This window comes from Vibrio sp. R12-SG2-ISO1 (assembly GCF_059834045.1).
In genome coordinates, this window is the sequence record NZ_JCBDGO010000019.1 from 1 (window position 1) to 115,343 (window position 115,343).

Annotated in this window: 106 protein-coding genes (1 of these 106 running past the window's edge); 44 read left to right on the forward strand and 62 right to left on the reverse strand. The window is 49.2% G+C overall.

What is annotated here, in order from left to right:
- The 5 genes from yddG to AC6R10_RS13265 all read right to left on the reverse strand — a co-directional run.
- Positions 1–571 (reverse strand): aromatic amino acid DMT transporter YddG (gene yddG, locus AC6R10_RS13245; RefSeq protein WP_500672683.1); only part of this gene is annotated, 571 nt, incomplete at its 3' end.
- Positions 572–595: 24 nt separating this feature from the next.
- Positions 596–994 carry an OsmC family protein gene (locus AC6R10_RS13250; protein ID WP_334551554.1) on the reverse strand — a complete coding sequence of 133 codons (399 nt, stop codon included), beginning with the start codon at positions 992–994 and terminating at the stop codon, positions 596–598.
- Between the two features lie 125 nt (positions 995–1,119).
- On the reverse strand, positions 1,120–1,734 hold the full coding sequence (locus AC6R10_RS13255) for a LysE family translocator (RefSeq protein WP_334551552.1): 615 nt from the start codon (positions 1,732–1,734) through the stop codon (positions 1,120–1,122).
- Positions 1,735–1,823: 89 nt separating this feature from the next.
- A complete protein-coding gene (locus tag AC6R10_RS13260) occupies positions 1,824–2,744 on the reverse strand; it encodes a LysR family transcriptional regulator (protein ID WP_500672684.1) in 921 nt (306 codons plus the stop codon).
- A complete protein-coding gene (locus AC6R10_RS13265; RefSeq protein ID WP_334551550.1) occupies positions 2,734–3,189 on the reverse strand; it encodes an Lrp/AsnC family transcriptional regulator in 456 nt (151 codons plus the stop codon). The genes AC6R10_RS13260 and AC6R10_RS13265 overlap by 11 nt, the downstream gene beginning before the upstream one ends.
- A 182-nt stretch (positions 3,190–3,371) precedes the next feature.
- Between AC6R10_RS13265 and yjeH the strand changes: the two genes are divergently transcribed.
- The 8 genes from yjeH (at position 3,372) to AC6R10_RS13305 (ending at position 12,612) form a co-directional block, all read left to right on the forward strand.
- The gene (yjeH, locus tag AC6R10_RS13270) at positions 3,372–4,628 is read left to right on the forward strand and encodes an L-methionine/branched-chain amino acid transporter (protein ID WP_500672521.1); all 1,257 of its coding nucleotides are present in this window, start codon (positions 3,372–3,374) and stop codon (positions 4,626–4,628) included.
- Between the two features lie 178 nt (positions 4,629–4,806).
- Positions 4,807–6,153: a magnesium transporter gene (locus AC6R10_RS13275; RefSeq protein ID WP_500672522.1), complete on the forward strand. Its 1,347-nt coding sequence runs from the start codon at positions 4,807–4,809 to the stop codon at positions 6,151–6,153.
- Positions 6,154–6,722: 569 nt separating this feature from the next.
- Positions 6,723–7,961 carry a cytosine permease gene (gene codB, locus AC6R10_RS13280; protein ID WP_334551544.1) on the forward strand — a complete coding sequence of 413 codons (1,239 nt, stop codon included), beginning with the start codon at positions 6,723–6,725 and terminating at the stop codon, positions 7,959–7,961.
- Positions 7,962–7,970: 9 nt separating this feature from the next.
- Positions 7,971–9,248 carry a cytosine deaminase gene (locus tag AC6R10_RS13285; RefSeq protein ID WP_500672523.1) on the forward strand — a complete coding sequence of 426 codons (1,278 nt, stop codon included), beginning with the start codon at positions 7,971–7,973 and terminating at the stop codon, positions 9,246–9,248.
- 94 nt (positions 9,249–9,342) lie between these two features.
- Positions 9,343–9,795 carry a dCMP deaminase family protein gene (locus AC6R10_RS13290; protein ID WP_334551540.1) on the forward strand — a complete coding sequence of 151 codons (453 nt, stop codon included), beginning with the start codon at positions 9,343–9,345 and terminating at the stop codon, positions 9,793–9,795.
- A gap of 475 nt (positions 9,796–10,270) precedes the next feature.
- Positions 10,271–11,713 carry a glyceraldehyde-3-phosphate dehydrogenase gene (locus AC6R10_RS13295; protein WP_500672524.1) on the forward strand — a complete coding sequence of 481 codons (1,443 nt, stop codon included), beginning with the start codon at positions 10,271–10,273 and terminating at the stop codon, positions 11,711–11,713.
- A gap of 131 nt (positions 11,714–11,844) precedes the next feature.
- The gene (locus AC6R10_RS13300) at positions 11,845–12,051 is read left to right on the forward strand and encodes a hypothetical protein (protein WP_487901631.1); all 207 of its coding nucleotides are present in this window, start codon (positions 11,845–11,847) and stop codon (positions 12,049–12,051) included.
- A gap of 75 nt (positions 12,052–12,126) precedes the next feature.
- Positions 12,127–12,612, forward strand: a complete 486-nt coding sequence (locus tag AC6R10_RS13305) for an acyl-CoA thioesterase (RefSeq protein WP_487901632.1) — start codon at positions 12,127–12,129, stop codon at positions 12,610–12,612.
- Positions 12,613–12,656: 44 nt separating this feature from the next.
- Here the strand turns inward: AC6R10_RS13305 and AC6R10_RS13310 are convergent, their stop codons facing one another.
- Positions 12,657–13,565, reverse strand: a complete 909-nt coding sequence (locus AC6R10_RS13310; RefSeq protein ID WP_500672525.1) for an NmrA family NAD(P)-binding protein — start codon at positions 13,563–13,565, stop codon at positions 12,657–12,659.
- Positions 13,566–13,708: 143 nt separating this feature from the next.
- Between AC6R10_RS13310 and AC6R10_RS13315 the strand changes: the two genes are divergently transcribed.
- Both AC6R10_RS13315 and AC6R10_RS13320 read left to right on the forward strand, forming a co-directional pair.
- On the forward strand, positions 13,709–14,593 hold the full coding sequence (locus AC6R10_RS13315; RefSeq protein WP_500672526.1) for a LysR family transcriptional regulator: 885 nt from the start codon (positions 13,709–13,711) through the stop codon (positions 14,591–14,593).
- 142 nt (positions 14,594–14,735) lie between these two features.
- Entirely contained in the window at positions 14,736–15,014 is a 279-nt protein-coding gene (locus AC6R10_RS13320; protein ID WP_500625569.1) for a hypothetical protein, read from the forward strand.
- 336 nt (positions 15,015–15,350) lie between these two features.
- On the opposite strand, the gene malG is transcribed toward AC6R10_RS13320, so the two are convergent.
- The 3 genes from malG to malE form a co-directional block, all read right to left on the reverse strand.
- Positions 15,351–16,241, reverse strand: a complete 891-nt coding sequence (malG, locus tag AC6R10_RS13325) for a maltose ABC transporter permease MalG (protein WP_334551530.1) — start codon at positions 16,239–16,241, stop codon at positions 15,351–15,353.
- Between the two features lie 11 nt (positions 16,242–16,252).
- A complete protein-coding gene (gene malF, locus AC6R10_RS13330; RefSeq protein ID WP_500629967.1) occupies positions 16,253–17,827 on the reverse strand; it encodes a maltose ABC transporter permease MalF in 1,575 nt (524 codons plus the stop codon).
- A 73-nt stretch (positions 17,828–17,900) separates the two neighbouring features.
- The gene (malE, locus tag AC6R10_RS13335) at positions 17,901–19,082 is read right to left on the reverse strand and encodes a maltose/maltodextrin ABC transporter substrate-binding protein MalE (protein WP_334551527.1); all 1,182 of its coding nucleotides are present in this window, start codon (positions 19,080–19,082) and stop codon (positions 17,901–17,903) included.
- 649 nt (positions 19,083–19,731) lie between these two features.
- On the opposite strand from malE, the gene malK reads away from it, so the two are divergent.
- Complete coding sequence (gene malK, locus AC6R10_RS13340; protein ID WP_500672527.1) at positions 19,732–20,856, forward strand: maltose/maltodextrin ABC transporter ATP-binding protein MalK; 1,125 nt, start codon at positions 19,732–19,734, stop codon at positions 20,854–20,856.
- Between the two features lie 186 nt (positions 20,857–21,042).
- Positions 21,043–22,578, forward strand: a complete 1,536-nt coding sequence (locus tag AC6R10_RS13345) for a GGDEF domain-containing protein (RefSeq protein ID WP_500672528.1) — start codon at positions 21,043–21,045, stop codon at positions 22,576–22,578.
- Between the two features lie 52 nt (positions 22,579–22,630).
- Here AC6R10_RS13345 and AC6R10_RS13350 read toward each other — a convergent pair whose 3' ends face one another.
- On the reverse strand, positions 22,631–23,479 hold the full coding sequence (locus AC6R10_RS13350) for a phosphate ABC transporter substrate-binding protein (RefSeq protein ID WP_500672529.1): 849 nt from the start codon (positions 23,477–23,479) through the stop codon (positions 22,631–22,633).
- A gap of 163 nt (positions 23,480–23,642) precedes the next feature.
- On the opposite strand from AC6R10_RS13350, the gene AC6R10_RS13355 reads away from it, so the two are divergent.
- Positions 23,643–23,999 carry a DUF3024 domain-containing protein gene (locus AC6R10_RS13355; protein ID WP_500625543.1) on the forward strand — a complete coding sequence of 119 codons (357 nt, stop codon included), beginning with the start codon at positions 23,643–23,645 and terminating at the stop codon, positions 23,997–23,999.
- A gap of 48 nt (positions 24,000–24,047) precedes the next feature.
- Here AC6R10_RS13355 and rnb read toward each other — a convergent pair whose 3' ends face one another.
- Positions 24,048–26,054 carry an exoribonuclease II gene (gene rnb, locus AC6R10_RS13360; protein WP_500672530.1) on the reverse strand — a complete coding sequence of 669 codons (2,007 nt, stop codon included), beginning with the start codon at positions 26,052–26,054 and terminating at the stop codon, positions 24,048–24,050.
- Positions 26,055–26,406: 352 nt separating this feature from the next.
- On the opposite strand from rnb, the gene AC6R10_RS13365 reads away from it, so the two are divergent.
- Positions 26,407–28,329 carry a DEAD/DEAH box helicase gene (locus AC6R10_RS13365; RefSeq protein WP_487901641.1) on the forward strand — a complete coding sequence of 641 codons (1,923 nt, stop codon included), beginning with the start codon at positions 26,407–26,409 and terminating at the stop codon, positions 28,327–28,329.
- 87 nt (positions 28,330–28,416) lie between these two features.
- Here AC6R10_RS13365 and AC6R10_RS13370 read toward each other — a convergent pair whose 3' ends face one another.
- From AC6R10_RS13370 to AC6R10_RS13425, 12 genes are all read right to left on the reverse strand, one after another.
- Positions 28,417–29,400: a chemotaxis protein gene (locus AC6R10_RS13370; protein ID WP_500632367.1), complete on the reverse strand. Its 984-nt coding sequence runs from the start codon at positions 29,398–29,400 to the stop codon at positions 28,417–28,419.
- A gap of 236 nt (positions 29,401–29,636) precedes the next feature.
- Positions 29,637–30,647, reverse strand: a complete 1,011-nt coding sequence (locus AC6R10_RS13375; protein WP_334551515.1) for a substrate-binding domain-containing protein — start codon at positions 30,645–30,647, stop codon at positions 29,637–29,639.
- A 60-nt stretch (positions 30,648–30,707) separates the two neighbouring features.
- Complete coding sequence (gene rbsK, locus AC6R10_RS13380) at positions 30,708–31,631, reverse strand: ribokinase (RefSeq protein ID WP_500672531.1); 924 nt, start codon at positions 31,629–31,631, stop codon at positions 30,708–30,710.
- Between the two features lie 191 nt (positions 31,632–31,822).
- Positions 31,823–32,701 (reverse strand): ribose ABC transporter substrate-binding protein RbsB, encoded by an 879-nt coding sequence (gene rbsB / locus AC6R10_RS13385; RefSeq protein WP_334551513.1) that lies wholly within the window; start codon positions 32,699–32,701, stop codon positions 31,823–31,825.
- Between the two features lie 64 nt (positions 32,702–32,765).
- Positions 32,766–33,749, reverse strand: coding sequence for a ribose ABC transporter permease (rbsC, locus tag AC6R10_RS13390; protein ID WP_487901646.1), 984 nt, complete (start codon positions 33,747–33,749; stop codon positions 32,766–32,768).
- Entirely contained in the window at positions 33,746–35,251 is a 1,506-nt protein-coding gene (gene rbsA, locus AC6R10_RS13395; protein WP_500625537.1) for a ribose ABC transporter ATP-binding protein RbsA, read from the reverse strand. The genes rbsC and rbsA overlap by 4 nt, the downstream gene beginning before the upstream one ends.
- Positions 35,252–35,311: 60 nt before the next feature.
- Positions 35,312–35,731, reverse strand: coding sequence for a D-ribose pyranase (gene rbsD / locus AC6R10_RS13400; RefSeq protein ID WP_500672532.1), 420 nt, complete (start codon positions 35,729–35,731; stop codon positions 35,312–35,314).
- Between the two features lie 409 nt (positions 35,732–36,140).
- The gene (locus tag AC6R10_RS13405) at positions 36,141–36,809 is read right to left on the reverse strand and encodes a LuxR C-terminal-related transcriptional regulator (RefSeq protein WP_500625536.1); all 669 of its coding nucleotides are present in this window, start codon (positions 36,807–36,809) and stop codon (positions 36,141–36,143) included.
- A 163-nt stretch (positions 36,810–36,972) separates the two neighbouring features.
- Entirely contained in the window at positions 36,973–37,977 is a 1,005-nt protein-coding gene (locus AC6R10_RS13410) for a S1 family peptidase (RefSeq protein WP_500672533.1), read from the reverse strand.
- Positions 37,978–38,048: 71 nt separating this feature from the next.
- Positions 38,049–39,050 carry a S1 family peptidase gene (locus AC6R10_RS13415; RefSeq protein WP_500672534.1) on the reverse strand — a complete coding sequence of 334 codons (1,002 nt, stop codon included), beginning with the start codon at positions 39,048–39,050 and terminating at the stop codon, positions 38,049–38,051.
- Positions 39,051–39,153: 103 nt separating this feature from the next.
- Positions 39,154–40,272, reverse strand: a complete 1,119-nt coding sequence (gene gcvT / locus AC6R10_RS13420) for a glycine cleavage system aminomethyltransferase GcvT (protein WP_500672535.1) — start codon at positions 40,270–40,272, stop codon at positions 39,154–39,156.
- 259 nt (positions 40,273–40,531) lie between these two features.
- Positions 40,532–41,155: a helix-turn-helix domain-containing protein gene (locus tag AC6R10_RS13425; RefSeq protein ID WP_334551502.1), complete on the reverse strand. Its 624-nt coding sequence runs from the start codon at positions 41,153–41,155 to the stop codon at positions 40,532–40,534.
- A 321-nt stretch (positions 41,156–41,476) separates the two neighbouring features.
- Here AC6R10_RS13425 and AC6R10_RS13430 point away from each other — a divergent pair, with 321 nt between their 5' ends.
- The 3 genes from AC6R10_RS13430 (at position 41,477) to gcvP (ending at position 46,143) form a co-directional block, all read left to right on the forward strand.
- Positions 41,477–42,772 (forward strand): serine hydroxymethyltransferase, encoded by a 1,296-nt coding sequence (locus AC6R10_RS13430; protein WP_500672536.1) that lies wholly within the window; start codon positions 41,477–41,479, stop codon positions 42,770–42,772.
- 34 nt (positions 42,773–42,806) lie between these two features.
- On the forward strand, positions 42,807–43,187 hold the full coding sequence (gene gcvH, locus AC6R10_RS13435) for a glycine cleavage system protein GcvH (RefSeq protein WP_500672537.1): 381 nt from the start codon (positions 42,807–42,809) through the stop codon (positions 43,185–43,187).
- An 85-nt stretch (positions 43,188–43,272) separates the two neighbouring features.
- A complete protein-coding gene (gene gcvP / locus AC6R10_RS13440) occupies positions 43,273–46,143 on the forward strand; it encodes an aminomethyl-transferring glycine dehydrogenase (protein ID WP_500672538.1) in 2,871 nt (956 codons plus the stop codon).
- A gap of 247 nt (positions 46,144–46,390) precedes the next feature.
- On the opposite strand, the gene AC6R10_RS13445 is transcribed toward gcvP, so the two are convergent.
- Positions 46,391–47,005, reverse strand: coding sequence for a hypothetical protein (locus tag AC6R10_RS13445; protein ID WP_500672539.1), 615 nt, complete (start codon positions 47,003–47,005; stop codon positions 46,391–46,393).
- Positions 47,006–47,499: 494 nt separating this feature from the next.
- Between AC6R10_RS13445 and AC6R10_RS13450 the strand changes: the two genes are divergently transcribed.
- Both AC6R10_RS13450 and AC6R10_RS13455 read left to right on the forward strand, forming a co-directional pair.
- Positions 47,500–48,303 (forward strand): polysaccharide lyase family 20 protein, encoded by an 804-nt coding sequence (locus AC6R10_RS13450; RefSeq protein ID WP_500672540.1) that lies wholly within the window; start codon positions 47,500–47,502, stop codon positions 48,301–48,303.
- 497 nt (positions 48,304–48,800) lie between these two features.
- Complete coding sequence (locus tag AC6R10_RS13455; protein WP_500672541.1) at positions 48,801–51,557, forward strand: cation-translocating P-type ATPase; 2,757 nt, start codon at positions 48,801–48,803, stop codon at positions 51,555–51,557.
- Positions 51,558–51,656: 99 nt separating this feature from the next.
- Here AC6R10_RS13455 and AC6R10_RS13460 read toward each other — a convergent pair whose 3' ends face one another.
- Together AC6R10_RS13460 and AC6R10_RS13465 are read right to left on the reverse strand one after the other, a co-directional pair.
- Positions 51,657–52,130 (reverse strand): GNAT family N-acetyltransferase, encoded by a 474-nt coding sequence (locus tag AC6R10_RS13460; RefSeq protein WP_500672542.1) that lies wholly within the window; start codon positions 52,128–52,130, stop codon positions 51,657–51,659.
- Positions 52,127–52,753: a DsbA family protein gene (locus AC6R10_RS13465; RefSeq protein WP_500672543.1), complete on the reverse strand. Its 627-nt coding sequence runs from the start codon at positions 52,751–52,753 to the stop codon at positions 52,127–52,129. Before AC6R10_RS13465 ends, AC6R10_RS13460 begins: the two co-directional genes overlap by 4 nt.
- Before the next feature lie 186 nt (positions 52,754–52,939).
- Here AC6R10_RS13465 and AC6R10_RS13470 point away from each other — a divergent pair, with 186 nt between their 5' ends.
- Positions 52,940–53,188, forward strand: a complete 249-nt coding sequence (locus tag AC6R10_RS13470; protein WP_334553381.1) for a hypothetical protein — start codon at positions 52,940–52,942, stop codon at positions 53,186–53,188.
- A gap of 79 nt (positions 53,189–53,267) precedes the next feature.
- Here AC6R10_RS13470 and choV read toward each other — a convergent pair whose 3' ends face one another.
- From choV to AC6R10_RS13520, 10 genes are all read right to left on the reverse strand, one after another.
- Positions 53,268–54,455 carry a choline ABC transporter ATP-binding protein gene (gene choV, locus AC6R10_RS13475; RefSeq protein ID WP_500672544.1) on the reverse strand — a complete coding sequence of 396 codons (1,188 nt, stop codon included), beginning with the start codon at positions 54,453–54,455 and terminating at the stop codon, positions 53,268–53,270.
- Between the two features lie 2 nt (positions 54,456–54,457).
- Positions 54,458–55,300: a choline ABC transporter permease subunit gene (choW, locus tag AC6R10_RS13480; RefSeq protein ID WP_334553378.1), complete on the reverse strand. Its 843-nt coding sequence runs from the start codon at positions 55,298–55,300 to the stop codon at positions 54,458–54,460.
- Positions 55,301–55,345: 45 nt separating this feature from the next.
- A complete protein-coding gene (locus AC6R10_RS13485; protein ID WP_500672545.1) occupies positions 55,346–56,284 on the reverse strand; it encodes a choline ABC transporter substrate-binding protein in 939 nt (312 codons plus the stop codon).
- 105 nt (positions 56,285–56,389) lie between these two features.
- Complete coding sequence (gene betA, locus AC6R10_RS13490; protein WP_500672546.1) at positions 56,390–58,087, reverse strand: choline dehydrogenase; 1,698 nt, start codon at positions 58,085–58,087, stop codon at positions 56,390–56,392.
- 13 nt (positions 58,088–58,100) lie between these two features.
- Complete coding sequence (betB, locus tag AC6R10_RS13495) at positions 58,101–59,561, reverse strand: betaine-aldehyde dehydrogenase (RefSeq protein ID WP_500672547.1); 1,461 nt, start codon at positions 59,559–59,561, stop codon at positions 58,101–58,103.
- Positions 59,562–59,578: 17 nt separating this feature from the next.
- Positions 59,579–60,175: a transcriptional regulator BetI gene (gene betI, locus AC6R10_RS13500; protein ID WP_487903301.1), complete on the reverse strand. Its 597-nt coding sequence runs from the start codon at positions 60,173–60,175 to the stop codon at positions 59,579–59,581.
- Between the two features lie 391 nt (positions 60,176–60,566).
- On the reverse strand, positions 60,567–61,643 hold the full coding sequence (locus AC6R10_RS13505) for a response regulator (RefSeq protein ID WP_500672548.1): 1,077 nt from the start codon (positions 61,641–61,643) through the stop codon (positions 60,567–60,569).
- A gap of 29 nt (positions 61,644–61,672) precedes the next feature.
- Complete coding sequence (locus tag AC6R10_RS13510) at positions 61,673–66,469, reverse strand: PAS domain S-box protein (RefSeq protein WP_500672549.1); 4,797 nt, start codon at positions 66,467–66,469, stop codon at positions 61,673–61,675.
- A gap of 23 nt (positions 66,470–66,492) precedes the next feature.
- Positions 66,493–67,692, reverse strand: coding sequence for an EAL domain-containing response regulator (locus tag AC6R10_RS13515; protein WP_500672550.1), 1,200 nt, complete (start codon positions 67,690–67,692; stop codon positions 66,493–66,495).
- A 307-nt stretch (positions 67,693–67,999) separates the two neighbouring features.
- Complete coding sequence (locus tag AC6R10_RS13520; protein ID WP_500672551.1) at positions 68,000–69,214, reverse strand: Lcl C-terminal domain-containing protein; 1,215 nt, start codon at positions 69,212–69,214, stop codon at positions 68,000–68,002.
- A gap of 204 nt (positions 69,215–69,418) precedes the next feature.
- On the opposite strand from AC6R10_RS13520, the gene AC6R10_RS13525 reads away from it, so the two are divergent.
- A complete protein-coding gene (locus AC6R10_RS13525) occupies positions 69,419–70,567 on the forward strand; it encodes a helix-turn-helix transcriptional regulator (protein ID WP_500672552.1) in 1,149 nt (382 codons plus the stop codon).
- Between the two features lie 14 nt (positions 70,568–70,581).
- Here the strand turns inward: AC6R10_RS13525 and AC6R10_RS13530 are convergent, their stop codons facing one another.
- Together AC6R10_RS13530 and AC6R10_RS13535 are read right to left on the reverse strand one after the other, a co-directional pair.
- Positions 70,582–70,926: a YajD family HNH nuclease gene (locus AC6R10_RS13530; RefSeq protein ID WP_500625513.1), complete on the reverse strand. Its 345-nt coding sequence runs from the start codon at positions 70,924–70,926 to the stop codon at positions 70,582–70,584.
- A gap of 168 nt (positions 70,927–71,094) precedes the next feature.
- Complete coding sequence (locus AC6R10_RS13535; RefSeq protein ID WP_500672553.1) at positions 71,095–71,979, reverse strand: LysR family transcriptional regulator; 885 nt, start codon at positions 71,977–71,979, stop codon at positions 71,095–71,097.
- Positions 71,980–72,097: 118 nt separating this feature from the next.
- Here AC6R10_RS13535 and AC6R10_RS13540 point away from each other — a divergent pair, with 118 nt between their 5' ends.
- Positions 72,098–72,769, forward strand: coding sequence for a type 1 glutamine amidotransferase domain-containing protein (locus AC6R10_RS13540; RefSeq protein ID WP_500630851.1), 672 nt, complete (start codon positions 72,098–72,100; stop codon positions 72,767–72,769).
- Between the two features lie 228 nt (positions 72,770–72,997).
- On the opposite strand, the gene AC6R10_RS13545 is transcribed toward AC6R10_RS13540, so the two are convergent.
- The 3 genes from AC6R10_RS13545 to AC6R10_RS13555 all read right to left on the reverse strand — a co-directional run bounded on the left by AC6R10_RS13545 (position 72,998) and on the right by AC6R10_RS13555 (position 75,724).
- Positions 72,998–73,927 carry an SDR family NAD(P)-dependent oxidoreductase gene (locus AC6R10_RS13545; protein ID WP_500672554.1) on the reverse strand — a complete coding sequence of 310 codons (930 nt, stop codon included), beginning with the start codon at positions 73,925–73,927 and terminating at the stop codon, positions 72,998–73,000.
- A gap of 76 nt (positions 73,928–74,003) precedes the next feature.
- The gene (locus tag AC6R10_RS13550) at positions 74,004–74,702 is read right to left on the reverse strand and encodes a fibrobacter succinogenes major paralogous domain-containing protein (RefSeq protein ID WP_334227808.1); all 699 of its coding nucleotides are present in this window, start codon (positions 74,700–74,702) and stop codon (positions 74,004–74,006) included.
- A gap of 131 nt (positions 74,703–74,833) precedes the next feature.
- Positions 74,834–75,724 (reverse strand): AraC family transcriptional regulator, encoded by an 891-nt coding sequence (locus AC6R10_RS13555; RefSeq protein ID WP_500672555.1) that lies wholly within the window; start codon positions 75,722–75,724, stop codon positions 74,834–74,836.
- A 198-nt stretch (positions 75,725–75,922) separates the two neighbouring features.
- On the opposite strand from AC6R10_RS13555, the gene AC6R10_RS13560 reads away from it, so the two are divergent.
- Complete coding sequence (locus AC6R10_RS13560) at positions 75,923–76,792, forward strand: patatin-like phospholipase family protein (protein ID WP_500672556.1); 870 nt, start codon at positions 75,923–75,925, stop codon at positions 76,790–76,792.
- A 145-nt stretch (positions 76,793–76,937) separates the two neighbouring features.
- On the opposite strand, the gene AC6R10_RS13565 is transcribed toward AC6R10_RS13560, so the two are convergent.
- From AC6R10_RS13565 to AC6R10_RS13580, 4 genes are all read right to left on the reverse strand, one after another.
- Entirely contained in the window at positions 76,938–77,594 is a 657-nt protein-coding gene (locus AC6R10_RS13565) for a nitroreductase family protein (RefSeq protein ID WP_500632345.1), read from the reverse strand.
- Between the two features lie 68 nt (positions 77,595–77,662).
- Positions 77,663–78,688, reverse strand: coding sequence for a zinc-binding alcohol dehydrogenase family protein (locus tag AC6R10_RS13570; RefSeq protein ID WP_500629635.1), 1,026 nt, complete (start codon positions 78,686–78,688; stop codon positions 77,663–77,665).
- A 238-nt stretch (positions 78,689–78,926) separates the two neighbouring features.
- Positions 78,927–80,009: an L-dopachrome tautomerase-related protein gene (locus AC6R10_RS13575; RefSeq protein WP_500629634.1), complete on the reverse strand. Its 1,083-nt coding sequence runs from the start codon at positions 80,007–80,009 to the stop codon at positions 78,927–78,929.
- A 70-nt stretch (positions 80,010–80,079) separates the two neighbouring features.
- Positions 80,080–80,370 carry a putative quinol monooxygenase gene (locus tag AC6R10_RS13580; RefSeq protein ID WP_500672557.1) on the reverse strand — a complete coding sequence of 97 codons (291 nt, stop codon included), beginning with the start codon at positions 80,368–80,370 and terminating at the stop codon, positions 80,080–80,082.
- A gap of 352 nt (positions 80,371–80,722) precedes the next feature.
- Here AC6R10_RS13580 and AC6R10_RS13585 point away from each other — a divergent pair, with 352 nt between their 5' ends.
- Entirely contained in the window at positions 80,723–81,640 is a 918-nt protein-coding gene (locus tag AC6R10_RS13585; protein WP_500629632.1) for a LysR family transcriptional regulator, read from the forward strand.
- 84 nt (positions 81,641–81,724) lie between these two features.
- Here AC6R10_RS13585 and AC6R10_RS13590 read toward each other — a convergent pair whose 3' ends face one another.
- The 5 genes from AC6R10_RS13590 to AC6R10_RS13610 all read right to left on the reverse strand — a co-directional run bounded on the left by AC6R10_RS13590 (position 81,725) and on the right by AC6R10_RS13610 (position 84,563).
- A complete protein-coding gene (locus tag AC6R10_RS13590; RefSeq protein WP_500672558.1) occupies positions 81,725–81,967 on the reverse strand; it encodes a hypothetical protein in 243 nt (80 codons plus the stop codon).
- Between the two features lie 39 nt (positions 81,968–82,006).
- Complete coding sequence (locus tag AC6R10_RS13595) at positions 82,007–82,222, reverse strand: DUF3820 family protein (RefSeq protein WP_334568256.1); 216 nt, start codon at positions 82,220–82,222, stop codon at positions 82,007–82,009.
- Positions 82,223–82,280: 58 nt separating this feature from the next.
- Positions 82,281–82,634, reverse strand: a complete 354-nt coding sequence (locus AC6R10_RS13600) for a helix-turn-helix domain-containing protein (RefSeq protein WP_334553355.1) — start codon at positions 82,632–82,634, stop codon at positions 82,281–82,283.
- Positions 82,635–82,795: 161 nt separating this feature from the next.
- Positions 82,796–83,962 (reverse strand): serine hydrolase, encoded by a 1,167-nt coding sequence (locus tag AC6R10_RS13605; RefSeq protein WP_500672559.1) that lies wholly within the window; start codon positions 83,960–83,962, stop codon positions 82,796–82,798.
- 226 nt (positions 83,963–84,188) lie between these two features.
- The gene (locus tag AC6R10_RS13610; protein WP_334553352.1) at positions 84,189–84,563 is read right to left on the reverse strand and encodes an NADH:ubiquinone oxidoreductase; all 375 of its coding nucleotides are present in this window, start codon (positions 84,561–84,563) and stop codon (positions 84,189–84,191) included.
- A gap of 500 nt (positions 84,564–85,063) precedes the next feature.
- Here AC6R10_RS13610 and AC6R10_RS13615 point away from each other — a divergent pair, with 500 nt between their 5' ends.
- A complete protein-coding gene (locus AC6R10_RS13615; protein ID WP_487903663.1) occupies positions 85,064–86,227 on the forward strand; it encodes a threonine/serine exporter family protein in 1,164 nt (387 codons plus the stop codon).
- Between the two features lie 50 nt (positions 86,228–86,277).
- On the opposite strand, the gene AC6R10_RS13620 is transcribed toward AC6R10_RS13615, so the two are convergent.
- Positions 86,278–86,481 carry an alternative ribosome-rescue factor A gene (locus tag AC6R10_RS13620; RefSeq protein WP_500672560.1) on the reverse strand — a complete coding sequence of 68 codons (204 nt, stop codon included), beginning with the start codon at positions 86,479–86,481 and terminating at the stop codon, positions 86,278–86,280.
- 400 nt (positions 86,482–86,881) lie between these two features.
- On the opposite strand from AC6R10_RS13620, the gene AC6R10_RS13625 reads away from it, so the two are divergent.
- From AC6R10_RS13625 to AC6R10_RS13650, 6 genes are all read left to right on the forward strand, one after another.
- Positions 86,882–87,091, forward strand: coding sequence for a cold-shock protein (locus AC6R10_RS13625; RefSeq protein WP_038204438.1), 210 nt, complete (start codon positions 86,882–86,884; stop codon positions 87,089–87,091).
- Between the two features lie 62 nt (positions 87,092–87,153).
- Complete coding sequence (locus tag AC6R10_RS13630; protein WP_500672561.1) at positions 87,154–87,693, forward strand: YaeQ family protein; 540 nt, start codon at positions 87,154–87,156, stop codon at positions 87,691–87,693.
- 180 nt (positions 87,694–87,873) lie between these two features.
- Positions 87,874–88,485, forward strand: a complete 612-nt coding sequence (locus tag AC6R10_RS13635) for an NAD(P)H-dependent oxidoreductase (protein WP_487903665.1) — start codon at positions 87,874–87,876, stop codon at positions 88,483–88,485.
- Complete coding sequence (locus AC6R10_RS13640) at positions 88,482–90,419, forward strand: monovalent cation:proton antiporter-2 (CPA2) family protein (protein ID WP_500672562.1); 1,938 nt, start codon at positions 88,482–88,484, stop codon at positions 90,417–90,419. The genes AC6R10_RS13635 and AC6R10_RS13640 overlap by 4 nt, the downstream gene beginning before the upstream one ends.
- Positions 90,420–90,547: 128 nt before the next feature.
- Positions 90,548–91,822 carry an MATE family efflux transporter gene (locus AC6R10_RS13645; protein WP_500672685.1) on the forward strand — a complete coding sequence of 425 codons (1,275 nt, stop codon included), beginning with the start codon at positions 90,548–90,550 and terminating at the stop codon, positions 91,820–91,822.
- A gap of 76 nt (positions 91,823–91,898) precedes the next feature.
- Positions 91,899–92,519, forward strand: coding sequence for a glutaredoxin family protein (locus tag AC6R10_RS13650; protein ID WP_500633475.1), 621 nt, complete (start codon positions 91,899–91,901; stop codon positions 92,517–92,519).
- A gap of 105 nt (positions 92,520–92,624) precedes the next feature.
- Here the strand turns inward: AC6R10_RS13650 and AC6R10_RS13655 are convergent, their stop codons facing one another.
- Both AC6R10_RS13655 and AC6R10_RS13660 read right to left on the reverse strand, forming a co-directional pair.
- On the reverse strand, positions 92,625–92,759 hold the full coding sequence (locus AC6R10_RS13655) for a hypothetical protein (protein WP_334553334.1): 135 nt from the start codon (positions 92,757–92,759) through the stop codon (positions 92,625–92,627).
- 172 nt (positions 92,760–92,931) lie between these two features.
- A complete protein-coding gene (locus AC6R10_RS13660; protein WP_487903671.1) occupies positions 92,932–93,282 on the reverse strand; it encodes a hypothetical protein in 351 nt (116 codons plus the stop codon).
- Positions 93,283–93,425: 143 nt separating this feature from the next.
- Between AC6R10_RS13660 and AC6R10_RS13665 the strand changes: the two genes are divergently transcribed.
- Positions 93,426–94,316 carry a LysR family transcriptional regulator gene (locus tag AC6R10_RS13665; RefSeq protein ID WP_500637198.1) on the forward strand — a complete coding sequence of 297 codons (891 nt, stop codon included), beginning with the start codon at positions 93,426–93,428 and terminating at the stop codon, positions 94,314–94,316.
- Positions 94,317–94,423: 107 nt separating this feature from the next.
- Complete coding sequence (locus tag AC6R10_RS13670; RefSeq protein WP_500672563.1) at positions 94,424–96,304, forward strand: putative bifunctional diguanylate cyclase/phosphodiesterase; 1,881 nt, start codon at positions 94,424–94,426, stop codon at positions 96,302–96,304.
- 53 nt (positions 96,305–96,357) lie between these two features.
- Here AC6R10_RS13670 and AC6R10_RS13675 read toward each other — a convergent pair whose 3' ends face one another.
- Together AC6R10_RS13675 and AC6R10_RS13680 are read right to left on the reverse strand one after the other, a co-directional pair.
- Positions 96,358–96,861, reverse strand: a complete 504-nt coding sequence (locus tag AC6R10_RS13675) for a hypothetical protein (protein WP_500672564.1) — start codon at positions 96,859–96,861, stop codon at positions 96,358–96,360.
- 32 nt (positions 96,862–96,893) lie between these two features.
- The gene (locus AC6R10_RS13680; protein ID WP_500672565.1) at positions 96,894–97,406 is read right to left on the reverse strand and encodes a nicotinate-nicotinamide nucleotide adenylyltransferase; all 513 of its coding nucleotides are present in this window, start codon (positions 97,404–97,406) and stop codon (positions 96,894–96,896) included.
- Between the two features lie 136 nt (positions 97,407–97,542).
- Here AC6R10_RS13680 and nadE point away from each other — a divergent pair, with 136 nt between their 5' ends.
- Both nadE and AC6R10_RS13690 read left to right on the forward strand, forming a co-directional pair.
- The gene (gene nadE / locus AC6R10_RS13685) at positions 97,543–98,370 is read left to right on the forward strand and encodes an NAD(+) synthase (protein ID WP_500625492.1); all 828 of its coding nucleotides are present in this window, start codon (positions 97,543–97,545) and stop codon (positions 98,368–98,370) included.
- 345 nt (positions 98,371–98,715) lie between these two features.
- Positions 98,716–99,264 (forward strand): MSHA operon transcriptional regulator, encoded by a 549-nt coding sequence (locus AC6R10_RS13690; protein WP_334553325.1) that lies wholly within the window; start codon positions 98,716–98,718, stop codon positions 99,262–99,264.
- Between the two features lie 68 nt (positions 99,265–99,332).
- Here the strand turns inward: AC6R10_RS13690 and AC6R10_RS13695 are convergent, their stop codons facing one another.
- Positions 99,333–100,118: a substrate-binding periplasmic protein gene (locus AC6R10_RS13695; RefSeq protein ID WP_500672566.1), complete on the reverse strand. Its 786-nt coding sequence runs from the start codon at positions 100,116–100,118 to the stop codon at positions 99,333–99,335.
- A gap of 77 nt (positions 100,119–100,195) precedes the next feature.
- Positions 100,196–101,089 (reverse strand): DMT family transporter, encoded by an 894-nt coding sequence (locus AC6R10_RS13700; protein WP_334553321.1) that lies wholly within the window; start codon positions 101,087–101,089, stop codon positions 100,196–100,198.
- A gap of 99 nt (positions 101,090–101,188) precedes the next feature.
- On the opposite strand from AC6R10_RS13700, the gene AC6R10_RS13705 reads away from it, so the two are divergent.
- A complete protein-coding gene (locus AC6R10_RS13705) occupies positions 101,189–102,604 on the forward strand; it encodes an aminotransferase-like domain-containing protein (RefSeq protein WP_500672567.1) in 1,416 nt (471 codons plus the stop codon).
- A gap of 142 nt (positions 102,605–102,746) precedes the next feature.
- Here the strand turns inward: AC6R10_RS13705 and hutZ are convergent, their stop codons facing one another.
- The 3 genes from hutZ to hutW all read right to left on the reverse strand — a co-directional run bounded on the left by hutZ (position 102,747) and on the right by hutW (position 105,331).
- A complete protein-coding gene (hutZ, locus tag AC6R10_RS13710) occupies positions 102,747–103,277 on the reverse strand; it encodes a heme utilization protein HutZ (RefSeq protein ID WP_500625490.1) in 531 nt (176 codons plus the stop codon).
- Between the two features lie 61 nt (positions 103,278–103,338).
- The gene (gene hutX, locus AC6R10_RS13715; protein ID WP_500672568.1) at positions 103,339–103,869 is read right to left on the reverse strand and encodes a heme utilization cystosolic carrier protein HutX; all 531 of its coding nucleotides are present in this window, start codon (positions 103,867–103,869) and stop codon (positions 103,339–103,341) included.
- A gap of 25 nt (positions 103,870–103,894) precedes the next feature.
- Entirely contained in the window at positions 103,895–105,331 is a 1,437-nt protein-coding gene (hutW, locus tag AC6R10_RS13720; protein WP_500672569.1) for a heme anaerobic degradation radical SAM methyltransferase ChuW/HutW, read from the reverse strand.
- Positions 105,332–105,491: 160 nt separating this feature from the next.
- On the opposite strand from hutW, the gene AC6R10_RS13725 reads away from it, so the two are divergent.
- The 6 genes from AC6R10_RS13725 to AC6R10_RS13750 all read left to right on the forward strand — a co-directional run bounded on the left by AC6R10_RS13725 (position 105,492) and on the right by AC6R10_RS13750 (position 110,350).
- The gene (locus tag AC6R10_RS13725) at positions 105,492–106,367 is read left to right on the forward strand and encodes an energy transducer TonB (RefSeq protein WP_500672686.1); all 876 of its coding nucleotides are present in this window, start codon (positions 105,492–105,494) and stop codon (positions 106,365–106,367) included.
- Positions 106,367–107,077: a MotA/TolQ/ExbB proton channel family protein gene (locus tag AC6R10_RS13730; protein ID WP_500630875.1), complete on the forward strand. Its 711-nt coding sequence runs from the start codon at positions 106,367–106,369 to the stop codon at positions 107,075–107,077. The genes AC6R10_RS13725 and AC6R10_RS13730 overlap by 1 nt, the downstream gene beginning before the upstream one ends.
- On the forward strand, positions 107,074–107,487 hold the full coding sequence (locus AC6R10_RS13735; RefSeq protein WP_334553309.1) for an ExbD/TolR family protein: 414 nt from the start codon (positions 107,074–107,076) through the stop codon (positions 107,485–107,487). The genes AC6R10_RS13730 and AC6R10_RS13735 overlap by 4 nt, the downstream gene beginning before the upstream one ends.
- A gap of 18 nt (positions 107,488–107,505) precedes the next feature.
- Positions 107,506–108,438 (forward strand): heme/hemin ABC transporter substrate-binding protein, encoded by a 933-nt coding sequence (locus tag AC6R10_RS13740; protein WP_500672570.1) that lies wholly within the window; start codon positions 107,506–107,508, stop codon positions 108,436–108,438.
- 92 nt (positions 108,439–108,530) lie between these two features.
- Positions 108,531–109,568 carry a FecCD family ABC transporter permease gene (locus tag AC6R10_RS13745; RefSeq protein WP_487902740.1) on the forward strand — a complete coding sequence of 346 codons (1,038 nt, stop codon included), beginning with the start codon at positions 108,531–108,533 and terminating at the stop codon, positions 109,566–109,568.
- Positions 109,568–110,350: a heme ABC transporter ATP-binding protein gene (locus tag AC6R10_RS13750; RefSeq protein WP_500672571.1), complete on the forward strand. Its 783-nt coding sequence runs from the start codon at positions 109,568–109,570 to the stop codon at positions 110,348–110,350. The genes AC6R10_RS13745 and AC6R10_RS13750 overlap by 1 nt, the downstream gene beginning before the upstream one ends.
- A 3-nt stretch (positions 110,351–110,353) precedes the next feature.
- Here AC6R10_RS13750 and ppsR read toward each other — a convergent pair whose 3' ends face one another.
- A complete protein-coding gene (gene ppsR / locus AC6R10_RS13755; RefSeq protein ID WP_500672687.1) occupies positions 110,354–111,190 on the reverse strand; it encodes a posphoenolpyruvate synthetase regulatory kinase/phosphorylase PpsR in 837 nt (278 codons plus the stop codon).
- Positions 111,191–111,347: 157 nt separating this feature from the next.
- On the opposite strand from ppsR, the gene ppsA reads away from it, so the two are divergent.
- Positions 111,348–113,741 carry a phosphoenolpyruvate synthase gene (ppsA, locus tag AC6R10_RS13760; protein ID WP_500672572.1) on the forward strand — a complete coding sequence of 798 codons (2,394 nt, stop codon included), beginning with the start codon at positions 111,348–111,350 and terminating at the stop codon, positions 113,739–113,741.
- 194 nt (positions 113,742–113,935) lie between these two features.
- Positions 113,936–114,604: a YiaD family glycine zipper/OmpA-like lipoprotein gene (locus AC6R10_RS13765; protein WP_500672688.1), complete on the forward strand. Its 669-nt coding sequence runs from the start codon at positions 113,936–113,938 to the stop codon at positions 114,602–114,604.
- 62 nt (positions 114,605–114,666) lie between these two features.
- Here the strand turns inward: AC6R10_RS13765 and shyA are convergent, their stop codons facing one another.
- A protein-coding gene (gene shyA, locus AC6R10_RS13770) for a peptidoglycan DD-endopeptidase ShyA (RefSeq protein ID WP_500672573.1) crosses the window boundary here: on the reverse strand, positions 114,667–115,343 show its 3' portion. 628 nt of this gene lie beyond the right edge of the window; 677 of the gene's 1,305 nt are visible here — the last part of the coding sequence; the start codon falls outside the window, past its right edge; its stop codon occupies positions 114,667–114,669.

The following is a 115,343-nucleotide window of genomic DNA, read 5'->3' on the forward strand; positions in this document are numbered from 1 at the left end:
ATAAGGTGATCGCCGTGAGAATAAAAAACAACGTGATGGCGTTTTGCCCTCGCGCCAGGGTTTTGGTTAGGTTGCAATATAGTGCCCATAAAAAGGCTCCGATGAAGGCCATCGAATACGTCGCTGGGTTCGTGGCGACATTGGCTGCAATTTGGCTGACAGAAAGACCGGCATCGCCAGTGATGCTCCACGCCACGCCAACAAACGCGAGTGCAATACTTGGGTACACCAGCCAACTGGCCCGTTTCGGGCTCAACAGCAGAGCCATCAGTACAGTGAGTGCTGGCCAAAGATAGTTTATCACCAACATTTCAATCGCTTGCATGCGCGAGTTAGCCATGCCCAGCGCTAAAGCGAGACAAATCTCATAAGCGACAAACAGCCCTCCGCCAATGAGCACATACCGCCAAGAGTACTGGCGCCACTTTGGCCGCCCCATCACCAGCAGCAAAAACAACGACGCCACGCTGTACATCGCTGCAGCCCCTGCCACTGGGCCAAAGGACTCCGCGACTAAGCGGGCTAATCCCGTCACGCTGCTCCAAAGAAGAATGGCCGCAATACCGGCCATTGTGTATCGATCGACGGACACGGTTTAGACGATTTCCCAACTGTGGGTCATTTCAACGCCCTCGCCGAGCATCAAGCAGACTGAGCAATATTTTGTCAGTGAATCGGCCGCCACTTGCGCCACGACTTGGGGATCAAGCGCCTCTCCAGAAACCTCAAAATGGATATTCACTTTGGTAAAAATACGTGGCGCGCTGTCACGGCGCTCAGTGGTCAGCTTGGCGACGCAAGTGCTCACCGCTTGGTTGGCTTGTTTGAGGCCATCGACCACGTCTACCGAGCTACATCCCCCCGCTGCCATCAACACCATCTCCATTGGGCTAGGCGCGCTCGCACCCCCATTGCCATCCATCACGACAGAGTGGCCCGATTGGGAATGACCTAAAAACTTGAACTCATCGATCCACTTAACTTCTGCTTGCATGATTGTCTCTCTACTCATTTAAAAACTGCGAAAACGTCAGTGTGTAAAAAGCGCCAGTGGAAAACTCACTCGCGCTCTGTTGTCTGTTCATTGCTTCAGCACATGCTGATACCGGCGAATAGCGATTATACGGTCAGCAAAACTCGCGCTGCGAGCAGTATCAATACACACCCTGATAGTCTATCAATCAATACGGCTTTAGAGCGAATTTTATCGATAAGCTTCGGACTTGAGAGCAAAAACGTAATTAAGGTATACCAGAGCCCATCCACCACAAACGGTGTAAGCACGATGATCGACTTCGCGGCAAAGGTGTCACCAACCGCAACAAATTGGCTAAACAGCGCAATGAAGAACAGCGCAATTTTCGGGCTAAGCAGAGAAATCAGCAGCCCTTCTCGCGCCGATTGAGCCACTGGTGTTGGCTCGCCCGACTCCAGCCTTGCTGCTACGCCACCTTTAGAACGCAGCGCATTGTAGCCAAGGTAGATAAGGTACGCAGCACCGGCGTAGCTAATCCCCTTGAATAGCAAGGGTGATTGCTGCAACACCACAGCTAAGCCAATTAAGGTAATAAACGCATAAACGCCAATACCAAAAGCGTGCGCCCAGGCAGCGGCAAAGCCATTGATGCGCCCGCCCGCCAAACTGTGCTTTGCCACCATGGCCAAACTAGGCCCCGGAGACATAGCACCGAGTAGACAAATCGTGAAAAGTGAAAACCAAATCGTTAAGGTCATGAAAACGTGTCCTAATCCATGTGAATGGCGTAACGATAATGCTGATTAGCTATGATTTGAAATCAAACTTTTTCATAAGCATCATGATTTCATATCATACCTATCGAGTAAGGGGATGTGCGCATGGCGCTCAGCACAACCTCTCTCATCCATTGATGGGCGGGATCAAGATCGTACTTGGGATGCCAAATCAACCAATAGAGATGACTGGCCGTATCAAAAGGCAAAGGACGATAAAGAAGTGACGCATCCCGCGACAAGTTAATCGCTATGTGTTCTGGTACCACCATCAGGTAGTGGCTGCTTTGCAGGGCATTGACTGCGGCGGTAAAGAACGGCACTTTCAAGGCAACGCGTCGTGTGTGACCTAGCGCGTTCAATACCACATCGGTGCTGGTGTCCTTGTCGCCGCCCCCTGTAACTTTCAAATGTGGGTAAGCCAGCATATCTTCCATCGATACCGCACCTTTATCGGCAAGCGGATGCCCTTGGCGCATCAACAAAACGGATTTGTCTTCACCGATCAGCACGGAACTGACGTACTCTGGCTGACGAGGGAGCATGGTTGACGCCAGATCAATAACGTTCGTATGGAGCTGGTCCAAATAATCTGGGTCCCACAGCTTGTAGGTCAGATTCAAATTAGGGGCTTGATCGGTCAGCACCGAGACTACGCTAGGTACGATGTACTGCGCGACATAATCACTCGAGGAAAACACAAACTCTTGTCGCCAATTGTGCGGTTGAAACGGCGCATCGGCCAACAGATTATCCACCTCAGAGAACATCCGATCCAAGCGCTTCTTAATAACCAGCGCACGAGGGGTTGGAACCAATTGGTTGCCGTCTCTCACCAGCAGTGGATCATCAAATAGCGTACGTAGCTGGGCTAACTGACGGCTTACCGCAGATTGAGTAATGTGCAAACGCTCTGCTGCGCGGCTGACATGGCACTCGTCCAGTAACACCGATAACGCCCGTAGCAAGTTTAAGTTGATATTATTGAGCATCATGAAGCGTGTTGAAGAACTCAGTTAAAACGGTATGCGTCACCAAATGGCGTAGCTCTGGGATGGTGTACAGCTCATCTCGAATCCGGTATAGCTGCGCCATACTCTCCACTTCGACAAACAGCATCATATCCGTTTCACCACTGATGGCATGACACCACTTCACCCCTTCAATCTGATAAATACGCGGGGCGTAATGATCGCAATAGTGCCTGGTTTTCGTCGTATCAAATTTAAGTGCGAGATAGGCTTGGATCTTGGCGCTACTGGTGTCTGGCTGAGCAATTTCTGCGTGATAACCGAGGATCACTCGCTCCGCTTCTAAACGCTGAATACGCGCCGTTACAGCAGAGCGGGACAAGTTGACCTGACGGGCGAGTTCACTGACAGACAATCGAGCGTTGCCTCTGAGTAATGTAATGATTTTATTATCGAATTTATCCATTTCTTTTTCTCATACTTGCCCTTTGGTCAATTTGACACAAAACGAACAGGAAGAAAAGATGACAAAATGGCGGGCGATACGTGAAAAAACGTCAAAGTGACGGATAAGCGAGACACATTGATGGATGCCGAGATAGACACAATTGGTTAAGCTTGGTCAATCACCCCGCGCTAGGATGCGACATGAACCAACTCAAACAAGAAATCTCGTTATTATCAGGCATCGGCCAACTCTCGACCACATTACTCGGCACTGGGCTATTTATGGTGCCCGCCATCGCTGCCGGCATTGCCGCTGAAGCGTCGCTATGGGCTTGGTTGCTGCTGTTTATCGCCATCTGCCCCATTGCGCTCACGTTCGCCCAGTTGGGTAAACGCTACCCGAACGCTGGCGGCACGGCCTATTTTGTGCGAATGGCGTTTGGCCCCCGCCTTGAAAAAAGTGTCGCGTGGCTGTTTTTGAGTGTCATTCCTGTCGGCGTACCTGCCGCCATTGCGTTGGCTGCGGGCTTTCTTGAACAGATTCTTCCTACTAGCCTTCAAGACCCTTTGCTTGCGCAAGTGATCACCGTGTTGTTACTCGTGCTGGTTAACTTATCTGGGGCGAAATCTTCGGGCCGTCTACAAACGGTGATTGCGCTCGCGATCTTTGCCCTCGTCGTCGCGTTTTGGTGGCAAAGCGATTTAAAGACTGACGACATAACGCTCCCCACCTTAAGCCAACAAGATTGGTTACCGATTGGCGCGGCACTCGGCGTGATGTTTTGGTGCTTTGTCGGTATCGAAGCGTTCGCCCACATGGGGGAAGAGTTTAAAAACCCAGAGCGCGATTTTCCCATCGCAATTGTGATTGGCTGTTTAGTCGCAGGCCTTACCTATTGGGCTTGCTCGGTCGTAATTTTAAAATTGGGCGCGTATGGCTCTGCGCAATTTGAAAGCACCTCTATTCCGTGGATGGCAGCTCAGCTGTTTGGTCCGAGCGTCAAGTGGCTCATCAGCATCATTGGCTTTGCGGCCTGTTTTGCAAGCGTCAATCTCTACACTCAAAGTCTCTCGCGTATGGTTTGGTCGCAAGCGCGTGATTACACGCCACACAGTGCGCTTGCAAGATTGTCAGTGCGTGGCGTGCCGGCAAACGCTACGATTGCCGTTGGCGCTGTGCTGCTGCTTTCTTGCGTCGTGGGTGAAATTTCCGGCCTTAACTTGGAGTTTTTCCTTAAGCTCGCCAACGGGATCTTTGTTTTGGTTTATCTACTGGCGATGCTGGCGGCCTACAAACTGCTGCGCGGCGTGGATAAAGTCTTAGCGAGCGTCGCGCTACTGCTGTGTAGCCTTGTGTTTCTCTGTTTAGGCTGGTCGATGTTTTACGCCGTGACCATTTTTGCCGTGCTCACACTCCCTTGGCATAAATTGCGTAAACTGCCGCCGCAAGCCACCTAAAACCAGTACAAGAGAGAGATTGACCGACGTTATTGGTGCAAAAGTAATCATTCAACCCAACATGTCCCGTTTTGTTGGGTTTGTGTGCTAGGTTTTTCAAGATAGAGTATTGTTTTTCTGCCGTTTTCGAGTACTTTGAACACAGCGTTTAAACGGACAATAACGGCTGGAGTGCTCTGTGAGCCAATTTCAAGATCTCTCTATTTTGATCGCCGAACTGCTTCGCAGTGAAGACAGTGAGCAGGTCACAACTCTTAACGAATCTATCGAACACGGACTTGAGCCCGGCGCTGTAGCGCTGATTCTCGAGGCCTTTCCCATTGATGACCGTGTGCGACTTTGGCGCAGCCTGCCCCTTGAACTGCATATTGAAGTACTTACCGAAGCGCGTGCGGAAGTTCGCCACTCCATCATCAAAGAACTGTCTGAGGTTGAACTCAAATTAACCCTCGCCAAACTGGATAACTTATCTCTGATTGAATGGTCTGACTCACTCCCTGAGGAGATCATCAATGAAGCGCTACGCCTGATCGAAAAAGATGAACTTGAGCTTTACGATCAAGCGAATGCCTATGAAGATGATCAGATTGGTCGTTGGGCCGAACGAAAAGTGGTCACGCTCCCCTTCACCATTTCCGTTGAGAAAGCGAAAGGTTTGATGGAGCGCTACAGCTATGACGCCCCTGAGCACATCTATCTGATCAACAAGAAGAAACAGTTTCGAGGTATAGTGCGCTATATCGATTTGCTGCGCGCCGAACCGGGCGACAGGCTTAAATCATTGGCGCTAGAGCACCCTGTCACCTTAAACGCCAAGCTAGAACTTTCTGAAAGTATCGAGGCGTTGGAGCACTCTTCGCTCTCAACCATGCCAGTGACCGATGACGATGACACCTTGATTGGTGAAGTGGATTGGCATTTTGCCCTCAGTACTCAACGTGAAATTTACGAAGCGCGCCTAATGGCGGGCACCGGTATGGATGAAGGGGACGACCTGTTTGCGCCCATCATTCGCAGCTCGAAAAAGCGTGGGGTTTGGCTTGGCATCAATCTCATGACGGCAATCCTTGCCTCAGTCACTATCGGCTTGTTTGAAGATGTGATTGCTCAAGTGGTTGCGCTGGCGGTCTTGATGCCTATCGTCGCCTCGATGGGTGGCATCGCAGGTAGCCAGACGTTAACGCTGATGGTCCGTGCGATGGCGCTCAACCAGATCACAGCGGGGAACCGCTGGGCGCTAATGAAAAATGAAGTGGGCATTGGCTCTATCAACGGATTGCTGTGGGCAGTCATCATTGGTGGACTCGCCGGACTGTGGTTTCAGTCTGTCATATTAGGTGCCACCATCGCGCTGGCGATCGTCGTCAACATTATTACCGCTGCTCTATTTGGTGTGCTGATCCCAATTGTTCTCGACAAACTCAAACTTGACCCTGCACTGGCAGGCTCCGTCATCCTCACAACTGTGACTGACGTGGTGGGTTTTTTCGCCTTTCTCGGCACAGCGAGTCTCGTCATGCTCTAAGCCCTAGGCGGCACATAAGATGACCTCAGATTGCGCGCACCCACAAGGTGCGCAATCTGATCCTCTGTTCGCAATATGCTGGTGTATTTGCAATATGCAATGCCAATATGCAACCAGCCACTCTTTCTTAGTCTCAATCTCAACGTAAAGCCTGATACAGCGGGCATATTAAAGTTGGCACATAACCTGCTATCTATACAGTGACCCTAGCGTTAGGGTCACCTAGCCAACTGACGTTGTTAGTGAACCCAATTTGTTCACACCCAATATCAGCCAGAATCCTCACGGTTTCTGGCTCTTTTTTTTATTTTTGCTCATCCATACAAAATACTGATGGCACTCACCCAATTATTAGCAACACAAATCCTGGAATAATCAATATTCCAATAGAAAACATAAAATAATAAATACACAACGCACTGTTTTCCTTGATCAAATCAATCAAAAACATCCAAGCAACCGTTTTACAAGCCGCTACTTGCATTGACAGCGCAAAATACACCCCCATAATACGCGCCGCAATCGAATACATTCTGGTAAAGACAGTCTCATTCTGCGGAGGTAATACAATGGCTGATGACAACAACTACAGCTTAGGACCGGTCCCGAGCAACGCACGCAAAGGGGTTGCGTCTCTCACTATGGTTATGCTTGGTTTAACCTTTTTCTCCGCCAGTATGTGGACAGGTGGCGCTTTGGGTACGGGCTTAACGTTCAACGATTTCTTTCTTGCCGTGTTAGCCGGTAATTTGATCCTCGGTGTCTACACCTCGATTCTTGGCTATATTGGTGCCTCTACGGGCCTCTCTACTCACCTCCTTGCTCGCTATTCCTTTGGTACACAAGGCTCTTGGCTACCTTCTGCGCTATTGGGCGGCACGCAAGTCGGTTGGTTTGGCGTGGGTGTGGCGATGTTTGCTATTCCAGTCCAAAAAGCGACGGGGTTAGACGTCAACTTGCTGATCCTCGCATCGGGTTTATTGATGACGGCAACGGTTTACTTTGGCATCAAAGCGCTGATGGTGCTCTCTGCCATCGCCGTCCCTGCGATTGCTATTCTTGGTAGCTACTCGGTTTCACTGGCGGTGGACAGCGTGGGCGGCGTGGATGCCTTAATGCAGGTTTCACCCAAAGAGCCGATGGATTTCTCTATCGCATTGGCAATGGTGGTCGGTTCTTTCATCAGCGCGGGGACGTTGACGGCTGATTTCGTTCGCTTTGGTAAAAAACCCGCTGGCGCTGTTCTTGTCACCATGATTGCGTTCTTTATCGGAAACTCACTGATGTTCATCTTCGGTGCTGCTGGCGCTGCAGCGACCGGCCACGCGGATATTTCTGACGTGATGATCGCGCAAGGACTGTTACTGCCTGCCATCATCGTTTTAGGTCTCAACATCTGGACCACCAACGAAAACGCCCTTTACGCTTCGGGCCTAGGTTTTGCCAACATTACCGGCCGCTCAAGTACCTTAATGTCGATCGTCAATGGCGTCGTCGGCACCATTTTTGCGCTGTGGCTATACAACAACTTTGTCGGTTGGTTGACCTTCCTCTCAACGGCGATTCCTCCTATTGGCGGCGTGTTGATTGCTGACTACCTCATCAATCGAAAACGCTACAAAGACTTTGCCAATGCAACCTTCAAACGTGTTAACTGGGCCGGCATTATTGCCGTAGCCGTTGGTGTGCTAGCGGGTAAATTCATTCCGGGCGTCGTGCCGATCAACGCAGTATTGGGCGGTGCGTTATGCTATGTCATACTCAACCCATTATTGAATAAATCTTCGCTGACCACGCAAACTGCGTAAGGAGATCGCATGCCATCGCTACTGATCAAAAACGTCACGCTTGAGGCGCAAAGCGGCCTTAAACAGATTCTTATTGAAGATGGACACATTTCGTCCATCACCGATGCGAACTCCCCTATCAACTTTGAGGGGGAAACGCTGGATGGACAAGGGGCGATGGCCGTCGCACCCTTTTGCGAACCACACATTCACCTAGACACAACTCAAACGGCTGGTGAACCGAGCTGGAATATCTCGGGCACGCTATTTGAGGGCATCGAGCGCTGGGCAGAACGCAAGCAGCTGCTCTCTATTGAGGATGTGAAGCAGCGCGCCAAACAGACGTTAAAGTGGCAGATTGCAAACGGTGTGCAGCATGTGCGTACTCACGTGGATGTCTCTGATCCGACACTGGTTGCGCTAAAAGCAATGATTGAAGTGCGTGAAGAGATGCGACCTTGGGTAGATATCCAAATCGTCGCCTTTCCACAAGAAGGCATCCTCTCCTACCCTAATGGTAAAGCACTGCTTGAAGAAGCGGTCAAACTAGGCGCCGATGTGATTGGTGCTATCCCGCACTTTGAGTTTACGCGCGAGTATGGTGTCGAATCGCTGCATTACGTCTTCGAGCTAGCACAACAATACGACCGTCTGATTGATGTGCACTGTGACGAAATTGATGATGAGCAATCACGCTTCGTCGAAACCGTAGCCGCATTGGCTCACAAGTTCGATATGGGGCACAAGGTCACCGCAAGCCACACGACGGCAATGGGTTCATACAACGGCGCTTACGCGTCACGACTGTTCCGACTGCTACGCATGTCGGGCATCAATTTTGTCGCTAACCCGCTGGTCAACATTCACCTTCAAGGTCGATTTGACGACTACCCCAAACGCCGTGGCGTCACACGCGTGAAAGAGATGTTAGCCGCAAACATTAATGTTTGTTTTGGTCACGATGATGTGTTTGACCCTTGGTATCCACTCGGTACCGCCAACATGTTGCAAGTGCTGCACATGGGGCTGCATGTGTGCCAAGTGATGGGTTACGATCAAATCAACCAGTCACTGGCGCTGATTAGCCACCACTCTGCGCGTACCCTCAACATCACAGAGCGTTACGGAATCGAAGTGGGCAAACCGGGTAACCTGCTGCTGCTTGAAGCAGAAAACGACTTCGATGCGGTCAGACGTCAAGTTCCAGTGCGTTATTCGATTCGTGGCGGCAAAGTGATCGCTGAGACTCAACCCGCGACCACGCATATTCACCTCGAGGAGCGTGAAGCGGTCGATTTCACCCGTTAACGATAGGATTGGCTAGGTGGGGCTGGACTAATGGCGTCGAAACAAGGATATTAGTCAGCAACCCTATCCATCTAATTTGTTTGAGGAAGCTTTGATGATATCTAAGTGGGCGCAACGTTTTTACCAAATGGCAGAATTGGTTGGCTCTTGGAGTAAAGATCCTTCGACTCAGGTCGGCGCCGTCATTACAAAACAGAACCGCATCGTCTCTGTCGGCTTTAATGGCTATCCACATGGCATTTCCGACAGTGCCAATACGGATGACAGAGACATGAAGTATCTAAAGACGCTGCATGCCGAAGAAAATGCCATTTTGTTTGCTAAGCGGGATTTAGATGGCTGCGAGATCTGGGTGACTCACTTTCCGTGCCCAAACTGTGCAGCGAAGATCATTCAGACTGGTATCTCCTCGGTGCACTGCCCAGAGCAAACTGAGGATTTTCTCTCTCGCTGGGGTGACAAGATCAAAGTCAGCCAAGACATGTTCTTACAAGCGGGTGTGAAAGTGAACTGGTTGCCGCTCGATGATCTGATCCCAAGACCATAGACTTTTCTCGACCCATTTATCCCCAAAACGGAGCCCACAGCGCTCCGTTTTTTTCATTCTTACTCATCGACACTTAAAGACATCACGCCCCCACTCACGTTCGACCTTGGTTTACCGCTTTAAGATCGCGTTTTGTTTACCAAATCTGTAGATTCCATGAGTTAAAACGCATTCCTTGTGTACCTTGCCGGTAAGATTGCAGCAACGACGTGTCACAAGTATTTTTTGTCGCGAATTAACTGCGCTCTTCATTTTTTGTCAATAGGCACTTCTACTGATTCTTAACGTGATCAACCTCTGCAATGTCGACGTTATCTAGTGATAACCACCGACATTATTTTTACTAGCAGAATAAGATATTAGCCATTACAATCCTGCCGCATAAAAATTACAAAATAGTTACAACCCTATCGCTGTATTGAGCACCCCAACTTAATACAGCATCAGCCCTAAAACGTGAAAGGTCCCCTAAACCATGAGTCCAGAACATCATCTTCTAGACTGGCAGAAAAGCCAAACGATTGCTGAAACGATCTCCCCTTTACTCAGCCAACTTTATCGACAAAAAGGCGTTGAAGTGCTGCTGTTTGGCAAAACACTGGTCAACGCCGCCACCATCGACATCATCAAAGCGCATCGACTCGCTCGTCACTACACCGGAAAGCCGCTGAGCACAGAACAAACCCTGCCTCTGATTCAAGCGCTCTCAACCATGGCGCTGTCACCATGTCGTATTGATGTCGGCCAACTCGCCCACCAATTTTGGCAAGACCGCGATGATGCCCACGGCGTCAGTGACTTTTTGCACACGGCACTGGTCGGTGCGATGAATGGCAACACGGTTCCGACACCTCGCGATGTGGTGTTGTATGGTTTTGGTCGAATTGGACGACTTCTAAGCCGCTTGTTGGTCGAAAAATCCGGCCCTGGTTATCCATTACGTTTGCGCGCAGTGGTCGTACGCGGCGGAAAGCAGGGTGATTTAGCCAAGCGCGCGAGTCTACTACGACGCGACTCTGTTCATGGCCAGTTTAATGGCAGCATCATTGTCGATGAAGAGCGCAAAGCGTTGATTGTGAACGGCAACTACATTCAATTCATCTATGCCAACCAACCTCAAGACGTCGATTACAGCGCTTACGGTATTCAAAATGCGTTAGTGGTCGACAATACGGGCGTGTGGCGCGACTCCGAAGGCTTGAGCCAACATTTGTCCTGCCCGGGTGCGAGCAAGGTGCTGCTGACCGCTCCAGGCAAAGGTGAAATCAAAAACATCGTCTTTGGTGTGAATCACGATGAAATCGAAGCGGATGACACCATAGTGTCCGCTGCCAGTTGCACGACCAATGCGATTACGCCGGTGCTCAAAGCGGTCAATGACCAGTACGGCATTCTCTCTGGCCATATCGAAACCGTACATTCTTTTACCAATGACCAAAACTTGATTGACAATTTCCACTCGGGCGAACGCCGTGGTCGCAGCGCGTCGCTAAATATGGTTCTAACGTCAACCGGCGCGGCTAAAGCGGTCGCTAAAGCCCTACCTGAATTAGCGGGCAAGCTCACGGGCAATGCCATTCGCGTTCCGACTCCGAACGTCTCGATGGCAGTCGCGAACCTCAACTTGGTCCAAGGCACCGACAAAGCGTCACTCAACGCCTATCTTCGTGATGCCGCGTTGAACTCAAGCCTGTCTGCCCAGATGGACTATACGGATTCCACCGAAGTCGTCTCGAGTGATTTGGTTGGTTCTCGTTTTGCTGGCGTCGTCGATGGCGCGGCTACCATTGCGCAAGATAACCGCTGCGTGCTCTACATTTGGTATGACAACGAGTTTGGCTATAGCTGCCAGGTTGTCCACTGTATGGAACAAATGATGGGCGTTCGCTATCCCACGTTCCCACAAAGCCGTGCTTAATCTCAATTCAACTCCACAACTATAATAATCCCCCCCGAATTGCCGCTGCATCAATGCAGCGGCCTTTTTCATTCATCTTTCATTCATACCGCCTTCAGTACGATAGCCTCTCACATTAAGAGGAGTCCTATATGGCACGCGCAATGACCGCTATCTTCGCCCTGTTTGTTGGCATGTTTACTTTGATAATGAGCCTTATCCTTGCTATTCCGTTGACCATCGCTGCGATTTTCGCTGGCAAACGACTTCAGCGTTCAGCAGCATTTTCACGCACTGAACCATCCGCCAATAAAAGCGGCAACACGATTGAAGGTGACTATGAAGAGGTCCAGCGCTAGTTAAGTTTGCACCTCGACCAAAAAGTGTGCTAACTCTATACCCTGCTTGCTCAAGATAATAAAAAGGAAGAGTTTATGAGCCATGGGAAAAGGGACATTACACTGCGTTTTCTGGCCGAACCGGGTGACGTCAATTTTGGCGGTAAGGTCCACGGCGGCGCAGTCATGAAGTGGATAGATTTAGCGGCCTACGCCAATGCCGCCGCATGGAGCGGTAAGTACTGCATTACTGCCTACGCGGGCGGAATTCGTTTTGTAGCGCCAATCCATGTTGGCAACTTGGTCGAAGTAAGTGCCAAAGTGATCTACACCGGCACCTCATCGATGCACATCGCCATTGACGTGCAAGCCAGCGACCCTAAAGAGATGAAAAATCGCCTCACCACACACTGCATTGTCATCATGGTCGCGGTCGACGAGCATGGAAAGCCCTCACCTGTCCCTGAGTGGATTCCCGAGACTGCCGATGATATTAAACTGCGTGACTCAGCGATCCGCTTAATGAACATGCGTAAAGAAATCGGCGAAGAGATGGAAGCGCACGTCAAATACCTCAAATAGACATCAACAGGGGGCGCTTGCAGTTCCCCCTCTCATTCTATCGATTAGCCATCAAGATTAGCCAACTTTCTCAGTTCCGTTCTATGATTTGTTAACCACTGTTCGAACGTCTGCGGTTGGGAGCCAGTCAGGGCAACAAACTCATCACTGCTGCCATCCGAGAAGAGACCTCGATTGTGCTGGTCCATCGTAACACACAGCTCAATAACAGGCTCTGGCAGTTGGAATGACGTCAGTTGAGAACGAAATTCATCGTCACTCAAGTGCACCATATTGATTGACGTACCCAAGATGCGATCCATGATATGCGCCATTTCATCATTAGTCAGTGACTCGGGCCCATTCAGAGTCAATACTTGATGTCCTGAAGGGGCTTTAACCAACGCCGCCGCAGCCGCCATCGCGAGATCGCGACGAGAGAGTTGCGATGTTTTGCCATTACCGGCAGACGTCAACCAATGGCCCGTTTGTAACGTACTGGCAAAGTACTCAGGTAGATTTTCAAAATACCAGTTGTTGCGGAGAATCACGGTATTGTCGATACCACTTTGAACGATCGCCGCTTCGGTCGCCTCATGTTCATGAGCAAACATAACCGGTGACTGGCTCGGCGCTGGCATAGACGTATAGATTAGATGGTCGACGCCCGCTTTTTTCGCAGCGTTAACTGCGTTGAGGTGCGGCTGTGTGCGAGAGCCCGCAGACAAATCAATGCTGACTAACAGTAGGCTATTCGCCCCAGTAAAGGCCTGCTCTAACGAGCTCGGATCAGAAAAATTTGCTTCTCTCACGTCCACACCCAACTCGACCAGCGAGCTCAACTTCGCTCTGTCACGGGTGGTGACGATCAATTGCTGCGCTGTTAACGCGCCAGAGCTAAGAAGTTGCTCTACTACTGCTGAACCTAACTTACCGGATGCGCCGGTCACCAAATATTTACGATCTGACATCATGATATTCTCCGTTTCTCTAACTGTTCCAAAACGACAGACTCCTTCAGCCTGTCATGGGATGAACTGACTATATAATTATTAATTTGATAAATAATTAGCCAATTATTAAACTTATTGTTTATTAATAATAAACAGTGAAAGTCATGATCTCCCTTGACGATATGTTGGTGTTTGCCATGGTGGCAGAGAAACAGTCCTTTACTCAGGCAGCCGAGGCGCTGGGTCTTGGTAAGGCAAGAGTGTCGCAGATTGTCACTCGCTTAGAACGTTCGTTGAACACACGCCTGCTTCACCGCACAACCCGTTCGCTATCTCTCACCGATGCCGGTCAGCGCTACTACGAAAAATGCCGAGCGATCAACGATATTGCCAAAGAAGCCAACAGTGAGACACTCACCGGGAACCAAACCCCAAGTGGCACCATTCGAATCTCCACCCCCAGCAATGCGATGGTCGAACTACTGAGCGAGTTCATTCGCCAATATCCCGATATTCGACTCGATATTATTGAGAGTGATAGCTACAGCAATCTGATTGAGTCGCGTTGTGACATTGCACTGCGAGCCTCTTCAGCGCTTGAGGACTCTCGTCTCTATGCCACCAAAATTGGCTTTTTCCGCGACATGATTTGCACCTCGCCGAATTACTTAAAACGCGTCGGGAAAATTGAAGATCTGAAGGACTTAGTCAATCTTGACTGGATAAGTCATCACATCGTCCACGGTGATAAGCACTTGGTTTTAACCAATCAACAAGGTGAAGTGACCCGAATGGCACATCAGCCTAAGGTGCAAGTGCGCACCGCCAACGCGGTGAAGCAATTTGTGCTCAACGGGTTAGGATTTGCCATCATGCCCAGTTTTATGATTAAAGAAGAGCTAGATGCCGGTCAGCTTGTGCGGATTTTACCTCACCTTCATGACCGTGAAATTCCTCTGTATGCGGTTTATCAGGAGAAAGCCCTGATGCCACTACGTGTGAGAACCTTGATTAAATTTCTCAAACAAAAAGGCAATGCGTTTGATTAGAGAGGTAGCGCGAACTGAGGCCTGATATGCCCTTCACGGCAATGACATCATACTGTCATCATTCCTTCATCTAGTTTTGGTTAAATCCGCAAACGTTTTCATCGCTTGGATGGGAACCCACACGCCTATGGCTAGGCTTATGATGACAATCCGCCAAGATCGGAAGGAAACCCCATTGAACGTCAGTGAAACCACGCTCAGTGAATCGACCATTTCAGACCCACGCGCAGTAGAGTACCAATGGGTACGGACGCTGTATGTGGAAGGGTATAACCCGCAAGAGATAAACCACTACATCCGCACCTGCTTTGGCGGTGATGACGTGTTTGCCGATCTGTTTCGTAAAGTCGCGCTCTCTCAAGAGAGTGTCTATGTGCTTTTGCAATACGTTGGGTGCGCCCCTTCAAACCGAGAGTTCTAGAGCCACTTCTCAGCGCCATGTAACTACTGGCGCACTTTTCAGATAAATATGCTCTGTTGCTCGCAGTGATTCTCAACACCACTATGCGGGATATAATCGGTCGCTATACTGCCTCTAACCTATTCATTTATCTTGAATTTGTCCTATAAAAAAACCCGAACAAGTTCGGGTTTTGGTTACAAAAACTGTTAGAAGTAAAAATAGTAAGGAATCTTGCTAACAGCCAGCTATGCGTAACGCCAGGACTGCTCTTCGCTTAACGGATCGGCGGCCAAACCAAGAATGTCAAGTGAAGAAACAAAATGGGCGACCTCGCGGTCGCCCTTATCGTTCTTATTAGCCTTTCACACCACCGGCGGTTAATCCTCCGACCAACCAGCGCTGCGCAAGTAAGAATACGATGGTTATTGGTAATGCGGACAAGACTGCTGCCGCGGCAAAATCACCCCAGAGGTAGTTTTGCGGGTAGAGATATTGCTGCATACCAACCGCTAACGTGTAAGAGTTTACATCAGAAAGCAGTAACGACGCCACCGGAACTTCACCCACAACCATGATAAACGAGAGGATGAACACCACTGCAAGAATCGGCACAGACAATGGCAGTAGAACCAACCGGAACGCTTGCCATGGCGTTGCACCGTCCAGCGCTGCCGCTTCTTCTAGCGAGCCATCAATAGTTTCAAAGTAGCCTTTGATGGTCCAAACATGCAGTGCGATACCACCGAGATAAGAGAAGATCAAACCACCGTGTGTATTCAAACCCAAGAATGGGATGTACTGGCCGAGCTTGTCAAACAGAGCGTAGAGTGCCACCAGCGCCAAAACAGCTGGGAACATTTGGAAGATCATCATCGCTTTCAAGATGGTGTTCTTACCTTTGAACTTCATTCGGGCAAAGGCGTACGCCGAAGTGGTCGATAGACACACAATCAAAATAGATGAAATGCCCGCCACTTTGACCGAGTTCCACAGCCAGGTTAACACTGGGAACGGTGGTGGTGTCACGCTACCATCTGCGTTGGTGACCGAGAAACCCAGTGCGAGTTTCCAGTGCTCCAACGATGGATTATCTGGAATAATGCTACCCGTTGCGAAGTTACCTTCACGGAATGAGATGGCAACGATCATCAACAGCGGGAAGATAATTAGCGATAGGAACGCCCACATTGCAATGTGTGTTGCCCAAACGCGGTATTTTAATGACTTACCTTGTACCATAGCCATAATAAGCCTCCTTAATCTTGAGCAACTTTCGTGACACGTAGGTTGAGTAGCGCAAGTGCACCCACCAATAGGAAAATAAGCGTCGCGATGGCACTCGCCAGACCGAAGTCTTGACCGCCTGCACCTTCAAACGCGATGCGGTACGTGTAGTTCACCAGTAGGTCGGTGTAGCCCGCCGGCTCGGAGGTACCAATCATGTTTGGCCCACCTTGCGTCAACAGCTGAATCAATACAAAGTTATTGAAGTTAAAAGCAAAACTTGCGATGAGCAGCGGTGTCAACGGCTTGATCATCAGTGGCAGGGTAATCTTGGTAAAGTTCGAGATGAAATTGGAACCATCAATCGCAGACGCTTCGTAAAGATCGTCTGGAATCGCTTTCAATAGACCCATACACAAGATCATCATGTAAGGGAAACCAAGCCAGGTGTTGACGATAAGAATCATCATCTTCGCCATAATCGGGTCTGAGAACCAAGATGGGCTGATGCCGAAGAAGGCTTCCAGAACCATGTTCACTTCACCAAAGCTTTGGTTAAACAAACCTTTGAAAATCAAGATAGAGATAAAGGCAGGCACCGCATAAGGCAAGATAAGCAGCACACGGTAAATCGCGCGGCCTCGCAATGCTTCCCACTGAACAATGCTGGCGAGGATCAAGCCGATGATGACGGTTAAGCCCACGCTCACCGCTGAAAAGACAACTGTCCAGATGAAAATACTGATAAACGGTTCTTTGATGCCGTCGTCTTTCCAGACACGCTCAAAGTTGTCAGTCCCTATGGTGACGATAAAGCCAGGCGAGACGGTATTACCGATAAACTGCCCCTGCTCATCCACCGGCTGATAGAAGCCGACATCCATGTTCGGGCGTAGCATTTCACCAGTGCGGTTGTTGTACAACGCCTCGCCATCCTCTTGCAGGGTGTATAGAGGAACCACGGCAGCAAACTTACGTAAACCGCTCATGCGGATGTCTTCACCGCTCGGTAAATGCAAGTCTAAGCCATTGAGCACCGGGCGGTTTTGAATAATGGTTTTGATCGCTTCAGGTTCGCCATCCACATTGGTGACAGGCGTGAGATCCATGTCCGTTGTGGTGACATTGGCCAAATCAAACTCTTGCGTCACGAGCAGCTGTTCGCCATCTTCAATCGCGATTTTATGCCCTGTTCCCGTGTTGTAGAGAGAGAAGGAGTAGCTCTGACCACTTTGGTAGGTTCGATCAAGCAGAACCGTTTGCGCACGGTCGAAGGACAATTGGTTTTTCGCACTGTAGTTTGTAAATGCAAGACCGATTGTGTACGCCAAAGGAAAAAGAATGAAAAGGATCATCCCCGCGATACCTGGATAGATATAACGGTGGGCGTAGGTCTTTTTACTACCAAAGATAAACAGTGCGAGCGCGGTAAGAATAACTGTGAGCAGCGCAAACGCCATCTCACCACGAGAATACATTAGAATGGTTGCGTATCCGTTAACGATACCGACACTGCCTAGCAACGCCCATTTGATGAATACGTTTTTACTTGTAGGCAAGCTCGTTGTGGGTGATGCCATGGCATCTGTACCTTGAACTGACTGCATATGAGAACCTGCTAGCGATAAACAAAAAAGAGAAATGAAGGAGGGGTTACCCCCTCCTCAAAAGGTCGAACAATTACTTAGTCATTTGTTTCTCTGCGTCTGCAAGTGCTGCATCCACAGTTTGACGGCCATCAACGATGTTAATGATCGCATTTTTCGCGCTGCCCCAGAAAGCGTTCATCTGAGGGATGTTTGGCATGATTTCGCCGTTCATTGCGTTGTCCATTGTCGCTGCAATGCGTTGGTCAGAATCAAGCTCACGTTGGAACGAGTTCAACGCTACCGCGCCCAGTGGCTTGTCATCGTTCACTTTACGTAGACCATCGTTGGTCAGTAGGTAGTTTTCAATGAACTCAACCGCAAGGTCTTTGTTTGGTGACGCTGTGCTGATACCTGCAGTCAATACACCCACGAATGGCTTAGACGATTGACCTTGGAATTTAGGTAGTGTTGCTACGCCGTAGTTGATGCCTGACTTCTCAACGTTGCCCCATGCCCAAGGACCGTTGATGGTCATCGCAACATTACCTTGGTTAAACGCAGACTCAGACACAGAGTAATCCATATCAGAAGAGATCACGCCTTTGTCGACTAGGCCTTTGACAAAGTTCATCGCGTCTTTTACGCCTTCGTTCGCGATACCCGCGTCTTTCACGTCGTAACCCGCTGAACCGTATTTGAATGCGTAACCGCCATCAGCCGCCATAAGTGGCCATGTGAAGTACGGTTCTTTTAGGTTCCACATGATCGCTTTCTTGCCGTTTTTCTTCAGCTCAGCGTCTAGTGCTTCCACTTCTTCCCACGTTTTTGGTGGGTTAGGAACCAAATCTTTGTTGTAGATAAGAGACAATGACTCAACGGCGATTGGGTAACCGATAAGTTTACCGTCGTACTTCACTGCATCCCACGCAAAATCAACGATGCCGTCTTTGATTGCTTGAGAAGGCTTGATTTCAGCAAGAAGACCCGCTTCTGCGTAACCACCAAAGCGGTCGTGCGCCCAAAACACAATATCAGGGCCATCGCCAGTAGAAGCCGTTTGAGGGAACTTGTCTTGCAGTGCATCTGGGTGAGCGACGGTCACCTTGATACCCGTATCCTCTTCAAACTTTTTACCAACTTCAGCAAGTCCGTTATAACCTTTATCGCCGTTGATCCAGATGGTAAGTTGACCTTCTTCGATAGCAGCACTTGCACCGAATGAGCCAAGAGCAACAAGAGTACCGAGTGCTACTGCGCTTAGGGCGTTTTTCATGTTCATATCCTTTTTATATTTGTGTTGTAGGGCGTCACCAGAGGATTCGCCGTATTTCGACATATATTTTTAGCCATCGTGACAAGTAACTCATCCTCCTGCTCCCTACGCCCTCCGTATTATGGCCTATTTTCGTGATCACCATCGACGAAGGTTGGCGACCCAAATCACAAAACCAATCAGTAATGTGATCAGATTCATGCTTACCGCAAGCAATAATTTGAACTCGATCTCGCTACGCCTTTTCCTCCCCCCTAAGCCTCCTCCCCCTCTACTCCCCCTACAATTAATTGTGTCGGGAGGATGTCGGCGTGATCGGTTTCTCGCAAACTACAGACATCCAAGAGTGGATGGTAAGAACCCTTTCCAGCGACGTGTTTTTACGCAATAGCTGGTTGCAATGCCGCAGGGTTTGCTGTGATGGTGCAAGCACGTGATTGTTCAGGAAACTGATTTGATACGGGGGAGACGCTTGTTTCACACGGGGGAAGCAAACCTTAATTGGCTTGATGGGTGATGTGAGCGACTCCGTCACCCATTTTTTCTTACACTCAAGTTCACCTTACCTGAATTCCTACTATTATTGCTTGCCAGATAATTCATATAATGTTGAGCAGTAAAACAAAAATATTGATCGAGGACGAGCTAGATGGCGAGTGTCACGTTAAAAAATGTATGTAAAGCTTACGGTGACGTACTTATTTCAAAGAACGTTGATTTGGAAATCCAAGAGGGCGAGTTTGTTGTCTTCGTGGGTCCATCAGGTTGTGGTAAATCCACCTTATTGCGTTGTATCGCCGGTTTAGAAGACATCACCTCCGGTGATCTGTACATCGGTGATGAGCGAATGAACGAGGTCGAGCCTTCTAAGCGCGGCGTGGGCATGGTTTTCCAGTCTTACGCGCTCTACCCACACTTAAACCTTTACGACAACATGTCTTTTGGTCTCAAGCTGGCAAAAGCGAACAAAGCAGAAATTGATAAGCGCGTCGAGCACGCAGCAGAAATCCTGCAATTGAGCCACCTATTAGAGCGCCAACCGAAAGCGCTTTCCGGCGGTCAGCGCCAACGTGTGGCTATTGGTCGTACGCTGGTCTCTCAGCCTAACGTGTTCTTGCTTGATGAACCGCTGTCTAACCTTGATGCCGCGCTGCGTGTTCAGATGCGCTCTGAGATTACCAAGCTGCAACGTAAGCTTGGCTGCACCATGATCTATGTAACGCACGACCAAGTCGAAGCGATGACCATGGCCGACAAGATTGTGGTCCTTGATGGTGGTTATGTATCGCAAGTCGGTCAACCACTTGAGCTTTACCACTACCCACAAAACCGTTTTGTCGCAGGCTTTATCGGCTCACCAAAAATGAACTTCATGAGCGTCTTTATCGAAGAAGTGGAAAAAGAGCGCGTGATGGTTCAACTAGCGAACGGCACCACATTCTGGATTCCAGTCGATGGGACAACCGTCAATCGAGGTGAGCGTATGTCACTAGGGGTTCGCCCTGAGCACTTGTTGCCTGCCGGTGAGGGTGACGCCGTGATTGAAGGTGAAATCAACATCGTTGAGAAACTGGGTAACGAAACCCAAGTCTACATGCACATCGACGCTGCGGATGCGGACATGATTTACCGTCAACCAGACACATTGGATGTTGATCCAGGTGATACCATTGCGGTTGGCATCCCTGCACATCGCTGCCATCTGTTCCACAGTGATGGCCGAGCCTGTCGCCGTCTTCACCAAGAAGCGGGCGTAGTGCTTCCTGGCGCTTAAGACCGAGATACCGTTTATAGTCCTTCTGCCCAGCCTTCATCGCTGGGCTTTTTTATGCCTGCCTCACAGCTTCTAACCCAATAATTTACATTATTGCAAGTAATTTCATATATTCTTGGTGTGGGTATTATACTTACTCAGTTGTATGACTATACTGTTCAATAGTTGGCTAGTGAGAAGAATAAAATGGAAAAGCAAGTTTCCGACATCCGTCGGACTCTGTTGTGTATCATCGCGATTGCAATGGGGCTCAACCTATTGTTGGTCGCGTATGTCACCACACAATACGGCGCACTCAAACGTGTTGAAGCGATGGTGGTCGAACAGACGCCTCAGCATTTCGATATGGCCCGTAAGCTCACCGAGATAGAAAGCAGCATTGGTTACCTTGGCTTCATCCACCACTTTAAAAACTACGTCCTCAGACGCGATGACAGCTACTATCACGCGGCCATCGCCAGTTACGAGCAATCACATCAGTTGCTCAGTGAACTGGCGAAGATGCAAACCAACAACGACCTCTCAACCGAAATTCAAATCCTCTCCAACACCTTAAATGAATACAAAGCCAAACTCGATCTCGCCCGCTCGCTACCCTACACCCTAACCAGTGCGGAAGTGGATGAGATCGTGGCGGTGAATGATATCGCTGCGGCGACCGCGCTTAAATCAATGCAAGACTCGCTGGAACCACACTTAGAAAAATCCGCTGTCGAAGCAGAGAAGGATGTCTATCAATCCATTCGCTACACGTTAGCCTTCAATATGCTGATGATCCCCATCATATTGGGCGCAAGCTTGTATATCTTTAAGACTTCTCGACGCTCGTATCGTTTGGCTCATGAACTCAATGCGATCTTTGATGTGTCGCCTGATGGAATGCTCTACATTGAAGACAACGGCCAAATCCTCTACGCCAACAAGAAGGCTTGCCAGCTGTTTCAATACAGTTTTGAAGAGCTCACCCAGCGTAAGGTCGAAGATTTAGTTTCGCCCGAGCTAAGAGAGAAACACAAACAATACCGTATAGACTTTATGAACAAAGCCAAACATCGCCGCATGGAGCAGCACCGATCAAACATTCAGGGGATGTCCAAGACGGGCAAGCAGTTGGATTTGGCAGTGGCGATTGCCTCTGGCAGTGACATCAACCACAACCGAGCCGTGTGTATCGTTCGAGATTTGCAACCAACGCTCGACCTCAAGCAGCGCGCCGAAAAAGATCACCTCACTCAGCTCTACAATCGCAGTGTGATGGACGATATGTTGCGCAAAGAGCTACAAAGAAGTCACCGTACTGGCGACCCTCTCTCCGTGTTTCTGATTGATTTGGATAATTTCAAAGCGGTCAACGACCACAAGGGGCACGGAGTGGGCGATCAAGTTCTCAGACAAACCGCGCAATTTCTTCTCAATCATACTCGCGCCTATGACCATGTAGGCCGCTGGGGTGGCGATGAGTTTATTGTCCTTTGCCCTAACTTAACACCGGCAGACGGTAAGCAATACGCTGAGAGACTACGTGACGCGTTTACCCAGCTTGAGTTCAGTCAACACCATGACATTACGCTGAGTATCGGTATCGTCACGTCCGATGAGCAGACCCATTACAACTCGAAAAACCTGTTTACCGCAGCGGACAACGCGCTCTACCGTTCCAAAAACGAGGGCAAAAATCGCGTCTACCACATAGAAGATGCCGCGGGTTGGCTGGCAAAATGAAAAACGAAAGGCGCCTATTGGCGCCTTTCATCTTATATCCCCTAGCTGCGTTTTACTCGCTATCACGCGGCTCTATCGGTTCTTGAGACTTATCCACTGCCACATAGCCGTACTCTTCAATGCGTTTTTTCGCCGCGCTGCTGGTGAGATAGTCGACAAAGGCTTGGCTCTCGTCATCAATCGATTCCGTCTTGTACAAAATGATGAAAGGACGAGCCAGCTCATATTGGCCACTGGCAATATTGTCGTTGTTGGATTCAGTGCCTTCAAACTGAATCGCTTTGACCGAGTTATCAATCGATCCGGTCGAAATAAAACCAATCGCCTGTTTATTGTGGTTAACGATCGTTTTCACCATGCTATTGCTGTTCACCACCAAGTTGTTCGGGCTGATATCAGACACCAAACGGCCTTTGATCACTTTGGTAAGGCCAAGGAGACTTTCAAAACTGTAACGCGAACCTGACGAATCTTCTCGTGTTACTACAGCAATGCGTTGATCCGCGCCACCGACATCTTTCCAGTTGGTGATCTTGCCTTTGTAGATATCAAACAACTGATCGCGCGTGACGTTTTTCACTGGGTTCGCTTGGTTGACCACGACCGCTAAGCCGTCATAGGCGATGGTTAATACAGACAGCGACGCATCGAGCTCGCTTTCCGTCAAATAGCGCGAACTCATCCCCAAATCGGCGACGCCTTTTTTCACTAGCGTGATCCCAGCGGTCGAACCGACACCTTGCACTGCAATGTAAGTCTCGGGGTGGGCTTTGTTGTAATCCTCTGCCAAAACATCCATGACACGCGCGACAGAAGTCGAGCCAGAAATATTGACCTCAGCAGACCACGCAGAAAAGGCCACGACTGTTGACATCAAAGTGGTCAACGCAATGCGAAACATAACTTTCTCCAAACAATTAGGCAGATAACAGCCGCTATCATATTTCGATAAGATGACAATTTTGTGAAAATCGATTCAGGCGCACTGTATTCGTAATAGGTCTATGCTTAAGTACTTACTACACAGAGTGCGCATGCATGAGACTTCACGTCATGGAGTGAGAATGGGACTAGTCAGTTTGCTACAAAAACAAGCCCAAAGGCGCGCGGAAATGATCTGTAAGCATCGCAATCAAAGCTTACCCGCTGAATTTGGCAAAGCCAGCTATGAAATGGCTGGGCAAGGTGTGGTGTTCATTAAACAATTCTTTTTACTCGATTCCAACCACTGCGAATACATGTCACCGGTAGCGAAAGTGGATTGGAATGACGACCTCGGCGCTTGGCAGCTCTTTATGCTGTCACAGGAAGACTCTGACCAAGAGAGTTGGACTCCTTACCCCTATCTTCCCCCTAGCCTCGACCTCACCGCCATCATGCGAGAAGTCGATAAAGATCCTAAAGCCGTATTTTGGGACTAAAAAAGGGAGCCGAGGCTCCCTTAACAACACGTATCGTGCTCTTCGAGTTTACGACGCCGGGCTCTCTTGCGTTTCAGGCGCGGCGACCACATCCGCAAAGACTTGAGTCGGTTTGGCAACTAGGCTTCGCGTCTCCTGATTCACCTCATTGAGCACCACTTCAAGCACATCGCCCAATCGATAAATCACCTCGTTGTCGATGCTCACTGTGCCTTGTTCACCATCGCACGCGAGGCGCTCTTTGTTAGCCAGGATCAATGAGCCTGGAATAAACGCTGCTGCGCCATTTTCTAGTAGTCTCACGCGTAGCCCAGCGCGAGAAACATCGAAAATCTCTGCATGGAAAGGTGTCGCTTTTTCCACCTCTGACGCTAATGTGCGCGCATACAACCAATCACCCACATTACGCTCAGCAATTTTATGATGCTTACGGTGCAGCGCAAGCTCTTCACCCACGGTTTCGTCTGCCGTTTGTACCGGTGCTTTCCCAAGGATGTGAGCCTTAAGCATACGATGGTTAATCATGTCACCGTACTTACGAATCGGTGAGGTCCACGTGGCGTATAGGTTTAAGCCCATCGCATAATGCGGAAGAGGTTGATTGCCGATTTCGCTGTAAGCTTGGTATTTACGAATGCGGTTATCTAGGTAAGAGGTCTCTTGCGCCGCCAACCAGCGACGCAACTCAGCAAAACCTTCTAAGGTCGCAATAGACTCTTCCGTAAAGGGCAGCTCACCTTCTGGGTTAACCAAGTTTACCACGTCCGCGATCTTCTCTGGCTTGAAGCCGGCGTGGGTGTTGAACACACCTGAATCAAAGCTCGCTTGCAGCGCTCGACCCGCACAAATGTTGGCGGTGATCATCGCTTCTTCCACCAAACGGTTCGCGCAGCGGCGCATATCCGCATGAATGGCAACCACATCGTTGTCTTCACTCAACTCGAAGCGGTAGTCAGGACGGTCGGGGAACACAACCGCGTGCGTCTCCCGCCATTGCGCACGTGCCAATGAGAACTGGTAGAGATCTTGAACCACTTGCGCAATGGTCTCATCCGGTTGCCAATTGTCGCAGTGGCCGGTCTCTAACCAATCAGATAGCTGGTCATACACCAAACGCGCATGAGACTGAATGTGCGCGGCAAAGAACTGAATGTCATCACCGATCACGCCATCTTTACTTACCGTCACACGGCAGCACAGCGCTGGGCGTTGCTCGCCTTCAATCAAAGAGCAGAGATCATCGGCAAGATCACGCGGCAACATTGGGATGTTGCGCCCAGGCAGGTAAATGGTGAAACCACGCTCACGCGCGACTTTATCCATCTCACTATCTGGAGTGATGTATGCGGTAGGATCGGCAATCGCAATCGTCAGTTCAAAATCGCCCGATTCCGTTTTCTTCGCGTACAACGCATCGTCCATATCTTTGGTCGACGCGCCATCAATCGTCACAAACGGAACGTCAGTCATATCGACACGCTCAAGGTCAGTGTCGTCTTTGAGTTCCCAGTGGTCGATACCTGCTGGCTCACTGTTGGGCAAGTCATTTTGCGCTAACGTCACCCACCACGGCGCAATTTTGTCGTCTGCATCGGTGATTTTTTGTGAGATTTCAACAAAAAAGCCATTGTCACCCTTGAGCGGATGACGGATTAAGTGAGCAACAACCCAGTCGCCTTCTTTTAAATCATCGCTTTTAATGCCTTTGCGCGTTTTCGCTTTCAGAGACAACTTTTTCAACTGAGGATGATCCGGCGCAACGTTCAGTTTGCCTTTGAACCATTTCACACGGCCGATGAAGCGCGTTAAGCCCTGCTCCAATAGCTCTTCCGGTTCAGCGACTTCGCGCTCTTTTTCAGTACGAATGATGGCTTTGACTTTATCCCCATGCAGACATTTTTTCATGTACGGTGGTGGAATAAAGAAGCTGGTCTTGCTGTCGACTTCGAGAAAGCCGAACCCTTTCTCGGTGGCTTTAATCGTGCCTTCTTTTTTCGGAAGGGTTTCTTGGATTTGCTGCTTTAGCTGAGCGAGTAGCGGATTGTCTTGGAACATGGATACATTTCTAAGCAAAAAAATTGCGCACACTATAACATTGCCGCATCGACCAAACCACCTCACGCCGATGACAAGCGAGCAAAAGCCGCGCAAAGCGCTGAAAAAGGCAGCGAAGATGACGCTTTCATGAACACCCAGTTCAGTTTTGAGAACTTTTTGTGATGAAACTCAAGTTTTTCTGGCTTTTGTTATGTTTTTCAGGAATAATTCGCACCCTTGTTTACGTCCCTAGTGGCTTGATGCGATTTACGACTCATCCGCATCTGAACGGAATCAGCTCTTTCTGGATTGATATTGGAATTGGTAGAGCTCATGGGACCTTTAGTTGAATTAATATAGTAGGATCCCAATGACAGATTCTGTAATCAAGTTTAGTGACTTGTCACTGAACGACGCCATCCTATCCGCTCTAGACGGAATGGGCTTTGTATCTCCAACTCCTATCCAAGCAGCAGCAATCCCTCACCTGATGGAAGGCTCTGACGCACTAGGTAAAGCACAAACCGGTACCGGTAAAACAGCGGCTTTCTCTCTACCTTTGTTGAACAAACTTGACCTTGCTCAGCGCAAGCCTCAAGCGATCGTTCTTGCTCCTACCCGTGAACTGGCTATCCAGGTTGCAGCGGAAGTGAAAAACCTCGGTAAAAACATCCAAGGTCTAAAGGTATTGGAAATCTACGGTGGTACGTCCATCGTTGACCAAATGCGAGCGCTTAAAAATGGCGCGCACATCATCGTCGGTACTCCAGGTCGTGTTCAAGATCTGATTAACCGCGACCGTCTGCACCTCGATGAAGTACACACCTTTGTCCTTGATGAAGCAGATGAAATGCTCAACATGGGCTTTGTTGACGATGTAACAGCGATCATGGAGCACGCGCCTTCATCTGCACAGCGCGTTCTTTTCTCTGCGACTATGCCTCCAATGTTGAAAAACATCGTTGAGCGTTTCCTTCGTGAGCCTGTGATGATCGACGTAGCGGGTAAGAACCACACCGTTGATAAAGTAGAGCAGCAATTCTGGGTCGTGAAAGGCGTAGAAAAAGACGAAGCGATGTCTCGCATGCTTGAAACAGAAGAGACAGATGCCTCTATCGTGTTCGTTCGTACTCGTCAAGATACTGAGCGTTTGGCTGACTGGCTATCTGCACGTGGCTTTAAAGCGGCGGCACTGCACGGTGACATCCCTCAATCATTGCGTGAGCGCACGGTAGATCACATCAAGCAGGGTGTGATTGATATTCTGGTTGCGACCGACGTTGTCGCTCGTGGTCTTGATGTACCACGTATCACACACGTATTTAACTACGACATCCCATTCGATGTTGAGTCCTACATCCACCGTATCGGCCGTACTGGTCGTGCTGGACGTAAAGGTAAAGCGATCCTGCTTGTGCGCACTAACCAAATGCGCATGCTACGTACCATCGAGCGCGTGACTAAATCTTCTATGGAAGAGATCCAACTGCCACTGCGTGACCAAGTTGCCCAAGCGCGCCTTGTAAAACTTGGTGAAGAACTTGCTGGTGAGAAAGAGCACAAGTCTCTAGACAAATTTGCGGAACTGGTTGAACAGCTTCAAACCACGTTAGAGATTGACGCAAGCACGCTAGCGGCTATCTTACTGAAACGTCAGCAAGGCAAACGCCCGCTATTCTACATTGGTGAAGATCCAATGGTTGAAGCGATTGAGCGTGACAAGCAACGTCGTAAAGAGCGCCGTGAAGGTGGCCGTGATGGTCGTCGCGAAGGTGGTCGTGAGCGCAACTTTAACACTCAAGATTGGGATACCTACCAATTGCAAGTGGGTCGCGAGCAAGGCGTACAAGTGAAAGACATCGTTGGCGCATTGGCGAACGAGTTGGGTCTAACTAAAGGCTCTATCGGTGCGATCAAGCTAGCTCAAGGCGAAACGTACGTTCAGTTGCCAAAAGCGATGTCTTCTGACACGGCAAGCAAACTTCGCAAGCTGCGTATTCGTCAGAAGCAAGTGGATGCAGTGGTCTGTGATTTTGACGACTTCCGCGAGCCTCGTGGACGTCGTGACGGTGGTCGCCGTGAAGGCGGACGTCGCGAAGGTGGCTTTGGTGGTCACCGTGGTCGTGATGGCAACCGCGAAGGTGGTTACCGTGGCAACCGTGAAGGTGGTCGTGGTCATCGCGAAGGCGGCCGTGATGGCGAACGTCGCTTCGACCGTAACCGTGGTGGTGATCACCGTGGTAACTACCGTGGCGAACGCGGCCATGGTAAAGCACGCCACTCTGAAGCTTAGTCTTCATTGGTTAAATAAGAAAAAGGTACGCATTGCGTACCTTTTTTGTGTCTTTTGTTGTTAGGATTGGACCGTTTGACCTGGCAATCAGGCCGTTCGACCAAAAATGTACTTATCCATCATGGCTACCATTTTACCAATTTCTGGTTTCGTAATGGTGTCATTCGCGCCAAGTGCCAGTGCTTTTGCTCGGTTGTCCTCACTCATCAAAGAAGAGAACATCACGATGGGGATCGATTGATACGCTTCGCTCTCTCGAAGGCGTTTAACTAAGTGCATGCCATCCATACGAGGCATCTCTACATCCGTCACCACACCATCGATCAACTCGCTGACCGGTAAGTTTTCCTCTTTCGCCACTTCAATCAAATTCATCAGCTTGTCGTGTGCTTCACCACCATCTTTACAAGCAATGATGTTGTAGCCAGATGAACTCAAGGTATCTTGGATTAGAGAGCGGATAAAAGCAGAGTCATCGACCACCATGATGGTTTTGCCATTACGCTTGGTGATCATCCGTTGGTTCATATCGACGCTCTTATCTTCTTTCACGTCGTACTTATCCATAGACAATTCTGGGTTGATGTCGGCAATGATTTTTTCAAAGTCGAGGATCATGATGAGGTTGCCATCTTTACGGACCACCGCAACAACGCAGTCTTGTTCGCCCGCTTCTAAAAACTGGCTTGGTGACTCCACGTCATTCCACGAAATACGGTGAATGCGACTGATACTGTCAATCAAAAACCCATTGGTCATATTGTTGAAGTCAGTGACAATAACAAACTTTCGAGCGAGATCTGGGTTGGTCGGAACACCGAGCCAGCCAGCCAAATCCACCAGCGGGGTCAAAATATCACGTGATGAAAATACGCCCACCATATGCGGCTGTGCGTTGGGGTAATCGGTGGTTTCCGGCACCTGAATCACTTCGCGTACTTTGGCGACGTTGATACCGTAATAACACGTTTTGGTTTTACCATTTGGGAGCTGTTTTTCTAAATGAAATTCAATGATTTCCAGCTCATTGGTACCGCTCTCAGTGAGTATCGTACTGCTAGATACGCTCATAATGACTTATTGCCTGCTCTCAACTTGAAGATATACGCCTTTTTAACCGCTATTCACGCTTTTGTAAATTGCCACCCCGTAGGTTCGGTGTAGGAATAACCAAGTTTGCGTCGATTCCGTGACGAATAGCGAGGTCTGTGCGTTGTGGTACTTTTAGTGTAGACAGGATTGTCAGCATGATCACTGAAAAATCATCACGCTAATCAATCCGAATCTGCCCGATTAAAAAGTCGGCACTATGAGAGCGACAACTTTTTCACCGTGTGACGCTCGACCAAGGTCGGCTCTAGTTGCACGACTTGGCTCTCCTCGACGCTGTTTTCAAGACGCTGCAATAGTGCCTCGACCGCCGCTTTGCCGAGTCGATACTTAGGTTGATGGATGGTGGTTAAGGCGGGAGTCATAAAGCGCGCGATATGAATGTCGTCATACCCGATGATAGAGAGCTGATCCGGAATTTTGATCCCTAACTCGGCCGCAGCGTTAATCACGCCAAGTGCCATCATATCATTGCAGACAAAAATCGCACTGGGCAGCGGCCCTTTCTCGACCATCTTATGCAGTGCGTTGTAACCGCCTTCACACTCAAAGTCCCCTTCGATGATCCAGTTCGCTTTGAACTCATTGCCCGCTTCGTTCATCGCGCGTTTATACCCTTCATAGCGCATCTGCGCTTGGTGTTTTGCCAGTGGCCCAGTAATACACCCAACCTGAGTGTGACCACAATCAATCAAATATTTCGCCGCTAAATAGCCGCCGCGCAAAGAGTTGTCTTGAATCTTGTCGCTGGTAAACAGCATCGGGCCCCAATCCATGACGACAACGGGGATGTCTGGGTATTTGTCGAAGATATCAATGCGCTCACCTTCAAGTGAAGAGCACATCAGAATCAGCCCATCGACACGCTTTTGCAGCAGAGTATTGATCGATTGACGCATCCGCTCATGATCGCCTTCGGTGTTGCACAAGATCAGGTTATAGCCTTGATGATAGCAGCTGCGCTCTACGCCCTTGACCACCTCACCAAAAAATGGGTTCGTCGAGGTCGTCACCAGCATACCGATGGTGTTGGTACGATTGACTTTAAGACTGCGCGCAAGCGCCGATGGCGTGTAATTGAGCTGAGAAGCGGCTTGATTAACGCGCTCGGAGATCGCTTCACTCACAAAACGCGATTGGTTGATCACATGGCTAACCGTAGAGGTTGAGACCCCTGCCAGTTTGGCAATATCTTTCATGGTCGCCATATCATCGTCTCCTTACTACAGCGATATTATGGCTGCCGACCCGGCAGCCATCTAGACAAGCTAGACTCGCTCAGCAAGAAACGCTTCCACTTCTTGACGACTAGGAATAGACGTTTGCGCGCCGAACCGTGTCACGGAGAGCGCCGCCGCTGCATGAGCGAACCTAATCGAAGATTCTAGAGGCAAATCCTCCAATAAGCCAGTGACCAAGGCCCCATTAAAGGTATCCCCTGCGGCTGTGGTATCCACAGCCTCAACACGAAAACCTTGGATAAGTTCCGCCCGTCCATTTTGACTGAGCCATACGCCCTTAGCGCCCAGAGTAATGAGCACGATCTCAATACCTTTCTGGTGCAAGGCATTCGCGGCTTGCTGCGCTGAAGCATCATCGGTCACCGTGATCCCCGTCAGCACTTGCGCTTCGGTCTCATTTGGGGTGATGACATCCACACACGCCAGCAACTCATCACTGAGCGCCTGCGCAGGGGCCGGGTTTAAAATGACATTGGTGCGCGCTTCTTTGGCAATGCGGGCGGCTTTCTCGATGCCGCACATCGGGGTTTCCAATTGCATTAATAGATAGTGAGCTTGACGAATCGCTTGGCAATCTTCGTTGTCTATCGCCTCCGCAATCAGCTTCGCATTCGCCTCCGCTGAGATGCAAATGCTGTTTTCACCGCTGTCAGCCACTTGGATCATCGCAATCCCAGTCGGACAGTTAGGTTGCATTTTTACGCCAGAGATGGTGATTTTATCCAACTTAAAACTCTCACGGATGTTGATGCCAAACGCATCATCGCCGACACATGCGATAAATCCGACATCCGCATTGAGCCGAGCGGCCGCTACCGCTTGGTTGGCGCCCTTGCCACCAGGAATGACTTGATAATGTCGACCGTGCAGCGTCTCACCTGGACGCGGGAAAGAAGGCACCTGAAGAACATGGTCAGCGTTTACACTACCCAATACCACTAACTTATTCATAGAAAATTCCTCGGTTCGAGTGAACCTTGTTTCGAGTTACGCTAAATACCTTTTCACTCACAAGGATGACTCTCGCTCGGTTTTATCAAGACTAAGCCTTGTGAGTGCAAAGGTATTCGCCCTCCTACTCCCCTTCAGGCAAAGGAAGTAGGAAGGCACGCACGATAACCATGCGTTATTTCATGACGTGATTACTTAGTCACAACTTTCAACGGTACTGGGATGTAAGCTTCAACACTTTCACCTTTTAGCACTTTCGCTGCGGTCTCGATGCCCAATGCACCAATCAGATCCGGTTGCTGAGCAATGGTTGCCGCCAATTTGCCACGGTTAACCGCTGCAATACCGTCGTCTGTGCCATCAAAACCAACGATCATCACCTCTTTACCCGATGCTTCGACCGCGCGCAGTGCACCCAGTGCCATCTCATCGTTTTGGGCGAAGACGGCTTGTACATCCGGGTTTGCTGCCAGCAAGTTTTCCATTACGTTCAAACCTTTAGTACGGTCGAAATCCGCTGGCTGACTGGCCAACAGTTCCATTTCGCTGCCTTTCACCGCGTTCATGAAACCCTCACCACGCTCACGCGCTGCAGAAGTACCTGCGATACCTTCAAGCTGAATCACTTTGGCTTTCATGCCCACTTTTTCGACGATGTAGTTACCCGCAAGCTCGCCCCCTACGACGTTATCAGACGCAATGTGACTGACAACTTCACCACGGCTTGCACCGCGGTCAAGCGTAAGCACAGGGATATTGCTGCGGTTGGCCATACGAATCGCGTTCGATACCGCATCAGAATCGGTTGGGTTGATTAAGATCGCTTTCACGCCACGTACCGTAAGATCTTCCACGTTGGAGAGCTCTTTACTTGGGTCATTTTGCGAGTCCAGAACGATCAGTTCATAACCCAACTCTTTCGCCTTCGCTTCCGCGCCATCTTTCATGGTGACAAAAAATGGGTTATTCAACGTTGAGAGGACAATCGCCATCGTGTCTTGCGCATGAGCGGCAACAGACACAGTGGATGACAGCAGAGCAGCAGAGATAAGAGTTGCTAGTTTTTTCATTGTTTTAGTCCTTTATGTAGGGGGAGACTCGAAGTGTGACCACGACGAGTCAGAGTTAACCTAATTACTTGTTTTTGTTATCGACCAGTACCGCAAGTAGAATCACTACAGCCTTGGCGATCATTTGGTAGTAAGAGGAGACATCGAGCAAGTTCAGCGCATTGTTCAAGAAACCAATGATCAGCGCGCCAATCAAGGTGCCCATGATTCGCCCTTTACCACCCATTAAGCTGGTACCACCTAATACCACCGCTGCGATGGCATCCAGCTCATAGCCCATACCTGCCGTCGGTTGCGCTGACGACAAGCGAGAAGTGATGATGATTCCTGCCAGTGCCGCCAACAGACCACAGATGGCGTACACTCCGATTTTCACGCGGTCGACGTTAATGCCCGATAAGCGTGTGGCCGACTCATTACCGCCCAGCGCGTAGACATAACGACCAAAACGAGTGTGATTGAGTAGATACCACGCCGCTGCAAATACCACGACCATCAACCAGACCGGAACAGGGATCCCTAAGGCGTAGCCCGTACCAAACCAAGCGAACGCATCGGCGGTATCGGTAAAGCCGGTTGAAATAGGACGACCATCGGTGTATACCATAGTGACGCCACGCAAAAGAGTCATGGTGACCAAGGTTGCGATAAACGCCTGCACCTTACCTTTGGCAATGATGATCCCACTGATCGCGCCCAGCGCCGCCCCCGCCAGCAGTGCGGTTGGCACGGCGATAAGTACCGGAACTTCCAGTGCAATCATGCTCGCGGCAAAAGCACCACATAAGGCCAGCACAGAGCCGACGCTCAAATCGATGCCCGCGGTTAAAATCACCAGCGTCATCCCCACCGCAATGATCGCATTGACCGAGGTTTGGCGAAGAATATTCAAAATATTATCAAGTGTGAAAAAGTTCGGGTTTAAGAACGACACCACGACAATCAAAAACAGCAGAGCAATCAAAGATTTCTGTTCGATTAACCACTCTTTGCTCAGCAGCTTTTTGCTGTGGCTTGGGTTCGCTTTAGTTAGGGTTTTGCTGCTCATGCTGCATCCTCAATACGCTTTTTACCGACGGCACACGCCAGTAGTGTTTCCTGGTCTGCCTCTTTGGCATCAAATTCGCCGCTAATTCGGCCCTCGTGCATCACTAAAATACGATCACTCATTCCGAGCACTTCTGGCATTTCCGACGACACTAAGATGATGCTCATCCCATCGGCTTTAAATTTATTAATCAGTTGGTAGATCTCTTTCTTGGCGCCGACATCCACGCCGCGTGTCGGCTCATCGAGAATCAGCACTTTAGGCTTGGTCATCAAGCCTTTCGCAATCGCTACTTTTTGCTGATTGCCCCCCGATAAGTTGCCAATGATCTGCTCTCGACTTGGCGTCTTGATGTTAAACAGACGAATAAAATCATCGACGGCAATCACTTCATCGCCATGCTGAATACGCCCGCCCTTGGTGAGCTTATCCAATGAACAGAGCGACATGTTCTCTTTGACAGAAAGCCCAAGCACCAGTCCATCGCCTTTACGATCTTCAGAGATGTAGGCAATACCATTTGCCAGCGCATCTTGTGGGTTTTCTGGATTGACCGTTTTGCCATTGAGATTGATCACGCCGCGCTCACTTGGCAACGCACCGTAGATCACTTTCATCAGCTCGGTACGTCCAGCGCCCATCAGGCCAGAAACGCCCAAGATCTCACCTTGGTTTAAGGTAAAGCTGACATCTGAAACACCCGAACCGGTCAGGCCAATCACTTCCAAACAGACCTTGCCATGCGTAACCGCGATGCGTGGGTACTGCTCGTCCAATTTGCGTCCGACCATCATCTCAATCAGGCCATCTTCATCGGTATCAGACACCGGACATTCACCAATGAACTTGCCATCACGCAGCACGGTAATGTCATCACAAATCTGGAAAATTTCCTTGAGGCGATGGGAGATATAGACAATGCCGCAACCCTGATCGCGCAGTTCATTGATCACCGCAAACAGCGATTCCGTTTCGGTATCGGTCAAGGCATCGGTCGGCTCATCCATAATGATGACTTTGGATTCGAATGAGAGCGCCTTGGCGATTTCCACCATTTGCTGCTCACCCAAACTCAACTCGCCCAACAACTGCTTCGAGCTATGTTTCACGTTCAAGCGGCGCAACAATTTATCCGCTTCCGCGTACATGGTGTCCCACTGAATACGCCCTAACGCAGAGGTAAATTCGCGACCTAAGAAGATGTTTTCCGCAATCGTCAACTCAGGGATCAGGTTCAGCTCTTGGTGAATAATGCTGATGCCTGCTTGTTGTGAGTCCCTTGGTCCTTTAAAAGCCGCGGGTTGGCCCTGATAGTGGATGGTTCCGCTATCTTTGGTGTAGATGCCGGTCAGGACTTTCATCAAGGTTGATTTGCCTGCTCCGTTCTCCCCCATCAGCGCCATCACTCGGCCTGGGTACACATTGAGACTGGCGCGATCTAGGGCTTTGACCCCAGGAAACGCTTTGTCGATGTCACTCAGTTGTAAGATAGCTTGAGACATAATTGTTCCTGTCTTTGTGCAGCGTCACCGCGTCACACGATGTCGCCAACGTCATGGTGGTTAAAACACGACGCCCGATTGGAAGATAACATTGGCATACGGTGTACATTCGCCCGTACGCACAATCACACGACTGCGCTCGCTACGCTGTTTAAACGCTTCATGAGACAGGGTGTGCACTTCGATTGTCTTACCTGACGCGCGACGCTCCTCATCGATCAACGCCATCAATGCTTGATGATGCTCAGGGCTGACTTCGGCAAACTCTTGTGCCACGATCACTCCTTCAATCTGGGCTTCACTTAACCAGACACGCACCGTATCTAAAAAGCTGGGCACGCCATAAGTCAGCGCCAAATCGATGCGCTGCACCGACTCTGGAATAGGCAAACCGGCATCACACACGGTGATTTCATCGGTATGGCCGAGTGTCGCCGCTAGGTGGGACAACTCCGCATTCAGTAGGGAACTTTTTTTCATGTAGGGAACCTTTTTCTCGTTCATCGTTTCGCTGGCCGTGGGCTTCTCTTACCGGAAACAGCGCGATCACATCGCGTTAATACCCCCTGTCGCTGATTGAAGCGCTGTTTAAAACACCTTGATTCAATCAACCTTGCAAACGCCATCGAAACGTTTCGATGAAATAATAGAACGCTCAGTGATGAATGCGATACCTCTACGTTGAGAGTGTGAGAATGATCGATAGAAATGAGCTACACGCCGACAAAAAAGTGATCGCATTCACTTTCAAGACGGTCGGATCAGACACGTTTTATCGATGCGGTGAATAGATAAGTATAAAAAGTGACCCAGAATAAAAGAGAAAAGGCACGACCCGTCGTTGACTCACATCAATGACTGGCCGCGCCCTAATGAGAGGGGAATGCGTTTAAACGCGCTCCTCAAGTGCAATGTTGTTGTTTGCCCAAAGTAACGCTTGCAAACGGTTTTTTGCGTTGATTTTCTTGAAGATATTGTGCAAGTGGGTCTTCACTGTGTTCTCACTGACGAACAGTTCATCGGCGATCTGTAAGTTAGACGCCCCATGCCCAAGCAGACGCATGATCTCTTTTTCTCGCTTGGTCAAACTGGCGTAGGATTGCGACGTGGTCACGGTGTTAGCACAGCGAAAGTGTTCGATGTAATCCTGGGCCAGTTTACGAGACAGCCACATCTCATCTTGCATGATCTTTTCCATGCCTTTGAGAAGCAGCGATAAATCGTCATCGTTATAAAACACGCCCACCAAGTTGCGCCACTTGAAGAGTTGCGTAGAAGGCACCTCTTGTGGGCAGTTAATCACGATCTCACGCGACACATGGTCATTGTTCGTTTTTGCTTGGCTGTACAGTTCAAACTTTTCTTCGTCGATGTACTGAAAATCGAAGAGTACAAAATCACCTAACAAGCTGCTATCGAAGTGTCCCGACTGCAAATCTTCCATGGTGACAATGTTCACTTTGAGGTGTAATCCCTGCTCAAGAGAATCTCGAAACAGTTTTGATTGCATACTTACGTCTGATAAAAGCGTAATTTGGTAGTGATGTCCATTTGTCATAGCAATAGTCCTAGCTCAACCCATTCACAATTTAAAACTATCGTTTAGCTCAGATTAGTCAACGTGGTTGATTGAGACATCCCTCAAGTTTTATACGCAATTACTCTAATATTCAGATGTTTATATTGATTATCTCATTTTTAAGAATCGAAACAGATCGGTTTTAACCTTGTGATCTTTCTCTCAAGTGCCATTTCAGCGTGCCAGAAAGTAGCAATAAAACCAAAAAGAGTAGACCTGAGCTCCCTCCACCACCGCCACTTGATGGAGAGGACGTCGTTTCAGTGCTGTAGACCAAACGACGCTGGCCATTGCTTGTCACCACATAGGTTTTTGGCGTTTCTTGCCCGTTAATGACCCGCTCGATCCAATCCTGATAATCGTACACATCGGTAAAAACCGAAGTCACACTCACCGATTGATCACCACACTGAGAAGGACCAAAACTGGTGATCCCCACCTGAACAAACTCGACGCCATTGTCCCAATAGACAGGGCCTCCGGAATCGCCACTGCACGTCGAGTTTCGGTAACCGGCTGAGATCTCACCACTGAAACAGAGTTGTTTGCTGGTAATATTACTGCCAAACTCGCTACGGCAAGTGGCGGTGGAGACGTAGTCCAGCGTCGTATCTCGCGCTTGCGTGCCGCCATCTGCACCGCCTTCGATCAAGCCATGCCCGACGGCTTTAAAGGTATCGCGTTCACCAAAGCTATTGTTGACTGTTGAATTGATAAGATAGGTGTAGTCGCTCGCACTGACCGCCGTTTCGAGCTTGATGATGGCAATGTCATTCGGCCAAAGCGCCGCTTCACTGTTTTGGTAGTTATCGGGGTAATAGAACTCGCTTGCGCGCGCTTGTTCTGCGTTAAGAAAATCATCCTCATCATCAAGCCCCGGCGCGACGACGGTGTAGAGCATTAAATCATCATCACCATAAATGCAGTGCGCCGCTGTTAACACGTAACGACTGTTGATGAGCGTCGCGCCGCAAAATGAGGAAGGTTGATAGACGCTGTCCGTTTTATAAAACAAGCTGGCAAAGGTGGGGTAATCCGTTAGATCGGTCGTCGTGCCATTAACAATATACGGCGAGATTTCTGCGGCACTTACACAGGCGGTGGACACCATCAGCGCCCACCCTGCCACTCTACATCGACCCATCATGCTCATCCCTCACGACACTCTACTCAATAAGTTTAGTTTACGAGTGTCGCTTGTGAGAAGATCGACGCCGTTTATGCGTGACGACGTTGACCAAACAGAACAAGTGCCAATAAGGAGAAGAGGCCAAGGCTACCGCCGCCACCAGAAGAAGAGGTGGTTGTTGTATCTGACACGACATCTGCGCTATCAATCACCGTACCGCTGCTCGTTTGGTATAAAGTCCGTGTATCATTTGACGTGGTCACATAGTACTTGGCGGTCTCACCGCCACTGATCACCGACTGAATCCAACTATCGTAGTCATACACTTCCGTAAATACGGAAGAGTAGTCATAAGCCTTCGCTCCACATGTTTTGAATCCCCAACTGGTGATCCCAATTTGCACGTAGGCGGCCCCATTGTACCAAAACACTGGTCCACCGGAGTCCCCTTCGCATGTGGAGTTTTTGTAGTTACCGGACACTTCCCCATCAAAACAGAGCTGTTTGTCGGAAATGCTCGAATCGCAGGTCGAACTTGGTGAGATGATATCGAGAGAGGTAGCTTGGAGGTAGCCACTGCTGGATTTATTCCCCTCAATTAAACCATGACCGATAGCGATAAAATTATCGCTCGATTTCGATTCAACATACGTATCGTTGGCTATGCTGTTGAGCGAAGCACTGTAGTCTGGATTACCACTGATCGTTGATTCAAGTTTTAAGATCGCGATGTCGTCTGGCCAAGGCGCGGAATCAACATAAGTGTCCGGATAATAGTACTCTTTCACTCGGTATTTATTGGACGTGCTCAAATAGTCGGCCGTATCTTGGAGTTGGGGAACCACCCAGTAGTGAAGCATCTCACTCTCGGCACCGTACACACAATGCGCAGCTGTCAGCACGTACTCAGCGTTGATGACCGTCGCGCCGCAGCGATAACCATAGTAGGCGTCATCATCAAAATATAAACTCGAAAATGAGGGATAGCTGCTTACTGAAACATTATCACCATTCACTATATAAGTAGACACATCGGCGGCATAGAGCGGGGTCGCGAGCGTGACACCCAATAAGAGAAATACGTTTTTCATTCAATACATCCTTGAAACAGCAGCCTTGATTCTACCCAATTATTGATACAAAAAAACCTCTCCGCAGAGAGGTTTATTCACAATGTCTATCATTTAACCATGATTAACCGCGATAGTATCTCTGCGGGACAAACGGCATTTTCTCTACCGTCATGGGCAGTTTTTTACCACGAACCTCGGCAAACAGAGTGGTGCCGATGCTGGCCAGATCGGCGCGGACATACGCCATAGAGACAGGCTTGCCGGCATTCGGGCCTGCGGTGCCGCTGGTGACGATGCCGATTTTGTTGTCTGATTCATCAAATAGCTCAGTGCCTTCACGAACCGGCGCTTTGGTTTGACCCACAAGACCGACGCGCTTGCGCGAGACATCTTTCGATTCAATTTGACCAAGAATAATGTCGGCCCCTGGGAAGCCCCCTTCTCGCTCGCCGCCGATGCGACGCACTTTCTGGATGCCCCAAAGCAAACTAGCCTCAACCGGTGTGGTGGTCGGGTCAAGGTCATGGCCGTATAGACATAGGCCACACTCTAAGCGCAGAGAATCGCGCGCGCCTAGGCCAATCCATTCTACCTCCTCTTCCGCCGTTAAACGGGTCGCCAGCTCTTCCGCGTGTGAGTTCGGCACCGAGATTTCAAATCCGTCTTCGCCAGTGTAGCCGCTTCGGCTGATCACGCACTCCACACCCAATAAGTTGAGGCGTTTGACATCCATAAAGACCATATTCGCTACATCAGGGTTGAATCTTGCCAATACGTCCACCGCTTGCGGGCCTTGAATCGCAAGTAAGGCGCGATCTTCAATCACCTCCAGCTCCACACCCGATGGCAAATGTGCTTGCAAGTGATCGATGTCTTGCTGTTTGCATGCTGCATTAACTACGACAAACAAGTGATCGCCTAAATTGGCCACCATTAAGTCATCCATAATGCCACCGTTGTCGTTGGTAAAAAACGCGTAGCGCTGATTGCCTACCGGCAAATCAATGATATCGACAGGGACCAAAGACTCAAGGAAGGCCGCAGCCCCTTCACCATGCAATCGCAATTGTCCCATGTGGGACACATCAAAAAGTCCGGCAGCGTCTCGGGTATGAAGATGCTCTTTCTTAACGCCGAGTTTGTATTGCACAGGCATATCATAGCCAGCGAACGGCACCATCTTTGCGCCCGCTTCAACATGCAGAGTATGAAGAGGGGTTTTCAGTAATTCTTGAGTCATTGTTGTCTCCATGTGATCCGGTCCGTTTTCCTTGAGAGGAAACCTTGTTTCCAATAATAAACACGACGATGGCGAGAATGCACCCTAAATAAGAGCGGGAGAAGTGAAAGTGTGACATTTAACATTAAATTCACAACAAGGCATCATCAATAAAAACGCCGCCTTGAGCAAGATTCGATCAAAGCGGCGTTATTCTACGCATAAACAACACAAAAGCAAACGTTTGCTTTCACTATAAGAAATTTACATTTGATTCACGTTATTTGGCTGTCACCCACAAAATATGCGCGTCTTGCTCACTGGTTGAGATCAACATGTGGCCCATATTGGCGTCATAATAGACGCTGTCACCTACCGTCAACTCAATCGGTTCATAAAACTCTGAGTAGAACCGAACCGTGCCCGATAAGATCAATAGAAACTCTTCACCATCATGACGAACCCAGTCACTGTACTCTTCAAAACGCCTAGCGTGGACGCGGCTTTTGAAGGGCATCATCTTTTTATTGGACAATTGAGTAGCCAGCAATTCGTGTTCATACGTCTGCGTGGGGTGCGGTTTGCCGTGCCCAACTCGCGTGACATCTCTTCGCCCTGTTGCGACCTTTTTTCTAGGTGGTTCAAAGAGTTGCGGCATATCTATCGCCAACCCCGATGCCAACTTTTGCATCGCTTGGAAAGTTGGTGATATTTGCTCGTTCTCAATTTTACTGAGCGTTGAACGCGCGAGCCCAGTGCGTTGACTGGCTTCCTCAAGCGTGATGCCTAACTTGCTACGAATCTCTTTGATGCGCTCGCCTAACTTAAGCGGCTCGATGTTTTGATCACCCGCTTCCTTCGCTAGAGTGATGGACGGGTACTCATCGTAGATATCTTCTGACATGTTTCCCTCTGTCATACTTTCTTCGCTTCCTATATGGATTTCATTGTGCCCCAAGGTCGTGCAACTGGAAAGGTGAGGATAGGAAATATAGTGTGCACTCGTTAACAAAAACCGCAAGCGTGTTTCCAATAGGAAATTTTTGGTTGATTGTTGATGCAACTCCCGCTATGTTACCAACTTGTTAGTTGTCGAGATGCATTTTTACCCCAGTGTTTCGCACCATTTTTGCGACCAAGTTGGGTTTTCCCCTCTCTTTTCGGGGCATGGATTTACACAAAATTTAGTCAGCACGCTGACGACTCAATTGGAAGGTCATCGACTATGAACAACACCTATCACAATCATCGCTTAGAGAATTTTTTCTCAACTCAACTCAGTGCCACCGACGACGCCGTCTTTGCCGGTATTCAAGCGGAGCTGTCTCGACAAAACGAACAGATCGAGTTGATCGCTTCAGAAAACATTGTGTCAAAAGCGGTGATGCAGGCTCAAGGCACCTGCCTAACCAACAAATACGCAGAAGGTTACCCAGGTCGCCGCTACTACGGTGGCTGTGAGCATGTCGATACGGTCGAGGCCATCGCTATCGAACGCGCAAAGAAACTTTTTCGGTGTGAATACGCAAACGTTCAACCTCACTCTGGCGCACAAGCAAACGGCGCCGTCATGCTCGCACTGCTGCAACCGGGTAACACCATTTTAGGCATGTCTCTTGATGCAGGCGGCCACCTCACACACGGCGCAAAACCTGCGCTATCGGGTAAATGGTTCAACGCAGTGCAATATGGGGTGGATCGCGACACACTCGAAATCAATTACGACGATGTCCGTGCACTGGCAAAAGCGCATCAACCTAAGCTCATCATCGCGGGCGGCAGCGCCATTCCTCGTACGATTGATTTTGCTCAGTTTCGCGCGATTGCTGACGAAGTCGGCGCTTTGCTGATGGTCGATATGGCGCACATCGCCGGCCTTATCGCTACTGGCGCGCACCCAAGCCCTCTTCCCTATGCTGATGTCGTCACCACAACGACGCACAAAACCCTACGCGGCCCACGTGGTGGCATGATTTTGACCAATGATGAAACCATCATCAAAAAGATTAACTCTGCTGTCTTCCCTGGGCTGCAAGGCGGACCATTGATGCATGTTATTGCAGCGAAAGCGGTGGCGTTTGGTGAAGCACTCGGGCCAGAGTTTAAGACTTATATCAATTCGGTGATCAGCAACGCAAAAGTTCTTGCCGAGGTGTTGCAAACTCGCGGGTGTGACATTGTGACAGGCGGAACGGACACGCATTTGATGCTCGTCGACCTAAGGCCAAAAGGGTTAAAGGGTAACAAAGCAGAAGAAGCGCTTGAGCGTGCCGGGATCACATGTAACAAAAATGGCATCCCATTCGATTCTGAGAAGCCTATGATTACATCGGGCATTCGATTGGGAACGCCTGCGGGAACCAGCCGCGGCTTTGGCGCTGAAGAATTCAAACTTATCGGACAATGGATTGGTGATGTTCTGGACGGGTTAGTGGATAACCCTGAAGGAAATACAGAAGTAGAGCAACGCGTTCGCAAAGAAGTGAAAGCCTTGTGTCATCGCTTCCCACTGTACCAATAATCAATTTTATCTTAGTTATTTTGGAGATTAAGCAATGGACAAAACACTGAAGTTTGCAGATAGCCATGAGTGGGTACGTGACAACGGTGATGGCACTGTAACTATCGGTATTTCTGAGCACGCTCAAGAAATGCTTGGCGACGTGGTCTTCGTCGACCTACCGGAAGTAGAAGACGAGATTGAAGCCGGCGACAGCTTCTCGTTGGTTGAATCGGTTAAGGCCGCTTCTGATATTTACGCGCCGATCACCGGTGAAATCATCGAAATCAACGAAGAGCTCGAAGACAGCCCAGAGCTAATCAACGAAGAACCGTATGAAAGCGGCTGGATCGTCAAAGTGAAGATGTCTGACCCTTCTGAGCTTAATGACCTAAAAGACGCCGAAGAATACCTAAACTCAATCGAAGACGAGTAATAAGCACAACAGCAAAGCTGCCCCCATCTAGGAGGCAGCTTTTTTTCACGGTTCGCTCAGCGAACTTTGGAGCAGGTAAAGGACAATGACTGAATTACTTCAAAGCCTCAGCACACAAAATGAGTTCGTTGCTCGCCACAACGGCCCAAACACACAAGACCAACAAGCCATGTTGGCGGCCATCAATGCCACCAGCTTAGATGCTCTGATTGAGGAAACGGTGCCGCCGCAGATTCGTCTTGAGCAGCCACTGAGCTTGGCCCCAGCCAAGAGCGAAGCGGATATGCTGAGCGCTATGCGTCAGTTCGCCGATCAAAACCAAGTCAAGCGCACCTTCATTGGTCAAGGCTACTACAACACCTTCACGCCCAACGTGATTCTGCGTAACGTGATGGAAAACCCAGGTTGGTACACGGCCTACACGCCCTATCAGCCGGAAATCTCACAAGGCCGTTTGGAATCTCTGCTCAACTTCCAACAAATGGTGATGGATTTAACCGCGATGGACATCGCGAACGCCTCCCTTCTGGATGAAGCGACCGCAGCAGCAGAAGCGATGACGCTGTGTAAACGCGCTGGCAAGAGTAAGAGCAACGTCTTTTTTGTTGCCGATGATGTGCACCCTCAAACGATTGAAGTCGTCAAAACGCGTGCAAAATACATCGGCTTTGATGTCACCATAGGGTCACTGGACTCTCTCCCAGAACAAGACGTATTCGGTGCCTTGGTTCAATACCCGGGTACCACAGGCGAAGTGCACGATTTGAGCGACGTGATCGCCAAAGCGCAAGCCAACAAAACACTGGTTGCGGTTGCGACCGACCTACTCGCGTGCGCACTGCTTAAGCCAGCGGGCGAAATGGGCGCAGATGTGGTGATTGGTTCAGCGCAACGTTTTGGCGTACCTATGGGTTACGGCGGCCCACACGCAGCGTTTATGGCGACGCGTGACAAACACAAGCGCACCATGCCAGGACGCGTGATTGGCGTATCCATTGATGCCAACGGCAACCAAGCCCTGCGTATGGCGATGCAAACCCGTGAGCAGCACATCCGCCGCGAAAAAGCGACATCGAACATCTGTACCGCGCAAGCACTGCTGGCCAATATGGCGTCGTTCTACGCGGTTTACCACGGCGCACAAGGTCTACGTACCATCGCACGCCGCACGCATCACATGACAGCAATTTTAGCCGCTGGCCTGACCAAATCTGGCTTCGAGCTGGCGCACAACAGCTTCTTCGATACCATCACCATCAATTCAGGCAGCCAAACAGAGGCGCTGTATGCTAAAGCACAAGCGGCAGACATCAACCTGCGCCTGATCGTAGATACAGCGCAACTGGGCGTGAGTTTTGATGAAACCACCACCACTGATGATATCGCCGCACTATTTGACGTGTTTGGTGTGAAAGAAGAGATCAAAGGACTGTCGTCAGAAATCGGTGGCAATGAGTTTGCCGCGATTCCTGAAACGCTGCGCCGCACGTCAGCGTACCTAACGCACCCAGTCTTCAACACGCATCACAGTGAAACGCAGATGATGCGTTACCTCAAGCAGCTTGAGAACAAAGACTTCTCACTGACACACGGCATGATCCCGCTCGGCAGCTGTACTATGAAGCTCAACGCCGCAGCCGAGATGATTCCTGTCACTTGGCCTGAGTTCGGCGCTCTTCACCCGTTCGCGCCACTAGAGCAAGCCGCAGGCTACGCGGCATTGGCGAAAGATCTGAAAGAGAAGCTGTGTGAGATCACAGGTTATGATGATTTTTCATTGCAGCCTAACTCTGGTGCATCGGGTGAGTACGCGGGTCTGATTGCTATCCAGCGTTACCATGAGAGCCGTGGCGAAGGTCACCGCAATGTGTGTCTCATCCCAAGCTCAGCGCACGGCACCAACCCGGCGACAGCCTCAATGGTGTCGATGAAAGTTGTGGTGGTGAAATGTGATGAAGACGGCAACATCGATTTAACCGATCTCGCGGACAAAATTGAAAAGCACGCTGACAACCTCTCTAGCATCATGATCACCTACCCTTCCACACACGGCGTGTACGAAGAGCAAGTGAAGCAGGTGTGTGAAATGGTCCACGCAGCGGGCGGCCAAGTCTACCTAGACGGTGCCAACATGAACGCGCAGGTGGGTTTGACCTCACCGGGCTTGATTGGATCCGATGTCTCTCACCTCAACCTACACAAAACCTTCTGTATCCCGCATGGTGGCGGTGGCCCGGGTATGGGCCCGATTGGCGTCAAGTCGCATCTCGCGCCTTTCTTGCCGGGACACATCGAAAACGGTGTTGAAGGTAAAGAGTTTGCCGTCTCTGCGGCGGATCTTGGCAGTGCATCAATCCTGCCTATCTCTTGGGCGTACATCGCAATGATGGGCGAAGCTGGCCTCACTGAAGCGACCAAGGTGGCGATTTTGAACGCCAACTATGTGATGGAGCGCCTGCGCCCTCACTACCCTGTGCTTTATCGCGGTAAGAACGGCCGAGTAGCGCATGAGTGCATCATCGACATCCGCCCGCTAAAAGAAGAGATCGGCATCAGTGAAGAAGACATCGCGAAGCGTTTGATGGACTACGGTTTCCACGCGCCTACCATGTCATTCCCCGTTGCCGGCACCTTGATGGTTGAACCAACGGAGTCTGAAGATCTGGCTGAGTTGGACCGTTTCTGCGATGCGATGATCGCCATCCGCGAAGAGATGAACGCCGTTAAAGAAGGCGCTTGGCCACTCGACAACAACCCACTGGTCAACGCACCGCACACACAAGTGGATTTGGCGAGCGAACACTGGGATCGCCCATACTCACGCGAAGTGGGTTGCTTCCCATCCAGCGCGACTAAGCAATGGAAATACTGGCCAACCGTCAACCGTGTCGACAACGTCTACGGTGACCGCAACTTGATTTGCTCTTGCCCGAGTATTGAGAGTTATGAAGGGTAAGTGAGGTAAGCCGAACAGCCCGGCTTTAGGTAGGTTGTCTAACGTAAATCAAGAGCGAGCCGAGTAAGGCTCGCTTTTTTGTTGGTTCAAAGTCCGTAAATCTAAGTGAAATTGTGATTTGCTCGGGATACAACAAGTAATTGGACAATCTCGTGTTAGGACTTAAACTAAAAATCGTCAACTTTTAATAAGCTGAGTTTGAGGAAATAATGGCTCATATATGTCGAATTACTCGATGGCTATTCATCTATTTATCCCGCAACTTCCTAATCTCAGCCATCATTTGACTCAGCCTTTCTCTATCCAGAGATGAGTAAGCCGTCATATCTCGCGATTTCTGAACAGAATCTTCATACTCATCGGCTCTTCTTTGTATCGCCTCTTGCAGGTAAATATTTAAGCTCTCAGCTCGAAGCAAGGCGGGGAGCTCATCATCAGACTCCAGAAGCGAAATTGCAAAGTCTAAATTACCTGAATACTCACTATGAGCCTCTACGCTAAGACGTATGCTGTCCTCAATCTCACTGTCATATCTTGTATTTGACTTACCCTCAACCATAGCCGTCAAAAACTTCAAAAAGTAAAGCGAGTCGTGCTGAGACAAATGCCTAAAACAGATACGAGTGCTTTCCTCTAGCCGACTAAACGCATTGAACCTTGCCTCATGCCGTAATTGCTTCTTCCAAGAATTTAGGGTGTATATGGCAATGAAAGCCGCAAAAATAGTCGCTAAGCTTGCTAGTATATCTAAAGAGTTGGCGATTCCCGCAGTTACTTCTGGGCTGGTCGCGATATTGATTCCAAAGATAACCCCAACCACAACTAATGCGAAACAACAAATCCAAATGATCTTGTCAGACAAATTAACCCCTCAAACTGATAGCTTAGACCTTAGCCTGAATCAATTAATGTCATAATTATACAGCACTTGTTTGATGAATAGAAAATAACGCAGACTTGCTAGCGCCCCACATAGCAATGGTGAACAAGTCAAGCTCCATCTAGGCGAATTGCCCGTTTTTTTATCCCTTTACGTATTCTTGTAACCCAATAACTACGCAAGAAGAATAAGTTAAACTAGGACAATGACTAGACAGTTGATTCTAGAAATTAATTACTCTAGCAAGGATCAGGCACTTCCATGCGAAAAGCTATCAACACAAAACATGCGCTGATCAGCAATACCCCTTCCCAACCAAAACGAGGACCCCATCCATCGCCTTACAGCAAATTAAACGCCAGTGTCCCAACAATGGCACAGGGCACAGACACGTAGGCGATTTCAACGATATACTTCTCGAACCATCTCATCGGTTTATTGGCCTCTTTTTCAGTAATGGCAGGTCTGCGTTTATCATGAAGTTACTTTTACCCATCCTTCTGGCGCCACTGTTGGTGGCGTGTGCTGAGCAATCGGTCGCTCACTTGAGTTGCCCTGATATCAAACCCGATGACACGGCGCATCAATGGCACAGTCCGTTTGATGATTTGCAGGGTTGGGGAAGCCATTTTGGCTACCAGCACTCTGCGATGATAGTCCAAGATCCGATGGACTCAAGCAATAATGTACTGCGATTAGAATTGCGAGACGGCGATCAATTTCGTACGCGCTCTGGGTACGCCTATCGCGCGGAAGTGTACGAGCGCTATAAAGCACCGTTCAATCAGCCAATACACTATCGATTTAAAGTGCTGATCACGGACCAATGGCAGTACGATGATGTGCGCGCTTTAATTGCTCAGTGGCATGCCACGCCAGATCGTCATCTGAATGAAATCAGCCGTAGCCCCAACCTTGGGATTGAACTGCGTAATGACCGCTTTTTGATTCGCTCCCAAACCAGTCAGCTAGCGGTGAACACCGACAACAAACACGGCATGACGAGAACTCAGCACTACCTCAGCGTGCCTATCGAGAAGAATCGCTGGTATCAGTTTGATGTCAAGGTGAAGTGGACGCCTAACTCTGACGGCTACCTTGCCATTACTATCGATGACCAACCCGTCGTGAACCACCGCGGGCCAACCAGTTATGTCGATTGTCTCGGCCCCTATTTTAAAGCAGGCATTTACCGCGACCACAGCGTCAACACCTTTGCTCTGCTGTTGGATGACTACTCTCGAACCTTGATTGAGGAATCCAACACGGATTTGGAATAAGCCATATTCCAAATCTACGATCCTTATCTACTAAAATGGCGCTCAAACCGACTTTTCTATCATTAGTCGTTGCTCCTACGCGTTAAACCATGCTCAATCTTGAGCATGGTTTCGACGCAACTGCACGCATTGGAAACCGTGCCATTGTGAAAGTTACTTTCACAATTCGGAAATTTGGAAGCCAAATTTCCGTTAAACTCATGTCTTATTTATACTTGCTTACACTAAACTGCGCCTTTCCCTCATCCGTTCTCACTTGACCTGACCTGCATCATAGAAGTGCTCTACTCCACCTTTTTACCTTTTGAAAGATAATTACAAGCCCATCCACTTTTTAGTAGGTTATTTATCTCTGCACGAGTTAATTGTCATTCAATATGACTTTACCCTTCCCCCAAGGAACACGCTTTTGCAGAGATCTTGATTTTCAGATTCAGCGATTTTTTCTATCAGTTGGTGATTTTACTGATATCGACTGAATCCAAACGGAGCAAACGATGACTAAAAAGTGGTTTACTGAGTCGGTTGACGCTACAAAAGAGGTGCTTGAAACCTCCATTGAGCAAGGTTTAACAGCGCAAGACGTCGCGAACCGACAATCACAATACGGTAAAAATGAACTGCAAGAGCAAGCTGGAAAATCCGCGCTAGAGCTTTTCCTTCATCAGTTCAAAAACCCTCTAATCTTTATCCTCGGTATTGGCGCGATCGTGTCCTTTTTTACCGGACACCTCGTCGATGCCATTGCGATCACGGTGATCATCTTCATCAATGCCATCATCGCGTTTTGGCAAGAGTTCAAAGCGCAAAAAGGGATGGAAGCCCTACGCGAGATGGCGGCGCCTACCGCGCAAGTAAAACGTGACGGCCAGTGGATGGATATTCCGGCCAAAGAGATCGTGCCGGGAGATATCCTAAAAATCAGCACCGGTGACATTCTTGCCGCCGATGTGCGCATTATCGAAGCCAACCGCTTGTCGATTGATGAAGCGGCGCTCACAGGTGAATCGGAACCTGTCGATAAAAAAGTCGAGGTGATCGATGATGCCACGGTTGGTCTTGGCGATCAGCGCAACATGGGCTTTATGACCACCATCGTCACGTCAGGTACTGGCTTAGGTATTGTGGTCAACACGGGTATGAAAACCGAAGTGGGCCACATTGCCGATATGATGGCGAACACCGAAGAGACCAAAACCCCAATGCAAGAGCGCATGGATACCATCGCAAAAATCTTGATGGTCGCGGCGCTCGCCGTCGTGGCCGTGGTGTGTGGTATTGGTCTCTATCACGGTATGCCGTGGCTTGAAATTCTTAACACGGGTATTTCGCTCTCGGTCGCAGCGATTCCAGAAGGTCTACCAACGGTTATCTCGATTGTATTGACCATGGGCTCCACGCAAATGGTGAAGAACAACGCACTGGCTAAACAGCTTTCTGCGATTGAAACGCTGGGCTCGACTACCGTGATCTGTTCAGACAAAACCGGCACGCTGACTCAAAACCAAATGCAGGTAATGAAAGCTTACGATGTGAGCGGCCGTTATTGGGAAGTGAGTGGTAAAGGCTTTAGCCCAGAAGGTGAATTCAAACCACTCGGTCACCACATTGATGCCAAGCAAAGCCCAGAAATGATGAAAGGCTTAGTCGTCGCGACCCTGTGTAACGATGCGGAATACCTCAAAGATGGCGACCAATCCAAAGTACGCGGTAACCCAACCGAAGGCGCTTTGATCGTCGCAGCCGCCAAAGCAGGCCTAGAGCAATCTGAAATGCTGAGCACGGGCGGTTACTCTATTGTTGAAAAGTTCCCGTTTGATTCAGCGCGCAAAATGGCGTCTGTGATTGTTCGATGCCCTGAAGGTAAGCACTTCCTCGCCATTAAAGGCGCACCCGATGTAGTGTTGAAGCACTCCGCTGGTTTTATGGTGGATGGTCAATATGTATCTAAGCTGCCAGTGAGCGCGACGGTTGGTAACTGTGCCCTAAAGACTGATGCTGCGGATTGCATCGTGGCCAACTATGAGGCGGCGATTCAAGATTTTGCCCACCAAGCACTGCGCACGTTGGCGGTCGGTTACAAAGAGCTAAGCGATGACGATCTCAAACGCGATCACAGCGAGCTTGAGCAAGAGGTCATTCTGCTAGGTCTTTACGGCATCATGGATCCACCGCGCCCTGAAGTGCGCGCTGCGGTAGACAGCTGTTTCGATGCGGGCGTTCGCACTGTGATGATCACCGGCGACCACGCATTGACCGCCGCCGCGATTGCACGCGAGATCGGCATTATTCGCAGCGAGAAAGACCGCGTCGTCACCGGTGCCGAGCTCGATGCGATGGACGATGAGGAATTGCGCCGTATCTGCCCACAAGTGGCCGTGTTTGCTCGCGTGACGCCTGAGCACAAGCTGCGCATTGTTCAAGCTCAGCAGTTCAACAATGAAGTCGCCGCGATGACAGGTGATGGGGTCAATGACGCTCCAGCCTTGCGCCGTGCTGACATCGGTGTTGCGATGGGTATCACAGGTACCTCGGTCGCCAAAGATTCCGGTGATTTGATTCTGCTGGATGACAACTTCAGTACCATAGTGAAAGCGGTGCGTCAAGGTCGACAAATTTTCGATAACCTACGCAAGTTCATTCGCCAAGCGCTAACGGCGAACGTCGGTGAAGTATCGGTGATCCTATTTGCTTTCTTGATGATGGGACCAGAGGCGATTTTGCCGCTCACGCCATTGATGATCTTGTGGATTAACTTGGTTTCAGATGGCCTACCGGCACTGGCTCTGGGTGTTGATCCAGAAGAAAAAGATTTGATGGAACGCAAACCTCGCAAGCGTAACGAGAGCTTCTTCAGCGACCACTTAGGCACTCGCATTGTCACCCGTGGCTTGGCCCTTGGCGCAATGAGCTACTTAGCGTTTAACTGGGCGCTAGACAATGGTTTTAGTGCAAACTACGCACAAACTATGGCCTTTGCGATGCTGGTGTTTGCTCAGCTGTGGCACCTATTTGACTCGCGCTCATTCACCACCTTGTTCCGCAAGAACCCACTGACCAACAAGTCGCTGCTTGGCGCCGTTGCTATCTCAGCCACGCTGTCGCTTAGCGTCATCTACACCGGTATTGGTCAGCTGATCTTCAGCACTGAAGCCTTGCAAGGTGGTCACCTATTTGGCGTCATCATGGCCGCCTCTCTGCCTACCTTGATTCTGTCGGCGATTAAAGAAGTGACGAAGACCAAACTCGTCTAAGCCCTGCGCCACAACTCAAACGGCTCGACCCTGTCTAGAGAAATTCAGACACGGTCGAGCCGTTTTTTTCTGGTACTTATCCTTTTTTATACCAACGACTTAAGCATGAATAGTCGCTCTCATGATGTGTTGCGGGCCAGCAGAACCACCTAAATAGATCTTGCCAGTATCGACAAAGCCGCTTTTGAGATAGCAGGCTTGCGCGCCGGGATTTTTGCAGTTGACCGTGAGGTAAATCGTCTCAAACTGCGGATAGTTGGCGACGAGATACGGCATCAATGCGCGAATCGCTGCTTTGCCATACCCTTTACCTTGATGAGCGGCGTCGATGGCAAACGCTCTGAGCCCCATTGCGTGATCGGGACAAAAGTCGTAGCGGCGACGATAGGCGATATCGAGTTTGAAAAAGCCAACTACGTTATCGCCGGCTAAAATCACATGCCGATGTGTGGTTGGGCAATGATCGGAGAGAAACTCCTCAGCGGTCCCCGCAAACTTCACTTGCGCTTGGGGTAGCGTGACCCCTCTTACTCGATCAATGGTCTGTTCACTGAGCGGCTCAATGCGAATCATGATTGCTCCTCCAACACGGAGTGCACGAGGGTAACTGTATTGTGTGCGTCGCGATAATCCACGGCGATGGGATAGACGTGATCCTCAATGCGTAGTACCAAAGATGGGAACCCATTCGCGCCAATCTGGCGAGAAAAACGAATCTCATCCAGCAAAGACTGGTTGAGCTGCACACTGCGATAGTCCTCTTCAAAGCGCGTCATATCCAGCCCAGCCTGGCTGGCGAGTGCAAGTAACACCTCATCATCACTGGGATTTTTCGCCTCAAGATAATAGGCGCGTTGAATCGCGTTGATCATCACCAATTCGGCGTCTTGCTTGCGTGCCGCCAAGGCTGCGCGACATGCAGGGTACGTTGAGCGCCTTGGCGTGTTGCTGGTCCAAAAATCGTAGTTAAATGGCGTGCCGAGCAAGTTTTCAATTTTGCGCCAGTAGGAGGCAATTTGCTCTCGCATCGCTATTGGCATCGGCTCATCACTGTCTGGCGCTAAACCGCCAACCACGTACTGCACGCTAACCGTACCTGAGAGTTGCTGTTTGACTTGCTGCCATACGGGTTGATAGCCCCAACACCATGAGCACATCGGATCGTAAACATAATAGAGAATGGGCGTGCTTTGCATCTGAAGGTTCCTGAAATCCATATTCACCTTCAGTGTATCAGCCTCAGTGATGAATGCCTAAAAGGTATCCTGTGTGTTGGCCAACAAGGTGATTTGTTTGTCACAGCCTAAGCGGCAGTGATAGAGTGGCGGCTATGCGCGTAATACCGCACAGATGTCAACAAGATAGACCAAGAGATAACCAATATGATTAATGACGACACAATTATCGCCAGCCTAGAAGAACTTGAAGCCTTTTTGATCGCCGTTGAAAACGGCACGCTTGGCCTACAGGGTGTCGCCGGTATCGCCCTTGCGACCAGCAACGCAGACGGGCGCCGATTTGTCGCAGTGCTCGATGACAACCATCAATTGATTCTTGGCCGCTGGGTCACGGAAGATGTGTTCCAGAATGGTCAAGAGTTAGTCAGAAGCGGCACTGGCCGTAAACACTAAACCGAAAAGGGCTGACAATGCGTCAGCCCTTTTTGATGTCGTTCAGATTGAGATGAACGCTAACGATGCAAGAGGTTAACTACGCCGCTTTCGGCGCGTTGTAATTGCCTAGCAACGCGTCATAAAACTCACTGTCGTTCAACACGCCCACTAAGCGCCCTTCTTCCATCAATAAGATAGGCTGCCCGCTGCGTTGTTTCAGTTCAATCGCTTCTCGCATCCCAATGTCAGGGCTGGTGACCACCACGGTCGAGGCATTCACGGAGTCGAAATCACCCTTGCTGGCATCCCAATACAGCAAAGAGAGCGAGGAGTCAGGCGCAAGTTCAAGGCGCTCGCCTTGTTGACTCACCCACAGCGCGTCACTGCCGCACACTTGCCATTGGTTGGCGTTGTGCTTCAACTCTTCCACCGGCTGCATCAAGGAGCGCCCTTTCAATACATTAAGAGGATTGGTGTGCGCAACAAAATCTCGTACGTAGTCGTTCTCTGGCGTCAGAATGATTGCTTCTGGTTTACCGTGCTGGATCAGCTTGCCTGACTCCATAATCGCAATGTTGTTGCCGATTTTAAGTGCTTCATCGAGATCATGACTGACAAACAAGATGGTTTTATTCAGTTTCTTCTGTAACAAAATCAGTTCATCTTGCAACTGAGCACGGATCAGCGGATCGAGCGCGGAAAACGGCTCATCCATCAGTAAAATATCACTGTCCATCGCAAAGGCACGAGCAAGACCAACACGTTGCTGCATCCCCCCTGAGAGCTCATGCGGGAACTTATCTTCCCACTCGGCTAAGCCCACCATCTCGAGCTGCTCGCGCGCTTTGGCTCTTCGCTCGGTTTTTCCTTGCCCTTGCAACTCAAGACCAAAGGCGACGTTGTCCAATACGGTGAGCCAAGGCATCAGGGCGAACTTTTGAAACACCATAGAGACACGATGCGTACGCAAATGGCGCAGTGTCTGTTCATCACAGTTAGCGAGATCCACTTGTGAGTCACCATCTTTGATGGTTAATGAGCCACGAGAGATCGTATTGAGCCCATTGACCGCGCGAAGCAGGCTGGATTTTCCCGAGCCAGAGAGGCCCATCAAGACACAAATTTCGCCTTCATCGACCGACAAAGAGACATTATCGACCCCCACCACTTGCGAGGTTTGGTCAATGATCTCTTGGCGTGATAGTCCTTTGTCGAGTAAATCGAGGGCCAGTTGTGGTTTGTCACCAAACACCACATCAAGATTGTTAATCGTAATCGCTTTCATGATTAGGCTTCCTTCTGGTTCGGTGATTTACACAGTCGATCAAGGATGATAGCGACCAATACGATGGCAAGTCCGGCTTCAAAACCTTGCGAAATGTTCACCGTGTTGAGTGCACGCACTACGGGTTTTCCTAGGCCGTCCGCTCCCACCAGCGCGGCAATCACCACCATCGACAAAGACAACATAATGCACTGAGTCACGCCCGCCATAATGCTTGGCATGGCCGCAGGCAGTTCCACTTTAAACAGCAGTTTCATGCGCGTGGCACCAAACGCTTTACCGGCTTCGACCAGTTCTTCCGGTACTTTAGTGATGCCGAGGTAAGTTAAACGAATCGGCGCAGCAATGGCGAAGATGATGGTTGAAATCAGCCCCGGGACAATACCCAAGCCAAACAGAACCAGCGTGGGGATCAGATAAACAAACGTGGGTACGGTTTGCATTAAGTCGAGAATCGGTCTGAGCAGGGTGTAGAGCCAACGACGGTGCGCCGCCATAATGCCCAGAGGCACGCCAATTAATACAGAAATCGTTGTCGCAGCAAAAACTAAAACAAAGGTTTCTAGCATCTCTTGCCAGTAGCCAAGATTGAGAATCGTCAGCAACGCGCCAATAATGAATAACACTAGCGGAAGACTACGATGCAGATACCAAGCAATGGCCGCCGTCATTAAGATCGGCATCGCAGGTGGCATCCATTTAAAAATGTCTACAACAAACAGAATAATGGTTTCAAGAAAGAGAGAAATCGCATCAAACAGCCCAGCAGCGTTAAATGTTAGCCAATCAACCCCTGCTTCCATCCACTCACCCAATGGGATTTTGTTGTCAGTAATAAAATTCACAATATAACCTTGATGTTGCGGGTGGGCAGTGCCCACCCATTTGAATTACGCTTTTGAATCAATGTAGTTTTTCACCGCTGAAGCTGCGTCTTTACCGTCGATGGTCTTCACGCCTTCTAGCCACTTTTCAACCTGCTCTGGGTTGGCCTTCAACCACTGCTGAGCCGCAATTGAAGGTTTAACATTTTGATTCAAGATGGCTTCCATCAACTGGTTTTCCATCTCAAGGCTAAACTCAAGGTTTTTCAGTAGTTGGCCAACGTTGCCACATTCAGACAAGTAGTTCGCTCGCACGTTGGTGTACACGTTCGCACCGCCGTAGTTCGGGCCAAAGAAGTCATCGCCGCCCGCGAGGTATTCCATCTCAATATTGCTGTTCATTGGGTGCGGTGCCCAACCAAGGTAGACAATCCACTGATTGCGGCGTACAGCGCGTGCCACTTGAGACACCATGCCGGCCTCGCTGGATTCAACTAGGCTGAACGCTTTCAGGCCAAATGCATCGCTATCTATCATGGATTGGATTAGGCGGTTGCCGTCATTTCCTGGCTCAATGCCATAAATGCGGTCGCGGAATTTGTCGGCGTTTTTCGCGATATCAGCGAAGTCTTTCACCCCCGCTTCATAGACGTATTTCGGTACTGCTAGCGTGTACTTCGCACCCTCTAGATTGGCACGTACGGTTTCCACTGTGCCAGCCTCACGGTATTTAGCGATATCTCCCTCCATCGTTGGCATCCAGTTGCCAAGGAAGATATCGATATCACCGTTTGCCATCGAAGAGTAAGTGACGGGCACGGAGAGCAGATCCGTCTTAGTTTGGTAACCCAGACCTTTCAGTACTTCAGACGTGACTGCGGTGGTCGCGGTAATGTCCGTCCAACCGACATCGGCGAAACGCACGGTTTCACACTGGTTGGCATACGCATTGATCGCTAAACTCGACAGAGCGAGTGTTGAGAAGGTTTTCGTCATCATAGACATGTTGATTTCCTTTTTACTAACTTTCTGTTTTTACTAACTGCTTATTATGTTGACCGGCCGCAACGTGCCGGTCCGTGCTCGTTTTTTGCGAGTCTTTCCTTCGCTTTACTTAATGATGTGCGCACGTTTGGGCGCATGAATTCGCTGTTTTTCTTGCCATTTCGGTGCAACCCACACAGGTTGGTTGTCTGGCTCAAACAGAGGCTTGCCCAGAATCATATCCGCTGCACGCTCAGCCACCATGATGGTGGGCGCGTTGAGGTTGCCATTAGGAATGGTCGGGAAGATGGATGAGTCCACAACACGCAAACTCTCCACGCCACGAACTCGACAGCTTTCATCCAATACCGCCATCGGGTCATCGTCTGCGCCCATTTTGCAGCTGCACGACGGGTGGTACGCACTCTCTACGTTCTGTTTCACCCACTCATCAATCGCCTCATCACTGGTGACGTCGCTGCCGGGTTGAATCTCTTCACCGCGAAACGCATCCATCGCTGGCTGGTTGAGAATCTCTCGTGTCAGGCGAATGCAATCTCGCCAGTCCTGCTTGTCTTGCTCAGTCGAGATGTAGTTGAACTCAATCTGCGGCTTATCGTGCGGATTCGCCGACGTGATCGCCACGCGGCCACGACTTTCAGGCTTATTGGGGCCAACATGCACTTGGAAACCGTGGCCATCAAACGCCGCGCGTCCGTCGTAGCGCATCGCCGCAGGCAAAAAGTGATATTGAATATTGGGCCACTTCAACCCTTCACGTGAACGAATAAAGGCGCACGACTCAAAATGGTTGGTGGCCCCTAAACCTTTGCGCGTTAGGATCCACTCAGCGCCGATCATGCCCTTACTGACTAAGCCAAGTTTGCTGTTAAGCGTAATCGGCTGGGTGCAGTGATATTGGAAGTAGACCTCTAAGTGGTCTTGCAGGTTTTCACCCACGCCCGGTAGATCATGTTTGACCTCGACACCCGCCGCCTCAAGCACCGCTTTGGGCCCAATACCGGACAGTTGCAGCAGTTGCACCGAGCCAATGGAACCGGCGCTGGCGATCACTTCGACGCTCGCCATTGCTTGTGTTATCTGACCCGACTTTTCATACTCCACGCCAATGGCACGGCCGTTATCGAGCAGCACTTTGCGCGCAACGACGCCTTTAATCAGAGTCAAGTTTGAACGCTTACGGGCACGCTTTAGGTAGGCGTTAGACGTAGAAGCGCGAACCCCTTTGTCTACCGTCATGTCCATCGCACCAAAACCTTCTTGCTGATAGCCATTGTAATCGTCGGTTTCGGGATAGCCCGCTTCCACGCCAGCATCAATAAAGGCGCGGTATAGCGGATTGAGTTCCATATTGTTGCCACCACAGGTGCCAAGCGGCCCATCGCCGCCTCGGTAGGCATCTGCGCCACCCTGCCAAGATTCCGCACGGCGGAAATAGGGCAGACAGGCTTGGTAGTTCCAACCCTCGGCGCCGTGTTCCTGCCACTGGTCAAAGTCACAGGCGTGACCACGCACATACACCATGCCATTGATGGATGAGCTACCACCCAACACTTTGCCCCTTGGACAGTGCAGTTGTCGGCCATCTAAGCCTTGCTCAGGCGTCGTTTCAAATTGCCATGCGTATTTTTCACTGTTCATGGGGTAAGAGAGCGCCGTTGGCATCTGGATAAAAATGCTCTTATCGCTGCCCCCTGCCTCAAGCAGCAGCACTTGGTGCTCACCGCTTTCGGTCAATCTGTCCGCCAGTACACAGCCCGCTGAACCGGCGCCCACAATGATGTAGTCGTAACGAGTTGTCATTGCCTACCTCCCGTTATGCGTATGGGCTTTCGTAGCCGCCAAGTTCCACCAAAATACTTTTGGTTTGGGTATAGTGGCGCAGGGTTTCTGGACCATTTTCACGACCAAGACCAGAGTGCTTGTAGCCGCCCACTGGCATTTCTGCCGGGGAATCGCCCCAAGTGTTGACCCAGCAAATACCCGCTTGCATCTGATGAATCACTCGATGCGCTCGAGACAGGTTTTGAGTAAAGACACCCGCTGCCAAGCCGTAGTCGGTGTTGTTCGCTCGTGCGATCACCTCGTCTTCATCGCTAAAGGTGAGCACGGACATGACAGGGCCAAAGATTTCCTGCTGCACGTGAGGCATATCATCATCGCAATCAATAAACACTGTTGGCTGAACGAAATTGCCGTTTGCTAGCGCGCCATCTTTCACCGCCTCACCGCCAGTCAATAAGGTCGCGCCGCTCTGCTTGGCACTTTCAATCGCTGCGAGCACTTTTTGTTGATGCTCTTTGGAAATAAGCGCGCCAATCTGGGTCGCCTTATCCATAGGATCGCCAACCACCAGTTTCTCGGTTCGCGCTTTAAGTTGTTCTATAAATGAGGGGTATAATGACTCATGCACAAACACACGAGTACCGTGGGTACACACCTCGCCTTGGGTATAAAAGTTCGCCACCATCGCTGCCGACACTGCATCATCAAGCTTGGCATCATCAAAAATGATCAGCGGTGACTTACCACCAAGTTCCATGGTGACGTGTTTTAGCGTACGCGCACTGTCTGCCATCACTTTCTTGCCCGTACCAGACTCACCGGTAAACGACACCTTGGCGATATCTGGATGTGCGGTCAGCATTTGACCGACGCGATGGTCCCCTTGCAAGACGTTGAAGACGCCATCAGGCAGCCCTGCTTCGGTGAATATCTCAGCCAGTTTCAGCGCAGTCAGCGGTGTCTCTTCCGACGGTTTAAAAATCATTGCATTCCCTGCGGCGAGTGCGGGTGCGGATTTCCACATAGCGATCTGAATCGGGTAGTTCCACGCGCCAATCCCTGCGCAAATGCCCAGCGGCTCGCGACGTGTGTAGAAGAACTGTGATTCACTCAGCGGCTGCTGCTCACCTTGAAGCGCAGGAGCAAGCCCGGCAAAGTATTCGATCACGTCTGCGCCGGTGACGATGTCCACTTCCAACGCTTCTTGCAAAGGTTTACCTGTATCCGACACTTCGAGTGCGGCGAGTTCATCATTGCGCTCACGCAGCAGCGCCACCGCTTTGAGCAAAATGCGGCTGCGCTCAGTGGCACTCATCGCTGACCAAACGGCAAAGCCTTTTTTCGCCGATTCAATCGCAAGTGCGAGATCGGCTTCGCTGGCTTGACCTATGGTTGCCAAAGGTTCACCCGTTGCCGGGTTGTAGGTGGTAAATGTTTCACCAGACGTTGCCTGGTGGGCTTTACCGTCGATAAATAGTGATTTCATATCCATGTAAAGTCTGACTTAAATTATTTTTGTGAGTAAAACGTGAGTTGTTTATCGAGATAATCGTTGATGATTTGGCGCGCCATATCGGCGTCTATACCTTGCGGGTTGAGCGTCCCGCGAATCCAAATCCCATCGATCAACGCAGCGATACCGTGCGCGACCACCTCCACCTGTTCGGCAGAGAACAGCGCCTTGAGTTCGATCTTCAGATGAGAGAGCAAGCGCTTCTCATTGACTTGCTGAAGACGTTTGAGCTGAGCGTCGTGCATTGAGTATGACCAGAAAGCCAGCCAGGTTTTGGCCACCTTATTCTCTGCTTGATAACCGACAAAGTTGCCATCAATGATGGCGTTGATACGTTCAACGTGGGCGTCTTTTGGCAACACCTTGAGTTTCTCGGTGATGGTGGTTGAGAGCTGACGCAAAATCTCACGCATCGTCTCCTCTAACAGGCCATGTTTACCGCCGAAATAGTGGTTGATGATGCCCGTCGACACACCCGCTTCTTTGCTGATCAGCGAGATACTCGCCGCGTGTAATCCTACGCGGTCAATCACCGTCATGGTGGCCTGCACCAATTGCGGTTTTCGAATTTGTGGCATCCCAACTTTCGGCATCAAACGGCTCCATTTATTTTTTATTGAACGTTCAGTTAAATATAAAATGCCTGAAAATTAGTTCGAACTCAAATGATTTTTCATTAACGTAAAGAATCAATCCTGATTGAGAGGCGAAAACGGGTGAGAAGAAATCCGTAAAAACGACACAGAATTGCTACATTTTGGCGACAATAAATGCCTTCAAATAACTGAAAGTTATAGATATGGCGTGACACCAGCGTCAAGTGCGCGACTTAACAGTGAGAGGAGAACAACGAGTAAGGTTTACACACATGAGCAGCACAAGCTAAAAATTATGTGCTCGAAATATTGTTAATTAGCCCACTAAACAAAGTGCACAACACTAAACTTGGCTTGTGGCAACAATGTGCTGTGTTGGGCTCAGGCGCTATACCACCGCCAACAGCTTTTTGAGCAAGGTTTCCGCATTAGTCGGTTTGACGATGTAATCCACTGCGCCCAATTTGAGGCACTCGACAAAGCTGTGTTTATCAGTATTGCTGGTCAGCATAATGATGGGCACATGTTTAAGTGGCTCGAGCTTTTTAAACGCTTTTAATGTCTCAACACCATTCATCACAGGCATATCAATGTCGAGTAGTACGGCACTGGGTGGGAAAACTTTGGCTTTCATAATCGCTTCAGCGCCATTCGAGGCCGTTTCCACCCGAAATCCTTTCGGTTGCAAAATCGTGGTGATGATTTTAAGCATCATTTTCTGATCATCAGCGACAATCACCAAAGGCTCTGTTTCTTTGGTTTTCGGCTTGGCACTTCTTACCTGAGCGCCGAGATCACTGAAATAGACCTCATTATGGTTCTTAAAGTCATCTAAGCCCTGCTTCATACGCCCGCTGGTCTCATCGCCTTCTAGGCTTTCATGGCGCTCACCTAACTCATTGAGATCCCGAGCCAAATCATCCAAGAGACCACCTTGAATGCCTTTCTCATCATTGATCGATCCTTCGATACCATCGAGTTGCAGCGACACGTCAAACATATCTCGGCGTGAATCCTCTATCTCTTGCTCCAACTCGGTTACTTTGATCTGCTGCATCAGCGCCTCAGAGGTGAGATCCAACAGCAAACGCACCTTGTTCATGTCATAGACAGGATTGATCGTGTCGTAGAGAAAAAAGCGCTTCGACATGCACTCTTGGTAGGCTTGCTCACGGTACTCTCGATTACAAAACAACACCGACAAATGAGGGTATTTCATGATGTTCGACAGCGCACTGTGTGAATCAAGCAACTGGTACAAATCAATCGCAAACTTAGGGTCTTCAAAGGCGTAGATGAACATGAAGGCAGTGTGCTGACCACGCGCAAACTCAATAAACTCTTTTTGGTCCTCTTTTAAATTGGAAAAGACCAGTTCACTCGCCCGACCACGCAGAACCTCCTCCATTAAGTCACGAATTTCATGTGACTCATAAAACACTACAACGGTAATCGATTTATCCATATCTTTTCTCGGCCCTTAAATCAGTGAAACTAAAGAATGCCCAAGGTGTTCAATTGCTGCTCTATCTGCGTCAGCTCCGTCTTAATCTGCTCGATGTTGTGCGCTGCTAAATCAACGTCTTGATTGTTCAGCTCTATCTGTTTAAACAGTTCACTCACATAAGCCGCGCCACTTGAAGCCGAAGAGCCTTTCGCGGCGTGCGCCAAGCTTTTGATCTTATTATAGTTCAAAGCAGAGATGGCCGACTCAAGATCGGCCACTTCCGTTTGAATACTTTCCCAATACATGGTGAGGATCTCACTGATGATCGCTTTGTCATCGGTCCCAATCACCTCAACTAAGGTCTCTAGTCTCAGACCCTTTTCCATCCCCTCTTCCGTTTCCCCTTCCTGCGTATCAGGAGCGCTGGCTTGCGCGGCACTGATCTGTTTCAGCCAATGCGCCAGTTTGCTCTTCAATAAGCCAATTTCGACCGGTTTGGAGATGTAGTCGCTCATGCCCGCTTTGAGGCAGGTGTCCGCTTCTCCCACTAAGGCGTTAGCGGTGATCGCGATAATGGGGATCGGTGCTTGAGATCGCTGTGCTTCACGCTGCCTGATCTGAGCCGTGAGCTCGTAGCCATCCATATTGGGCATATGGCAATCGGTCAAAATTAAGTCGTAAGCACCGCTTTCCCACATCTCTAGACCTTCGACCCCATCATTGGCGATATCATGGGCGATCCCGAGATTGTCCAACTGACGGCCAATCACCATCTGGTTGGTTTTGTTATCTTCAGCCACCAGCACACGTACCCCTTCGGTGGCAAGTTGGGTGAGCATCGACGCACTCGCGCCATGCGCGCTTTCTAAACTCTCTTCTGGCCATTGAAAATCCGGACTCACCAGACCGCAAAGCACGCCAATGCCATGAATCAACTCACTCGGTTTAAGCGGATGCCCTGCAATCACGAACAGATATGGATTCACATACCCTTTTGATTTGATTGGATCTTCTTCGATCATTAAACGCAGCGCGCCATCGCTGTCAATTTGAGCGTCAAAGAGCGGATCGCAGATCAAAATAGGCTTTTTGTCGCCCTCACGGCGAGTGACGGGTTGCCACTCTTGTGGGCTCGATAGCACCGTCATGTCTGTTACGCCTAACTGCACTAAGCTGTGTTCACAGCCATCTTGGAACGGCGCTTTACTTAAGCCAATCACAATCGGCTGATTCGCCAACATCACGTTGCTAAATTCTGGCGTACGGTCAATCACCTCTGGGATGGGAATCGTGAGCGAGAACGTACTGCCGACCCCTACTTCACTGCGCACCGCCACTTCACCGCCCATTAACTCAACAAAAGATTTGGTGATGCTCAGGCCAAGCCCTGTCCCGCCATATTTACGAGTGGTCGAGGTGTCCGCTTGCTGGAAGGGAGTAAAGAGCGATTGCAATTGGGTTTCACTGATGCCGATGCCGTTGTCACTCACCTCGATGTGCAGCAAAGATTGAGTGTGGTCAAAGCGGCTCACCAACTTCACTAATCCTCGTTTGTCCTCGTAGTGGGAAAACTTGATCGCGTTGCCCGTTAGGTTAAGGATAATTTGTCGGATGCGTAGGGAGTCAATAGCAATGCTTTGTGGGATAGACAAGTCTGGCTCCAACACCAGATCGACGTTTTTGTCCGACGCGTTGACCCAAAGATTCGCAGCGGTTTTTTCCATGATTTCAAGCAGCGAATTAGGCGTCCACTCAATTTCGATTTGGCCTGACTCAATTTTAGAGAAATCGAGTATGTCGTTGATGATATCAAGCAGGGCAAATGAAGAATCACGCACTGTGGTCGCCATGCGTTTTTGGTCGGCGTTGAGTGGGGTTTGTCTCAGCAGTTCAATCATGCCGATCACGCCGTTCATCGGGGTGCGTATTTCATGGCTCATGGTCGCAAGAAATGCCGACTTCGCCTCGTTAGCCCGCTGGGCAGCGAGCGTCTCTTTTTCTAACTCGGTTAGGATGCGTTTCTGCTCGGTAATGTCGATGTTGATACCAAACATCTTGACCGGTTTGTTGTCGTCATCATACACGATAGCCGCCGCCACCTTCGCCCAGCGTACATCGCGCTGTCCTTTGCGACGAAAACGAAATTCCGACTCGATCGCCAAATCAAACTGCATCGCGTCTTGAATCTCTTTCTCTATCGCATCGATGTCCTCTTCCAACACCCGGTCACGCCAGTCAACGTAGGTGAGTGGGAGCCCCTCTTCGACGCCATAAAGATCATAGGTACTCGGATCCCAGCGCAATTCATCCGTCTCAATGTTGTACGCCCAGTTACAAATCCCACCCGCTTCTGACGCGATGTTGATTCCGCGAATCAACTCTTCGCGTTGATCGCGTGCGTCACGCAGCTCCTGTTCAAAGGTCTTGCGTTCCGTGATGTCTTCAATAATGGAGATATAATATTTGGGCTGCCCTTCGTCATCTCTCACCAAAGAGATGTTGAGATTTGCCCAGAAAACGGTTCTATCTTTGCGGATATAGCGCTTATCTAGGGTATAAAAGTCTGAGTTGCCTTCTAGCAAGTCCTTTAAATAGCCTTTGCTTAAAGAGAGATCTTCATGATAGGTAATGTCCACCACATTCAGTTCAAGCAACTCCTGTTCGGAGTACCCTAAACTGGCACAGATGCGCTGGTTGACTTCCAACATTTTTCCATCCAGCGCAACACGAGCAATCCCGACGGCGGCTTGGTCGAAAGCGGTACGATAAATGGTCTCTCGTTCTTTTAGCTGTTTTTGCAGGCTTAATTGCTCATCTTTGATCGCTTGCTGCTCGGTGATATCGCGTATTGCAGCGACAAACAAGCTCTCGTTTTCCAATCTCGCTTCACCCACTGAGATTTCAACAATGATGATGGCCCCGCTTTTGTGTTGCGCCTTGACGGTTCGCAGTTGACCGATAAATTGGCGGATCTCTTGGTCAAAATAGCATTGGCGCGCTTCGTTGTCTTTCAGAGTGGTTTGCGGTAGGAGCACTGCGATAGGTTGACCTATCATTTCGTGCTGCTTGCGACCAAACATCAACTCCAACGAGTGGTTTACGTCAATAATGATCCCTTTGTCATTCATGACTATCGAGCCATCGATGGCGGTATCAAACACGGTTCTTAAACGCTTGGCGGCTTCGCGTGACTCTCTGGTACTCTCTTCGATGCGCCTTTCAAGCTCAAGCCTTGCGATCTCGTCATCTTTCTTAATTTCCGTAATGTCGTTGTGCACCAGAATAAAGTGGGTCACCTTGCCTTCATCATCAAAGACGGGATCAACACTGAGGTTATTAATGAAGGTGGTGAGATTTTTCCGGTAATTGATCATCACGCAGGTACAGCTTTTGCCGTGCTCGATGGCTTCCATTACGCGCTGCTTAGACGAACGTTCTGTTTCCGCGCCCCAGAGCACTTGATAATGTTGATCGATCAGTTCGTCTGCTCGGTAACCAGTGAGAAATTCAATCGCTTGGTTGACGAAGATGATCGGCATCGAGGTTTGTCTGGCATCGGCAATCATGATGCCAGAAGCCATCGCGTTCATCGCCGTGCGTTGCAGCTCGACTAGCTGCTGCTTCTCGCTCACTTCACTGAGCAATCCATCCCGCTCATACAGTTTTTCTTTCAGTTCCAGTAACGCGTTGTTGATCGAGCTGACTTCATCTCGCCCCTGACTCTTTTCAATCTCTGGCTCCAAGTTACCATTGGCGATTTCCAGTATGGCTTGAGTCACCTTTTGCAAAGGGCGCGTCAATATGCGCGAGGAGAGATACCAGAGTGAGATAATCAATATCAACGCGACAAAGAATATCCACTTGCCCAGTTTCATCAGCTCAGCGTATTCGTTGTAGGCGATATTTTTGTCGACCCGGATCAAGGTCGACCAATTCGGAACCGGCACGTCGGTCTCACTACTGAAGTGCGCAAAAGCCGTGAACTGCTCGATGCCTTTGCGTGCATGAGTTGAAATGACTGTCCCCGTCAAACCAGCAATCGCACGTTTTGCTCCTTCGACCCCTTCATTGACCAAATTGAGCTGGCCCAGGACCGAAAAGTCGCGCTCATAGGTGGTGGTTTGTTGAACAAATGGATCGTAATCGACAATCACGTTGCCTTGTTCATCCAGTAGGGTGAGCTCGGCATAAGGTAAGCCTTTTTGCGCCAGCAGTTGGTAGGCTTTCTCAAAACGCTGCTCAACAATAGTAAAATCCAAGATATTGAGCCAATAGCCAATCAGGGTGCCTTGGGTGTCGTAGATTTTCGAGCCGATCAGGAGATCAAACTGCTGCTCATTGGTGTCGATGATGCGCTTGGTTGGGCCGAAGAAAAACACATCCCCGACGACGTGCTCGGCGCTAGAAATCGCTTTAAACCAGTTGGATTCCACCACCTCTGATTTGGAAATATTGTTGCTGAAAATCGTTTTTCCTAAATGGTTGCGGCTATTTTCTGCAATCATTTCTCCATTGAGATCCATGATACCGATGCGCCGATAGACTGAATAGTTCTTGATAAGACGATTAAGCGAGGCCAAAAATTCCGGATCTGTGACATCATATTTAAGCTCGGCTTCATTTTCCAACTCACCCAGCACTAAAGGAAAAATCGACGCGTCGTGATAGCGCTCCATTAAGTTTTGCTCAATCAAATAGGTCAGGAACTTAGCTTCCCGCTCTAAGCCGTTGGAGGTGTATTGCTTGAGCAGCCCATCACTTTTACTCAGCATTAGATAGGTCGCGGACATCATGAAAAGCCCAACGATCATCAGTCCGATCGGTAATTGCTTTGAAAGTTTCATTGTCTGTCCTTAGGCTATTTGAGTTATTGGTCGCCGTACTCTGTCCATAATCCCACTTGGCCACGATTGACTCTCGCCACTGCCTGCTCACTAGCTTCGGGGCGAGCTAAACCAAACCCTTGGCCGATATCGCAGCCCAAACGCTGTATCGCTTGCAGCGTTTTATTGTCCTCAATCCCTTCTGCCACGACTTTGAGGCCAAAGTCTTGGGCGAGGCCAATGCAACGCTGACATACGGCCAGTGATTTTTCATTCTCTAGCACATCAAACACAAAGCTCCTGTCAATTTTGAGCTCGTTAAAGGGTAGAGAGTGAAGCTGGGTGAGGGTTGCATAGCCGGTACCAAAATCATCAATCGAGACGCCAAAATTGAGCATCCGCAAGCGGAGTAACGACACATGCACGCTTTGTGGATCGTTTGAAATCAAGGTTTCGGTCAGTTCGCACACGATGCGATGATTGCTGATGCGAAACTCTGCCGCTTTGTCCGACAACCACTGCGGAAAGTGCTCATCTTCCAGCACTTGGCTAGAGACATTGAGTGATAAGGTGAGATGATCATACGTGCGGCCTAACTGCGAAAAAGCGTGCATGGCGGCGTTGATCACTTGCAAGGTGAGTCGCATCATCAAACAGCTGTTTTCCGCAGTTGAAATAAAGCGGCCGGGCAGAATCAGTGTCTTCTCATCGGGCTCGATTCGCGCCAAGGCCTCAAAGCCGATCAACTGCATGGTGTCTAATGAGTATTGTGGCTGAAAATACGCTTTTACATGTTTGTTATCGAGATGCATTGCCAACGCTTGCGGCGTTAACGGCTCACTCTCGAGCGGTTGATCGTGCACATCACAGCCCGGTTTGCGATGCAGATAGTGACGAATCATCGCAGCCGTGATGGGCTTGGACGATACGCCTAAAATACGCAGATGGTAGCTTTCGGTGAGCGTGCGCGTAGAGCGAATCAACGCATCGTCTTCACCACTGATGATGACGATGTCGCCGCGAAATCGTTCATTACTCAACTTTTGCAGTAAGTAGAGGCCATCCGAATCGGGCATATTAATGTCACAAAAGATAAGATCGATATGCGCCCCTGCCACTACGTCATACGCTTGCGCCCCATTCCCTGCCTCATGAATATCAAAGCGCCCCAACGCATTAAGCGTGGACGCTAACATGGTGCGGATAATGGGCTGATCATCAACAATCAGAATGGATTTGGTCACAAACACTTCGCCTTTGAGAACGCTATCTAAACGAAAGTATAGTCAACAATTACCGTGATGATGCTTTAGTTAATAATCGATCGCACTGATATATCAGCCTTTATTTTAGAAAAGGCTGATATACATTTGTGATAGTGAACAGAGAAAATACTCGCTGAACTTGTGGGAGAGCCAGCGAGGAAATGGCGTGTCTTGTGAGTCTAGGGGCAAAAAGGCTGCAATCATAATGCTGTAAAGTGAGCGCAATCTGTATTAGCTACGCAAGATGATCTCAGCCCATAATTCTTAGTTAGTCATCGACATTAAATTAATTCACGTCTCTCACCAAGCGAACCCAATTATCAATTGAGATGTAATCCGTGGCCATCTCAGAAGCAAGCTCATAGTCGGCAGGTATACCGCTTTTGGGATCACTACGTTGTGCGCCGGCGCCATGCCAATCGTAGTATTGAGTCGCATCAGAATTTTTCTTACTCCATGCTTGCGCAAAAGAAACATAGACCGCCGTGTGTTTAAAGTCACCTTGCGTGGTATTCGTCCAAAAATAGTACGAATCATTGCTTGACTCAAACTGAGTTGGGGTCACATCAAAATAAGTCGTATTGATAGCGGGTAGATCTTTCTTTTCGTAGTCAACCAGAGATTGAAGCTCTTTTGCGTTAGGTAAACGCCAATCACTATACCCTGCCAAAGTGGCGTTTTCGGCGTACTCCAGTGCGTCAACCCAGTTCATCCTTTCGCCACTGTCACTTTTCGCCCACATCAAGCCAGTCGAGCGATCTGTAACGGTACCATCTTGATTATCAACGTAATCCATTTCATAGAGAGTCGTTGTGCCACGAACTGCGCGTACGTAGTTACCTGGTACAAACATATTATCGGAGTCCTGAATTTCTGACCCATCAAAAAACAACCCTGTTTCATAGGATTTGATATGTCCATCGGCAAAATTAAAGCCGAAGCCACCCTGCAGCCCTCCATGAGTGGCGAAATTTTGTACTGCCCCTTTGTTATACACGGTGCTAGACCAAAATGCACCGGCAAAAGGCAAACGCTTATCGTATTCAAAATCGAAATATTCGGTATCAATATAAGGTTGGCTAACTGCACCGCTCTCGGGCTTCATTAATTCACCATCGAAGTTGGCGAGAGAATAAAGTTCTTTTATGGTAGGAAGGCGCCAATCATCATAGCCGCCGAGGGTCATTGATTCCACGACCGCTGCTGAGTCAGCTAGGTTTCTTCTCGTTGTGTCGTGATCTTGTTGCCACATTAACCCGGTATTCAAATCGGTCACCGTACCATCACCATTGTCTTGATATCGCAAGGGCACGCCTTCATAAGACGCATCTTGGCCTAAATACAAACTGTCACTCGAAGCAGCCAATGGTTTTCCGTTAGTATCAAAATGACCCGTTTGCCCTGTATCTGGTAACTTGGGGAAATCGTCTTGGGCGAGAAGCGGGAATGCTGTCGCTGTCATCAATCCTACAAGCACTGCTTTACTAAGAACCTTTAACATCTAAATCACCTAATTAGTATTGAGTTGATAAGCCACAGTATTCCCTCAAGCCCAAACTCGATCGTCCCAAAACATAAGTTTGGACGCTATTTTTAGAACTTTTTATATTTTTCCAATATGATATGCACGAAGAAATAACGGACAGCTTGCCGAAACAAAAACCTTTGTTGTCAACGAGGAAAAGTGAGAGTGATAGAATTCAATATGACATGGAACCTCGGGGTCATTGCACTGACCCTCTCGGCATTTACCGTCCTCAAGATGCTGAGGCAACCTCAATTCCATCGTGGATATGTGATTATTACGATCTGGTTATTTGTCTTACTCGCTCCATTTACTAGCCACATGCTGGATTTGATAAACGATCACGGTCCACACTTAATGGCTCCGTGGCTTAATCCAGCATTAAACTTATTGCATGGTCCAATCATGCTCATCTATACACAACAGCTAATTAGCAAAGAGTATTGGCCATCGTACAAGTACGCATTTCACATGATCCCTTTCCTACTCTTCTACGCACTATTCACGCTCTATCAGCCAGACACCGTTGTTCTACCTGGGTCAAGTTCCAGCTTGTTGGATAAACTGAACGTCATCAGTGCTAAACCGGATGTCATCGAGGGGATGTTGGCGTTTTTTGGTCAATGCAATCTGATCATCTTTATGATCTATTCGGCTTGGACCATTCGCATACTTCGCAAACATAATAGAAATTTATCCACTTATTTCTCCCAGCAAGGGTCGACGATCAGTTTGATTTGGATTTACGTCATTCCCTCACTGTTTGCTTTTTTGGTCTTGCTCAATATCATCAATGAGTCAGGTGATACCTCGTTGCTTGATCCGATGGACGCTCATCTGCTCTCATATCTAACCTTTATTATCGTGTTGTGCGTCTTTGGAGTAGAACAACCTCCGTTACACCAAACTTTGGGTTGGGAGCAACAAGATGAAAGGCAAACCTCGTCTGTTGGTGATGATGTCAACGCCCCAACATACGCCCCAGAAGATCTGCAAAAGCTCAATGTACTAATGGCAACGGAAAAGCTCTACTTAAATCCGAACCTGACGATATATCAGCTTTCTCACTCACTTGGGATGCCGAGGCGAGAAGTATCGTCACTTTTAAACAATGGATTGAATAAGAATTTTTTTCAATTCATCAATGAATGGAGGGTGGATGAAGTAAAGCGTCAGCTACAAGATCCGCATACTCGCCGATTCACCTTATTGGATATCGCGCTTAACTGCGGTTTCAAATCAAAATCATCGTTCAACAGCATTTTCAAACAATGCACAGGTATGACGCCCTCCGCATATAGAAAGAAAAACGATGATTTTGCCTTGTGATGGCGAGCGCCTTGTCATTTTTTCATCATCTTCGCCAGATCGGCAAAAGGATTGTAGGTCGCGCTTTGGTGATCATCTTCACCAGGCTGGATTTCGCTGCCATAGCGATCGTGCTCTAGGTATTTACTGTGCTCATGATCGTGGCAGTAGAGACAAAGCAGCTCCCAATTGCTGCCATCTTCCGGGTTGTTAGTGTGGTCGTGATCTTTGTGGTGTACGGTGAGTTCACGAAGATTGGAGTAGACAAACTCTCGGGCACAACGGCCGCATACCCAAGGATAAAGTTTCAGCGCTTTTTCACGATAGCCCGCTTCTTTGCGCGCATAACCTGCGCTGGTTCCGTAGTAATCTGATGACATGTGTGTGTCTCGGTGGAAAAAGAACGTGTTGATGGTATCACGCGAACACTGATGAGACCGTGATTTAAACTTGATCGTGCTTCTCAAACCCACCAATTATCCACTTTGAATTCAAATTTAGAGATTATCTAATCGATGATTGGATTGCTCACATTTGTAGCGAGTTTCTCACTCTTGCCATTTTGAAAAGCGCTCAAGAAGATAATCGATCGCTAACCTTGCTCTCAATGGCAGGAAGTGACGATTCTGATAAACAATCCAGCTACTATTACCACTTCCCCAATAAGGCTCCAGAATAGGGACCAATCGACCTGATGAAAGGGCATCGTTAAAACTACTTTTGGGTAGATACGCGATGCCTAATCCTTCGCTGCAAGCCTGTAAAACAGTGTGGACATTGTTGCTTTTCCATCTCCCCTGAACTTTGACGCCATCTAAGGGCTTTCCATCCTTTTCAAACAACCAGACATCCTTATTGGCAATGATGCAGCTATGCTGCTTTAGCTGCTCTGGATGAATAGGCAGACCTTGTTCATCAATATAGTGCTGGCTGGCTGCTGCTGCCATGGGTCGATCTACGAGTTTTCTCGCGACCAAACCCGAATCACTCAACCGTCCATAACGGATGGCAAAGTCAAAACCATCTTCAATAAAATTGACCATACGGGTGTTGAAGTTAATTTCTACGGTGAGATTCGGATGCAGTTTCGCGAATTCCATCAGAGCAGGAGCGACATAGTTTTCAGAAAATGCGCCAGCGGCACTAACGCGCAACGTACCACTTAACTGAGTTTGCTGTGTCGTAAGCTGTTCGTTCGCTTGTTGGAGCCCAATCACTAGCTCTTTGCATTGCTGGTAATACGCTCGACCGGCCTCAGTTAAGCTCACCATCCGTGTTGAACGAGCTAACAACGCCACACCCAGTCGTTCCTCTAATTTCGTCACTTGGCGGCTAACGTGACTCGTACTGCAACCTAATTGTTTTGCTGCAGAAGAAAACCCTAAGCTCTCCGCGACCGTAACAAATTCGTTGATACCCTCAAAGCTATCCATAGTTACCTTTGCTATTTAGCAATAATGTTTTGTCAAACCAGTGTATTATCACTCATTTGAATAGCAAATAGTATGAGGGTGTTGAACAAAGAGACGCAAATCATTTGAGGAAAGCAGCATGAAAAAAGTACTAATTATTGTGACAAACCACGCGACACTCGGTGATACCGAGCAAGCGAACGGAACTTACGCGCCAGAGCTTACTCATGCGCTTGACCAACTGCTTGAAGCTGGCTTTGGGTACGATATTGCTTCAATCAAAGGTGGTCAGGCGCCACTGTACGGTACCGATATAGAAGGTGATGTGGTCAACGCGAAAATCTTAGCGAATGATGATTTCCAAAACCGCATCAATAACACGATCCCTGTTTCACAAGTGAACGGAGAACACTATGATGCGATCTTCTACCCTGGAGGCTTTGGCCTTCTTTCAGACCTAGCAAGCAATGAAGAATTCGCAAATATCTCCGCAACACACTATGAAAACGGCGGTATTATTGCGGCAGTATGTCATGGTCCTGGTGCTCTTCTGCCAATCACACTCAGCAACGGCGAGAAGCTCATCGCCTCTAAATCCGTGACAGGGTTTACTCGCGAAGAAGAAGTTGACTTCGGTACAATCAATGACATTCCTTTTCTTCTTGAAGAGTCTCTCGCACGCAGTGCAGCACGCTACTCTAAAGTCCAGCCATGGCAAGAGTTTGTGATTGTCGATGACCGCCTTATCACAGGGCAAAATCCAACTAGCGCGCACGCTGTTGGCAAAGCCATTGTGGATTTATTGGCCTAATTAACCAATCAAACCATCAACAGCTCAATTGAATCGAGCCGCTTCGGGGGCGTTTAGTTTTAATTAGCCACCCGAAGCGTGTAGTGTTCGACGGTAATATGAGTGACTTAGCGGTTGCTCTGCTTTTCTGGGACTTGGGACTCAATAACCCGTCAGTTGAAGCTATTGATTTTTAATCCAATAGCTCAAATTTGTTTGAGTTCTCTGAATAATTTCACACTAAAACTTCTACTTTATAAACTCATGAATAACGGTATTTGCATTATCTTGGACTGACTCTTGACCAATAATTTCCGGCCAATGTATTGCTTGGTTGGCTAATTTTCCCGTTAACCCTTTTTCACTGCCCCACCAAATACCAGTCTCAAAATCCTCTGTATTTAGCATCACGTCCACATAACGTTTAGCACCCACTTCAACAGAATGTGCTTTACCAAAGAACTGCAAAACTCTCATTGTGGCATTGGTTGCCCATTTTTGATACCAAGGGAAAGCATCTGCCCCCGATGTACCCGCTGCCATTCCTGGATCAACAGTGACAAACCTAAAGTTCGGATGTTTGCGTGCCATGCTCATGGTCCATAGGGCACCCATAAGTTTTACCGAACCATAGTGGTCAGTATAGGCCTTGTTTTGGGCAAATTTTTCTCCATTTACAACCGATACCCACTCTTCTATCGAGCCTTCTGCAATCGGCGGTTTCGCGGCGCCAATCTCAGGCGCTCCTCTTGCTGCAAAGCTGGCGACATACACGACCGATCCCCTAGTGTTTAACTTCCCGTTATTCATTAAACGTTCCGCTAAATGGATATTCCCTAATACATTAACTGCGAAGGTAAAAATAACACCATCTTTTGTAAGTTTTGTAGGCTCAGAACCGCCTGCACCACCAGCATTTAATACAATGCCATCGACTTGGGTATCAAGATTTTCAGCTGCTTTTCGACAGGACTCTAAATCACTTACATCTACAATCAATGTTTCGAAAATGTTCTTGCCTGTGAGTTTTTCCAACTGCTGAAGCGCTTGTTCCGCTCGCTCCTCACTTCGGCATGCCAAAATAATTTTTGAAATACCTTTTCTTTGAGCAAACTGTTTAGCAGCCTCAAACCCAAGTCCAGAGTTTGCGCCGGTAATTAAAATTGAAGAATATGTCATATCGAGTACCGAGTAGAAATAGAAGAACTACAATGAAAGAGCTATTGATATAGTGAAGAAAACTTCTGGATCAAATTTAAATTTTTACGCAGCGAACACTGAACATATAATCTTTTGAGCTGGTCGCACGACGAATTTCGCCTTTGTGCGCATTCCACCAAGAGTAAGCCAATGTGCGAATGATACCTTTAGCGTCAGATGCGCTATCGGCAGTCCAAAACTCGGTATAAGCTCCCTCTGTGATGTAAAAGCCATTCCATTTAACACCAGCAGGTCTGGCAAAGAAGTTATGTTTGTTGACTAAAGACTGATCCACCTTTTTAAATGGCCCGTCAGCCTGTGCCTCTTTTAGCTGTAAGCCAAGCTGTTGGTCACCGCCTCGCCAACCTTCTTGGTGAACTTCGTCTTCAGGCATGCCAATGCTTCGCTCAAGCTTTTTCCAGTCCTCATCTGTCGCAACTCTCCAACCCTCAGGACATAAGTTTCTCTCATCAGCGACATCATGCCAGTTGTATAGTCGACCATATTTCAACAAGTTAGCTTCATCATCTTTTGGAATGACGCCAGAGCTAACAGCCGAACCATCTTGGAACTTGGTACTTCTCAGCCCTTCAGCTAACCAGACCTGATCACCGATGGTCACCGTTCGATAGACATTACCTTCCATGTCCTGAACCGTATTTTTCAGTTGGTAAAGATCCTCATTGATGTCCTTAGCAAAGGTTGTAGCAGCAAGTACCATACTGACTCCTATAGATAGAATAATTTTTTTCACGGCAAGTCACCTTTCATTGACGCAGTAGAATTACTATATCTATCACCCTGAACGGAAAATAGGCGAATTGCTCTTTAAAAAATGCCTATTTGTATCAAACAGGCATTTTAAACTATCTAATAATTCGCTAACTACGCAATATTCTCAATCATGCCCTTGGCTTGACTCCATTGCTTAGGCGATTGGCCATACATACGTTTAAACTCACGGCTGAATTGAGAAGAGCTCACATACCCTACCGCCATTGCAGCCTCGTTAACGCCCATCCCTCCTGCTATCTTGATAGCGGCTTTGTTTAAGCGCATAGACTTCATAAATTGGATAGGGGACATACGAGTTGCTTGTTTGAATTTACGATGGAAAACTGCACGACTCATGCAAACGATAGAAGCGAGTTCATCAATAGTGACGTTCTTTCTCAGGTTCAGTGACAGGTACTCGATCGACTTCGCGATTTCGTTTCCAATTCCAAACGCTCTTCTTGCAGAAATACCAGCATCGCCTTTCAGCACTGCGTAGTAGAATTCCCGCAGACGGCTTTCACCCAAGATAGCGGTATCGATACTACTGTCGCCCAGTTGAAGTAACCTAAGTAGCGCATCAGAAAAGGTATCATCCCAGTTAGCCAGTGACATACCAGGTGGTTGCGAGCCACTTTTTGGTCGTTTTATCGCGCTGGCGGCACTCTCCATTTCAATCACCAGTTCAGTCATAACCTTGGTATCTAGAGAAATATAAACGCCTAGCAAAGGCTCTTCTGGAGAGGCTTCAGGTGTCCCCGCTTCGACGGGTAGAGAGACCGTACAGCACATATATTGACTGTTGTCATATACGTAATGATCGCCGTCGAGAATCGCTTCTTTCTTACCACTCAAAATGACAATCACCGTCGGTTCATATACCGCAGGTGCACAGGGTATCGAGTGAGTCACTCGAAACAAACTAACACCTTTGATGCCCGTTTCGACCATGCCATCTTCAACAATCCGGCTCTCTACTATTTGTTTAATTCTCTGTTTCATTTTGTGCCTCAACCGCCGTGGTGATACAAATAGGCATTTTTTAAAGAGCATTTGACCTATTTGAGCAAACCATTTGAGAGATATAGTTAACTATTATTGACGATACTCGCTCCGATAGCAGCTTGCAAATCGAAGTAACTAGCTCAACAAGATGACAGAGGTTCACACGATGATGATTCAACAGTTTAGGAAAATTTGATGTTCAAGAGGCTAATGTTTTCAGTCATAGCAGCCAGCTTAGTGGCTTGCTCTTCTCCCAATGTTTACGAAGACCTTAACGCAGTAACGACACCAGTACCTGATAAACATGAGCTCGGTATTGCTTTTGGCGGTGGTGGTGTTCGAGGGTTTATGCATCTTGGGGTTCTTAAAGCGCTCGAAGAAGAGGGGGTAAAAGCAGAAGTGGTGAGCGGCACTTCCGCAGGTTCAATCGCGGCGGTCCTCTATGCATCGGGCATGACCGTTGAGAAAATGGAAGCGGCAATTGAAGAGATTGGCATATTAGATCTGGCCGATTTTGTGGTGTCTTCGAGAGGGTTAGTTAATGGGAAAAGACTCTCTGAATGGATAAATAGCCAAGTTGACTATGATGACTTAACTGATATGCCAATACCTGTCGCCGTTACCGCTACCAATCTCACAACGCAAGAAGTCGTGATGATTCGTTCCGGAAATCCCGGTCACGCTGTGCAAACCTCATCAACAATCCCTGGGGCATTTGTCCCGATTGAGCACCGAGGAGATATTCTGGTTGATGGTGGTGTTCTTAGCGTGATTCCTGTCGATACGGCAAGAGAGTTAGGCGCACAAAAGATCATTGCAGTCGATATATTTTGCCACAATCAACCGACTCCTGACGCACAAGCAAGCAAGGTCACCCTTGCTACTTTTCGCATGCAGAGCTGTCGGTTATCTCAGCAAGAGCTAAATAGTGCAGACATCATCATTGCCCCAAAGTTTGAGCCAAGCAACAGCGGTGCATTTGATGAAAAAGAGCAGGCTATTGAAGCCGGGTACCTCGCCACAAAAGAGGTGATGCCAAAGATAAAAGCGCTGCTAGTGGAATAACTTCTGAATTGTGATGGGACAGAAGGATGTGGATAATTTTGTAATTCAACGATCCATTAATCAATCTGCCCAAAACAATGGTATAGCAAGGAGACGCAGCGGGAAAGCATGAGAGGTGATGAAATCTCACTCATGCTTGTGTGGCCTATAGCACCGTTAACACTGAATCAAGAGCCAGCCTCGATTTAGGTAAACTTGCATTATAGTCTTCTTCTTGATGGTGGTAACCCATGGCCAGTGCGACATCACATTGATACCCACCCAGTTCTCGGCAAAACTCTTCGCTGATTAATGCAGAGTCTACGCCTTCCATTGTAGTAGAGTCGATTCCTAATCGAGCCAACACATGTAATGTATTACCCAATGCCAAATAGGTTTGTGCTTTGGTCCAAGCAGAGGTATCGCCGGAATCATGGGTATTTAGCTCGGCAAATGCGAAACTACCAAACGCTTGCTCTCGATTCTCCGGCAAGACTCGCCCATCAGCAATCCCTTTATCAACAACCTTCGCGTAATCTTCACGGGTATAGCTAGGGTTATGCGCAAACAGAATAATATGAGAGGCTGCCTTAATATGGGGCTGATTGAAGTGATGCTTATTTCTAAACGTGCGATGCATGCGCTCTTTTGCCTCATCACTTTCAATAACAATAAATTTCCAAGGTTGCGAGTTTATTGATGACGCAGACAAACGAATCGCTTCATAAATAATATTCAGTTGTTCTTGGGGAATGCGTTTATGTTTGTCGTAACGTTTTGCTGTGTACCGTTGCTCTAAATCCTTGATAATTTGACTTTTCATAATGATTTTTCCGCTTAATCAGTCTTGTCAACAATCAGTCATACACACTCAGTGTATCTAGCGCTGATTTAATATTTAATTGCAGTTTTGCCAATTGAAGCACCACTTTCTATGCGTTGATGTGCCTCTTTGAACGTCTCGACACTGAAGCCCTTCAATGTTGTGGTAAGTGTCGACTTAATACGCCCTGCATCGATCAAGTTCGCAACTTGGAAGAGAATCTCTTGCTGCTTCTGAAGATCGTCAGTGTTAAACAATGAGCGGGTAAACATTAACTCCCAGACAAAGCCTGCTGATTTACCTTGTAGTGCAGAGAGATCGACACCACCATCGAACTCTACAATTGAACTGATCATGCCTTGTGGAGCAATTAGCTCGACCATCGCATCCCAATGACCTTTGGTATCAGCCACATTGAAGATGTAGTCAACATGTTCGATGCCCTTTTCACGTACAGATTCTACTAGATTACGGTGATTGACAACGTGGTCAGCGCCCATGCCCTTTACCCATTGTTCTGTCTCAAGCCTTGAAGCCGTAGCAATCACAGTCAGATTAGTGAGCTGTTTCGCCAATTGAATAGTTATTGAGCCAACGCCCCCCGCACCACCAATAATCAAGATCGATTTCTTTTCTTCTGGACGAATACGCAGACGATCAAACAAAGCTTCCCAGCCGGTCAATGTCGCCAATGGCATCACTGCCGCAGACTCATCAGAAAGACTATGTGGTGCGTGAGCGGTAATTCGGTAGTCGACTACTTGGTATTCAGCATTAGCGCCCATACGAGTTACATCACCTGCATAATACACACGATCACCAATGTTGAAGCCTGAAACATTGCCACCCTTAGCAATCACTTCACCAACTGCGTCGTAACCGAGTACTTTGGGTTGCGCTAGAGTTTTGTCTTTTGCATTACGGATACGAATTTTCGCATCTGCAGGGTTAATGGAAGTAGCACTCACTTTGACGAGAAGATCGTCCTCTCTTAGTTCAGGAATACTTGTATCAAACTCAACCAAGCTTTCCTTCTCGGTAATTGCTAATGATCGCGTAAAGCCAATGGCTTTCATTGTATTTGGGACTGACATTGTTCATTCTCCTTTAATTAGACAGCTTAATGATAGCGTTCTGATATTCGCGATAAAGCGCCCAATCTTTTAGTCACATTCAATTAATTTTTGAAAATCAAAGGGCTCTACTGCTTAGTACAAAAAGGTCATTGCATAACCAAATAAATTTTAATGGACGAGAGTGGCAACCAAAACAAAAAGCGTATGCTATGGCGAAGAGCATACGCTTAATGGTGGCGGGAGTAGTGACAACTCACTAGTATAGTTTGATGCGTAAAACGTGGAACGGTTTGCTTGCCCCTTCCTCTCCTTCATTCAGAGCAGGATTTAGGTGCAGGGAGTTTTGCGTAATGTAGAGGTAGCCCCCGTGAATGGAGAAGCCATCCGCCCATGAGAGCAATTCATCGTCTTGTGCAAATGTCTTGAAATTCTCACTGGTTACAATACTCACGGCGTTTTTCTCAACATCGCCCACATAAATATCTCCATTTTCCGAAATGATCATACCGTCACTCGGCCGTTTTTCGTTATAGAACTCAATGGAGTGAGCTAGCTCTATGTCAGTCAGATTTTCGTTTGCAAGAGCGCCCGCTGGTAACCGGTAGATGGCGCTACCATTAACCGTGCCGAAGTAGACCCATTCGTTCGCCGCATCAATTGTGATAGGATTTAGTCCAAGGTAGAGTGCATCCGATGAGCCATCTTCGCGCTTCGTCCCCATCAATGAGCCATCAATTACCACATCATACTCTGGTGATAGTAAAGCCTTATATGATTCAAGCACGCGTCTAGACTTACCAGTTTCTAGATCCACCACAATAAAAGCTGGTGCCGGCTCACCAAATAGATTTCCAAGGCTAGTATCCGCAATATACATCTGGTTGCGTTTTGTATCTAAAGCAAAGTCTTGCAGGAAAGAGTTGCCAACTGTCACATCTTTGCTTATCTCTAAACGCTTAAACAAAGTGTTTTTTTCCGTATCCCAAGCAACAATCTGCGCTGGCGCTTCAGCACTGCCCATATCGAGAATCCAAACGACACCGTCGTCTGTACTATCAATACCAATCACCGAAGACAAACCGACCTCGCCAATCTCGGGACCATTTGCCCAATCCTCACTAGGAAAAGGTTTTGTTGAACCATCTTTCATCAGCTCAACAACACGGTATTGAGGTCCATCTAGAGGTTGCATAGATAGGAATGTGCGGCCTTGTTCAGTAACCGTGATGTTTCCTGGACGTGTTCCGTTGAGCTGGGCGACAACTTCAATATCCGCGGCTTGCGCAGTGTTTAAGATAGCCGCAATCGTAATTGCTAGAAGTGGTTTGATGTTTTTCATTCGATATACCTTAATGGGATACTCTGGAGAACGGGCTGCGACAAATAACCAACGTGCTCCCAATACAAAATTACGCGATTTGAGTCATTTCGTTAATGGTAAAGCTCGCTACTGCTCCTTCTGTTGCCGCCAGGTAATCGGCTAGGTGTTTGTTCCCCATGTGTGCTTGCCACAGTTCACGGGATGCCCAGTTTTCGTAAAACAAGAAATGAGCTGGATTTTCGTTGTCTTGATGTAAGTCATAATTAACGCACCCTTCCTCCGAGCGAGTAATGTCAATCAACTTGAGTAACTCTGTTTTTACCAGCTCAACTTTATCCTCATTCGCAACAATATTTGCAACAATAGTTAATTTAGTCATGTTTGCTTCCTTTATATATCAACGCATTAAAAATCATACAAAACAAAAAGTTAAACTCCTTCCAAAACAAAAGAGCTTGCTATACCTTTAGTATAGATACAGTAACTTTCAGGTTTATCCTTTCATTTTTTAAGCAGTATCAAAAATCATTTGATAATAGCGTGACCACTACACTTGGCGGCGTGTTTCGGTTCGTTTGTATAGTAGAATAATCATTTACCATTAAAAACAGGTGATAAATTGAATTATTTTCAAAAATAATTTGAAAATAGATTGCTCAAAACGCTCCATTGCTATATATGGTTTAACTCAAACCTCAATGTTGTCCTCTCTGGACTGGAAAGGTCTCGTTATGCTCTTGGAAGATTTACAGGTGATTTTGAAAGTGGCGGAGTTTCGTAGTATCACCGCAGCGGCAACCAATTTAGATATGCGCACCGCGACAGCTAGTGCTGCAGTAAAGCGCGTAGAAGCCTCTTTGGGTGTCGAGCTTTTTGTGCGCACTACACGCCACTTGAGACTATCGCCAGCTGGAGAGCGCTACTTACCTAAGTGTGAGGAAGCACTAAAGCAACTTGAACAGGCCAAAATGAGCCTACACGAGGAATTAGGCACTATCCATGGTGAGATTCGTATCGCCCTATCCTCTGATTTAGGCCGAAACCTTGTCACGTATTGGTTAGATGAGTTTTTGTGCCAATACCCAAATGTATCACTGCGCTCAAACATCAGTGATAGCACTATTGATTTTTATCGTGACTCTGTTGATCTGGCATTGCGCTATGGGTCACCAACTGATGCCAATATGTATGGATTTAAGATCTGCGATGTACCTAGGGTATTGTGTGCAAGCCCGAGCTATTTATCTGAGCATCAAACGCCAACGCACCCCAATGATCTGCTACAACACAATGCACTGTTTTATCAGCTACATGATGTCTTGCAAAATGAGTGGCAATTTAGCGATCAAGGTATTACTCACAAGGTAAAGCTGAAGGGTAACAGGGCTTCAAATGATGGGGACCTAGTGAGACGCTGGTGTGTTGCAGGGAAAGGGATCGCTATTAAGTCTTGTCTCGATATGTCCGATGACCTTCTGAATGGGCGTGTCGTCAGTATTATGCGCAATTATAAGCCCACACCGACCGAACTTTGGTTGGTCTGCCCTAGCAGACAGTCAATCACGCCAACGGTTCGTTTATTGAGAGATTTGTTTAGAGAGAAAGCCAGTTCAATTCTCGACCAATTAGTGGAAAAGAAGGCAATTTAATGGGTTTACCTTCCCAATCTACCGAGCACGAAGGGGTCAGCGCATAGTGATATCCATTGAGACAACGATAGGCACTGTCGCTAACTACTTAGACTGATTGGCCGTCTTCTTGGCTAGCTCTTGCATGGCTTCAGAAAACGTTGTAGTTCTACCTTTGGTTTGTACCTGGACGACCTTATATCCCATTTTCTCTAGCGCTTGGCGCTCGGCCAACACGGCTCTGTCGTCTTGCTGACTGCCCTTAGCGGGCTGATGAATGTAACACCCCTCCAATTGACCATCTTCGACCAGTTGGTGGTGTTTCAGTGCGTTGATATCAAGTTTCATACGGTTTCTTGTCGTTAAAATGGAAGTATCTGCAGCAAATTATAGGCGCTTTAGCGGTTTTACTACGCTATCCAGCCCTTCAATTTTGAGTGCGAGGCACAGCTGCAATAACTGGCCAAGCTCACCGTTTGGCCAGCCTTTTTTATCGAACCACAGCAAGTATTCTTCAGGTAGGTCAATGAGCATGCGGCCCGCGTATTTGCCAAAAGGCATAGGGGTGCGAGCCAGTTTGATGAGGTTTTCTTTTTCAAGCATGGTGGGGTAACCAGAGTGCGCTGTTTGGATAAATGGGTCGCGCGATACCCTAACATGACTACCCTTCTCGCACCACATGTGCGTATTCGACAATCACTTGATTGCCTTCGATATAAGCGTTTTGGATTTCGCCATCAACGCTCATACGGCTCTGCAAGTAGACAATTTTCGGTCCCTGATCGCTGCGTTCTTTTAAGCTGGGCACCACCAATTTGGGGTCTAAGTGAAGTAAGTGACAGAACTTGGTGACAAAAGGCATTGTCATCGGCGCCTCACCGCGCAGCACGCGCGAGAAGCTCAGTTGGTTCATGCCCAGTTTCTTCGCAAACTCCATTTGCGTTAGGCGCATCTTTGATTTTTGCGACATCCAAGTCGTGTAGATCGCCTCTCTGTCTTGTTCGGTAAATTCCATGCTGCTCTCGTTGTTCAATGGTCGCGATAGTAAAGTTGAGTCAATAAGGCGGTATTGTCCGCGCAGCGCGTCAAAACGATGTCAGAGAGAAGTTAACGCAATTTGAATCTTTGGCGAGAAATCTGCGGGCACAAAGTGCCCGAGATATATAGAGGGGAGAGTTAGAACAGGCTCGCTAGCAGGCGCTTAAACCAATCCACCAGCTTCTTAAACAAGCCTCCTTCCTCGACAGGTTGCTGGGCAATCAGTGGGGCTGTCGCCACGGTTTCGCCATCGATGCTGTAAATGACTTGTCCTAGGGTTTCACCTTGTGCAATCGGCGCGACAAGATCGGAACTAAATTCGACTTCGGCGGCGAGTTTGTTGACGTCTCCTTTCGCTAGCGTGATGAAAACATCGTTTTCCACACCCACGCCCACGGTATCGGTTTTACCCATCCACACTTTAGGTGAGGCGACCGATTGACCGGCGCGGGTTGGCGAGATGGTATCGAAGAAGCGGAAACCGTAGCTCAGTAACTGCTTGCTGTCTGACTCACGTGATTTGGTGCTGTTTGAACCCATCACAACCGAAATCAAACGCATGTCGCCACTGGTTGCTGATGTCGCTAAGCTGTAGCCGGCACCACTGGTGTAACCGGTTTTCATACCATCGACATTCATGCTGCGGTCACGCAATAAACCGTTACGGTTGTATTGAGTAATGCCGTTGTAGGTGTAGGAGGTTTCGCTGTAGAGCGGATAAATGTCCGGTAGATCACGAATAATCGCTTGGCTCAGCTTGGCGATATCACGAGGTGTGGAAAACAGACCATCGCTATCTAGACCATGGGGGTTGGTGTAGGACGTGTTGGTGAGTGTCAACTTGTCCGCCCAAGAGTTCATCAAGCTAACGAACGCGTCCTCGCTGCCTGCCACATGCTCAGCAATGGCCACACTGGCGTCATTACCTGATTGAACAATTAAGCCGCGGTAGAGATCCATCAACTTCACGTCGGTGCCGACTTCAATGAACATCTTCGATGAATCAGGGAAGTTCTTCGCCCATGCGCGTTGGCTAATTCGAACATCATCGTCCAAAGAGATGTTGCCTGCTTTCACTTCTTGCCCAGCGACATAGGCCGTCATCAACTTAGTCAGACTGGCTGGGTTAAGTTTGGTGTCGGCGTTTTTCTCGACTAACACGTGACCTGTGTTGTAGTCCATCAAAATATACCCATTGGCGCCCAACACCGGCGCATCAGGAACAATCGTTGGAGCAGCCACTGCTACGTGAGCAGTCGCCAAAGAAGAAAGGAAGACCGACGCTATCAAAGAGTGTTTTTTCATAATTCGCGGTAAATGTCCTGTTGGGTTAACACACTTACCTGAGTATAAACAACCTGATGCTGCTTGCAGCCCTGTTGTAATCAATGGTTACTATTGAGCGAGATTTGACGTAAAAATCACACGGCAACAGGTAAAAAGAGTAAGGACGAAAAAGCCAGCGACTGGTCGCTGGCTTTAGTAATAGGTCACAACACTCAGCATCGATGCTAAGTGTGGATTTCGCTTATCAATTTGCGGATCCGGAGAGCGTGCGTTTCACCGAAAATGGATTTTTGATGCGTCGGTTACGGTAGCGATACCAAAGGTACGTCGCGACGATAGAGAAATAGAGATAACTCATCACAAATACCAGCGGAGAAGTAATTAGGCCTTGTGATACACCGAAGAGCACGCCCGCCGCGGCGACAAAAAACTTCGCGAACAAACCAAGTATCAACATCGCCAACGCCAATTGCGGGAATTGAACACGCTGAAACGCGCACCAGTAGCAGCTTGCGACGGCGAGTGTCGCAATCGAAACACCGAGCAAGAAAGAGTGAAAGTGATCAGCAGACGCTACGCCAGCAGATACAGACATCATAAGAATTAGAAACAGTTTCATTGTGTGCCTCGCTTTTTAAACCTAGAAAAAAGCTTCCTTTCATTTTCGCAAACTCATTTTGCGTTTATTTTCGCCTTTCCTCGACCAAATGCAAGCGCGTTTTTTAACCAAAAATAGGCTCATCCGACCAGAATTAACAATGGTTAAATAATTGTTACAGATAGATTTACTGGAGTGATTGCACCACCTGCACTTGCTGCCTTCACACACACAAATCGGCACAAAGGTTACAAATTGATAACAAACGTTACATCTAAAAATAGTGGCTATTTTATGATCTAAATCACTTCAACACAGACAAAAGTAGCGCCATTTATATACAGCAAAACCCTAGTTTTCATTTTTGATCCATAGATTGGCATAAGCGCATGCGTCATCAGTTTTAAAACATCGGTTACCTCACCTCTATAACAATGCGCTGTTCGATATTTACACGCTAGTCACGCTCTGATACCTTTCGCGCACTCAACTTTGTGCATTCCAACGGATGTCATTCACTCATGCCTTCAGAATACCGAATCAAAAAAATCGTCGAAATCGGAGACACGCTCCATCGCAGCGGCTGTGCGCCTTATAAGCTAGAAAAATACACTAAGTTCTACGCCCGTAAACACGGCGTCGATGTGATGGTTCAAGCCACGCCTACCACGGTGAACTATCAGTTTCCGGATGACAATAATGCCGTCGTTATGCGCCGCCATCCTCTCGCGTCAATCAATCTGAGTTTATTGGCCAATACCATCATTCGTATTAACCAACCCAGCTCCGAACCTGTTCCAGAGCCTGTCGGTTACCCGAAATGGGTGATTGCTCTGGCGAACATGGGGATTCCACCGGCCTATTTGATGCTGGTCGGCAGTACCATTGATGCGATTTTACTCTCTGTGCTACTTGGTTTTGTAGTGTGGATGACACAACAAGTGTGCAAAGCTCGCCGTGCGATCGCGGTGGAATTTGTCTCTGCGTTATTGACCGGCATTCTGGTCGCCTATTTTGCCAGCACATCGGCGCAGATACCGGTCTGGGCGCTTTGTATTGCCTCAATCGTGCTGTTCGTACCGGGGTTGTCGATTGCCAACTCCCTTGAGTGTCTCGCCTTCAATGATTTGGTGTCTGGCACGAGCTTACTCGGACAAAGTGCGCTCTCGTTGATTAAGCTGTTTGTCGGTATCGTCATGGGGCTCAACATTGGCGAAGCAATATGGGGGCAAGCCGCCGCTAGCACCTACATCAATCAAGTTCCAATTTGGTTGCACGTCAGTGGCCTGTTTCTGATTTCGATTTCACTCGGCATTATCTTTAACGCAAGACCAAAGGACATTTTGCTGGGGCTGCCGGTGGCGATGCTCGGCATGTGGGGGCCATTTTATTTAGGCTTTGAAAGCGGCTGGGTCGTCGGAACTTGGGTAACGACAGTGCTGATCACTTTATACGGCACATGGTTGGCGAAAAAAATGGAACTGACGGGTAGCATCTACATTGTGCAGGGCATCATCATTTTGGTTCCGGGTAGCCGCGTGTTAGTCAGTGCGGGCCAATCCGTCTTTGAACAATCGATTTTGCCCATTCCGAGTATCGGGCTTTCTGCGTTGTTTATGTTCTCAGCGATCGTGGCAGGACAGATTACCGCGTACTCCCTCTATTCGCCAAAAATTGAACGCTAACGCCAAACACTCTAGCTTCTGAAACTAAGAGCCCTATTCGATAGTCACCTTTAGGCAGCTATGGAGTAGGGCTCTTTGCCTTTGTGTTTCATTTTACGACTGAAACTGCCTTTGCCTTTCTTCGCTTTCTCTACTTGTGTTCGATACATCGAACTCGTCACAAGTGCTTTTAAGGCGTTATCTTTCACCACCCCTCTGCCCATATCATGCTCCAACGTCACACTAAGCGTGAGATCGCGCTTACTTTTTTTCATCACTTTTCCTTTTTCTCATTGATTTGTTCGGTTCATAAAACGGTTTATTTGACTGACAAAACACTCAATAGAAGGATTTCACCAGTCACTTAGCCACACATTCAACCAAGCAATCGAATGTTACACTAGTTATACGAGCTACGATAATATTTTCGAAAGTAAACCTAGCGCAAAATTCTAATGAAAACATTTGTTTTTCTAAATTATTTACACCGATTTTTATTGACTTAGTTGCACTTAGCATTAGACTGTCAGGCAGCTAGAAAACGGTTCTTGTTTACTTTCGCCGTTATCGTTAGATTTCTTGTATATCTGCCTTAACGTCGTGCGCAATAGCAATCTCCTTTTCCACGCTATAGGTGCCGTCATGGCTTTATAAGATTTATCAAGGATATACATTATGTCTAACACTGTTACTGGTACAGTTAAATGGTTCAACGAAACTAAAGGTTTCGGTTTCATCCAACAAGAAAACGGTCCTGACGTTTTCGCTCACTTCTCTGCAATCACTGGCGACGGTTTCCGTACTCTAGTTGAAGGTCAAAAAGTTGAGTTCGTTGTTTCTCAAGGTCAAAAAGGCCCACAAGCTGAGAACATCAAAGTACTTTAATTTTCAAGTACTAAAGAATTACAATAGCCAGCATTCGCTGGCTATTTTTTTATTGAAGCATTATGGCACTCAAACCCACTATTTATAAATTTCGCATCAACTTGTCTGATACCAATCGTGACTTGTACGATGCTACTCAACTGACGCTTGCCCAGCACCCGTCAGAAACGACCGCTCGTATGATGGCCCGCGTCTTAGCGTACTGCCTACAATGGCAACCGGATTTAGCCTTTACTAAAGGTCTCTCTACCACCGAAGAACCGGACCTTTGGGTCAAATCACTCGACGATCAAACACTGCTTTGGGTCGATGTGGGTGAGCCCTCTCTTGACCGAATCAAAAAGTCGACGCGAATCGCTCAGCAAGTGCTCGTCTACTCGTTCAATAGCAAATCCGATGTATGGTGGGAGCAAAGTAAAAACAAGGCCCATCAATACCCTGCGTCGATTTACCGTTTAGACGCTGACGCCGTCGAAGCGCTTGCCAATGTGGTCGCTCGCACGATGGATTTGTCGGTGATGATCACCGGCGATAGTCTCTTTATCGATTGTGAACAGGGTTCATTTGAAGTCGCAGTCACGACACTTCAACATCAGCACTGATCCTCTATTCGGGCGACACACCCATTGTTGTGTCGCCCTTTTCAACACATTCTCTTCAAATACACTAAGCTAATATTTGTGACTTATAGGTCACTCATAGTTATCCTTTCGCTCCTGTGCCACAATGGACGCTCACCATTGTATAAATGGGTACTTACCTGAAAAAACACGAGATTGTGTATGCCTGAAAAGAAAGTGTTGGTGCTTTACGCACACCCCTCTTCTGCGCGTTCAGAAGTCAATCAGCGACTGTTTGATGCAGCCAAGCAATGCCAAGGTGTCACGGCGGTCGACCTCTACTGGGAATACCCGACCTACAACATCAACATAGATAGAGAGCAGCAACGTTTGCGTGAGCACGACGTGGTGATTTTCCAGTTTCCGCTTTATTGGTATTCCACGCCCGCTATTTTAAAAGAGTGGCAGGACTTGGTACTTGAGTACGGCTTTGCTTACGGGCAAGATGCCGATGCGCTACACGGTAAGGTGTTTTTTTGCGCTTTATCGGCCGGAGGTAAACAAGATGCCTACCAAACCGATGGTTACAATCACTTCCCCATTCGTGCGCTACTGCATCCCATTGAACAAATGGCGACACTGACTGGCATGACCTACCTACCACCGTTTGCTCTTTTTGGCGCTCGAACCGCTAAGGAAGATGGTCGGATTGAGGCTCACTTATCACAGTGGACCCAACTCCTGAATGATCTGGTCGCAGACCGTGTGGAGGTCAATAGCGCCGCAGATGCCGCCACACTCAATGACTATCTGAGTCAAGGAGGCCATGCATGACCCTCTATTTTCTCCAAGCCTTTATCTATTTAGTCGCGGCTGTGATTGCCGTGCCCTTAGCCAAGCGATTTGGCCTCGGTTCTGTGCTGGGCTATTTGATTGCGGGCGTGGTGATCGGGCCCATTATCGGTTTGGTCGGTGAAGAGACCACTACAATCCAGCATTTCGCTGAGTTTGGTGTGGTGATGATGCTGTTTTTAGTCGGCTTAGAGCTTGAACCTAAAATGCTCTGGTCAATGCGAAATCGTCTATTAGGGCTGGGCGGATTGCAAGTCACGCTCACGACACTGGCCACCATGTACATCGCGATTTGGTTTGGGATCACATGGACGATAGCGTTAGCGATAGGGCTGATTTTTGCCCTCTCTTCGACAGCGATTGTCCTGCAAACCTTTAACGAGAAAGGGCTATCCAAAACAGAGGGGGGGCAAAACGCCTTCTCTGTATTGCTCTTTCAAGATATCGCCGTCATCCCTATGCTGGCCTTTATCCCACTGTTAGCGTTACCTGAGTTGGTCGAGCAAGCACAAAACCTGGCAGCTAATGCCGCCGAGCACCATGAAGAGCTCAGCTTAGTCGCGCATCTGCCAGGCTGGGCGTATGCGATGGTGATTGTCGCCTCCATTGCAGGGTTGGTCATTGGCGGGCACTACCTGAGTCGGCCATTGCTTCGCTTTGTAGCCAGCTCCGGCCTGCGTGAAATATTCACCGCAACTGCTCTGATGCTGGTTGTGGGTATCGCCGCGTTGATGAGCTTAGTTGGCCTGTCCCCCGCACTGGGCACCTTTTTGGCGGGGGTTGTTCTGGCAAACAGTGAGTTTCGTCATGAGCTCGAATCCAACATTGACCCCTTTAAGGGCTTGTTACTGGGGCTCTTTTTTATCACGGTAGGCGCTGGCATCGACTTCTCGATTCTCTTTAACGATTTCTTCCTGATTATTGGCCTAACACTGGGCGTGATGGCACTGAAAGGTGGCATCCTTTATCTCCTTGCTTGGGCTTTTCGAATTAAAAACAACAACCGTTGGCTATTCACGCTCAGCTTGGCGCAGGCAGGGGAATTTGGTTTTGTGCTGCTCAGTTTCAGTATGCAAAATCACGTATTGCCGTTCGATATCGCTCAGAGGCTCTCTTTAGTCGTCGCGCTATCGATGTTCCTCACCCCTGGCTTATTCATCTTTTACGATAAGTTTATCTTGCCGCGTTTTCAGACGAAGGCCAACGATCAGGACGCCGATGTGATTGATGACAAAGGCTCAGTGATCATCGCAGGGATTGGCCGATTTGGCCAAGTGGTCAATCGTCTACTGGTCGCTAACGGCGTACACACCGTTGTACTGGATCACCAAGCGGATCAGGTGGATATGATGAGGCAAATTGAGACCAAAGCCTATTTTGGTGATGCGACTCGTCCTGATTTACTCCATACCGCAGGTATTGAAGAGGCGGCGATGATCATACTCGCCATGGATAATCGCGAAAGCAGCGTAGAGCTAACTAAGTACGTGAAACACACCTACCCTCATGTCAAAATTCTTGCCCGTGCGTTCGATAGAGGACACGGCTATCGCCTTCGTCAAGCGGGGGCTGATGTCATTGAGCTAGAGACGTACCACTCCGCCCTAGAGATGGGCGCGCAAGCCATGAGGGCCCTAGACTTTCATCCGTTTTATGTCGAGCAACATAAAAGCGCCTACAAAGAAGTGGAAGAGCGCAAATCGGATATGCTCTATCGCGCTTGGGAGGATGATTCCCACGGCGAACGTTTTGACAACAACTATCGTAAGCTCTTTATCGAGTTAGAGCAGCAAATAAAATTATCGATGTCCACCGATAGACAGGATCAACATGAACCCGGAGAACGAGGTTGGACACCACCGCCCAAAGGATACGCGGACAAACTTGATGATAACGATCCCCAAGACCGAGCCTAGCTCGGTCGCCATGTTTTACCAGTAATGAAGTGACCATGAAGAGAAAATCCAACAGCGCTACTACTACATCACGGACAAACTCACAGACAAGCTCACAAACAGCCTCATTAGGCCAGCAACTGTTCACCATGACTTGGCCTATGCTGTTTGGCGTGCTTTCGCTAATGAGTTTTCAATTAGTGGACAGTGCATTCATCGGCCAGCTCGGTGTGCTTCCGCTCGCGGTGCAAGGATTTACCTTGCCTATCCAAATGATCATTATTGGCATCCAAGTTGGCTTAGGTATCGCCACGACAGCAGTAATCGCCAAATCACTGGGCGCCAACGACACTCGCTACGCCAAACAACTGGGTGGGCTAGTCCTAACCATTGGTAGCGTAGGGGTTGCGGCCTTCGCCGTCGTGCTTTATCTACTGCGCAAGCCAATACTGAACCTACTCAGTGCACCAGACTCTGTCTTACCGATCATCGATACCTACTGGATCGTTTGGGCGGCGAGCGCATGGGTCGGCGCGGTGTTGTACTTTCTCTACAGCATATGTCGCGCCAACGGCAATACTCTGCTACCCGGCACCATGATGATGGTCACCAGCGCAATAAACTTAGCGCTTGATCCTGTGTTTATTTTTACTCTCGACCTTGGGATAAACGGCGCCGCAATAGCCACCATTGTTGCTTTTGGCTGCGGTATTCTGGTCGTCGCCCCTAAAGTTCTGCGCAAGGAGTGGATGAGCTTTGATTGGAGTGACTTGAACGTTTTCAGCAGCGTGCGTTCTATTGGCAATATTATGGGCCCGGCGATGGTCAGTCAGCTCCTTCCCCCCCTATCTTCAATGCTTGCGACCAAGCTTGTTGCCGGTTACGGCACCGCTGCCGTGGCCGCATGGGCATTGGGGTCGCGCTATGAATTTTTTGCCATCGTCTCAGTGCTGGCATTGACGATGTCTATGCCCCCTATGGTCGGTCGCTTGCTCGGCGCCGGCAATATTAAGGATATCCGTCAACTCGTCACGATCGCGGTTAAGTTTATTTTGCTGTTCCAGCTCGCGATTGCACTGGTGACCGGTCTTAGCTCTGGTCTGTTAGCCGATCTCATGACGGGGGAAAATCAAGTCGAATCGATCCTCTCGATGCACTTGATGCTGGTGCCATTTAGCTTAGGTCCGCTGGGGGTGTGCATGCTGATGGTCTCTATTTCCAACGCTCTGGGTAAAGCCTACACAGCGTTAACCATCTCTGCTTTGCGACTGTTTGCCTTCTTCTTACCCTGTTTGTGGGTCGGCGCTTATCTCGGCGGTATTCATGGGCTCTTTTGGGGGGCGAGCATCGGAAACCTCCTCGCAGGTGCCTGCGCTTGGTTACTGTATCAGCGTACGTTACGCTCAATTGAATCGGCGTCATAAAATAAGTTGAAATGAAAGGTGGCTTTCGCCGTTCTTAATACAAAGCAGACAAAAACGACGTACCTAGGAGAGACATATGGCAGCGCCAATCAAAGTAACCCTCTATCGCTGGGCGGGCAGTTGGGGACCATTCAAAGTGAACATTCCCTGTGGTGAGTGCACGCTGACCAAAGACATTCTCACTGATACCTTTGCCAACGAGCTGGCCGATGTGCCGGTCGAACTTGAGGTGAAAGATTGGCTCTCTCATTGGTGGGAGCCGCTCAAAGCCGGTGCTTGGCATGCGCCAATTGTGATGGTCGAGGGTAAAGTGATCAGTCAAGGAGAAGCCCTCAACCGCGGTGTATTGGTGCAGTCGATCATAAAAGCATGGACCGAGCACGATACACTGAGCGGCAATATCGTCTTTGGTAAAGCAACATGCCCTTATTGTGTCAAAGCGAAGGCATTGCTCGATGAAGCAGGCATCGAATATCGTTATCACGACGTGGTCAAAGAGAGTGCGGCTTTGTATCGAATGATCCCGGAAGTAAAGGCGATCATCGGTGAAAAAACGCCCGTTACCGTGCCACAAATATGGCTGGACGGTCAGTACATTGGCGGGGCAGACAACTTAGAGGCGTGGCTTGTTAACAAAGGATTAGGCAAGGTGCCTGACAATGTCGTCGTTATGCAAAATCAGTCCTCTAACGGCTAATACTGGCTATCACATTGACGTTTTGAACAAACAATTAAGCCCCATCGAAAATGGGGCTTAATATTATCTATTCGTTCGTTTGGCGTTAGATTCGCCAGTGCCAGATTACTTAGCGATTTTGTTCAGTACGCGCTTAAAGAAAGACGCTTTTTTCGCTTTTGGCTTGCCGTAAAACATTTCGTTCATGGCTTGCTTTGCAATCATTTGGCCTAGGTATGCACCTGCTAGATCGTTGTTCATGATTTTCTCCTCAAAGAATATGAGTGTGATTTTAATCACAAAAACAACAAAAGCAAGAGATATATCACATTTATTTTATTTAATTGCACTCTTGTTTCATTTTAGTGCGCGATAGATCATTATGGTGCAAATAACCCTGCTCTCAAACGGTCACTTTCATGGCTGCGTGTCGTTAACTGCGCTTGGGTTGTTGGTAGGTTTTACCCGCCATTTGGTAGGTATCTTTACGCTTAACGTCAAACTGCGTATCGAAGAACCAAGCCACAAAACGAATCACCTCATCCCCTTCGTTCATCACGTGCTCAATAAACTCCTGCTCTTCGCCTTGCTCGTTTTCTTGCAGAGTCACATGGTAAATACGCGATTCCCCATCGACTTCCGCTAGAGCAAACTGACCCGTCAATGCCTCGGCCGCCTGCGCCACTTCTTCATCGCTACTGGCTTTCAGCATCTCTAATGCTTGTGGCAGACTGTCTTGTTCGCACAGTGCTTTCACTAAACTTTCAAACTCTTGGTATTCCATTGTCGATCTCTCATCGCATTCAAACCGCGCCATTGTACCTACATCCTTTACTGAGTGGTACTCCAGACGAAACCCCGTGCGTTTTCGTCGTAATCTATTAAGATGTGGTCTCATTACTTCCTAAAGCGAAACAATGAGCCAGTATGGATTGGATTCAAAGTGTACACAGTTACCTTCGTGTCGTAGACGAAGGCAGTTTTAGCGCCGCTGCGCGTAAACTCAACACCACCAACTCCGCGGTCAGCAAGCGCATTCACTGGCTTGAGGAGCGCCTCGGTGTCCAGCTGTTAAAGCGCACCACGCGCTCCGTCACCCAAACCGAAGCGGGCGCACTTTTTTATCAGCGGGCTAAAGTTCAGTTAGATGAGTGGCAATCGATCGTCGATGAAACGCGCTCGGTCAATCAAAGCCCTGCTGGGCTACTCAAAATTGGCGCGACCTTGGCGATAGGGTCGAAATTTCTTGTCCAATACCTCAATGATTTCTTGCAGATGTATCCCGATATTCGTATTCAGTTGCTGACGACGACCCCCGGCCAACTGCCAGAATTGAGTTTGGATCTTTTTATTAGCCGAGAAATCGAGCAGCTTAACTCACTGAGCTTTAAAGCCTCCGCCTTGTTTGAACACAAAGGCGCCTTCTATGCGTCACCGTCCTACATCGCGCAGTATGGGGAACCTAGCTCAGCGGATGATCTGCTCAATCACAATGTTCTGATGTGGGGAGAACGCCCACAGCGTGAAGTGAGGCTCAGTCAAGGACAGCGCTTGAGTTTATCCGGCAATTTCGCCACCACCAATCCAGAGGCGCTGTTTTATGCAGCCAAAAGTGGCATGGGTATTTTGCTCACTTACGATGTGATGATTAAAGAGGATCTCAAGTCCGGTGCGTTAAAACGGATCATGCCCGACATCACTGCCGACGAAGCGACGGTGTATGCGTACTACCCAAAACTCGATTATCAGCACACTCGAACCCAACTGTTTCTCGATTATTTGAAGGCCAGACTCTCAGAAGAGCGCGTCCCTCTGTAGACGATGTTCTCGTCCGCACTGCGAGGTTGATCAATTAAGCAACCTGTATCATAGTTAAGTGACAACAAAATATATGCGACATTTATCGCATTTTTTTGGAGGAGACTATGGCTAGGATGACCTCACATCAACCTCTACTCAGTGTAGAGCTGTTCGATGAGTTACTCTCACTGGACGGCAGTCAACTGCTCGCCCAGATTGCGCAAGCCATCCACCAGCGCAGCCAATCAGCGCTCACCAGTATCGTTGAGCTAGACCAAGGCAACTACCGGGCCACCGTATTAGCCAGCGCGACTCATCACGATGAGCTGGTCGCTACACAAGGCTATGAACTGAGTGATGGTCCTTGCAGCCGAACGATAAAAAGCGAACAAGACGTCGTGATACTCGCTCGCGGACTTGCGCAGCAATTCCCTAACCTTCCGATGCTCGGCGAACTTCAAGTAAAATCCTACATAGGCGTACCGCTGCGCAGTGCGAGTGGTGAAACCCTTGGAATTTTATACTCCATGTATCACCACGACATTGATGATGAGACCATCGGCGGACAAGCCCTTGAGCTTGTCCGCATTCACCGCTTGTTAGCCAACCTTTGCATCCAGCATTTACGTACCAAGTGGCTCGCACAACGTTCAAGTGGTTTGGTCAAACAACTTAATTTTGAAATGTCGCATGACAGTTTAACGGGCCTCTCCAATCGGAGCTCTCTGTCAGAGACGCTCCATCAGTTAACCCACTTGCGAAGCCAACCTTTTACCTTGGCGTACTTAGATATTGATAACTTCAAACACATTAACGACCTGTACGGTATGTACATTGGCGACCAGGTTATCAAGTTTGTGGCTAACGCTATTGCTCATTCCATTCGTCAGCAACAATGCGCGTTTCGCATTGCCGGGGATGAGTTTGCCTTTGTGATTTTTTCAGATGATCCGATTCAAGTCTGCGAGTCAATACTCGAACGAATTGAAAGGGGCTATCAGGATCCAAACCACACCATCAAGCTTAAGGTCAGCATCGGGATGGCTCAAAATCCGGGACAAAAGCTGAGCGCCGATCAGTTGATCCTCAACGCCACACTAGCGCTCAAAGACTGCAAGCAATCTCGGCGCACCCAGATTCAATGTTACGATACCCACCTCAGCGCGCAGTACTACCGCCGCACTATGGTGATTGATGCCTTACGCAACGAACTGACAAAAGAGAGCAGCCGTCACAGCGAGATCTCCATCGCTTTACAACCGATTGTCAAACAAGGCCAGACACATTGGGATTATTTTGAAGTGCTCGCTCGCTGGACGAGCCACACTCTTGGCATTATTCCACCGATGGAGTTTATCGAAGCCGCCGAGCAATCTGGACTGATTGTTGAACTCGGTGAACGTATTTTGGAGCAAGCATGCGAGGCGAAAAAGGCATTGGAAGCGGGGATAGGTCATAAAGTGCGACTTAGCATTAACTGCTCTGCCCACGAAATTGCCCAGCCGGAGCGTTATGTGACCCACTTACTCCACACCCTCACTCAGTTTGGCTACTTACCCCACGAATTCACTATCGAACTGACGGAAACCGTGCTGCTCTCTCGCACGCAAAACGTGCGCCAAGTACTCGATGAGCTCCGGATGCTGGGTTTTACCATCTCACTGGATGACTTTGGCACCGGTTACTCAAGCTTAAACTACATTCACAGCTACCCGATTGATGGGATTAAAATCGATGCCAGTTTCGTGCGCAATATTCTCACCAATCCGATCACTGAACGCGTGGTCAGCCTGATTGTGGAACTGTCGAAACAGCTCGAGGTGAGTTTAGTCGCCGAGGGGGTGGAAACCGAACAGGCACTCAACAAACTCTATCAAATGGGATGCACACAAATTCAGGGCTATTACTTCGCCAGACCTGAACCCGTTGAGGCGATGATTTCATTGTGTTTAAAAGCGCAGGCGGTGGTTGACGATCACACACATTCGCGGCGATCGCTTGGCTAAACACAATCAGAAGTGGGATTGAACAAAGGTACGGCGCACAATCATTGGCGAGATTACAAAGGGACTTCGATGGTCATCATCACATCGCCTTCGTAGTCATCATGCCAGCGGTAGTCGAGCCTCATTCTTGGCTCGCCGGCTTTTTTGTCACCAAAACCGACACTGAACTGCAAACCATGATTGCGTAACCACTCATCCATGCTCATCGTGGCCATCTTCTCTTCGAGCTCAGAAGGCATCCACACGCCGATACCAAAATAGTTGGATGATAAGTGGCGGGACAAAATTGGGTTGCTGGCACTTTTCAATACCCAATCATCCCAGTAAGAGGCGTAGTCTCGACTGTCATCATCGAGATAGAACTCAAGATCGTCGAGCGCTTTAACCGTGTACTCGATGCCATCTAGCATCGAAAAGCAGAGGCCTTGGGCTGAGTGAAACATCAGAGAGTTGGACGGCTTGTTTTTCTCTTCATACGAATAATCGTGTAAATCGCATGCTTGTGATGCGAATGCCATTGCACCAAAACAAAACCCTATATATTGAGAAAAACGCATTCATATCTCTTATGTAACCACTAAATACACCCTCAATAATACGCTTTTTTACTCAATATGCGATTCACTTTTTCTGTTGTCAGGTGGGAAATAGGCGACTTGTCCTGTAGGGCATGTCTTATGTCCGTACTGCGAATCGCCACCTTTTCTGGACAACTCAATACAGACCAACGAGTTAGGATCTCCTCGGCGTTATAAAACTTGGCAAAGTTTAATAAGTTGTCTGGCCCCATCACAAAAGTTAAATGGGCATTAGGGTATTGCGCCTCTAACGCTTGCAGGACAGCAAACGTCGTAACGCCACCATCTTGGCTAAGCAAACTTTCTTCGATTGGCGATCGCTCGACATTAGGCAGTGAGAGATCATCAATAAACGCATCCACCAGTTCACAACGCAGCGCATAATCGAGCATCACTTTGCCCCATGCATGGGCAATACTTGGCACGAGCAGCACCTTATCAAAATGAGTCAACGACTCTATGACGCTTTTATGCCCTAAACTGGGTGGATTAAACGCGCTTCCAAACACCGCAATATGGCTCATTTTCTTCCTTTCTACTGCTAAACGGTCGTAGCAGTTTTCTAATCTGTTCAAATTGGTATGATATCGGCTAGACGCTTTAAGGGTATCAAGAATATCCGCAAATTTGAAAATACATTGCTTGCAGGAAGGAAACACAATGGAACAGTTGATTCGCGATGAGATGCGTGTCTTACCTTCAATTGACCCTGAATTTGAAGTGACACGTCGAGTCGATTTTATTAAACGCAAACTGCGAGAAGCAGGCTGCAAGTCTTTGGTACTGGGGATCAGTGGAGGGGTGGACTCCACCACATGTGGCCGCTTGGCTCAGCTAGCCGTCAACCAACTCAATGAGGAAACCGATGGCGGTTACCAGTTCATTGCCGTCCGCTTGCCCTATGGTGAACAGAAAGACGAAGATGAAGCCCAAATTGCATTGAAATTTATTGAGCCGACACATTCTGTCTCCGTCAATATTAAAGCGGGTGTGGATGGTATTCACGCCGCCACACAAACCGCCCTTGAAGGCACCGACTTGCTACCGACTGACGCAGCAAAATTGGATTTTGTTAAAGGCAACGTGAAAGCGCGCGCGCGCATGGTTGCGCAGTACGAGATCGCAGGCTATGTGGGCGGGCTCGTACTCGGCACCGATCACTCAGCGGAAAACATCACTGGCTTTTACACCAAGTTTGGCGACGGCGCCTGTGACCTTGCACCGCTATTTGGTTTGAGCAAACGTCAAGTTCGTGAAGTGGCAGCTCACCTCGGCGCCCCAGAGCTATTAGTGAAAAAGACGCCAACCGCGGATCTTGAAGAACTGGCACCACAAAAAGCCGATGAAGACGCGTTGAACCTCACCTATGATCAGATCGATGATTTCCTCGAAGGGAAACCGGTATCAGAGGAAGTCTCGCAGCGTCTTGTGCACATCTACACCATCACGCAGCACAAGCGTCAGCCTATCCCGACCATCTACGATTAATCTTATCGATAGATGCAGCGCGTTTGACGCCCAGTCACACGCGCTGCCCCACCGCCCATCACCCATCACCCATCACCCATCACCCAATTATGCCCTCCCCCTACCCAACGCCCACCTAAGCCGCTTTATTCGCTATTATTGGTCGTATCAATAAAACGACTAGCACCTCGGCACTGTTTTCACTAAAATGCGACCGATCAAACAAATTTCTTTCAACATCTCGTTAATATACCCATTAAGCGCCGCTTAACGTCGCGTTGGCTTGGGTGATAATGAGCGACGTAATAACCAAAAACCATGCATGTTGCAGCCCAGGTGGCTGACTGTAGAAAAGTGTGATTGTTTATGGACCAAGATAAGTTTACCAATATTTATCGCTTACCCACGGCGATTCAAATTCGCATTGGCAAATGGCAGCAGACCTTCAACGGGACATCAGACATTGTGCTTCACCGTGCTATTGAAGCGCGTAATAAACAGTACCGTAAACCTGATTTTTTCCCGGCGGGGTGGTGCGTCAACCTGTTTGATAATCAGGACATCTCCATCACCGAGCATGGTAAGTATATTCAAACCGCGATGCGTACCATGATGGACCGTAAGGTGTCGTATAAACGCATTTACCTCTCTCGAGTGCCGCTTGAGCAAGCGACGCCAGCCTTGGTGGCGTTCAAACAAGAGTTCATCGCCAAGCACAATCGTGTGGCGAAAAAATACAATCAAATTAAGAAAAAACAGTTCTTGCGCTTCGCATTAGAAGAGCTAGAGACACTCTATCCCTCGATACCAAAAGAGAAGTTTGACGTAACCCTGTGGAACAAATTGGTGGTGTCAGAGCTCGGCCAAGCGAAGAAATTTGATAACCCCTACTTCGTGAAAAAGCACACCGTCTAGACGGCGCTGAGATTACACCGCCTTGACGATATCAGTCTGACGTTAGAGACCGCTATCATCGCAGTCCGTCACTCGTATTTGGCTAAAATCTCTTGATAACGGCTTTGTCCTTGCTCACCTGGCATCGATTTAAGCCGTTCAATGCCGCGCTGCAAATTGGCGATGATTTGCGGATCGGTATCTCGATGAAACGCGTAGTAGAGATCTCCCTCTTTCAGCACATAGACTGGCTCAAACAGCGACGGATCCACATCGACTGACTTCACCCACCAGTTCGCCACCTGCTGAGAGTAGACAATCAAATCAATGCGCTTTTTCATCAGCTGCTCAGACAAGGTCATCACATCTTTCGCCTCGCGCATCGCCTCTCTGGGGATCCCATGAGCAAGCAGGGTCTGCTCGCCAATATCGTCACTAATGACACCGATGGAGTACTTCGCCATATCCATCGGCTGCGTAATCGTAATGTCGGCATCTTTGCGCGCCAAAACGATAATTTTCAGCGGGATAATAGGTCCAACCCACTGAAAAAGCGGCTCCCTTAACTCGGTTCGCGCCGTAGAAAATAGCATGGTGTTTGGCTCTGTGACCACCTTATGATACGCCTGCTTCCAAGGCGTTAGACGAATTTGTTTCATGTCGATGGGCTGTTCAACCAAGGCGCTGGCTTCAAGTAAAATATCGACCGCATAGCCCGCGAGCTCCCCTTGTGGAGTCTGGAAGTTAGCCGGTGGATACGATTCCGTGTAAAACGTCAGCTGACGAAGATCGCTGTGCGCGCGAAGTGGGGAAGAGAAAGCCAGCCATAAACAGAGCAGCAGCGCCACTGACTGGTACAAACGTAGGATAGTCACAACTCACCTTTTGAACGAAAGTCACACCAATAAAGCGTAGACCACCGGACAAAAAGTGAGGAATTAAAGCGATGTTTTTAGACGCGTGCCCACTTTCTGATTCGCGGCACAGTTGGTGCTTTGGTGACCAAGAATACCGCCAAAGCGGCTAAAACAAAGCCCATCACGCCCATCGCATCGAACGATTCACCAAACATCAACCACGCTTGGATGGCGGTGACGGGCGGAACCAGGTAAAACACCGACGCCACACTCGACGCCACGCCATTTTCCACCATATAGAGCAGCAATAGAATCGCAACGCAAGAGAGCACGACCACCAGCCATACCAAGGTCATGATAAAGGCAGGAGACCAAACAATCACATTGGTTTCAAAGGTCAGCGCGACGGGTACAAACAGCAGTCCCGCGGCAAAATACTGCACGGTGGCCCCTCCAACCATATCCACGCCTTGGCAAAAACGCTTTTGGTACAGGGTGCCCAATGTAATGCCGATGAGCGACACCAAACAGACGGCAACCGCTAAGGTTTTGTGTTGCTCGGATTGCCAGTCCATTTTACCCATAAGCACAAGGCTAATACCCGCAAACCCAATCACCAGCCCTAACCACTGCGAGGGTTTAAACGAGTGCTGAGTGAAGACCACCAACAAAAACGCCGTAAGAATGGGTTGCAGACCAACCAACAGAGAGCTGAGACCCGCAGGCATACCAAGATGGATTGCAAAGTACGTACCGCCGAGATAAAAGCCGTGAATGAACAGCCCTACCACGCCACTATGAAGTAACGCTTTACCTCTCGGCAAGCGACGACGAAGTAGCACAATCAACAGCAGGAATAACGCGACGTTGGCGATCATTCGCAGTGACAACAAGGTCGCTGGCTCGGCGTACTGAAGACCAAACCTTGCTCCAACAAACCCCGATGCCCAAAGCACCACAAACACAAAAGGGATCAATCGCACCCACATACACATTCTCCTCGCTTTTTATTCTGTTTTAACGTTACTGTAGTGGGTACAGGTTGATTTTAAAGGCACAGATCAGGTTAGTTTTATGGGTACAGAAAGATGGACAGTCGCAGCAAGTATCGCCAAGTAGAGCAGATCATTCGCCAAGGTATCGAGGAGGGTCGATATGCCAGTGATGACAAATTGCCCTCTATTCGCACTTTATGCGCTGAGTTAGACGTGGGCAAAAACACCGTCATTCGCGCCTATCAAGAACTCGAGGCGCAAGGCGTGATTTATACGCAGCAGAGATCGGGCTACCGAGTGAGCGCTAAAACGACGCCACCGGCCCCGACTCAAAGGCCCACGCAAGTCGATTTGCTGAGCGCTTGCAAAGAGATTCTCACCTACACCCCAAGCCAAGAACGGCTCGTAACCGGCTCTGCACACCCTTTTATCGACACACCGGCGATCAAAAGCCTGTACGCAGAAATTGGCCGCCACAGCCGACGCCAAGCGCACATCCCTAGCCACTACCAACTGCCACCGGGGAACGATTTACTGATCCGGCAGCTGGCGAAAATAAGTCATGATTTGGGGGTGGATGCGCGCGGTGAGTCTTTGTCTGTCACCCATGGCGCCCAACAAGCGATCAGCCTCGCCCTGCGTGCACTGACACAGCCAGGCGACATCGTTGCGGTCGAATCGCCTTGTTACTTTGGCAATCTGCTACTGATGGAATCGCTGGGCCTTAAAGTTGTGGAAGTGCCGAGTTGTCCTCGAGATGGCATAGATCCCAACGCACTTGAGCAAGCACTTGAACGCTGGGATATTAAGGCGATTTTAGTCACACCCAACTTTACCAACCCAACGGGAGCCTGCATGCCACTCGCGGCCCGTATTCGATTACTAGAGGTCTCCGGCGCGGTGCCCATCATTGAAGATGATGTGTTTGGCGCGTTGGCCTACGACCAAAGCGTCACGCCACTGAAAACACTCGATAACGACAACCGGGTCATCTATGTCAACTCGCTCTCGAAGATGCTCGATTCACGGTTGCGGATCGGCTGGATTATGGCGGGTCAATACCAAGCGCAGATTGAGCGTTACCTGATGAGCGATAACATGGGCAGCCTTAACCTGATGCAGTCTGCCGTGGCAGAGTTTCTCACCACCGGCAAATACCGCTCGCACGTGCAGAAAATGCGCCGGCTCTATCAGCACAACACTAAACTGTTTATCACCCAGTTGGATCTGGCCTTGCAGCGCTATCCCACCCTTTCGGGTCACTATTCGCTACACCAACCGCAAGGATCTTTTTTAGTCTGGCTAACCTTGCCCGGCCACTGCGACAGTCAAACCATCTATCAACACGCGAAGCCACGTGGAATAAGCCTTCTCCCCGGCTCACTCTTTGCCACCGGCACGCAATTCCAACACTCGATGCGCTTTAGCTGCGCCAACTTAACCACCACCGCGGATTGGCAGCAAGGTATTGAGGATTTGGCAAGCATCATCGCTCAATCCTCTCACTGAGTCTTGTTAGACAAGTAAAAGGGAGCCTGTGATTACCCTCACAGACTCCCTTTTGTCGTTTATCGCTGATTGATTTAGGCGGCAGCTTTCTTTAAGCGGATGATGGCTTTAAGCAGATGATTACTTTAAGCACCTGACTATATTACGCGTTAGAGGCTTTGCGATGCCCTTCTTGCAGGTGGACAAAATCCACCAAATCGTCACCAGATACCTGATACGCCTGACCAAATCCCTTAACGAACAAGCCCTGCTCTGCTTTGAGATTAAACAGCACAAAGTCTTGCAACTGACTCAAGCCATCAATGATCTCACCAAAGCGCTCTTGCATCTGCGCGATCACTTGTCGCCATTGTTCGGTTTCTCGCTCCACAACGTGTGCAGTGGCATCAAAGGTTAAGCGCTTGCGAGCAAAGAGTTGCTTGGAGCTGTCTTCATCTTCGATCAACATGATGGACACCGTCGGATTCGCCTGCAAATTGCGCGCGTGACGGGCAATCTCAGAAATCAGCACAAAGTATCCCTCTTGATTTTGTACAAACGGCGCGTAACTGACATTGGGTTTGCCATGTTCGTCGACTGTCGCCAACTGCAATGTCTTACGCGCTTGACGAAATTCTTTGATTTCTGGACCTAAGCGACCTTGCAAGCGTTCCTGCTTGACCTGTTGTTCCATGTTGAGCTCCTGATTGTCTTTCTCAATTTTATGATTGTTGTTAAGTCCTGGCCGTGCGCGGTTACTTTGATAAACCTTTATAATGCGCATGCCACTGGTGAAACTGTTCAACCTGATTCGCAATGAGTTCACGTTTTTCATTGCGCCCCAAGTAGATCTTGAAGATGTTGTTGCCCTCTTGACTAAAGAAACCAAAATAGTGGCTCTCACGTCCCATAAAAGGCTTACTGACTAAGGCAATCGCACGTACGTTGTCGAGTTTGAGATGCCCATGCATCTGACCTTCGCGTCCCATTAGGTTGTAGTAGCCGCGGGCCACTTTCCCTTTTGGAAACGGCGCTTTGACTTCAAAAATAGAGCCAAATGAGTGCACGATTGTGGTCACTGGTCCAAAGTCAACCAACGCTTCCAGCACAGCTTGCGCATGGTCGCCCGAGACCAAGGTCACCATATCCGTCGGCAAAGCGGCCACCACGTCATACTCACTGACTCCTAACTGCTCTGCGATGGCAGCAGGCAACAATGTTGGGTCACTGTCTAATAGCGCTGCGACTTGCTGAACAAGCGTGTCTGGCTGTTGGGTCTTTGTCATTACTGAATCCATAAACGTTCCATTTCTAAGCGATTGAACCGACATGATGAGGGCTCATTGAGGCGGGTTGGTAATAAAATTGTAGAACCTTGATCGCCGCTTGTGCCAAGCTGACAGACCAATAACGTCCGGCTAGCGTCAAGTGTAGATAATCCTCTTCAACGGTGGCCAAACCGCGTGCTTGCCACGCATCGAATAGCGGCTGCAAGAACGCAAAGTCAAAGCGACGCGGCACGTCACTGTTTAGCGCGCATTGCGCATTGGCACTCTCAAGCGCTTGGCGGCTAATCACGCCGCGATCAAAACCGGCTTTGAGTGTGGCAAACAGCGGCTCAAGAGGGTGCTGTTCCAGCATCATGGCCACCACAGGTTGACCAGTATTCATCGCCTCCATATACGTGGCCAGCGTGCGATGGTTCATCATGCTGACGCCCGCGATATTGCCGCCCGCGCCGCAGCCAATCGGCAGCACTTCCGCGTAAGTTTTCGCCAGCGAGTTATACAAACTGCGCTCGCGGTTGTCTCTCGCCCAGTGATTCACACTCAGCGGTCTTTGGTGATGCTTCACCATAAACTCACTGCCAAGCTGATACATATCCGCCTTCAGTGGCGTCGTCGCTGGAGGAGGAATTTTACCCTTGTCCACCAAATTGATCATCGGCGCACTGCCGCCAACCACGAGTTGGTAAAGATCAATGCCGTGCGCGCCGCTTGCCAAGTAGTCCTGCAAATCTTGCTCAAAGACTTCTAGACTCTGATAAGGCAGACCATATAGAAGATCAAGAATGATCGGTGCTTGCTCGGTGGCACTTAATTGACCAATGCGCTCCAACACCACTTCACGATCATCGAGTCGCTTGGCACTGCGGCGCACTTGGGTATTAAAGCTCTGAATACCAAATGAAAAGCGGTTAAATCCCCCTTCGAGTGCATGGTCAAACATCTCATCACTGAAACGGTTTATTCGCCCTTCAAGAGTTAACTCACAATCTTTGGCGAGAGGAAAACGCGCGGCGAGAGCTTGCCCGAGTTGGCGTACCTGCTGAGGCGAGAGATCCGTCGGTGTGCCGCCGCCAATGTACACGGCCTGAAAAACCTCAGACTGCGTCCAAGGCAACGCTGCTTTTTGCTCAATCTCGCGCATCAGAGCCGCAAAGTATTCATCAACCCATTGGCGACTTGCCGCATTTTGAAAGAAGTTACAAAAGGTGCAACGCACTCGGCAAAAGGGAATATGGATGTACAGGCAACGCTGTTTTACCCGTGCCGCCGCTTGAGCATCCAAGGTGGACGAATGATGCGGCGTGTACAGCGCATTCAATCGCGCGCCATACTGCTCACGAGCGATCGGCCTTGCACCACCAGCCGCATGCGCTGAGGTTTTATCCGCGAAGGCAAAATGCAACGGATCAGAGGTTTCTTTACCGAGTACTGATTCATCAAATTGATGGATATCCAACATGCTATTTACTCGCTTAGCGCTTGTCAGCTCTTGCTTCGCGCCAAAATCTTAAAAACTGGACAAGATCATAATTCCGCGCTAATGATAATGCAATTGATAATTGATCTTATTTGCATTGTAAGTAATAATCTTGGCAATTTGTTGATGTCGGACAAGAGAAATCACCGTGAATGTAAAACGCTACACTATCGCAGGAACGCTCTCACTAGCGGTTCACGGGGCCATATTACTCGTCGCTCATGAAGCGAAAGTATTTGCGATGCCCGCGGGAACGCAGTCTCAGAGTGTCTCAATTAACTTTAAAGCAGCGGCAGTTCCAGCGCCTAGTGTCTCGCCAGAGGCCGACCTGCCCGTGAAACCGGAACCTGCACCGATCGAAGCGGCAGCTATTGCCGAGCCGATCCCGACACCGATGCCCACGCCAGATAAACCTGCGGTGAAGACAGACAAAGCTATTGTGAAACCGGACACAGCTGTAGTGAGGCCAGATAAAGCTGCGGTTAGACCAGAAAAAACAATAGTGAAAAAGCCGGTCAGCAAAGACCCAATCAAAAAGGTGGTCGCCAAACAAGAAACGACGAAACCAGTCGTGGCGAAAACACCCCCAAAAAAGGCGGCGCCTAAGCCGAAAAAAAACACCAAGGTGACCAATACTCAGGCAGCGCCTGCCAACGCCAAGCCAATAGAAGCAACACCGGCTGAGCCTGCCCCAACAGACACCCAAAAAGCCAATCAAGGCGCCAGCGCGCAGCCCATCTTGGTCGAGAAGCCCTCTTTCTTGAGTCGCCCAACCGCGCCTCACTACCCAAGACTGGCGAGAAAAAGAGGGTTAGAAGGCGTCGCTTTGTATGAAATCTGGCTCGACGATGAAGGAAATCAAGTCAAACAGGTGCTTATCAGCTCATCCGGAGCCACCTTGCTCGATAAATCCGCGTTGGATGCGATTAAGCAGTGGCAGTTTTCTCCTCACACGGTGAATGGGCACTCCATGGCCCATCGCGTGCATATTCCCGTTCGTTTTAAGTTGGATCGATAATGGAACACATTGAACAAATACAGCAACAACTGGGCCTTATGGCTTGGCCCTTGATTTTCTGCTCTGCACTGACGGTCATGATCATCCTCGAACGCTTGTTCCAAGTTCTGGTCAGCACCGGTGTTGGCAAGCGTGCCGTATCACGAGAACTCAACCAACTGAGCCCGACGGATAATCAAGCCATTGAGCAACTTGCAAAACGTTGGTCACCACGTCGCCCGCTGCTTTTTAAGGGTGTGGCCATGGTCTTAGCCCATCACTCCTTTGCGAAGTCACTTCGAGAAGATGTGGCCGGGATGTGGTTACAAGAAAAACGCCACCAGCTCAATTCTGGGTTGCGCCTATTGACCTTGATTGGCGTCATCAGCCCGTTGATCGGATTGCTCGGCACCGTGCTTGGGCTGATTGAGATGTTTAAAGGCGTGGCGGCCTCTTCGGGTAACATCACGCCCAATGATCTGGCTGACGGCCTTGGCCTCGCCATGCGTACCACCGCTGCAGGGCTTTTGATCGCGCTGCCCGCCATCGCTGGCGCGCAGTTGCTGGGATTGTGGGCCGACCGCGTTACCGCCAAGCTCGAGCACACATTAAATTACGTCAATTTATGGTTGGAAGGGGTCAGCGTGCAAGCCAATACACCGCCGATGACCGTGACCAAAAACTCTGATGAGCATGTTCACCCCATCCGAGAAAAGCGAGTGAACGCATGATCAAGTTACCCCAAAATGAATCACGATTTGGGCTGACACCGGATCTCACACCACTGCTCGACATCATCTTCATCGTGATGGTGTTTTTGATGCTGACCGCGGCGGTAAAACTTGATTCATTGGAAGTGGATCTGCCCACCACAGACTCGAATCAGGTGTCTACGGTGGATAAGCGCTCTCTGACCATCAACATTCTCGATGCGGCGCCGCATTGGGCGATAGACGGCCAAACCTATCTCGATTGGCACAACTTTACGCTCGCTTTGCTCGAGCAACACCAATCGAACCCGCAACCGATCGTTATCGGCGCAGAGAAAACCGCCGACGTTCAGCATTTGGTCAAACTGCTGGCCTACTTACAAGAAAACGGCATTCAAGCCACGCAGCTGCTGACTGAGCAGCCCAATTAATTTAAGGCAACCTTGTTTATGACTCAACGTACCACACTATCTCAGCACCCTAGCCAGACAGCGCGTGCTGCACTAACTTTCTCAAAAGCAAGATGGGGACGCACGATCGGCCGCCTCACTGCGGCGGTTTCACTGTGTGCGCTCTCGCTCACCGCCTTCTCTCACCATGCGATGGCAAGCGAGCGCATCATCAGTGCCGGCAGCGCCGTTACTGAGCTATTGATTGCGCTAGACCAGCAGCAAAGTCTCGTTGCGGTGGATGTCACCAGTGAGCTGCCAGAGGGACTCGCACTGCCCAAAATTGGCTATCACCGCCAACTGTCATCAGAGGGGCTATTGGCTTTAGGCCCGAATCGACTCATTGGCTCCGATGAAATGGGCCCCGCGTCTGCGCTCGCTCAGCTTAAATCAGCGGGCGTCGCGGTGGATATTGTCAACACCAAACCGACCGCCAAAGGTCTACTTGAGCGCATTGATGAGATTGCCGCGCTGACGGACTCTAGCGAGCATGCTGCGCAACTCAAGCAGAATGTCGAGCGTCAACTGGCTAATTTAGAACAGCGCCGTCAGCAGATCGCGACGCCGAAAAAAGTGCTGTTTTTGTTGATACATGAAGGTCGCCCCGCCAACGTCGCCGGGGCAGATACCACGCCTAACGCGATTATTGAACTTGCGGGCGGCATTAACCCTGCAGCTTCGACACTTTCTTCCTACAAACCGCTGTCGAGTGAGGCGATGATCGAGATGCAACCCGACATTATCCTCGTCAGTGGCCGCAGCTACCAAAGCTTGGGCGGTGCGGATGAGATATTGAAGAAGTTGCCGATGCTCGCGGCCACGCCTGCGGGTCAAAACAAAGCCTTCATCCAAATTGATGGTCATGCTTTAGTCGGAGGATTGGGGCTGAAAAGTTTGGCTGAAGCGGAGCGCATCAGCGCGTTGCTGCTGTAACCCGCCACGCAAGCGACAAGCCCTCAGACTGGCAACATACAAGATGGATTGTGACTTTAACGCTATGAATTTAAACCTTTGACTCTAAACCTATGATTCTAAAAAAATGCCCGCTACCCATTACGCTCGGTCTTTTTGCTGTCTTGCTGCTTATCACAGCGATCAGCTCAATCACCGTTGGGCCAATGAATATTGGATTTATCGAGAGTGTACAGAGCTTGTTGCTTAAATCGGAGCAACTGGCACCGCACGTGCATTTGGTGATCCATGAAATTCGCTTTCCGCGTACCCTATTGTGTATGTTAGTCGGCGCGATTTTAGCCCTGTGCGGCACGGTGATGCAGGGGCTGTTTCGCAACCCACTGGCCGAACCGGGGATCATTGGTGTCTCTGCTGGGGCCTCCTTGGGGGCAGCGATCGCCATTGTGATGTTTGCCGATGTGTTCGCCGAATACCCAACCTTGATGAACATCGCCGCACTACCCATGTTTGCTTTTCTGGGCGGCGCGTTAACCACAGTCCTGGTCTACAAATTGGGCACCAGTAAGCTGGGGACGTCTGTCACCATCATGCTGCTAGCAGGGGTAGCGATCAGTGCCCTTTCTGGGGCAGGCATTGGCTATATGAATTTCATCGCGGACGATCAAATGTTGCGCGACCTGTCGCTCTGGTCGATGGGCTCACTGGCGGGCGCCAACCTGACAAGCCTTGCGCTCTGTAGCGTCACCTTGCTGATTCTTGGCGCTTGCTTTTATCGACGGGCGATGGCCCTCAATGCTCTCTTGCTTGGCGAAGCGGAGGCGGCGCATCTTGGCATTGCAGTGCAACGTCTCAAACGTCAGTTGATTCTGCTGACCGCCGTTGGCGTTGGAGTCACGGTGAGCGTCTCAGGGATGATCGGCTTTATTGGCTTAGTGATTCCCCATTTAGGACGCATGTTGACCGGACCAGATCACCGCAGCCTGCTGCCCATCTCTGCACTGATGGGCGCACTGCTGCTCACCTTTGCCGATATGTTTTCTCGTGTTGCGGTCGCCCCTGCTGAACTGCCTGTGGGCATCGTCACGGCGATCATTGGCGCACCATTTTTCATCTATCTGCTGTTTCAACAAAAAGGGAAGATTTTGTAATGGACGCTCCAGCCATCTCCGCTCAAGGCCTGTCGATGCGCTTTGGTCAGCGCTGTGTACTGGATAACATCGACCTTGATATTCACGCCGGAGAAGTGACCGCGCTGCTCGGGCCAAACGGCGCGGGGAAAAGTACCTTGCTGAAATTGTTGTGTCAGGAGATCCCTTCACGTCACGATATTCGCTATTTTGGCCGCGCAGCAAACCAATGGCCAAGTGATGAACTGGCCAGACACTTAGGCATGCTTCCTCAGCACAGTACCCTGAGTTTTCCGTTTCTTGCCCATGAAGTGGTCGAGCTTGGGGCGATACCGCTCAACTTGGCGCACAAACAGACCCAAGCGGTAGCGGCTAAGTATATGTCGCTCACCGATGTCAGCCACCTGAGTGAACGCTTGTACCCCTCCCTGTCTGGCGGAGAGAAACAGCGCGTGCATCTCGCGCGAGTGTTAGTCCAACTCGATCAATCCGCTGAGAAGAAAATCCTCATGCTCGACGAACCAACCTCCGCACTGGATCTGGCCCATCAGCACAACACACTGCGAATTGCACGCCAATTAGCCGATGAACACCATACCGCCGTCGTCGTGGTGCTGCACGACCTCAACCTCGCGGCGCAATACGCCGATCGACTTGTGATTCTGCATCAGGGAAAAATTGCCTGTGACGCCAAACCTTGGCAAGCGTTAACGCCAAGTCTCATCGAGCAGGTTTACGGCTACCGAGCATTAGTCAATCGCCATCCCTCGTTGGACTTCCCCATGGTAATGCCCGCTGCGTAAACCTTAGGAGAGCAGACGCCGTCTTAAGCCGGCGCGCTCCAATACGCGCGCGCAAATTTCTTCCACGGATAACGAGGTGGTGTTGATGTAGGGAATCGCCTCACGGCGAAACAGTGCTTCAACATGTTCAAGCTCTTGTTGGCACTGCTGACTACTGGCGTAATCGCTGTCAGCCAGTCGGTTCTGGCGAATCTGCGTTAGGCGCTCAGAATCGATAGTGAGGCCGAACAATTTGTGTCGCACCACTTCAAACTCCGGCAATAACCTCAAACGCTGAATATCTTGCTCGATAAACGGGTAGTTCACGACCCGCAAACCAAACTGCATCGCCATGTAGAGACTGGTCGGTGTTTTACCGCTGCGCGACACGCCCAATAAAATGAAGTCCGCCTCATCCAAGCCTTTGAGAGTAATGCCATCATCATGTGCAAGGGTGTATTCAATGGCGGCAATGCGGTCAAAATAGCGATGTGAATCTTTACTGACACTGCGCGAACGTTGCAACTTGGGTTTCGCCTCTATCTGAATATCGTCTTGGACTTTTTGCACCAAGCTTTCCAATACGTCGTAGCAATGCGCCGGAGCCTGCAATAGCTTGGCCCTTAGTTCACCAATCACCATAGAGAAAAACACCAGCGGCTTGACGCCGTGAGTACGATACGAGGCGTCAATCTCTTTAACTAGCGCCGCCAATTTCTCTTCACTTTCCACGAACGGAAAGGTCTTTTCATTCGCGTGAAAAGAGAACTGCCCCAAAACGACATGTCCTAATGTCTCGCACGTGAGTGCCGTGCCATCAGAAACATAGAATACATCACGACTTTGACTATCAATTTGCATGGTTTGTTGAATAGCTAAAATAATGTTGAGTAGGATGACATTCATAATATCGATAATAAAACCCTGCTGACTATTACGTCCCCCACAGCTTTTTAAATTGGTTCGCCTTTTTTTAAGTTGATACGTAATCGTTTGCTTTAAGTCCCTACAAGCTGCAATGTTTCTGGAGAAAGACATGCAAAAGAACACCCTCTGGTTTAATGGTCTATCCATGGATGATGTCGACAAAGTCGGCGGTAAAAATGCGTCCCTCGGAGAGATGGTGTCCAACCTAGCCAATGCGGGCGTGAGCGTCCCCAACGGCTTTGCCACCACCTCTTATGCGTTTAACCGCTTCCTCGACTTTGAAGGCCTAGATGACCGAATTCACCAACTGCTCGATGACCTGAACGTCGACGATGTTGAAGCCCTACGCCAAACCGGCGCCACCATACGACAATGGGTGCTTGATGCGCCATTCCCCGCCGACCTCGAAGCCGATATTCGTGAGCATTATCTGCAATTGGTCGATGGTAACCCCGAGCTTTCCGTCGCAGTGCGATCTTCTGCCACTGCCGAAGATCTTCCCGACGCCTCCTTTGCCGGACAACAAGAGACCTTCCTCAATGTCACCGGTGTAGAAGGAGTACTCGAAGCGACCAAGCACGTCTACGCCTCGCTCTTTAATGACCGCGCGATCTCTTATCGTGTGCACCAAGGCTTTGATCACCGCGGCATCGCCCTGTCTGCAGGGATCCAGCGCATGGTGCGGTCCGACAAAGCGGCCTCCGGCGTCATGTTTACCTTAGATACCGAATCGGGCTTTGACCAAGTGGTGTTCATCACCTCTGCATGGGGGCTTGGAGAAATGGTGGTTCAAGGGGCGGTGAACCCAGACGAATTCTACGTCCATAAACCGCTTCTCGAAGCCGGTCACCAACCGATTGTAAAGAAAACCTTCGGCTCTAAACTAATCAAGATGATCTACGCTAATGACACCACGATTGGCAAACAAGTCGAGATTATCGATACCAACGAGAAGGAACGGGAACAGTTTTCTCTGACCGATGAAGAAATCAAACAGCTTGCCCAACAAGCGATGATCATCGAGCGTCATTATCAACGCCCGATGGACATTGAATGGGCCAAAGACGGCATTGATGGCAAACTCTATATCGTTCAGGCAAGGCCAGAGACGGTCTGCTCTCAGAATGAACAAAACGTCATTGAGCGCTATGAGCTTAACGACAAAGCAAACGTGCTGGTCGAAGGACGCGCGATTGGGCAACGTATCGGCCAAGGTCCTGTGCGTCTTGTCGACTCGCTGGATGAAATGAGCTTAGTCCAAGAAGGCGACGTGCTGGTTACCGATATGACCGACCCCGACTGGGAGCCGGTGATGAAAAAAGCCTCAGCCATCGTCACCAACCGTGGTGGGCGAACTTGCCATGCGGCCATCATTGCGAGAGAGCTTGGCATTCCAGCCATCGTTGGCTGCGGCGACGCCACGGAGCGCCTTTGCAGTGGCCAGGCGGTCACCGTCTCGTGCGCAGAAGGCGAATCAGGTTATGTCTATGAAGGCGAGCTGACGTTTGAGATCAAACGCTCTTCGGTCGATGAGCTCCCTCTTTTGCCAACCAAAGTGATGATGAACGTCGGTAACCCAGATCGCGCTTTCGACTTTGCCCAAATCCCTAATGAGGGCGTTGGTCTTGCGCGATTGGAGTTCATCATCAATAAAATGATTGGCATCCACCCGAAAGCATTGCTCAATTTTGACCAGCAAAGCGACGCGCTCAAAACTCAGATCCGCCAACGTATCCGCGGCTATCACGACCCTATCGACTTTTACGTCAGCAAACTGACCGAAGGGATTGCCACCATAGCGGCAGCGTTTTGGCCCAAACGCGTCATCGTGCGCATGTCGGATTTTAAGTCGAACGAGTACAGCAACCTCATCGGCGGCCAAAGTTATGAGCCTCATGAAGAGAACCCCATGCTCGGTTTCCGCGGCGCCTCGCGCTATATCTCTCCAGTATTCGAAGACTGTTTTGAGCTGGAAACCTTAGCCATCAAGCGCGTACGCAACGAGATGGGGTTAAAGAACGTTGAGATCATGATCCCCTTTGTTCGCACACCAAGCGAAGCTGCTTCGGTGATCGATCTTCTCGCCAAGTTCGATTTACGACGCGGCGATCAAGGGCTGAAAGTGATCATGATGTGCGAACTGCCGTCAAACGCAGTGCTCGCTGACGAGTTTTTAAAATACTTTGATGGTTTCTCGATTGGCTCAAACGACATGACGCAGTTAACCCTCGGGTTAGACCGTGATTCTGGCGATGTCGCGCATCTGTTTGATGAGCGAAATCCGGCGGTCAAAGCCATGCTGAAAATGGCCATCGACGCGGCAACCAAAGCGGGCAAGTACGTGGGGATCTGTGGTCAAGGGCCATCAGATCATGATGACCTTGCCGAGTGGCTAATGCAGCAAGGGATCAGCTCCGTCTCTCTTAATCCTGACACGGTGATCGATACTTGGCTAAAACTGGGGACGGTTAAACCAAACCAGTAGCCCAGGCTGCGTAGCCAACTTAGCTAGCCCCTCTCGCGCCGCCTTCAAAGGCGGCGCTTTTTGTTATGATACCGAGCGCCATACGTCACTTAAGTGTTAATTTTTAGTAAGTTATCGTTTTGTCAGACTTACAAAATGACGCTGTTCCTTTAAGGTAAGCACATACTTGAAACAGGATGAATCGAGCTATTATGATGAACAAATCCCTCACTTTACTCTCTCTCTGCACTCTACTCGCTGGGTGCCAAGCCACACAGCGTCAGAACGCCACCACAGGTGAAACCGAAACCAATGCAACCACTCAAGGTGCCCTAATTGGCGCGGTATCAGGCGCACTCGTCGGCCTAGCGACAGGCGATAACGCAACAGAACGCAGACAACGTGCACTGGCAGGGGCCGCAGCGGGCGGCGCGGTGGGTGCTGGAGTGGGTTATTACTTTGACCAGCAAGAAGCGGCGCTGCGTGAAGAGTTACTCAATTCAGGGGTTCAGGTGAAACGGGTGGGAGAAGATCAAATCCAACTTGTGATGGAAAACGGAATAGGTTTCGCCAGCGATGCCTACCAGTTGGACGCATCGATCTACAACACGCTCAACGGCGTCGCGCGTATATTGGTCGAATATCCAGATACCGTATTGATGATTGCAGGACACACGGACAGCACAGGAAGTGAAGCCTACAACCAAAGTCTCTCACTCAAACGCGCGGAGTCAGTGAGAACCTATTTGATGTATCAGAAAGTGGCGACCAACCGCTTATCAACCCTTGGAATGGGCGAAAGTACGCCAATTTGTAGTAATGACACCGCACAAGGGCGAACCTGTAACCGACGGGTAGAAATTAGCATCTATCCCGCCAAGTAATTACTGCTCGCGTCTGCTCCTTAATCACAAACAACCAGCCACAAACAACCAGCGCCAGCGCATCAACTCGCTGGCGCAGATTCCCCTTCTCTGGCCCACTCCATCTCTTGCTGACGCAGCATCTCATCAAGCTCTGCTTTGCGCGCCTTGAAGATCGCCATTTCTGCTTTTGGTACCGAGTTGGCCATCGGGATATTGGCTTTCATCGCATTCACCGCGCGGCCGCGGTCAATGAGTTCGTAGTGGATATGGGGGCCGGTTACCCGCCCCGTCGCTCCAGATAAACCAATGCGCTGCCCACGACTTACCGTTTGGCCTTTGCGAACTAAGATTTTACTTAGATGCAAATAACGCGTTTTGTAGCGGCTGCCGTGTTCAATCACCACGTATTTACCTGCGTAAGGGTGGTCACGTGTCATGACGACAACACCATCGCCCGTTGAGACAATCGGTGTGCCGGTTGGGGTTGCCCAGTCCGTGCCGTTGTGAGGTGCAACACGTCCGGTCACAGGATGCAGGCGAGTAGGGTTAAAATGCGAACTCAAGCGATAATTGCCACCGACTGGCTTACGTTGGAACGCACGCTGTAGGCTGTCCCCTTTCGCATCATAGTATTGGCCGTCACTGTGCAAATACGCCGAGAGGGTTTGACCACGATTGTGGATCTTAACCGCTTGTATCTCGCGATTGCCCGTTAACGTTTCGCCGACGTATTGACGAGACTGTACCACTTCGAAAC

Bases quoted from the DNA above. Each gene is read 5' to 3' on its own strand.
- AC6R10_RS13750 (WP_500672571.1), top strand. From the start codon at position 109,568: ATGGACGCTCCAGCCATCTCCGCTCAAGGCCTGTCGATGCGCTTTGGT.
- AC6R10_RS13585 (WP_500629632.1), top strand. From the start codon at position 80,723: ATGCTCTTGGAAGATTTACAGGTGATTTTGAAAGTGGCGGAGTTTCGT.
- AC6R10_RS13680 (WP_500672565.1), bottom strand. From the start codon at position 97,406: ATGAGCCATATTGCGGTGTTTGGAAGCGCGTTTAATCCACCCAGTTTA.
- AC6R10_RS13265 (WP_334551550.1), bottom strand. From the start codon at position 3,189: ATGGATAAATTCGATAATAAAATCATTACATTACTCAGAGGCAACGCT.
- AC6R10_RS13350 (WP_500672529.1), bottom strand. From the start codon at position 23,479: ATGTTTCGCATTGCGTTGACCACTTTGATGTCAACAGTCGTGGCCTTT.
- AC6R10_RS13660 (WP_487903671.1), bottom strand. From the start codon at position 93,282: ATGGAATACCAAGAGTTTGAAAGTTTAGTGAAAGCACTGTGCGAACAA.
- AC6R10_RS13315 (WP_500672526.1), top strand. From the start codon at position 13,709: ATGATCTCCCTTGACGATATGTTGGTGTTTGCCATGGTGGCAGAGAAA.
- AC6R10_RS13430 (WP_500672536.1), top strand. From the start codon at position 41,477: ATGAACAACACCTATCACAATCATCGCTTAGAGAATTTTTTCTCAACT.
- AC6R10_RS13625 (WP_038204438.1), top strand. From the start codon at position 86,882: ATGTCTAACACTGTTACTGGTACAGTTAAATGGTTCAACGAAACTAAA.
- AC6R10_RS13370 (WP_500632367.1), bottom strand. From the start codon at position 29,400: ATGAGCGTATCTAGCAGTACGATACTCACTGAGAGCGGTACCAATGAG.
- AC6R10_RS13355 (WP_500625543.1), top strand. From the start codon at position 23,643: ATGGGACTAGTCAGTTTGCTACAAAAACAAGCCCAAAGGCGCGCGGAA.
- AC6R10_RS13735 (WP_334553309.1), top strand. From the start codon at position 107,074: ATGATCAAGTTACCCCAAAATGAATCACGATTTGGGCTGACACCGGAT.
- AC6R10_RS13650 (WP_500633475.1), top strand. From the start codon at position 91,899: ATGGCAGCGCCAATCAAAGTAACCCTCTATCGCTGGGCGGGCAGTTGG.
- AC6R10_RS13295 (WP_500672524.1), top strand. From the start codon at position 10,271: ATGAGTCCAGAACATCATCTTCTAGACTGGCAGAAAAGCCAAACGATT.
- AC6R10_RS13520 (WP_500672551.1), bottom strand. From the start codon at position 69,214: ATGTTAAAGGTTCTTAGTAAAGCAGTGCTTGTAGGATTGATGACAGCG.
- AC6R10_RS13620 (WP_500672560.1), bottom strand. From the start codon at position 86,481: ATGAAAAAAAGTAAGCGCGATCTCACGCTTAGTGTGACGTTGGAGCAT.
- AC6R10_RS13510 (WP_500672549.1), bottom strand. From the start codon at position 66,469: ATGAAACTTTCAAAGCAATTACCGATCGGACTGATGATCGTTGGGCTT.
- AC6R10_RS13535 (WP_500672553.1), bottom strand. From the start codon at position 71,979: ATGGATAGCTTTGAGGGTATCAACGAATTTGTTACGGTCGCGGAGAGC.
- AC6R10_RS13645 (WP_500672685.1), top strand. From the start codon at position 90,548: ATGACTTGGCCTATGCTGTTTGGCGTGCTTTCGCTAATGAGTTTTCAA.
- hutZ (WP_500625490.1), bottom strand. From the start codon at position 103,277: ATGGAACAACAGGTCAAGCAGGAACGCTTGCAAGGTCGCTTAGGTCCA.
- betA (WP_500672546.1), bottom strand. From the start codon at position 58,087: ATGACAACTCGTTACGACTACATCATTGTGGGCGCCGGTTCAGCGGGC.
- AC6R10_RS13605 (WP_500672559.1), bottom strand. From the start codon at position 83,962: ATGAAAAAACACTCTTTGATAGCGTCGGTCTTCCTTTCTTCTTTGGCG.
- AC6R10_RS13255 (WP_334551552.1), bottom strand. From the start codon at position 1,734: ATGACCTTAACGATTTGGTTTTCACTTTTCACGATTTGTCTACTCGGT.
- rbsD (WP_500672532.1), bottom strand. From the start codon at position 35,731: ATGAAAAAAAGTTCCCTACTGAATGCGGAGTTGTCCCACCTAGCGGCG.
- AC6R10_RS13640 (WP_500672562.1), top strand. From the start codon at position 88,482: ATGACCCTCTATTTTCTCCAAGCCTTTATCTATTTAGTCGCGGCTGTG.
- AC6R10_RS13505 (WP_500672548.1), bottom strand. From the start codon at position 61,643: ATGGATAAATCGATTACCGTTGTAGTGTTTTATGAGTCACATGAAATT.
- malK (WP_500672527.1), top strand. From the start codon at position 19,732: ATGGCGAGTGTCACGTTAAAAAATGTATGTAAAGCTTACGGTGACGTA.
- AC6R10_RS13745 (WP_487902740.1), top strand. From the start codon at position 108,531: ATGATTCTAAAAAAATGCCCGCTACCCATTACGCTCGGTCTTTTTGCT.
- AC6R10_RS13425 (WP_334551502.1), bottom strand. From the start codon at position 41,155: ATGTCAGAAGATATCTACGATGAGTACCCGTCCATCACTCTAGCGAAG.
- AC6R10_RS13540 (WP_500630851.1), top strand. From the start codon at position 72,098: ATGAAAAAAGTACTAATTATTGTGACAAACCACGCGACACTCGGTGAT.
- AC6R10_RS13465 (WP_500672543.1), bottom strand. From the start codon at position 52,753: ATGCAAAGCACGCCCATTCTCTATTATGTTTACGATCCGATGTGCTCA.
- hutW (WP_500672569.1), bottom strand. From the start codon at position 105,331: ATGTTGGATATCCATCAATTTGATGAATCAGTACTCGGTAAAGAAACC.
- gcvH (WP_500672537.1), top strand. From the start codon at position 42,807: ATGGACAAAACACTGAAGTTTGCAGATAGCCATGAGTGGGTACGTGAC.
- gcvP (WP_500672538.1), top strand. From the start codon at position 43,273: ATGACTGAATTACTTCAAAGCCTCAGCACACAAAATGAGTTCGTTGCT.
- AC6R10_RS13575 (WP_500629634.1), bottom strand. From the start codon at position 80,009: ATGAAAAACATCAAACCACTTCTAGCAATTACGATTGCGGCTATCTTA.
- AC6R10_RS13730 (WP_500630875.1), top strand. From the start codon at position 106,367: ATGGAACACATTGAACAAATACAGCAACAACTGGGCCTTATGGCTTGG.
- rbsC (WP_487901646.1), bottom strand. From the start codon at position 33,749: ATGAGCAGCAAAACCCTAACTAAAGCGAACCCAAGCCACAGCAAAAAG.
- AC6R10_RS13450 (WP_500672540.1), top strand. From the start codon at position 47,500: ATGAAGTTACTTTTACCCATCCTTCTGGCGCCACTGTTGGTGGCGTGT.
- yjeH (WP_500672521.1), top strand. From the start codon at position 3,372: ATGAACCAACTCAAACAAGAAATCTCGTTATTATCAGGCATCGGCCAA.
- malF (WP_500629967.1), bottom strand. From the start codon at position 17,827: ATGCAGTCAGTTCAAGGTACAGATGCCATGGCATCACCCACAACGAGC.
- hutX (WP_500672568.1), bottom strand. From the start codon at position 103,869: ATGACAAAGACCCAACAGCCAGACACGCTTGTTCAGCAAGTCGCAGCG.
- AC6R10_RS13665 (WP_500637198.1), top strand. From the start codon at position 93,426: ATGGATTGGATTCAAAGTGTACACAGTTACCTTCGTGTCGTAGACGAA.
- AC6R10_RS13300 (WP_487901631.1), top strand. From the start codon at position 11,845: ATGGCACGCGCAATGACCGCTATCTTCGCCCTGTTTGTTGGCATGTTT.
- AC6R10_RS13405 (WP_500625536.1), bottom strand. From the start codon at position 36,809: ATGACAAATGGACATCACTACCAAATTACGCTTTTATCAGACGTAAGT.
- nadE (WP_500625492.1), top strand. From the start codon at position 97,543: ATGGAACAGTTGATTCGCGATGAGATGCGTGTCTTACCTTCAATTGAC.
- AC6R10_RS13320 (WP_500625569.1), top strand. From the start codon at position 14,736: ATGACAATCCGCCAAGATCGGAAGGAAACCCCATTGAACGTCAGTGAA.
- gcvT (WP_500672535.1), bottom strand. From the start codon at position 40,272: ATGACTCAAGAATTACTGAAAACCCCTCTTCATACTCTGCATGTTGAA.
- AC6R10_RS13410 (WP_500672533.1), bottom strand. From the start codon at position 37,977: ATGATGGGTCGATGTAGAGTGGCAGGGTGGGCGCTGATGGTGTCCACC.
- ppsR (WP_500672687.1), bottom strand. From the start codon at position 111,190: ATGCAAATTGATAGTCAAAGTCGTGATGTATTCTATGTTTCTGATGGC.
- AC6R10_RS13610 (WP_334553352.1), bottom strand. From the start codon at position 84,563: ATGAAACTGTTTCTAATTCTTATGATGTCTGTATCTGCTGGCGTAGCG.
- AC6R10_RS13655 (WP_334553334.1), bottom strand. From the start codon at position 92,759: ATGAACAACGATCTAGCAGGTGCATACCTAGGCCAAATGATTGCAAAG.
- AC6R10_RS13690 (WP_334553325.1), top strand. From the start codon at position 98,716: ATGGACCAAGATAAGTTTACCAATATTTATCGCTTACCCACGGCGATT.
- rnb (WP_500672530.1), bottom strand. From the start codon at position 26,054: ATGTTCCAAGACAATCCGCTACTCGCTCAGCTAAAGCAGCAAATCCAA.
- AC6R10_RS13700 (WP_334553321.1), bottom strand. From the start codon at position 101,089: ATGTGGGTGCGATTGATCCCTTTTGTGTTTGTGGTGCTTTGGGCATCG.
- AC6R10_RS13525 (WP_500672552.1), top strand. From the start codon at position 69,419: ATGACATGGAACCTCGGGGTCATTGCACTGACCCTCTCGGCATTTACC.
- rbsA (WP_500625537.1), bottom strand. From the start codon at position 35,251: ATGTCTCAAGCTATCTTACAACTGAGTGACATCGACAAAGCGTTTCCT.
- AC6R10_RS13250 (WP_334551554.1), bottom strand. From the start codon at position 994: ATGCAAGCAGAAGTTAAGTGGATCGATGAGTTCAAGTTTTTAGGTCAT.
- AC6R10_RS13415 (WP_500672534.1), bottom strand. From the start codon at position 39,050: ATGAAAAACGTATTTCTCTTATTGGGTGTCACGCTCGCGACCCCGCTC.
- AC6R10_RS13560 (WP_500672556.1), top strand. From the start codon at position 75,923: ATGTTCAAGAGGCTAATGTTTTCAGTCATAGCAGCCAGCTTAGTGGCT.
- AC6R10_RS13590 (WP_500672558.1), bottom strand. From the start codon at position 81,967: ATGAAACTTGATATCAACGCACTGAAACACCACCAACTGGTCGAAGAT.
- AC6R10_RS13305 (WP_487901632.1), top strand. From the start codon at position 12,127: ATGAGCCATGGGAAAAGGGACATTACACTGCGTTTTCTGGCCGAACCG.
- AC6R10_RS13675 (WP_500672564.1), bottom strand. From the start codon at position 96,861: ATGCGTTTTTCTCAATATATAGGGTTTTGTTTTGGTGCAATGGCATTC.
- betB (WP_500672547.1), bottom strand. From the start codon at position 59,561: ATGGATATGAAATCACTATTTATCGACGGTAAAGCCCACCAGGCAACG.
- AC6R10_RS13565 (WP_500632345.1), bottom strand. From the start codon at position 77,594: ATGAAAAGTCAAATTATCAAGGATTTAGAGCAACGGTACACAGCAAAA.
- AC6R10_RS13460 (WP_500672542.1), bottom strand. From the start codon at position 52,130: ATGATTCGCATTGAGCCGCTCAGTGAACAGACCATTGATCGAGTAAGA.
- AC6R10_RS13530 (WP_500625513.1), bottom strand. From the start codon at position 70,926: ATGTCATCAGATTACTACGGAACCAGCGCAGGTTATGCGCGCAAAGAA.
- AC6R10_RS13600 (WP_334553355.1), bottom strand. From the start codon at position 82,634: ATGGAATTTACCGAACAAGACAGAGAGGCGATCTACACGACTTGGATG.
- AC6R10_RS13705 (WP_500672567.1), top strand. From the start codon at position 101,189: ATGGACAGTCGCAGCAAGTATCGCCAAGTAGAGCAGATCATTCGCCAA.
- malE (WP_334551527.1), bottom strand. From the start codon at position 19,082: ATGAAAAACGCCCTAAGCGCAGTAGCACTCGGTACTCTTGTTGCTCTT.
- AC6R10_RS13570 (WP_500629635.1), bottom strand. From the start codon at position 78,688: ATGTCAGTCCCAAATACAATGAAAGCCATTGGCTTTACGCGATCATTA.
- AC6R10_RS13260 (WP_500672684.1), bottom strand. From the start codon at position 2,744: ATGCTCAATAATATCAACTTAAACTTGCTACGGGCGTTATCGGTGTTA.
- ppsA (WP_500672572.1), top strand. From the start codon at position 111,348: ATGTTTCTGGAGAAAGACATGCAAAAGAACACCCTCTGGTTTAATGGT.
- AC6R10_RS13455 (WP_500672541.1), top strand. From the start codon at position 48,801: ATGACTAAAAAGTGGTTTACTGAGTCGGTTGACGCTACAAAAGAGGTG.
- AC6R10_RS13595 (WP_334568256.1), bottom strand. From the start codon at position 82,222: ATGCTTGAAAAAGAAAACCTCATCAAACTGGCTCGCACCCCTATGCCT.
- AC6R10_RS13545 (WP_500672554.1), bottom strand. From the start codon at position 73,927: ATGACATATTCTTCAATTTTAATTACCGGCGCAAACTCTGGACTTGGG.
- rbsK (WP_500672531.1), bottom strand. From the start codon at position 31,631: ATGAATAAGTTAGTGGTATTGGGTAGTGTAAACGCTGACCATGTTCTT.
- AC6R10_RS13555 (WP_500672555.1), bottom strand. From the start codon at position 75,724: ATGAAACAGAGAATTAAACAAATAGTAGAGAGCCGGATTGTTGAAGAT.
- AC6R10_RS13310 (WP_500672525.1), bottom strand. From the start codon at position 13,565: ATGATGTCAGATCGTAAATATTTGGTGACCGGCGCATCCGGTAAGTTA.
- malG (WP_334551530.1), bottom strand. From the start codon at position 16,241: ATGGCTATGGTACAAGGTAAGTCATTAAAATACCGCGTTTGGGCAACA.
- AC6R10_RS13630 (WP_500672561.1), top strand. From the start codon at position 87,154: ATGGCACTCAAACCCACTATTTATAAATTTCGCATCAACTTGTCTGAT.
- AC6R10_RS13615 (WP_487903663.1), top strand. From the start codon at position 85,064: ATGCCTTCAGAATACCGAATCAAAAAAATCGTCGAAATCGGAGACACG.
- rbsB (WP_334551513.1), bottom strand. From the start codon at position 32,701: ATGAAAAAACTAGCAACTCTTATCTCTGCTGCTCTGCTGTCATCCACT.
- codB (WP_334551544.1), top strand. From the start codon at position 6,723: ATGGCTGATGACAACAACTACAGCTTAGGACCGGTCCCGAGCAACGCA.
- choV (WP_500672544.1), bottom strand. From the start codon at position 54,455: ATGAAAGCGATTACGATTAACAATCTTGATGTGGTGTTTGGTGACAAA.
- AC6R10_RS13765 (WP_500672688.1), top strand. From the start codon at position 113,936: ATGAACAAATCCCTCACTTTACTCTCTCTCTGCACTCTACTCGCTGGG.
- AC6R10_RS13580 (WP_500672557.1), bottom strand. From the start codon at position 80,370: ATGACTAAATTAACTATTGTTGCAAATATTGTTGCGAATGAGGATAAA.
- AC6R10_RS13375 (WP_334551515.1), bottom strand. From the start codon at position 30,647: ATGGCGACCATGAAAGATATTGCCAAACTGGCAGGGGTCTCAACCTCT.
- AC6R10_RS13365 (WP_487901641.1), top strand. From the start codon at position 26,407: ATGACAGATTCTGTAATCAAGTTTAGTGACTTGTCACTGAACGACGCC.
- AC6R10_RS13345 (WP_500672528.1), top strand. From the start codon at position 21,043: ATGGAAAAGCAAGTTTCCGACATCCGTCGGACTCTGTTGTGTATCATC.
- AC6R10_RS13290 (WP_334551540.1), top strand. From the start codon at position 9,343: ATGATATCTAAGTGGGCGCAACGTTTTTACCAAATGGCAGAATTGGTT.
- AC6R10_RS13670 (WP_500672563.1), top strand. From the start codon at position 94,424: ATGGCTAGGATGACCTCACATCAACCTCTACTCAGTGTAGAGCTGTTC.
- AC6R10_RS13635 (WP_487903665.1), top strand. From the start codon at position 87,874: ATGCCTGAAAAGAAAGTGTTGGTGCTTTACGCACACCCCTCTTCTGCG.
- AC6R10_RS13485 (WP_500672545.1), bottom strand. From the start codon at position 56,284: ATGTCTATGATGACGAAAACCTTCTCAACACTCGCTCTGTCGAGTTTA.
- AC6R10_RS13470 (WP_334553381.1), top strand. From the start codon at position 52,940: ATGATTAATGACGACACAATTATCGCCAGCCTAGAAGAACTTGAAGCC.
- betI (WP_487903301.1), bottom strand. From the start codon at position 60,175: ATGCCGAAAGTTGGGATGCCACAAATTCGAAAACCGCAATTGGTGCAG.
- AC6R10_RS13285 (WP_500672523.1), top strand. From the start codon at position 7,971: ATGCCATCGCTACTGATCAAAAACGTCACGCTTGAGGCGCAAAGCGGC.
- AC6R10_RS13740 (WP_500672570.1), top strand. From the start codon at position 107,506: ATGACTCAACGTACCACACTATCTCAGCACCCTAGCCAGACAGCGCGT.